Origin of the sequence: Streptomyces sp. NPDC017943, from assembly GCF_044328425.1 — a bacterium.
Classification (GTDB): Bacteria; Actinomycetota; Actinomycetes; order Streptomycetales; family Streptomycetaceae; genus Streptomyces; species Streptomyces djakartensis_A.
This window is the reverse complement of sequence record NZ_JBIRHH010000013.1, coordinates 1-112667: the sequence shown is the minus strand read 5'-3', so window position 1 is coordinate 112667 and position 112667 is coordinate 1. Positions and strand designations below refer to the sequence as shown.

The window sequence follows — 112667 nt, the reverse complement described above, 5'->3', positions numbered from 1 at the left end:
TCGCCTTGCCGCCACCGCCATTGGCCTCGGACACCGCCGCCACCGCCTCCTCGGCGGCCTTCTTCGCGTCCTTCAGCAGGTCCTTGCCGCTCGGGGTCTTGTCACCGGCGAGACCCGCCCCGTTGTAGTCCACGGTGACGACGACGTTCTCCACGCGCGCCACGACCGTCTGCTGCTTGAAGGTGCCTTCCCTCTTCTTCAGGTCGTAGTGCACCGCCGTCGCCTGGTCACCCGTCCCGGTCACCGGCTCGGACGCGGTGGCCTTCGCGCCCTCGACCGCCTGCGCGTCCTGCACCTGCTTCGCGTAGTACTCCTGCGCCAGCTTGTCGGCCGAGCCGCGGGCGGCGTCCGACTCGAAGCGCAGCATCGACACGTTCAGCCAGCGGAACTGCGAGCCCTTCACGCCGTTGTTGTCCAGGCTGTCCCAGGAGCAGGAGGCACGCGTCGAGATGTCGTCCGAGTTGCCCTCCTTGCCCGACTTCGCCTTCGGGGCGAGGTCCTCCAGCGTCTTCTTGGAGAGCACCTTGCACGCCTCCGGAAGCTTGCTGTACGCCGCCGCCTGCACGGTCGGCGACGGGCTCGCCGACGCCGACGCCGAAGCCCCCGCCCCGGCGGCCTTGTCCGCGCTGTCGCCGGAGCCGGAGTCCGAGGAGCAGCCGGCGGCGACCAGCATCACGGGGACGGCGGCCGCGCCGGCAAGGACGCGGTTCAGACGCTTCGCTCGCTGGTCTCGCTGTACTCGTCGCTGCATGGTTCCTTCACTCATGACGCTCGTGGTTCCCTGCGGTCGGAACGGGTCCGAGTGGTCACGGTACGCGGTGAGGCGAGCGTGTGTTCTTCCTTCGGACACGCGCGGACCCCGCGGGACGGCACCGCGCAACGGCCTCAGTCGCCCAGGGAATCGGCCAGCTTCAGGGCCAGTTTCTGCGCCCTGTCCTGCATTTCCTCGCTGTCCGGCACGACGCCGGCCGTCGCGGGCTGCTCCGCGTACTCGATGGTCACGATGACGTTGGACGTGCGGAACGCCACAGTCACCGTGCGCTGCTCGGCCGTCGAACCGGAGCCGCCCAGTTCGTCGTCGAGGAACGCCTCGTCGCCCAGATCCTCCAGCACGCGCGGGCGCAGCTCGGCCGGCGGCGCCGAACCGGCCGCCGACGGCGAGGAGGAACCGGACGGCGACGGCGAACCGCTCGGGGTGCCGGACGCGCTCCCGGCCGGGGAGCCGGACGCGGACGCGGACTCGGTGGCGACCGGCTCGGGCAGGTGCGCCGACGCCACCTTCTCCCCGAACAGCCGCTCCGCCTGGCTGTCGTCGCTGACGCCGGTGTCGTAGGACACGACCCGCTCGAAGTCGATCAGCAGGTGGTTCGTGGCGTCCGGGGCGTCCACCTTCCACCGGCAGCCCACCCGGCGGTCCGTGTCGAACGTGCTCGTCGCGGAGCCCTCGTACGCGCGCTCGCGCTGCTCCTCGTCGCCGATCTGCCGGATGCCGGGCAGGAGTTCGTCCAGCGAGGCCCGGCCGGGCGCGTCACAGGGCTCGGGCAGGGTGCGGTAGCGGCCGGGCTCCGCCGCGGCCGACGCGGTGCCGGTGTCCCCCGGGTTGGAGTCGTCGGTGGTGCCGCCGTCGCCGGAGCCACCGGTGCAGCCCGCCAGCAGCGCCGCGAGGAGCGCGGCGACACCGGACGCGCAGGCCTTCCGTTGCACGTGGTGGCTCCTCTCGAGACGGATATTGCCTTGCCGCCGTGGGGCGGGCGATGGACACAATGTGTATCGCACGCACTGCCGTGAACGCCGGTCCGATTTCCCTTTCGTCGACCTTGGCTCCGGTATTTGCGCTTGAGGACTTCTGTTGGTCTACGGGGGATTGAGGACGTTATGTCGTATGTAGAGATGCCGGGCGCGAAGGTGCCGATCCGGATGTGGACCGACCCGGCGGCGGTCGAGGAGTCGGCGCTCCAGCAGCTGCGCAACGTCGCGACGCTGCCGTGGATCAAGGGCCTGGCCGTCATGCCGGACGTGCACTACGGCAAGGGGGCGACGGTCGGCTCGGTCATCGCCATGCAGGGCGCGGTGTGCCCGGCGGCGGTCGGTGTGGACATCGGCTGCGGCATGTCGGCGGTGCGGACGTCCCTGACGGTGAACGACCTCCCGGGCGACCTGTCCCGGCTGCGCTCGAAGATCGAGCAGGCCATCCCGGTGGGCCGGGGGATGCACGACGACCCGGTCGAGCCGGGCCGCTTCCACGGCATGGCGACCGCCGGCTGGGACGACTTCTGGGGGCGGTTCGACGGGGTGGCGGAAGCGGTCAAGTTCCGTCAGGAGCGGGCCGGGAAGCAGATGGGGACGCTCGGCAGCGGAAATCACTTTGTCGAGGTGTGCACGGATACGACCGGTTCCGTCTGGTTGATGCTGCACTCCGGGTCCCGGAACATCGGCAAGGAACTGGCCGAGCATCACATCGGAGTGGCCCGGGGCCTCCCGCACAACCAGGGGCTGGTCGACCGCGACCTGGCCGTGTTCGTGGCGGACACCCCGCAGATGGCGGCGTACCGCAACGACCTGTTCTGGGCGCAGGAGTACGCGAAGCACAACCGCTCGATCATGATGGCGCTCCTGAAGGACGTGGTCCGCAAGGAGTTCAAGAAGGCGAAGCCCGTCTTCGAGCCGGAGATCAGCGCGCACCACAACTACGTGGCCGAGGAGCGCTACGACGGGATGGACCTGCTCGTGACCCGCAAGGGCGCGATCCGGGCCGGCTCCGGCGAGTACGGGATCATCCCGGGCTCCATGGGCACGGGGTCGTACATCGTGAAGGGCCTCGGCAACGCGAAGTCCTTCAACTCGGCCTCGCACGGCGCGGGCCGGCGGATGAGCCGCACCGCGGCCAAGCGCCGGTTCACGACGAAGGACCTGGAGCAGCAGACCCAGGGCGTGGAGTGCCGCAAGGACTCCGGCGTCGTCGACGAGATCCCCGGCGCCTACAAGCCGATCGAGCAGGTCATCGACCAGCAGCGGGACCTGGTCGAGGTGGTGGCCAAGCTCAAGCAGGTCGTCTGCGTGAAGGGCTGAGCCGCCCGGGGTCACGCCTGGCGGTGCACCTTGGTGTTGGAGGCCTGGGCGCGGGGGCGCAGGACCAGGAGGTCGACGTTGACATGGGCGGGGCGGGTGACCGCCCAGGTGATCGTCTCGGCCACGTCGTCGGCGGTGAGGGGCTCGGCGACGCCCTGGTAGACCTTCTCCGCCTTCTCCCGGTCGCCGCCGAAGCGGGTCAGGGCGAACTCCTCCGTCCTGACCATGCCGGGGGCGACCTCGATGACGCGGACCGGCTGCCCGACGATCTCCAGGCGCAGGGTCTCGGCCAGGACGTGCGCGCCGTGCTTGGCGGCGACGTAGCCACCGCCGCCCTCGTAGGTGCCGTGGCCGGCCGTCGAGGAGACGACCACGACCGTGCCGTCGCCGCTCTCGATCAGCTTGGGCAGCAGGGCCTGGGTGAGGTTGAGGGTGCCGATGACGTTGGTCTCGTACATCCGGCGCCAGTCGGCCGGGTCGCCGGTGGCGACCGGGTCGGCGCCGAGCGCTCCGCCCGCGTTGTTGACCAGTACGCCGATGGTCGTGAAGGCGGTGGCGAACTCGTCGACGGCGGCGCGGTCGGTGACGTCGAGCGGGTAGGCCGTGGCCTGGTGGCCGGCCTGGGCGATCTCCTCGGCCAGGGCCTCGATGCGGTCCTTGCGGCGGGCGGTCAGGACGACGCGGTAGCCCGCGGCGGCGAGCTGCCGGGCCGTGGCGGCGCCGATGCCGCTGCTCGCACCCGTGACGACGGCGATGCGGGAGGCGGCGGACGGGGCGGCGGTGGCCATGGGTGCTCCTCGGGCGGGGTGCGGGCGGGTCTCGCGTGTGGGCGGGCCGGCGGACGGACCTGGGGGCCAGGATAGGCGGGGCCCCGCGGGGGGCTGCACGGGTGCCCGGGGGAGGGGCGGGCCGGCCTGCCCTCGCGCGGTCGCGTGCGCGGCCGGGGTCAGTCGCCCCGGGGGGCGTACATGATGACGGCCATGCCGGCCAGGCAGATCAGCGCGCCCGCGAGGTCCCAGCGGTCCGGGCGGTAGCCGTCGGCGACGACGCCCCACAGGATCGAGCCGGCGACGAAGATGCCGCCGTACGCGGCGAGGACGCGGCCGAAGTGGGCGTCGGGCTGGAACGTCGCGACGAAGCCGTAGGCGCCGAGGGCGAGTACGCCGCCGGCCGCCCAGAGCCAGCCCCTGTGCGCGCGCACGCCCTGCCAGACGAGCCAGGCGCCGCCGATCTCCAGGAGGGCGGCCAGCACGAACAGGGCGACGGAGCGCAGCACGGACATGGCGGCCAGCTTCGCACGCGGGCGCGGCGAGGCCCGGGCGACCCTGCTCGGCCACGGTGCCCGGGCGGACTGCGGTGCGTCGGGAACAGGCTCCTGCCGGTGGCTGTTCCCCCAGGTATAGTTGAACCGTAAACAACCTGGAGGGTGAGCGACCATGCAGTTCGGGATCTTCAGCGTCGGCGACGTCACGCCCGACCCGACCACCGGCCGGACGCCGACCGAGCGCGAGCGCATCAAGGCCATGGTCGCCATCGCGCTGAAGGCCGAGGAGGCCGGGCTCGACGTCTTCGCGACCGGCGAGCACCACAACCCGCCGTTCGTGCCGTCCTCGCCCACCACGATGCTCGGCTACATCGCCGCCCGCACCGAGCGGCTGATCCTCTCCACGGCCACCACCCTGATCACCACCAACGACCCGGTGAAGATCGCCGAGGACTTCGCGATGCTCCAGCACCTGGCCGACGGCCGGGTCGACCTGATGCTGGGCCGCGGCAACACCGCCCCGGTCTACCCCTGGTTCGGCCAGGACATCCGCCAGGGCATCCCGCTCGCCCTGGAGAACTACGCCCTGCTGCGCCGGCTGTGGCGCGAGGAGCACGTCGACTGGGAGGGCAGGTTCCGCACCCCCCTGCACGGCTTCACCGCGACCCCGCGTCCGCTGGACGGCGTGCCGCCGTTCGTCTGGCACGGCTCGATCCGCTCGCCCGAGATCGCCGAGCAGGCCGCGTACTACGGCGACGGCTTCTTCCACAACAACATCTTCTGGCCGGCCGACCACACCCGGCGCATGGTCGAGCTCTACCGGGAGCGCTACGCGCACCACGGGCACGGCACCCCCGAGCAGGCGGTCGTCGGCCTCGGCGGGCACGTGTTCATGCGGAGGAACTCCCAGGACGCGGTGCGCGAGTTCCGCCCCTACTTCGACGTCGCGCCGGTGTACGGGCACGGGCCGTCGCTGGAGGACTTCCAGGACCAGACCCCGCTGACGGTGGGCTCCCCGCAGCAGGTGATCGAGAAGACCCTGGCCTTCCGCGAGTACGCCGGCGACTACCAGCGCCAGCTGTTCCTGATCGACCACGCCGGACTGCCGCTGAAGACCGTCCTGGAGCAGATCGACCTGCTCGGCGAGGAGGTCGTGCCGGTGCTGCGCAAGGAGTTCGCCGTCGACCGCCCGTCGGACGTGCCGGACGCACCGACGCACGCCTCGCGGCTGGCCGGACCGGTGAGAGGGCAGTAAGAAGGACGCCCCGGCGCAGTCCGCGCCGTCCCCGGGGCCGCGCGGCTTGGCACACTGGACGCGTGCCCCACACCGTGCTGCTCGCCGAAGACGACCGCGCCATCCGCAACGCCCTGGAGCGCGCCCTGACCCTGGAGGGATACCAGGTCGTGGCGGTCGCCGACGGTGTCGAGGCACTGGCGCAGGCCCACCGCAACCGCCCCGACGTCCTCGTCCTGGACGTGATGATGCCCGGCATCGACGGGCTCCAGGTGTGCCGGGTGCTGCGCGCCGAGGGCGACCGGACGCCGGTGCTGATGCTGACCGCCCTGGTGGAGACGGCGGACCGCATCGCCGGTCTCGACGCGGGCGCGGACGACTACGTGGTCAAGCCCTTCGACGTCGAGGAGGTCTTCGCCCGGCTGCGCGCCCTGCTGCGCCGCACCGGCGCGGTGGAGTCCGGGGGCGCGGCCGCCCCCGCCGAGGCGCCCCGGCCCGAGCCCGACCGGTTCGTCGAGGCGGCCGGCATCCGCATGGACCCGCAGGCGCGCCGCGCCTGGCGCGGCAGCCGCGAGCTGGAGCTGACCCGGACCGAGTTCGAGCTGCTGGAACTGCTCGTGCGCAACGCGGACATCGTCCTCGACCACTCCACGATCTACGACCGCATCTGGGGCTACGACTTCGGCCCGGGCTCCAAGAACCTCGCCGTCTACGTCGGCTACCTGCGCCGCAAGCTCGACCAGCCGGACGCGCCGCAGCTGATCCACACGGTGCGCGGCGTGGGTTACGTGCTGCGGGAGGACTGAGTGGGCCGCCTCGGCCGGCTGATCGCCGGACGCCGGCCGAAGCTGGTCTCGCTGCGCACCACCCTCGCCGTGTCGTTCGCGGTGGTGACGGCGGCCGTGACCATCCTGATCGGCATCCTGTCCTACAGCGCGGCCGCCCGGCTGGTGCGGGTGGACCAGCAGACGGTCTTCGACGAGGTCGTGCAGGACCTGCGCGACGAGGTGCGCCAGAACCGCATGGCGCCCGGCGACTTCTCCTCCGCCGCGCCGGGGCACGACCTGGTGCGCCCGGCCCGCACGGACGTGCAGGTGCTCGGGCCGGACGGGCATGTCGTGGACCGGGGCAGCCCGGGCCTGCCGGTCACCGGCACCGACGTGGCCGTCGCGGGGGCGAGGGCGTCCGGGCAGGTCGCCCAGCACCGGGACGTCGACGTCGGCGACGACGTCTACCGTGTCGCGACGGTCTCCCTGGGCGGCGGGCGGGGCGCGGTGCAGATCGCGCAGGAGTTCAGCGACGTCGAGGATCTGCTGCGGGTGCTCCAGCAGCGGACGCTGCTGCTGGTGGCCGCCGTCGTGGTCGGCGCCGGACTGTTCGGCTGGTGGCTGGCCCGGCGCATCACCCGCCGTCTGGTCGTGCTCACCGACGCCGCCGAGGACGTGGCCCGCACCCGCCGCCTGGGCGTCCAGGTGCCCGTGGCCGGGAACGACGAGGTGGGCCGGCTGGGCCGGGCCTTCGACCGCATGCTGGGCCGGCTGGCCCAGTCCGAGGAGGACCAGCGCCGGCTGGTGCAGGACGCGGGCCACGAACTGCGCACGCCGCTCACCTCGCTGCGCACGAACATCTCCCTGCTGCGCCGGATCGACGAACTGCCGCCGCAGGCCCGTGAGGAACTCGTCGCCGATCTGGGCCAGGAGGCCCGCGAGCTGACCGACCTGGTCAACGAACTGGTCGACCTGGCCGCCGGGCAGTCCGACACGGAACCGCCGCAGCGCGTGGACGTCGCCGGTGTCGCCGAGGAGGTGGCCGGGCTCGCCCGGCGCCGCAGCGGCCGGGAGATCGCGCTGCGCGCGAGCGGCGACACCACGACCGACGGGCGCCCCGCGATGCTGACCCGGGCGCTGTCCAACCTGGTCGAGAACGCCCTGAAGTTCGACCAGGGCGGCCGGCACCCGGTGGAGATCGTGGTCTCCGGGCCGGCGCGGCCCGGCACGATCCGCGTCGAGGTCCTCGACCGCGGGCCCGGCATCGCCGACCAGGACCTCGACCGCGTCTTCGACCGCTTCTACCGTGCCGCCGACGCCCGCTCCCTGTCGGGCTCGGGCCTCGGCCTGTCCATCGTGCGCGAGGTGGCCGTCGCCCACGGCGGCGCGCCGTTCGCGTACCGGCGCAAGGGCGGCGGGACGGCGATCGGCTTCACGGTGGGCGGCGGCACCTGACGACCCGCCGTGTCGCGGCCCGGCCCGTCCCGGACGGAGCCGGTCGCGGCGGTGGGTACGCTGCCCCGGTGCCCCTCGTAGAGATCACCTGCGCCCCGCACGTCCCCGAGGAGACGCTGCGCGAACTCGCCGCCGTGCTCCCGCACCTGGTGTCCCTGGCGGTGGAGTGCCCCGAGGAGCCCTACGACGGGGACCTGCAACCCGGTGACGTGGAGCTGCGCTTCCGGCGGCTCGGCCCGCTGGACCGCAGCGGCCTGGACGTGGTCGTCGAGGTGCGGTCGAAGTGGTTCGAGAGCAGGGCGGCCGACCGCCAGGACCGGGTGGACGGCCTGCACGACGCCATCACGGCCGCGACGGGCCTGCGCGACGTCGGCGTCTACCTGTCCCTGCCGGTGGCCGCGTGGTCCCAGGGGGACTGACCCCGGTCCGCCCGTCCCGGTGAACTGTCGTGGGCGGCTTGTACCCTGCACTCTCCGGCGACCGGACGATCACGTGCACGGGCAGGCGCGCACGGGGCGGGCGTCCAGGGGCGGCAGCGCGGGGGTTCCGATGAGTGACGCACATCCGATACGCAACCGCAGGCCGGGTCTGTCGGCCGGTGCGCTGATCCTCGCCGGGGTCCTCCTCGCCGCGATCGGGGCCGTCGGCGCCTGGCTCCAGCGCGACGCCCCCGGCCGCAGTGCCGAGCCACGCACGGAGTTCACCGCGGACAACCCGCCCGCCGGTCTGCCCGCCGCGCTCACCACCGGCCAGCGCCTGCACTGGTCCCGCTGCACCTCGCCGCCCGCCGCGCGCACCGGCTACGACTGCGCCGTCATGAAGACCCCTCTGGACTACCGGAAACCGGACGGCAGGACGATCGACGTCGCCCTGATCCGCCGCAAGGCCACCGGCCCGAACGCCCGGCGCATCGGCTCGCTCGTCCTCAACTTCGGTGGCCCCGGCGTGTCCGGCGTGCGCGGACTGCCCGAGCGGATCAACCAGTACGAGCCGCTCCTCGACCGCTACGACCTGGTCTCCTTCGATCCGCGAGGTGTCGGCGCGACCATCCCCCTGCGCTGTGGGAAGGCCGCGGAGGGCCACGAAGGGGCGGGCGCCTGCGCCGAGCACTCCCGGGCGCTGCTCCCGTACATCGGCACCGCGCACACCGCGCGCGACCTCGACCTGATGCGCTACCTCCTCGGCGACGAGCGGCTGCACTACTTCGGGGTCTCGTACGGAACGGCGCTCGGCGCGGTCTACGCCCACCTGCACCCGTCGCACGTCGGGCGGCTCGTCCTCGAAGCGCCCGTCGACCCGACCGAGGACCTCAGCGAGGAGCAGGTGTCGCAGGTCAAGGCGGTCCAGGCGGCGTTCGACCGGTTCGCCGCGCACTGCGCGGCCCGTGTCCGCCGCTGCCCGACCGGTGACGGGCCCGAGGAGGCCGCGCGGCGCATGGCGCGGCTGGCCGACCGCCTGGAGAAGAAGCCCGCCCCGGCCGGCGGCGGGAGGGAACTGGATGCCGACGACCTCGCGCACCGTGTCGGTGACCACCTCACCCGCGGCACCGACGGCTGGCCGACGCTCGCCAAGGCCCTCACCGCGCTGATCGACCACAACGACGGCGCCCCGCTGGACGAAGGCGCGGCCGCCACGGGCAGCGCCGACCGCGGGGCGGCCCCGCCGGACGGCAGCCGCGTCGCGCTGACCGCGATCACCTGCGCGGACTCCAGCCTGCGCCGGGACTTCGACGGGCTGGAACGGGACGCGCACCGTGTCGAGGCCGCCTCGCCCGTCTTCGGCGCGGCCTGGTCCGCCGGCGTCTACCTCTGCTACGACTGGCCGTTCGACGGTGAGCGCGTCACGCCCCGGGTGGACGCCGACGGCGCGGCCCCCGTCCTCGTGGTCGGCGGCACCGGCGACCCGACCACCCCGTACCCCGGCGCCCGCCGCATGGCCCGCGCCCTGGGCGACGGTGTCGGCGTGCTCCTGACGGCCGAGGAGGAGGGCCACGGCACCTACCCGCAGAACCGCTGCGTCATGGAGGCCGTCAACACCTACCTCCGCACGGGCCGCACCCCGGCCACCGGAACGGTGTGCCGGGGCACCATGTCCTGAGCCCGTACACCGCCCGGCGAGGGTCGGGGCACCTCAGTGGCTCAGGGCCACACCAGGCAGTACGGCTGGTGCCCCGCCTCGTGCAGGCGGTGGCTGAAGTCCTGCCACTCGTGCAGCAGCTGGTACACGTTGAACGCGTCGCGGGGGCCGCCGCGGTCCGGGACGGTGGACCAGATGAAGGCCGCCGCGCCCACCGCCTCCTCGCCGATCCCGCGCAGCGGGTCGACGACCGTCATGGGCAGCTTGACCACCGCGTAGTCGGGGTGCAGGACGACCAGCTCCAGGGGCGGGACCTTGTGCAGGGGGACGCCCTCGATGCCGGTGAGCACCATCGCGGCCATGGTCTCCGGCTTGATCTTCGTGAACATGCCGTTCATGCCGAGTTCGTCGCCGCCGAGTTCCTCGGGGCGCATCGAGATCGGGACGCGGGCCGCGGTCGCGCCGTCGGGCGCGCCGAAGTACTTGTACGTCACCCCCACCCGACCACCATTCCTGCTCCCCGCCCGAAGATCGTCCGCCTGGCCCTCAGTACGTCCGTCGAGGCGCTCCGGTTCATCGGGCCGGCCCTGCGTCCGACGTGGTTCCTGCGTGTCCTCCGCCTCGCGCCGGTGCCTGCCCCGACGGGCACGTCGAGGACCCAGGTCATCAGTCCCCTCGCCCAGTCCGCCACCGCGATGCATATCTCCACCCGACTGCTTTTCTAGGACGCGTCGCCCCCGCCGCGCAACCCGATCATCGTGTCAGTGACCTCCCCCACGGCCGCACGCCGAAACGTGCGCTGAAACATCCGTCCGCGGGACCGTCGCAGCCTCTGACCACGCCGGGCCGTTCGAGCTGTGTGTATCAGGGACCAGTCTCGCAGACGCCGGGGCCCCCGGGACCGGGTTGTCCCACGCCCCGGCCCGCGGCCCCCCTGGCCTACCCTGAACAGGTCACTGGCACCCGGAGCCCGACAACGTCGGAGAAGGTCGGAGAAGTCGCAGGTCATGAGCGAACTCGCATATCCGTATGAAGCACCGGCCTCGCAGGCTCTGTTCGACCGCGCGGCGGCCGTCACGCCCGGCGGCGTGAACTCCCCGGTGCGGGCCTTCCGAGCCGTCGGCGGCACGCCGCGGTTCATGGTCTCCGGCACGGGCCCCTACCTGACCGACGCGGACGGGCGGGAGTACGTCGACCTCGTCTGCTCCTGGGGGCCCATGATCCTCGGGCACTCCCACCCCGAGGTGATCGCCGCCGTGCAGGACGCGGTCTCCCGCGGCACGTCCTTCGGCACGCCCGGCGAGGGCGAGGTCGCCCTGGCCGAGGAGATGGTCGCGCGCATCGCGCCGCTGGAGCAGGTGCGGCTGGTGTCCAGCGGCACCGAGGCGACCATGTCGGCGATCCGGCTCGCGCGCGGGTTCACCCGGCGCACCAAGGTGATCAAGTTCGCCGGGTGCTACCACGGGCACGTGGACTCGCTGCTCGCCGCGGCCGGCAGCGGCGTCGCCACCTTCGCGCTGCCCGACACGCCGGGCGTCACGGGCGCGCAGGCGGGCGACACGATCGTGCTGCCGTACAACGACCTCGACGCCGTGCGGGAGGCCTTCCGGGCCCACCCCGGCGAGATCGCCTGCGTGATCACCGAGGCGTCCCCGGGCAACATGGGCGTCGTCCCGCCCGCCGACGGCTTCAACCAGGGCCTGAAGGACGTCTGCGCCGAGAACGGCGCCCTGTACATCTCCGACGAGGTCATGACCGGTTTCCGGACCAGCCGCGCCGGGTGGTTCGGGGTCGACGGCGTCGTCCCGGACCTGATGACCTTCGGCAAGGTCATGGGCGGCGGCTTCCCCGCCGCGGCCTTCGGCGGCCGCGCGGACGTGATGGCCCACCTCGCCCCGGCCGGGCCCGTCTACCAGGCGGGCACGCTCTCCGGGAACCCGGTCGCGACCGCGGCCGGTCTCGCCCAGCTCCGCCTGCTGGACGACGCGGCGTACGCGAAGATCGACGCCGTCTCCCGGGAGATCCAGGGCCTGGTCACCGAGGCGCTCACCAAGGAGGGAGTCGCCCACCGGCTGCAGAGCGCCTCCAACATGTTCTCGGTGTTCTTCACCGACCGGCCGGTGCGCGACTACGACGACGCCAGGACCCAGGAGTCCTTCCGCTACACCGCCTTCTTCCACTCGCTGCTGGCAGCGGGCGTCTACCTGCCGCCGTCCTCCTTCGAGTCCTGGTTCGTGTCCACCGCGCACGACGAACGGGCCGTGCAGCGCATCGCCGACGTCCTTCCCGCGGCGGCCCGCGCGGCGGCGGAGGCGACGGCATGAGCGAGCGGACCGACAACGGAATGACCACCGAGACCGACGACGACCTCACCGTCGTGCACCTCATGCGGCACGGCGAGGTCGCCAACCCGGACGGCATCCTCTACGGGCGGCTGCCCGGCTACCACCTCTCCGACCTCGGCCGGCGCATGGCCGACCGGGTCGCCGAGCACCTGTCGGGCCGCGACGTGACCTACGTCGTCGCCTCGCCGCTGGAGCGGGCGCAGGAGACGGCCGAGCCGATCGCCAAGGCGCACGGGCTAAACCTGGCGACCGACGAGCGGCTGATCGAGGCCGAGAACATCTTCCAGGGCAAGACGTTCGGCGTCGGCGACGGTGCGCTGCGCAAGCCGAACAACTGGAAGCACCTGGTCAACCCGTTCCGGCCGTCCTGGGGCGAGCCGTACGTCGACCAGGTGGTGCGCATGATGAGCGCGCTGGGCGCCGCCAAGGACCGGGCCCGCGGGCACGAGGCGGTCGTGGTGAGCCACCAGCTGCCCATCTGGATCGTCCGGTCCTACGTCGAACGGCGGCGGCTGTGGCACGACCCGCGCCGGCGCCAGTGCACCCTCGCCTCCCTGACGACGTTCACGTACCGCGGCGACCGCATCGTCTCGGTCGGCTACTCGGAACCGGCCCGCGATCTGGTCCCGCCGCACCTGCGTGCCGGTGCCCGGCCGGTGAAGGGCCAGAGCAAGGGCGTCGGAGCGTAGGCACCGGACCACCGTCCGACCTTTTCGGATCGATTCCTGATCGTTTACGACTGTTTCGTTACGGAATCTGCGCATCTTGGCGGAACCTCCCTGTTCGTCACGGCCTCTGAGTGGGTGACCACCAGAGAACGTGACGATCGGGGATGCCATGCGCCCACTCACCCGCAGGGGAATGCTCGGACTCGGCGCGGGTGCCGCGGCCGCCGTCTCGATGGCCGGCTGCGGCGGCCTCACGGGGTCGGACGACGACGGCCGCACCGGCGGTTCCGGGGGCGGTGACCGCGCCCAGGGCCGCGCGAAGCCCAAGCCCGCCGCCCGGCCGATCGGCGACGGCTCCACCGCCTTCACCGGCCCCCAGCCCCACCAGCCGGGCAAGCCGCGGCCGCTGGAGCCGGGTCAGACCCCGCCGCAGTTCGTGGTGTTCTCCTGGGACGGCGCCGGCGAGGTCGGCAACGGTCTCTTCCCGCGCTTCCTGGACCTCGCCAAGGAGCACGGGGCGAGCATGACCTTCTTCCTGTCCGGGCTGTACCTGCTGCCCGAGTCGAAGAAGCGCCTGTACAACCCGCCGAACAACCCGCGCGGCGCCTCCGACATCGGCTACCTCACCGACGCCCACATCAAGGACACCCTGAAGAACGTCCGGCGCGCCTGGCTGGAGGGCCACGAGATCGGCACGCACTTCAACGGGCACTTCTGCGGCGAGTCCCACGGCTCGGTGAAGAACTGGACGCCGGCGCAGTGGCGCAGCGAGATCGACCAGGCGAAGTCCTTCGTCAAGGAGTGGCGCACCAACTCCGGCTGGACGGACCTGCCGTCGCTGCCGTTCGACTACGACAGGGAACTCGTCGGCGGCCGCACCCCCTGCCTGCTCGGCCAGGACAACCTGCTGCCCACCGCCCGCGAGCTGGGCTGGCGCTACGACGCCTCCTCGCCCGGCGGCCTCCAGGTCTGGCCGCGCAAGCGCCAGGGCATCTGGGACCTGCCCCTGCAGCAGATACCGTTCCCCGGCCGCGGCTTCGAGGTCCTGTCGATGGACTACAACATGCTGGCCAACCAGTCCCTCAACTCCACCAAGGCCCCCGCGCACAACTACCCGGGCTGGCGGAAGCAGTCGGCCCAGGCGTACATCCAGGGATTCAAGCGGGCATTCGAGACAAACCGGGCACCGCTGTTCATCGGCAACCACTTCGAGGAGTGGAACGGCGGCATCTACATGGACGCCGTCGAGGAGGCGCTCAAGCACATCGCACGGGAGAAGGAGAAGGGTGCGGATGTGCGTCTCGTCTCCTTCCGGCAGCTCGCCGACTGGCTCGACGTGCAAAAGCCCGAGGTGCTCGACCGGCTCCGCACGCTCGGCGTCGGGCAGCAGCCGGCCGGTGGCTGGCGGGAGTTCACCTCGCCGGCGTCCACGCCGAGCGGCAAGGCCTCGCAGAACGCCGCCTGAAATGCGGTTTTCCGCCCGCAAGGGGGGTGGGCGAGAGCCTCTGAACGGGCATGCGAAACTTTTCACATGAGTGCCGCCAGCCGTGCCCCCCTGGGCTCGAACCGCGCCCGCCGTGTCCGCCGTAACGCCGCGCTGACCGCCGGTCTCGCCGCGACCGCGCTGCTCGTGACCGCGTGCGGCTCCGGCGGCACCTCCGGCGGGGGCGGCAACACCAACTTCGTCACCGGCACCGACGGCATCGCCACGGTCGCCCGGGGCGAGCGCGCCCAGGCGCCCGACCTGTCCGGCAAGACCATCGCCGGCAAGACGCTCGACGTCGCCGACTACCAGGGCAAGGTCGTCGTCCTCAACGTGTGGGGCTCCTGGTGCAACCCCTGCCGGGCCGAGGCCAAGAACTTCGCGAAGGTCTCCAAGGCCTACTCCGGCAAGGGCGTGCAGTTCGTCGGCATCAACACGCGGGACACCTCCACCGGTGCCGCCCTCGCCTTCGAGAAGGACTGGGGCATCACCTACCCCAGCCTCTACGACCCCACCGGCAGGCTGCTGCTGCGCTTCAAGAAGGGCACGCTCAACCCGCAGGCCATCCCCTCCACGCTCGTCCTGGACCGGGACGGCAGGATCGCGGCCCGCTCGCTGTCCGCGCTCAGCGAGGAACGCCTGCGGAAGATGCTCGAGCCGGTCGTCGCGGAGAAGTGACGTGAGCGCCGTCACCACGCTCGCCGCGGTCGCCGACCCCAACGGCACGGTGCTCAACGGCGCCCTGCTCGTGGCCCTGCCCATCGCCTTGCTCGGCGGCCTGGTCTCCTTCTTCTCGCCGTGCGTGCTGCCCCTGGTGCCCGGCTACCTGTCCTACGTCACCGGGGTCAGCGGTACCGACCTGGCCGAGGCCCGGCGGGGGCGCATGGTCGCCGGGGCCTCGCTGTTCGTCCTGGGCTTCACCGCCGTCTTCGTCTCCAGCGGGGCATTCTTCGGCTACTTCGGCCAGACGCTCCAGGAACAGCGGGGCGTGCTGTCCAAGGTGCTGGGCGTCTTCATGATCCTCATGGGCGTCTTCTTCATGGGTCTCATGCCTTGGCTCACCCAGCGCGAGTTCCGCTTCCACCGCAAGCCGGCCGCCGGACTGGCCGGTGCGCCCGTGCTCGGTGCCCTGTTCGGCATCGGCTGGACCCCCTGCATCGGCCCGACCCTGGCCGCCGTCCAGACCCTGGCGTTGAGCCAGGGCAGCGCCGGTCGCGGGGCGGTGCTGACCGTCGCGTACTGTCTGGGCCTGGGCGTGCCCTTCGTGCTCGCCGCGGTCGCCTTCCGCAAGGCCCTGGGGGCCTTCGGCTGGATCAAGCGCCACTACGTCTGGGTGATGCGGATCGGCGGCACCATGATGATCGTGACCGGTCTGTTGCTGCTGACCGGCGCGTGGGACCGCATCGTGCAGGAGATGCAGGTCTGGTCCGACGGCTTCACTGTGGGGATCTGATCCATGAGCAAGACCACCGCCTCCGACCCGGCCCCCTCCGCCGCCGAGGACCAGGACCTGGGGGCCGCCGGCTCCCAGCTGTCCACCGCCCCCAAGGAGGAGGCGCCGCACCTCCCCGCCCTGGGCGTCATCGGCTGGGCCCGCTGGTTCTGGCGGCAGCTCACCTCGATGCGGGTCGCGCTGCTGCTGCTCCTGCTGCTCTCCCTCGGCGCGATCCCCGGCTCGCTGATCCCGCAGACCGGCCAGGACGAGACGAAGGTCGCCGACTTCCGCGAAGCGCACCCCACCCTGTCGGACGTGTACGACAAGCTCGGCATGTTCCACGTGTACAGCTCGGTGTGGTTCTCCGCGATCTACATCCTGCTGTTCGTCTCCCTCATCGGCTGCATCGTGCCCCGCACCTGGCAGTTCGTGGGCCAGCTGCGCGGCCGCCCGCCGGGCGCCCCCAGGCGGCTGACCCGGCTGCCCGCGCACACCACCTGGCGCACCACGGCCGAACCCGAGCAGGTCCGCGAGGCGGCCCTCGCCCTGCTGAAGAAGCGCCGCTTCCGCGCCCACCTCGCCGGTGACGCCGTCGCCGCCGAGAAGGGCTACCTGCGCGAGGTGGGCAACCTCGCCTTCCACATCGCCCTGATCGTCATGCTGGTCGCCTTCGCCTGGGGCCAGCTGTACAAGTCGGAGGGCAACAAGCTGATCGTCGAGGGCCAGGGCTTCTCCAACACCCTCACCCAGTACGACGACTTCAAGTCGGGCAGCCTCTTCAGCTCCGACGACCTGGTGCCCTTCAGCTTCCACCTGAAGAAGTTCACCGGCACCTACGAGCGCACCGGCCCCAACAAGGGCACCCCGCGCGTCTACCAGGCCGACCTGACCTACAGCTCGGGCGCCTACGGCGAGGAGCGGAAGACCACCGTCGAGGTGAACCACCCGCTGGAGATCGGCGACTCCAAGGTCTACCTCGTCAGCCACGGCTACGCCCCCGTCATCACGGTCCGCGACGGCAAGGGCAAGGTGGTCTTCGACGACGCCGTGCCGCTGCTGCCGCTGGACGCGAACGTCACCTCCTCCGGTGTCGTCAAGGTCCTCGACGGCTACCGCAACCCGCAGGGCGAGAAGGAGCAGCTCGGCTTCAACGCGTTCTTCGTGCCGACGTTCGGCGGGGCCGCCAGCGGCACGATGCTGTCGCAGTTCCCCGCGCTGGACTACCCGGTGCTCGCGCTGTCCGCCTACCACGGCGACCTGGGAACCGACTCGGGCATCCCGCAGAGCGTGTACCAGATGGACAAGAAGAACATGAAGGAGTTCAAGGACTCCAAGGGCAAGCTGTTCAAGAAGCTGCTGCGGCCCGGCGAGACCATGAAGCTCCCGAACGGCGCCGGTTCGGTCACCGTCGGCAAGGACGTCAAGGAGTGGGCCGGCTTCCAGGTCGTGCAGCAGCCCGGCAGCGGCTGGGCCCTCGCCGGTGCCCTCGCCGCGATCGGCGGCCTGGCGGCCTCCCTGTTCATCCAGCGCCGCCGCGTCTGGGTGCGCGCGGTCCGCGGCGCCGACGGCGTCACGGTCGTCGAGATGGCCGGCCTCGGCCGCAGCGAGTCCGCCAAGGTCCCCGAGGAACTGGGCGACCTCGCCGGCGAGCTCTACGAGCAGGCCCCGGGCGCGCCCGGCCCCGCAGATTCCCCCGGCCCCGCTCAGGAGCCGGGCACCGAAAACCCCGTACCCGCCGAAGGGGCTGAGCAGCAGTGACTCTCGCCGCCGCCACCAACGAAAACCTCGCGGAGATCAGCAACGTGCTGATCTACTCCTCGATGGCCGTCTACACCCTGGCCTTCTTCGCGTACATCGCGGAGTGGCTCTTCGGCAGCCGCAGCAAGGTCGCCCGCACGGCCGCCGCGCTGACGGCGGACCCGGCGGCGGGGAAGGCGCCGGCCGTCACGGTCAAGAAGGCCGGCGGCACCACCGTGCTGGAGCGGCCGAAGGTCACCGTGCGGGCCGCCGCGGGGCAGCGGGACGTGCCGGACGGGCCCGGGGCGCACGGCGGCGACGAGCAGGGCGACCTGTACGGCCGCATCGCCATCTCCCTGACGGCGCTGGCGTTCCTGATCGAGCTGGGCGGCGTCGTCACCCGCGCGGCCTCGGTGGAGCGGGCGCCGTGGGGCAACATGTACGAGTTCAACATCACGTTCTCCACGGTCGCGGTCGGCGTCTACCTCGGACTGCTGGCGCTGAAGCAGAACGTGCGCTGGCTCGGCCTGTTCCTGATCACGGCGGTCCTGCTGGACCTGGGCCTGGCCGTCACGGTCCTCTACACCGCCAGCGACCAGCTCGTCCCGGCGCTGCACTCCTACTGGCTGTACATCCACGTCTCCACGGCGATCTTCTGCGGCGCGGTCTTCTACGTGGGCGCGATGGCCACGATCCTGTACCTGTTCAAGGACTCCTACGAGACCAAGCTGGCGGGCGGCGGCAGGCCGGGCATCTTCGCGACCTCGGTCCTGGAGCGGCTGCCCTCCGCCGCCTCCCTCGACAAGTTCTCCTACCGGGTGAACGCGGCCGTCTTCCCGCTGTGGACGTTCACGATCATCGCGGGGGCCATCTGGGCCGGCGACGCCTGGGGCCGCTACTGGGGCTGGGACCCCAAGGAGACCTGGTCGTTCATCACCTGGGTCGCCTACGCCGGCTACCTGCACGCCCGCGCCACGGCCGGCTGGAAGGGCCGCAAGGCCGCCTACCTGGCCCTGATCGCCTTCGGCTGCTGGCTCTTCAACTACTACGGCGTCAACATCTTCGTCTCCGGCAAGCACTCCTACGCGGGCGTCTGAGCCCCGCACCGGCGAAGGCCGGTTCCCGTGCCACCGGCAGCGGGAACCGGCCTTCGCCGTACGCGCGGCGCCGGGCGGACCCTCACCGCCCGGGGCGCGGGGCGTGGTCCGCGACGGAGACGACGATGTCGCGCAGCCGGTCGGTGTACAGCCGCAGGTTCTTGTGGGCCACGTCCGTGTCGGGGTAGCGGGCCGCGAACCACAGGCCCTCGTGGAGGCGGGTGAGCCAGGCGCAGACCTGGTCGCCGTAGGAGACCCGGATCAGGCCGTAGGCGTTGCGCTCGGCCCAGAGCGTGGAGTCGGGGGTGTCGCGGGCGTCGGCGAAGGACACGATGGAGTACATGTCCGGGGAGGTGGGCCGGAAGTCCGCGCCGAGCAGCCGCAGCACCCGGGCGAGCGGCATGCGGGCCAGCGGCCGGGTGGCGTGCAGGGCGGCCCGGACGGTCTTCAGCACGTCGGGGAAGTCGGGCGTCCCGGCGACGGGCACCTCGATGGGCGCGCCGCCGACGTACCAGCCCACGGAGTCCGAGTAGGCGGACTTCGCCCGGGTGTGGAAGGGCACCACCGTGCGGTAGACGGGCTCGCCGCCGATCTCGTGGACGATCAGGGCCGTCGCCGCGAGGATGCCGACGAGGGAGCCGCCGTAGGGACGGCAGTACGCCTCGAACGCGGCGGCCGTCTCCGCGTCCACGAGCATCTCGCGCATCAGCTTCTGGGCCGGCAGCCCGCCCCCGGGCTCCAGCCCGAGGTCGACCGGGAAGCTCGGCAGCCGCCCGTCGCAACGCCGGATGAACTCCCGCCAGCGGGCGACGATCTCGTGGTCCGCATCGATGCTGTCGGCGTTCGCCCGCTCGGCCTCGCAGAAGTCGACGTAGCTGCTCACGGGCGGCTGCGGCGGGGCGTGGCCGGCCAGGTGGGCGGCGTACAGTTCGTGGACCTCGGCGGGGATGCGGTAGATGGAGAAGGCGTCGACGTTGCTGTGGTCGAAGGCCATGTAGACGCTGGTGGAGTCGTCCCGGACGACGGCCGTGTAGATGAGGTTGGGCCAGCGCAGCGCGTCCGCCGTGGTGTCGAAGCGGTCTTGGAGGTGCTGTGCCAGGTCCGCCGGGTCGGTGAACTCCCCGGCGTCCTCGCGGTGCAGGGCCACGGCGTCGGCGTCGAGGGTGAAGCGGCGCAGCGAGTCCCCGGGGCCGCCCGCCCAGCGGAAGCCGCTGCGCAGCGTCTCGTGCCGCAGCGTCCAGTCGCGCAGCGCCTCGCCGAGCGCGTCCAGGTCGGCCCGGCCGGGCAGGTCGAAGGCCGCGCCGATCCAGGTCGGCACGAACAGGCCGTCCTCGCGCACGGTCCGTGCCGTGCGCAGGTGGGACTCCTGGATGTAGGCGGGCGGCCGGGAGTCCTCCGGCAGGGCCTTGGCCGTCGCGACGGTCGCCGGACTGAGCGTCCATTCGACGAGCCGTCCGGGCCGGACGTCGCAACGCTGGATGTCACTCATTCGCACGGGGCGTCTCCGTTCGCAGTTGGGACAGACCCGACCAAGGGAATGCCGACGAAGCCACCGCTCACACCGGGTGTCGCCCCTTTTCAATGGAACGGATGGCACCTCGAACGGCGATACGGGCTCCGAGCGGGGTGCGACGTTGACGGATCGGCCCATTCCTCCGATCAGCGGCCCGGTGCGCGCCGCCCGCTTGGCGATCGCAACGGCGCGCCCGGAGGCCGAACGTTCCCGGTCCCTGCCGCGTCCTCGTTGCGTCGGCCGCAACGGAGGAGCGCAGGCTTCAGGAGGAGACGCACCCATGAAGACACCACTGCTGTCGTGGGCCCTGGCCGCGGTCGCCGCCCTGTCCGCGGCCTGCGCGCCGTCCCCGGAGAGCGGCGCGCAGGCCGAGGCGTCCTGCGCGTACGTCGTCGACTACGACGGTCGCCGGTACGTCGACCGCGTGGCGACCGACGTGCCGGTGGGGCAGCGGCTCGGCACCGCGACCCGCCCGGTGTGCGACGACACCCCGGGTGACGGCGACGACGGGGAGGGCCCGGCCCCGGTGACGGCCTTCGCCGTGCGGGGCGTGGACCCCGCCGTCGCCGTCGCGGTGGCCGAGGAGCCCGGCGCGTACCGCCTCGTCGTCGCCGACTCCGGCGAGCAACTCCCGCCTCGGCTGAGCAGGTTGCTCGAAAGACCCTGACGGGCCGCGGCCCCCGGGTGTCAGCGCTGCCGCTCCAGCACCGCGTAGTCGGCGAAGCAGCGGCGGTACCGCAGGTGGCGGGTCTCCTGGGTGTGCCTGCGCTGCCACTCCTCGACCTCGGCCGGTGCCGAGCGGACCCCGGAGCCCGCCCCGCAGTCCGCCTCCTCGCCCGAGACGCAGCGCGCCTCGTACTCGGGCAGGGCGGACGGGTCCTGCACGATCGTGTACGGCACGTACCGGAACACCCGCCGGCCTGCCGACGCCTCCCCGCCGTGCTCCTCGCGCTGGTGCTGGCGCAGCAGCACGTTGGCGTCCGTCACCGCGCTGCCGTCGAAGGCGGCCCGCGCCCGGTCCCGCCGCAGGGCGAGTTCCTCGCACACCGCGCACCCCCGCACCGGCAGCGGAGGCCGTGCCGGGTCGACCGACAGCCCGTCCCTGGAACGGTCGTTGACGGCCCGCACTCCCGCACTCAGTCGCTCGTCCGGCGTCGCCGGCCTGATGCTCCCCGGATCCGCCTGCCACTCACGGCCGCCGCCGACCGGGCGCAGCATCACATACGGGCCGGTCCTGTCCTGGTACTCGCCGACCCTGTTCGTCCGCGGGTCGTAGACGAGCGTTCCCGGTTCCATTCCGTGCACCTCCGTCACTCTGGGTGTATCGAGCGTCGCGCAGGGGAACGGTCCGCTTCAATGCTTGGCGTGTGACACCGGAGCACTGTCACGAAGGGGGAGCGGTGAGCCGACAGAACGGCGGGGCGAGCACGGCGGCGGTGTTCGGGGAGGTGCTGCGGCATTTCCGCGAGGCGGCGCTGCTCACCCAGGAGGGGTTGGCACGGCAGATCCCTTGCGACCGTTCCCATGTGGCGCGGGTCGAGGGCGGTACGAGGGTTCCGCAGGACACGTTCGCCAAGGCGTGTGACGAACTGCTGGGCACGGGTGGGGTGTTGGCGCGGCTGTGGACGAAGATCGACTGGTATCCGCAGGTGGAGCACCCCGACTGGTTCCGCCGCCGCGCCGAGATGGATGAGGAGGCGGTGACCCTTCGGGAGTACCAAGAACGAGTGATCCCGGGGTTGTTGCAGACCGCGTCCTACACCCGGGCGCTGTCCTCGCGCTATGTCAGCGGCTTGGAGCTGGAGGAACGCGTGCGGGCCCGACTGAGCCGACAGCAGCGCTTTCTCGCCGATGGCGGTCCGCTGTACGTCGTCGTTCTCGACGAGAGCTGTCTGCGCAACGTGGTCGGCGGTCCGGCTGTCATGCGAGAGCAGTGCGCCCACCTGCTCCACGTCGCGCGGCGTCCCAACATCCGCATCCAGGTCGCCCCCGCCGGGCCCGCAGAGATCGTCCGCCCCAGCGGCTCCATGTCCCTGATCACGCTGCCCGAAGGACGCCACTGGCTGTATTCGGAGTCGCTCAACCGTGGCCACTTCACGAACGATCCAGCCCTCTACGAGCGCTATAACCAGTTCTATGATGTGCTCAGGGCGGACGCCCTGTCAGCTCCCGAGTCCGCCGCTCTGATCCACCAGACGATGGAAAGGTACGAGCATCATGGACCGGAACGAGCTCACCTGGGTCAAGAGCAGCTACAGCGACGGCAACGGCGGCAACTGCATCGAAATAGCCCCCGGTTTCCCCGAAACCGTCCCCGTGCGCGACAGCAAGAACCCTGACGGACCGGTCCTGGTCGTAGGCCGGTCCGCCTGGTCCGCGTTCCTCGGTTCCGTGCGCTGACCTACTGCCCGCCCAGCATCTGCAGGATTCGGTTGGCTGCCTCCGCGACCGGTTGGCCCACCGCCCCGACGGCCGCGGCGATCGCGGCGACGGCCAGCAGCGCGCGGTGCCGCTCCTGCGGGGGTGCGGCGTCGGCGGCGAGGACCGGCAGCGACTCGTCGATGAGCTGCACGCTCGGCTGCGGCAGCTGGTCGCGCAACTCCCTGACCTCACGGATCAGTTCGGCGAGGGCCAGCCGCAGCGCGGGGTCCGTGTCGCCCGCGCCGCCGTTCTTCACGATGCCCGTGTTGCCGCTGCCGCCGTGCATGTTGACGTTGTCGCCGTAGTAGTAGCTGTTGCCGCTCATGCCGCGATCCCCGTGTTTCCGCTGCCGCCGTACATGTTCACGCTGTCGCCGAAGTGGTAGTTCGTGGGTGAGTTGATCGTCAGGCGCTCCACCGTCACCTGGAACTCCGTGTCGGGGTTCTCCAGTGCTCCCGAGACATAGCCCACGAGCCGGTCCAGGTGCTGTGGGTCGGAGCTGGTCACCATCGCGGTGGAGGGGCCGGCCGTCTCGATGGCGAGGACGTAGTGCGAGGGGGCGGTGGCGACGGAGAGCATCTCCACGAAGAAGTAGATCAGCGCCGCGCCCGAGCAGATCCATACGAAGATGATCAGCCCGCCGCCGCCGGACCCCTCACTCTCGTACGGGCCGCCGGAGCTGTTCGCGAGGGAGATCAGGCCGCCGATGACCGACAGGCCGATGGCCACGGCCAGGATGATCCCGGCGCGTTTCAGGAAGCGGAAGACCGCCTCCTTGCGCTTCGGGCGCAGGGTGAAGGTGTACACCCGGGCGATGTTGCGCAGGGGGTACGCGGCCGTGCCGACCCATAACAGACGTTTGTGGACGCGTAGTTCGAGGTCCGTCATGGCGCGCGGCGGCTTGGCAGGTAGAGGCGGTACGTCGAACTGCCCCGGTGGCTGCTGTGTCTCCATGGACACCATTGGCGACCATGTGCTTACCCAGGGCAAGTGGTTTCACGCGACCGGTGAGGCCGGTCGCTCAGGACTCGTCCGGGCGCCTGGGGTCGTCGTCCTTCTTCTTGTCCTCGTCGAGGGACTTCAGGAAGTCGGGGTTGTCGTCGGGGGCGACCCACTGGCGCGAGCGGCCCGCGCGGGCGCCGGACCAGCCGTCGGCGGCGGGGCTGCGCCTCTTGCCGGCGATCAGCCAGGAGATCGAGCCGACGAGCGGGAACAGGAGCACCAGGATCGCCCACAGCGGCTTGGGCATGTGGCGGATGTCGTCGTCCTTGGTGCTGATGCAGTCGATGAACGCGTACACACTCAGCGCCAGCGGCACGAGGAACATCAGTACCCGGAGCATGCGCGGCCTCTCAGCAAAGCGGTGGGTGGTTCCAGGCCAGCGTAGCCGCTCGGGGATACTGGACCCCATGGCTTACGACGATCTTCGCTCCCTGCTCAGGGCGCTGGAGCGCGAGGGCGACCTCAAGCGCATCAAGGCCGAGGTGGACCCGTACCTGGAGGTCGGGGAGATCGTCGACCGGGTGCAGAAGTCCGGCGGCCCGGCGCTGCTCTTCGAGAACGTGCGCGGGTCGAGCATGCCGCTCGCGATGAACGTGTTCGGCACGGACCGCCGGCTGCTGAAGGCCCTGGGCCTGAAGTCGTACGCGGAGATCTCCGAGCGGATCGGCGGGCTGCTCAAGCCCGAGCTGCCGCACGGGTTCGTCGGCGTGCGCGAGGCCTTCGGCAAGCTCGGCGCGATGACACACGTGCCGCCGAAGAAGGTGAAGGACGGGCCCGTGCAGGAGGTCGTCCTGACCGGGGACGACGTGGACCTGGACCTCCTCCCGGCGCTGTTCACGTGGCCCAAGGACGGCGGCTCCTTCTTCAACCTGGGGCTCACCCACACCAAGGACCCGGAGAGCGGCGTCCGCAATCTCGGGCTGTACCGGCTCCAGCGGCACGACAAGCGCACCATCGGCATGCACTGGCAGATCCACAAGGACAGCCGCAACCACTACCAGGTGGCGGCGCGCCGGGGCGAGCGGCTGCCGGTCGCCATCGCCTTCGGCTGCCCGCCCGCCGTGACGTACGCCTCCACCGCGCCGCTGCCCGGGGACATCGACGAGTACCTGTTCGCCGGGTTCCTCGCAGGCAAGCGGATCGAGATGGTCGACTGCAAGACCGTCCCGCTCCAGGTGCCGGCCCAGGCGGAGGTCGTGATCGAGGGCTGGCTGGAGCCGGGCGAGATGCTGCCCGAGGGGCCCTTCGGCGACCACACCGGCTTCTACACGCCGCAGGAGCCGTTCCCGGCGCTGACGATCGACTGCGTCACGATGCGCAAGCGGCCCCTGCTCCAGTCGATCGTCGTGGGCCGGCCGCCGACGGAGGACGGGCCGCTGGGCCGGGCGACGGAACGCTTCTTCCTGCCGCTGCTGAAGATCATCGTGCCGGACATCGTGGACTACCACCTGCCCGAGGCGGGCGGCTTCCACAACTGCGCGATCGTCTCGATCGACAAGAAGTACCCCAAGCACGCCCAGAAGGTGATGCACGCCGTCTGGGGCGCGCACATGATGTCTCTGACCAAGCTGATCGTGGTCGTGGACTCCGACTGCGACGTGCACGACCTGCACGAGGTGGCCTGGCGGGCGCTCGGCAACACGGACTACGCCCGTGACCTGAGCATCGTCGAGGGCCCGGTCGACCATCTGGACCACGCCTCCTACCAGCAGTTCTGGGGCGGCAAGGCAGGCATCGACGCGACGAGGAAGTGGCCCGAGGAGGGCTACACGCGCGACGGCGGCTGGCCGGACATGGTCGAGTCGGACCCGGAGACGGCGGCGAAGGTGGACCGCCGCTGGAAGGAGTACGGACTGTGACCTCCGCTTCCGCCGCGATCCCGCAGCCGGGACGCACCAAGGCCTTCCTGCGGCTGGTGATGATCGAGCACTCGGTCTTCGCGCTGCCCTTCGCCTACATCGCCGCGCTCACGGCGATGTACGAGTGGGACGGGAACATCCACTGGGTCAGGCTGCTGCTCGTCACGGTCTGCATGGTCGGTCTGCGGACCTTCGCGATGGCCGTCAACCGGATCATCGACCGGGAGATCGACGCGCGGAACCCGCGCACCGCCCAGCGCGAGCTGGTGACCGGCGCCATGTCCGTCCGGCACGCCTGGACGGGCGCGCTGATCGCCCTGGCCGTGTTCCTGGGCGCGGCGGCCCTGCTGAACCCGCTCTGCCTGGCCCTGGCCCCCATCGCCGTGGTCCCGATGGTGGTCTATCCCTACGGCAAGCGGTTCACGAACTTCCCGCAGGCCATCCTCGGTCTGGCCCAGGCGATGGGCCCGATCGGCGGCTGGCTGGCCATCTCGGGCTCCTGGTCCTGGGACGCGGTGATCCTCGGTCTCGCCGTCGGCATCTGGATCGGCGGCTTCGACCTGATCTACGCCTGCCAGGACGTGGAGACCGACCGGGAGATCGGCGTCAGGTCCGTCCCGGCGCGCTTCGGCATCCCCGCGGCCATTCGGGGCGCGCGGGTCTGCCACGCCGTGACGACGGGCCTGTTCGTCTGGTACGGCCTGGCCACCGGCGCGGGCGCCTTCTTCTGGCTGGGCCTGCTGATCGTCGCCGGCGCGTTCGTCTACGAGCACTCCATCGTCCGGCCGCACGACCTGTCCCGGCTGAACCGGGCGTTCTTCAGCGTCAACGGCTTCATCGGGATCGCCCTGTTCGTGTGCGCGCTGCTCGACCTGCTGGTGCGCGGCCTCACCGTGTGAGCACGGGCGGCGCGGGGCGGCGGCGCAGCACGAACGCCGCCGCCACGCCCGCCAGCAGGCCCAGCAGATGGCCCTGCCAGCTGACGCCCGTCTGCGTCGGGGCCAGGCCCGCCAGGATCGAGCCGCCCCACACGGCGGCGATCAGGACACCGGCGAGGATGCCCAGCGGGCGGCGCTCCACGAAGCCGCTGACCAGCAGGAAGCCGAACAGGCCGAAGATCAGGCCGGAGGCGCCCGCCGTGTTGGTGCGGTCCGGGGAGATCAGCCACACGCCCAGGCCGTCGGCGACGACGACCAGCGCGCAGACCAGCAGGAAGCGGCGGATCCCAAAGAGCGCGGCCAGGAAGCCCAGCACCAGCAGCGGCAGGGTGTTCGCCGCGAGATGCGCGAAGCCGAAATGGACGAACGCCGACGGGACGACGTCGACCAGCTCCGATGGCTCGCGGGGCGTGACGCCGAAGCGGTCCAGGGCGTGGCCCGTGACCGCGTCCACCGCTTCCAGCAGCCACAACAGCGCGATCCAGGCCAGCATCAGCTTGCCCGCGGCCAGCGCGCGGTCGCCGCTGGACCACCCAGCTCCGGCATCCGGCATGGCGACCCCCAGTGCTCGCTCGTCCCCTCCGTGCAACGGCCCACCCCCCTGGGCCGGTTCCCACCTGCCGACGCCGGATAGGCTCGGTGTCGTGAACCCAGTCAAGCCAGGCGAGATGCCGCGTACGCCTTGGATCGTAGGGGTGTCCGGTGCCTCGGGCACTCCGTATGCCGCCGCTGTGCTGCGGGCCCTCATCGCCGCGGGCGAGAGCGTCGACCTCGTGGTGTCCCGGGCCTCCCGGCTCACCCTGCTGGACGAGACCGGGATCTCCTTCCGGGACGCCCACTGGCAGTCCGACCTGCGCACATGGCTCTCCCGGGGCGCCGACGGCAAGCCGGGCACCTTCTCCGTCGACATCGACTCCGTACGGCACTGGAGCGCCGGCGACCTGGCCGCCGGTCCCTCCTCGGGGTCGTACCCGACCAAGGGCATGCTCATCGTGCCCGCCTCGACGGCGAGCGTGGCCGGGGTCGCGCTCGGGCTGTCGAAGGACCTGCTCCAGCGGGCGGCGAGCGTCACCCTGAAGGAGGGCCGCAAGCTGATCGTGGCCGTGCGGGAGACCCCGCTGAACGGCCAGACCCTGCGGCACCTCGTCACGCTGGACGACGCCGGCGCGATCGTCGTGCCGGCCTCACCCGCCTTCTACGCGGGGGCGACGCACATCCAGGACCTGGTGGACTTCGTCGCCGGGCGCGTACTGGACGCGGCGGGCGTGCCGCACAGGCTCTACCGCCGTTGGCAGGGTGAGCTCGGCGGCGGGGCGCAGCGCGCCGACTGAGCACGACCGAACCCCGAACCCCTCGGACTCAACGACAACTTCAGCGGAAGGCTTCGATCGCAATGGACGCGGTGGACAGGCAGCTCATCCAGGCCCTGAGGGAGAACGGCCGGGCCTCCTACGCGGAGCTGGGACGCCTCGTCGGGCTGTCGGGACCCAGCGTCACCGACCGCATCAACCGGCTGGAGGCGGCCGGGGTCATCACCGGCTACCGGGCCACCGTCGACGCCGCCTCGCTCGGCCTCGGCGTCACCGCCCTCATCGGCATCTCGCTCTCCGACGCCACCGACCACGAGGACGTGGCGCAGCGGCTGAAGGACCTGTCGGAGATCGAGGACTGCTGGTTCATCGCGGGCGACGACTCGTACATGCTCAAGGTGCGCGCGGCGGACGTGGACGGCCTGGAGCGGATGATCCGGCGGCTCAGCGGCATCGAGGGCGTCTCCCGGACGCGCACGACGATCGTGCTGTCCACGAAGTGGGAGAACCGGGTCGGGGAACTGCCGGAAGAGATGTAGCCGTACGGTTGGGTCGTCGTCGTAGAAAGGTGTGGGCAATGGATCTCGGGCTCAAGCGCGAGCTGGAGGAGAAGGTCAGGGCCGGTGAGCGCCTGACCCGTGAGGACGGCATCGCGCTGTACGAGTCGGACGACCTGGCCTGGCTCGGCGGCCTCGCGCACGAGGTGCGCACCCGCAAGAACGGCGACGTCGTGCACTTCAACGTCAACCGTCACCTCAACATGACGAACGTGTGCACGGCCTCCTGCGCGTACTGCTCCTTCCAGCGCAAGCCGGGGGAGAAGGACGCGTACACGATGCGCATCGAGGAGGCCGTCAAGCTCGCGAAGGCGATGGAGTCGGAGAACCTCACCGAGCTGCACATCGTCAACGGGCTGCACCCGAACCTGCCGTGGCGGTACTACCCGCGCTCGCTGCGCGAGCTGAAGGCGGCGCTGCCGCACGTCTCCCTGAAGGCCTTCACGGCGACGGAGATCCACCACTTCGAGACCATCTCGGGGATGAGCGCCTCGGAGATCCTCGACGAGCTGATCGACGCCGGCCTGGAGTCGCTGACCGGCGGTGGCGCGGAGATCTTCGACTGGGAGGTCCGGCAGCACATCGTGGACCACCGCACCCACTGGGAGGACTGGTCCCGCATCCACCGGCTCGCGCACGAGAAGGGTCTCAAGACCCCCTGCACGATGCTGTACGGGCACATCGAGGAGCCCCGGCACCGCGTGGACCACGTGCTGCGGCTGCGTGAGCTCCAGGACGAGACCGGCGGTTTCCAGGTCTTCATCCCGCTGCGGTACCAGCACGACTTCGTCGACATGCAGGACGGCAAGGTGCGCAACCGCCTCCAGGCGCGGACGCAGATGGCGACCGGCGCGGAGGCGCTGAAGACCTTCGCGGTGTCGCGGCTGCTGTTCGACAACGTGCCGCACGTCAAGGTCTTCTGGGTCATGCACGGCGTGCAGACGGCGCAGCTCGCGCTCCAGCACGGCGCGGACGACATGGACGGGTCGGTCGTCGAGTACAAGATCACGCACGACGCGGACAACTACGGCACGCCGAACAAGCTGACGCGTGAGGACCTGCTCGATCTGATCCGGGACGCCGGGTTCCGGCCGGTGGAGCGCAACACGCGGTACGAGATCATCCGGGAGTATGACGGGCCCGACCCTTCGCTTCGCGAGGCGCCGCAGGCCATGCGGGTGTGACTGTTTCAGCTGCAGGTGCGTGGGGGCTGGGCGCGCAGTTCCCCGCGCCCCTGGGTGGGGTACCCGGAGGGCATGGCCGGGACCTCGGCGCCTGAGGACGCCTACACCGCTGAGCCCTTCGTTCCCCGGCGCGGCGGGCTTCCCGCCCTGCGGGAGGCCGCTGCCGGGTGCCGGGGGTGTCCGCTGCACCGGGATGCCACGCAGACCGTGTTCGGGGCGGGGAGCGCGGACGCCCGGGTGATGCTCGTGGGGGAGCAGCCCGGGGATCAGGAGGACCGGCAGGGCAAGCCGTTCGTCGGGCCGGCCGGGAAGCTGCTCGACCGGGCGCTGGCCGAGGCCGGCATCGACCCGGGCGAGGCGTACGTCACCAATGCCGTCAAGCACTTCAAGTTCACCCAGGCCGAGCCGCGCAAGCGGCGGATCCACAAGGCGCCGACCCTGCGGGAGGCGACCGCGTGCGGGCCGTGGCTGGCCGCCGAGCTGGCCGTCGTCGAGCCGGAGCTGATCGTCGTGCTGGGGGCCACCGCCGGGAAGGCGCTGCTCGGGTCCTCCTTCCGGGTCCCGCAGGTGCGCGGGACCGTGCTGGAGGAGGAGATCCACGGGCGCCCCGAGCGGTTGGTGCCCACCGTCCACCCCTCGGCGGTGCTGCGGTCCGACGACCGGGAGGCGGCCTACGCGGGGCTGGTGTCCGACCTGGACGTGGCGGCCCGGGCCCTGTCGTAATAGCTAGAATCGGCGCATGCCCCTTACCTTCACGCTCGATCCCGCCGTCACCCCCGAGCTGCGGGACGGCATCCTCGCCCTGTGGACCGACGTCTCGAACGCCGGCGGAGCGGTCGGGTTCGTGCCGCCGGTGACGCCGGAGGAGATCCGGCCCGTGCTGGTCAGGCACTTCGCGTCGATGGCGGAAGGGCAGGTCAGGCTGCTCGTCGGGCACGACGGGGAGGGGCGGGTCGCGGCGACCGCGTTCCTGACGCTCAACACCCACCACCTGATGACCCACTGGCTGTGGCTGTACACGGTGATGGTGCACCCGCGCCACCAGGGCAAGGGGTACGGCCGCGACCTGCTCGCGGCCGCCGCGGACGCCGCCCGGGGGATCGACGGGATCGAGGCGATCCGGCTGACCTGCCGCGGCGGGCTCGGACTGGAGCGCTTCTACGCCTCCTGCGGCTACAAGGAGGTCGGCCGCATCCCGGGGGCGATCCGGGTGGCGCCCGGGGACGACCGGGACGACGTCGTGATGCTGCTCCCCCTGGGCTGACCCCCGTGCCGGAACCGGCCGTCCGGCGTGCTTCACTGGACGGTGCCCGTTTGGGTGCGTTCTGGCCGTTCGAAACCGGAAGAGTGGATTGAGATGCTCCGCTACACGCTGATGCGCCTCGGTGTCTTCGTGGGCTGCCTGGTCGTCGTCTGGGGCGCCGTCTACTCGGGTATCGCCCCGCGCGGCCTGGGCGACAGCAACGGCCTGTGGGTCGTCCTGCTCGCCCTGCTGATCTCCGCGCCGATCAGCTTCGTCGTGCTGCGCAAGGAGCGCGACCGGGCGTCCGTCCAGGTCGCGCAGCGGGTCGACCGCATGAAGGCGAACCTGGACGCCAACCGCAGCCAGGAGGACGTCGCCGACGACACCGCCCGGGCCCAGGGGCAGACCTCGTAGGAACCCTCCCTTTCCGGCGTACAGCGCCCCGTCTCCGTACCTGTGCGGACACGGGGCGCTTTGCCTTGTATGGGTGTGTGTGTCCCGTCACCTCTCAAAGCTAGGCTTTGGGGTCCTCAAAGCTCCGGTGTTAAGGTCGTTGTATGACGTCAGCAGTCGCGCCCTCGTTGCCCCCGAGCGTTCCGCTCGTGGCGCGGCTGCACGTGGATCTCTGTCGGTGCGCGTCCGCTTTCTGTCGTCCCTGACGTAACGCAACACCCCGTCGTCCCCACGTCAGCTCCCCCCTACGCGTCCCCCCAACGGAGTCGGTCCGTGTCCTCACACACGAAGTCCTTCAAGGTGCCCTTCTGGGCCCAGATACTCGCCGGTCTCGTCCTGGGTGTGCTGCTCGGCTGGCTCGCCCGCAGTCAGGACCTGTCCTGGCTGGTCACCACCCTGGAGAAGGTCGGTGACACCTTCATCGGCCTGCTGAAGCTGGCCGTCGCCCCCCTCGTCTTCTTCGCGATCCTGGTGTCGATCACCAACCTGCGGAAGGTCAACAACGCGGCCCGCCTGGCCTCGCGCACCCTCCTGTGGTTCATGATCACCTCGCTGATCGCGGTCAGCATCGGCCTGGTCATCGGCCTGGTCACCAACCCGGGCTCGGGCACCGGGCTCACGCCGAAGGACGGCGCGAAGCCCGAGCACACCGGCTCGTGGATCGACTTCCTGACCGGCATCATCCCGACCGACGTGATCACGCCGTTCACCGAGCTGAACGTGCTCCAGATCGTGTTCATGGCCGCCGTCGCCGGTATCGCCGCCCTCCAGCTCGGCGAGAAGGCCCAGCCGATCCTCACCCTGAGCGAGTCCGTCCTCAGCCTGCTCCAGAAGGCGCTGTGGTGGGTCATCCGGCTCGCCCCGCTCGGCACGATCGGCCTCATCGGCTTCGCCATCGCCACCTACGGCTGGGACCTGATCGGCAAGTACGCGACCTTCACCGCCGACATCTACATCGGCTGCCTCCTGGTGATGTTCGGCGTCTACCCGCTGCTGCTGGCCACGGTCGCCAAGACCAACCCGGTGCAGTTCTTCAAGGGCGCCTGGCCCGCCATCCAGCTGGCCTTCGTCTCCCGCTCCTCGGTCGGCACCATGCCGCTGACGCAGAAGGTCACCGAGCGCCTCGGCGTGCCGAAGGAGTACGCCTCCTTCGCCGTGCCGTTCGGCGCCACGACCAAGATGGACGGCTGCGCCGCGATCTACCCGGCGATCGCCGCGATCTTCGTCGCCCAGATCTTCGACATCCAGCTGGGCGTCGGCGACTACCTGCTGATCGCGTTCGTCTCGGTGGTCGGCTCGGCCGCCACGGCCGGTCTCACCGGTGCGACGGTCATGCTGACCCTGACCCTGTCCACCCTCGGCCTGCCGATGGAGGGCGTGGGCCTGCTGCTCGCGATCGACCCGATCCTCGACATGATGCGCACGGCCACCAACGTCGCCGGCCAGGCGCTGATCCCGGTACTGGTCTCCGCCCGGGAGAACCTGCTCGACCGGGACGCCTACGCCACCGCCGACGGCTCCTCCCTGGACGAGCCGGCCGACGAGCCGGCCGACGAGCCGCGCGACAGCACGGAGCGTGTCCCCGCCGCCGTGTGACAGCACGGGTGACGTGACGCGTGGAGGGCCCCCCGGGCCGCCCCGGCCGGTTTCCGGCCGGTGGCGGACCGGGGGGCCCGTACGCTTGGGCGCTATGGGTGCCGTGAAGACCAAGCGGATGCCGCGTGTGGTCCGTGAGCAGCAGATGCTGGACGCCGCCGTGCAGATCTTCGGCCAGCGCGGCTACATGACCGCCTCGATGGACGAGATAGCCGAACTCGCGGGCGTCTCCAAGCCCTTGGTCTACCTGTACCTCAACTCCAAGGAAGACCTCTTCACCGCCTGCATCCGCCGGGAGGCCGCCGCCCTCGTCGAGGCGGTGCGGGCCGGGGTCCGCCCGGACCTGCCCGCCGACCGGCAACTGTGGGAGGGCCTCGGCGCGTTCTTCGCGCACACCGCGGAACACCCGGACGCCTGGTCGGTGCTGCACCTCCAGGCCCGGACGCACGGCGAGCCCTTCGCCGCCGAGATCACCGCCATGCGCGCCGAGATCGTCGCGTTCGTGACCGAGCTGATCCTCGCCGCGGCCCGGGAGGCGCACCGCAATCCCGAGCTCCCCGAGCGCGAGGTCGCCGGACTCGCCGAGGCTCTGGTGGGGGCGGCCGAGTCGCTCGCCGCCTGGGCCAACGCCACGCCGGGCGTCACGGCCCGCCAGGCCGCGGCCACCCTGATGAACTTCTCCTGGGCCGGGCTGGGCGACCTGATGGCGGGCCGGCCCTGGTCACCGCCGCAGGACCGGCCGGAACCTCACGCCGGGTAGACGTCCCCCGAGAGGTGCAGCCGCTCCCGCGCACCGCGCAACGCGAACCGGCCGCCCTTCGCCGCGTACGTCACCGTGCCCGGCAGCAGCACCGGCGCCCGGAACCGCGCCCGTACCGAGCAGCGGTCGGGCGTGCCGTGGGCGGCCAGGCAGCGGGCCACCGTCCACATGCCGTGCGCGATCGCCCGGGGGAAGCCGAACAGCCGCGCGGTGAGCGGGTGCAGGTGGATGGGGTTGCGGTCGCCGGAGGCGGCCCCGTAGCGGCGCCCCACGTCCCCGGCGAGGCGCCACTCGGCCACGGCGGGCAGCGGTTCGGGCTCCTCCTCGCGCGCGGGTCCGGACACCCGCCGCACGGGGTGGCGGGCCAGGTAGGTGCTCCTGGACTCCCACACCGGCTCCCCGCCGTCGTCGCGCACCTCGGTGACCACGGTGGCCTCGGTGCCGCGCCGGTGCGGGGACAACGCCTCGACGTGCACCAGGAGTCCGTAGCGCCCGGTCGCCGGCATCGGCCCGTGCCGCGCGACCTCGATCGAGGTGTGCACCAGGCCCAGCAGCGGCAGCGGGAAGGCCCGTGCGCTCATCAGCCGCATGGCCAGCGGGAACCCCAGCACGTGCGGGTAGGTGACCGGCAGGGCGTCGTCCCCGGTCGGGAACCCGCAGACCCGCTCGTACGCCGCCAGCCGCGCGAGGTCCACCCGCAGCCCGGGCAGCACGAGCCGGGTGCGCGGGAACGCGGCGTCCGGCGAGGGCCGCTTGGCGGGTGACAGCAGCGCGCCGCGCGCCAGGAGCGGGGCGAGGGACGGGGAGGTCCGCAGGACGAGGTCGGTGGGGCCGCTCATCACGCCCCCAGCAGGCTCTGGCCGCAGACGCGGACGACCTGGCCGTTGACCGCGCCCGACGCCGGATGCGCCAGCCAGGCCGTGGTCTCGGCGACGTCGGCCGGAAGCCCGCCCTGGGCCAGGGAGTTCATCCGCCGGCCCGCCTCCCGGATGAACAGCGGGATCGCGGCCGTCATCGCCGTCTCGACGAAACCGGGCGCGACCGCGTTGACGGTCACACCGTGCTCGGCGAGGGCCCGCGGCGCGAGCGAGCGGACCAGGCCGACCACACCCGCCTTGCTCGCCGCGTAGTTGGTCTGGCCCGCGTTGCCCGCCAGGCCCGCGATCGACGCCGTCGCCACGACCGACCCGCCGCGCCGCAGCGCCCCTGCCTTCAGCAGGGCGTCCGTGGTGCGCAGCACGCTCGCCAGATTCACCTCCAGCACGGAACCGAAGCGCTCGGCGGGCATGTTCACCAGCCGCCGGTCCCGGGTGATGCCCGCGTTGTGGATCAGCAGGTCCAGGCCGTCCGGGAGGGCGTCGGCGATCCGGGCGCCCGCGTCGGCGGCTGTGATGTCGAGGGGCAGCGCCGTGCCGCCGAGCCGGCCGGCCAGGCGCCGGGCGTCCTGCGCGGCCTGCGGCACGTCGAGCACGACGACCCGGGCCCCGTCCCGCGCGAGCGTCCCGGCGACGGCCGCACCGATGCCGCGGGCCGCACCGGTGACCAGGGCGGTACGCCCCGCCAGCGGGCGTTCCCAGTCCAGGGCGGCCGGCGGCTCCTGCCGCGCCCCGACCTCGATCACCTGACCGCTGACATAGGCCGACTTCGGCGACAGCAGGAACCGCAGCGTGGACTCGGCGGCCGTGGCGTCGGTCAGCCGGACCAGGTTGACCGTCCTGCCCCGGCCGATCTCCTTGCCGAGCGAGCGGGTGAAGCCCTCCAGGGCCTGCTGGGCCGCGGCCTGGTGATGGTCGGCGGGGTCGGGCGGAGCGCCGAGCACCACCACGCGGCCGCTCGGGACGACCGAGCGCAGCACCGGGTGCAGCGCCGCGTGCACCTCGGCCAGTCCGTCGACGTCCCGCACCCCGGTCGCGTCCAGCACGACGGCGGCCGCCCGGTCCGGGCCGGCCGGGCCCAGGCCCGTACGGGCCAGGACGGGAGCCGCGTCCAGGGCGGACCGCCCGGCGGTGAGCAGGCGCAGGCCGCCCTCCAGGACCGGGTGTTCGGGGGACCAGCGGGCCAGCGGGGCCGGCTGCGGCAGCCCGAGCCGGCGCGTGAGGAAGCGGCCGGGCGCGGTACCGGTGAAACGCAGATAGCGGTCGGCCATGGGCAACTCCCGGGTCCCGGTGACGGCGCTGGACGCTCACACATGCTTACTTCGGAGTAAGGTTACCGGAGGTAAGGCTACGTCACGGACGAGGAGCAGGTCGAGATGAGCCCCCAGCAACTGGCACCGTCGGTACGGCGCGTGGCGATCCTCGGCGGCGCCCGCATCCCCTTCGCCCGCTCCGACGGTCCCCACGCCACCGCCTCCGACCAGCAGATGCTCACCGCCGCCCTGGACGGCCTCGTCGAGCGGTACGGCCTGCAAGGGCCGGGCGCGGTGGGCGAGTTCGTCGCCGGAGCGGTCCTCAAGCACAGCCGCGACTTCAACCTCGCCCGCGAGAGCGTCCTCGGCTCGGCGCTGGACCCCCGCACCCCCGCCTACGACATCCAGCAGGCCTGCGGCACCGGGCTCCAGGCCGTCATCGCCGCCGCCAACAAGATCGCCCTCGGGCAGACAGACTCGGCGATCGCGGGCGGCGCCGACACCGCGAGCGACGCCCCCCTCGGCGTCAACGACTCCCTGCGCCGCATCCTGCTGGCGGCCCGCCGGGCGAAGACCCCGGGCGGACGGCTGAAGGCGCTGGCGAAGGTGCGCCCCCGCCACCTCGTCCCCGAGATCCCGCGCAACGCCGAGCCGCGCACCGGGCTGTCCATGGGCGAGCACGCCGCCGTCACCGCCCGCGCCTGGGGCATCGGCCGCCGGGCCCAGGACGAACTCGCCGCGGCCAGCCACCAGCGGCTGGCGGCGGCGTACGAACGCGGCTTCTTCGAGGACCTGGTGGTCCCCTTCCGCGGCCTCGACCGCGACCAGAACCTGCGGCCCGGCTCGACGGTGGAGCAACTGGCGGCGCTCAAGCCGGTGTTCGGTCTCGACCAGCCGGAACCGACCATGACCGCCGGGAACTCCACCCCGCTGACCGACGGCGCGGCCACCGTGCTGCTGGCGAGCGAGGAATGGGCGCGCGAGCGCGGGCTGGCGCCGCTGGCGTATCTGACGGCGTACGAGACGGCGGCCGTCGACTTCGCCGCAGGGGACGTGGCCGGCGGTGAGGACGGGCTGCTCATGGCGCCCGCGTACGCGGTCCCGCGCATGCTGGAGCGGGCCGGGCTCGCCCTGGACGACTTCGACCTCGTCGAGATCCACGAGGCCTTCGCCTCCCAGGTGCTGGCCACCCTCGCGGCCTGGGAGAAGCGCGGCCTCGGCACACTCGACCGCGCCCGGCTCAACGTGGCCGGCTCCTCCCTCGCCACCGGGCACCCTTTCGCCGCCACCGGCGCCCGGATCGTGGCCACCCTCGCCAAGCTCCTCGCCGAACGGGACGCCCCCGCCCGGGGCCTGATCTCGGTGTGCGCGGCGGGCGGGCAGGGCGTGACGGCGGTGCTGGAGCGCGCCTGAGCGGGACGGCCCGGCACCGGAGGTGAACGACCCTCAGGTAACCCCCGAGCATGCACAGGCCCGGCGCCGGACCATCCCCGAACACGCACAGACCCACCACGTGAACGCCGTACGATCCCGTTCCTACCGTCAGTAACCCCCCGCCCGGGTCACGCCGGTTGAGCGCCTCGGCGTGCGAGGCACGTACGTCATGCAGCAAGCAGTTCCCCGCTGCACGCCCCAGGAGCCGCCCGTGTCCACTGCCCCTTCCTCCTCTGCCCACGGCGACGTGTACGGCGGGCCGGTGCCGGTCGAGCCCGAGGTGCGGCGGCTGGACGGGGCGGTGCGGGAGGCGTCCGTGCCGCCCCTCGCCCCGCCGTGGACGCACGGCTCGCTCGCCGACCTGCCGTTCGACAACGCGAGTGCCGACCCGGGGGCCGTCGCCCTCAGCCGCAAGGACGCCGAGGGGCGGTGGAGCGACGTCACGGCCGGCGAGTTCGCCGCCCAGGTCCTGGCCGTGGCGAAGGGGCTGATCGCCGAGGGGCTCGCACCGGGCGACCGGATCGCCGTGCTGGCCCGCACGATCTACGAGTGGACCGTCCTGGACTTCGCCGCCTGGGCGGCCGGACTGGTCACCGTCCCCGTCTACCCCACGTCCTCGGCGTTCCAGACCCGCTGGATCCTCCAGGACTCGGGGGCGGTCGCCCTGGTCACCGAGACCGCCGCCCAGGCCGCCGCCCTCGGCCCCGAGCGCGAGCGCCTGCCCGACCTGAAGCACCTGTGGATCGTCGAGAAGGGCCATGTGGACCGGCTCGCCGAGGCCGGGGCACGGCTGGCCGACCCGGAGGTCGAGGTGCGGCGCGGCATGCTCGGCCCCGACACCCTGGCCACGCTCGTCTACACCTCCGGCACCACCGGCCGCCCGAAGGGCTGCGCGCTCACCCACGGCAACTTCTTCGCCGAGGTCGACAACGCCATCGAGCTGCTCTACCCGGTCTTCCGGGCCAGGACCAGCGAAGAGGCCTCCGTCCTGCTGTTCCTGCCCATGTCCCACGTCTTCGGCCGCATGGTGGCCATCGCCTGCATCCGGGCCCGCGTCCGGCTGGGCCACGCGCCCAGCATCAAGGCGCAGGACCTGCTCCCGGACCTGCAGAGCTTCCGGCCGACCTGCCTGCTGGCGATCCCCTACATGCTGGAGAAGGTCTTCAACTCCGCCCGCGCCAAGGCCGAGTCGGCCGGCCGGGCCGCGACCTTCGACCGCGCGGCGGCGGTGGCGCAGCGTTACGGGGAGGCCGTCGAGGCCCGCCAGACGGGCACCGGGCCCGGCCCCACCCGCGCTCTCAAGGCCGCCCGGGCCCTGTACGACCCGCTGGTCTACCGCCGGCTCCGCGGCGCCATGGGCGGCCGGGTCCGCTACGCGATCTGCGGCGGTTCCCCCCTCGGCCGCCGCCTCGCCGCCTTCTACGCCGGTGCCGGCATCGAGATCTTCGAGGGCTACGGCCTGACGGAGACCACGGGCGCCTCCACGGTCACCCCGCCCCTCAAACCCCGCCTGGGCACGGTGGGCTGGCCCCTGCCGGGCACCCGGGTGCGCATCGCCGCCGACGGCGAGATCCTCGTCGCCGGCGACCACGTCCTGCGCGGTTACTGGGACCCCCGGGCCGGCGGTGTCGTCCCCGCAGCTCCCGACGGCTGGCTCCCCACCGGCGACCTCGGCGCCCTGGACGACGAGGGCTACCTCACGATCACCGGCCGCAAGAAGGAGCTCCTGATCACCGCGGGCGGCAAGTCCGTGGCCCCGGCACCCCTGGAGAATTGGCTGCGCTCGCATCCGCTGATCTCCCAGTGCCTCGTCCTGGGCGACGGCCGCCCCTACGTCACCGCCCTCATCACCCTCGACCCCGACGGCATCACCCACTGGCGCCAGATGAACGGCAAGCACCCCGTGCCGCCCGCCCTCCTCGCCGACGACCAGGAGCTGCGCGCGGTCCTTCAGCGGGCCGTCGACGAGGCCAACAAGATGGTCTCCCGCCCCGAGTCGATCCGCCGGTTCGCCGTCCTGCCCGTGGACTTCACCGAGCAGGCCGGCCATCTGACCCCCTCGATGAAGCTCCGCCGCGAGGCCGTCCTGCGCGACTTCGCCGCAGAAGTAGAGGGCCTCTACACCTAGATGCACCTTCGCGGAGTCTTCACACGGGGTTGTTGACGACGCACCGTGCCGCCCCGTTGGCTTTCTGCCACGTCGACGCGATGCTCCCCCCACGGAAGGCACCACCCAGTGATACCCCGCAACACCCGCCGGGCCGCCGCGCGCCCCCTCGCCCTGGCCCTGGCGGCCGCCCTGTCGGCCGTGTCCCTCACCGCGTGCAGCGGCGACGCGAGCGACGACGAGACCGCGGCGAAGGCCGACGACATCACGGTCGGCCTGCTGCTGCCGGACAAGGACACGGCCCGCTTCGAGAAGTTCGACCACCCCCTGATCAAGCAGGAGGTCGAGTCCCTCACCGACGGCCGCGGCACGGTCCGCTACGCCAACGCCGAGGCCAGCGTCTCCAGACAGAGCGAGCAGTTCCGGCAGATGGTCGCCGACGAGGTCGACGTCATCCTGGTCGACGCGCTCGACTCCAAGGCCATCGCCGCGGACGTGCGCAAGGCCAAGGCGGCCGGCATCCCCGTCATCGCCTACGACCGCCTGGCCGAGGGCCCGATCGACGCCTACGTCTCCCACGACAACGAACTCGTCGGCCAGGTGCAGGGCCGCGCGATCGTCGGCGAACTGGGCGACCGGGCCGAGAAGAGCAAGGTCGTCATGATGAACGGCGACCCCGCCGACCCCAACACCGCCCGCTTCAAGACCGGTGCCCTCGGTGAACTCCAGGGCCAGGTGCAGATCGTGAGGCGCTACGACACCGCGGAGTGGAAGCCGGCCGTCGCCAAGGCGAACATGCGCAAGGCGATCAAGGCGGTCGGGCTGAACGACATCGCGGCGGTCTACTCCGCCAACGACGGCATGGCGGGCGCCGTCATCGAGGCGCTGAAGGAGGCCGGGGCCACGAAGATCCCGCCCGTGACCGGCCAGGACGCCAACCTCGACGCCGTCCAGCGGGTGGTCTCCGGCGACCAGTACATGACCGTGTACAAGTCCTTCGCGCTGGAGGCGACGAACGCGGCGAAGATCGCCGTCGCCAAGGTGCAGGACCGTTCGATCGAGTTCGCGGCGCTGACCCGCGAGACGGTCGACAGCCCGACGCAGCGCAACATCCCGGCGATGCTCGTCCCGGTCGTCGCCCTGACCAGGGACACCATCGAGGAGACCGTGATCACGGACGGCGTGTACACGGTGAAGGACATCTGCACGGCCCCGTACAGGGCGGACTGCCGGGCCATCGGGCTGGAGTAGGGACCGCGCCCCCGGAGGACGGGCCGCCGGCCGGTGGGCGGCTCACCGCTCCCGCGGTCTGCGGGCGATGAGGGACGCCTGGGGGACCGGGTCGCCCCGGTCCTCGTCCGGTGCCCGCACCGTCGTGGAGCGGACGGCGAGACCGGCCTCGGCCAGCAGGGCGGCGACGCCCTCCGGCCTGCGCCGCAGGAAGGTCAGGGAGACCTCGTGGCCGAAGGCCCGCTCGTAGTGGCGGGGCTCGTCACCGCACTGGAAGCCCAGCAGCAGGTGCCCGCCGGGGCGCAGGACGCGGTGGAAGCCGGCGAACAGGGCGGGCAGCTGCTCGTCGGGCGTGTGGATGGTCGAGTACCAGGCCACGACCCCGTCGAGCGAGGCGTCGGGCAGGTCCAGCTCCAGCATCGAGCCCCGCTCGAAGCGCAGACCCGGGTGCTCGCGCCGGGCGATCGCCAGCATGGACTCCGACAGGTCCAGGCCGGAGACCGACAGCCCCCGGGACGCCAGGTAGGCCGTGACCCGTCCGGGCCCGCACCCCAGGTCGGCGACCCGCCCGCCCTCGCCGACCAGCTCCGCGAAGGCGTCCAGCTGCACCCGGTCCAGCACCACGTCCGTGTGCGGCTTCCGGAACTGCGCGGCGTAGTCCTCGGCGACGGTGTCGTAGAAGGTGCGGGTCGCGCTCACGAAATCCGTGTCAGCCATGCCCCGGGACCCTACCGGGGCCGCTCCTCCGGAGGCGGGCGGTCCCCCTCTTCTCCGGACGCCTCGGACGCCTCGGGTGCCCCGGACGGCCCGGGCGACGGCCGGTCGGTGTGCTCCGCGGACGGCGGCTCGCCACTGCGCCGGGGCCGCTTCCGGTCCGCCCCGATTCCGGCTCCCGCACCGATCGCCGTGCCGAAGCCGAGGCCGACCGCGAGTCCCAGGCCGACGTTGTCGAAGACGGTCAGGCCGAGGACGAGTCCCACGGCCGTGCCGAGGGAAATACCGGCCGCCAGACCGAGCGGCGCCCCCGTCGGACCCGGCCCCTCGGCGGGAGTCCCGCCGCCTTCCCGCTTGTTCTCCGGAACGTGTTCCATCCGTCGATCGTCCCACGGCGGGAATTCGCCGGGAATTCACCGGACGTCCGGGGGTGAAAAGGGCAGGAGCCCCGTCGCCTGACGGCGCGGGGCTCCTTGGGTACTGCTGATCAGACCGGGGTGACGTTCTCAGCCTGCGGGCCCTTCGGACCCTGCGTGACGTCGAAAGACACCTGCTGGTTCTCCTCCAGGGACCGGAATCCCTGCGCGTTGATCGCGGAGTAGTGGACGAAGACGTCGGGGCCGCCGCCCTCCTGGGCGATGAAACCAAAGCCCTTTTCGGCGTTGAACCACTTCACGGTTCCGGTAGCCATAAGCCCTCCTTGGGCTCAAAAGGGTTGCCCTGCTCCAGAACCAGCAAGTGTGAAGATGAATTCTGCACAAGTGCATATGTCTGAGAATGACGAGAGCCCGCGGTCACATGCTCCGCAGGCTCTGTACTGCAAGGGAAACCAAACTGCAACTTGCGACGAGCCTAGCACGCGGGACCCGGAATGCAATAGGGGTCAAGATCACGTCACCCGAATGTTTGAACATCCCGGGCCGACTGGCCGAGAACACATGATCGCCCGCCCCACCCCGACGGCGGAGCCGACCGGAGCCCGGCCGGCGCCTTCACCCGGGCCCGCGCGCCGGGTCGTGCGCCCCGAGGGCTAGCCTCACGATGTGGACAATCCTCGCACCCGGCCGCGCGTCGGCCACATCCAGTTCCTGAACTGCCTGCCCCTCTACTGGGGGCTCGCGAGAACGGGCACGCTCCTCGACTTCGAGCTCACCAAGGACACCCCGGAGAAGCTCAGCGAGAAGCTGGTGCAGGGCGATCTCGACATCGGTCCCGTCACCCTCGTCGAGTTCCTCAAGCACGCCGACGACCTGGTCGCCTTCCCCGACATCGCCGTCGGCTGCGACGGCCCGGTGATGTCGTGCGTGATCGTCTCGCAGGTCCCGCTCGACCGGCTGGACGGCGCCCGCGTCGCCCTCGGGTCGACCTCCCGCACCTCCGTCCGCCTCGCCCAGCTGCTCCTCGCCGAGCGCTACGGCGTCCAGCCGGACTACTACACCTGCCCGCCCGACCTGAGCCTGATGATGCAGGAGGCCGAGGCCGCCGTCCTCATCGGCGACGCGGCCCTGCGCGCCAACATGCTCGACGGCCCGCGCTACGGCCTGGACGTGCACGACCTGGGCGCCCTGTGGAAGGAGTGGACGGGCCTGCCGTTCGTCTTCGCGGTCTGGGCCGCGCGCCGCGACTACGCGGAGCGCGAGCCGCTCATCACGCGCAAGGTGCACGAGGCCTTCCTCGCCTCCCGCAACCTCTCCCTGGAGGAGGTCGGCAAGGTCGCCGAGCAGGCCGCCCGCTGGGAGGCCTTCGACGAGGAGACCCTGGCCCGCTACTTCACCACGCTCGACTTCCGCTTCGGCGGCCCGCAGCTGGAGGCGGTCGCGGAGTTCGCCCGCCGGGTCGGCCCGACCACCGGCTTCCCCGCGGACGTGAAGGTGGACCTCCTCCAGCCGTGAGCCGCGCGCCCCGCGGCACTACGCTGCCAGGAGCGCGGCGGCCGGGGCCCACGGGTGCGCCCCGGCCGCCCACGGGGGAGGGGTGACGGCATGCGGCCGCTCGACGTCGACGAACCCACGGTGGTCGGGCCCTACCGGCTGCTCGGCCGGCTGGGCTCCGGCGGCATGGGCCGGGTCTACCTCGGCCGCAGCGCCGGGGGCCGCACGGTCGCCGTGAAGATCGTCCACCCGCACTTCGCGCTGGACGAGGAGTTCCGCGCACGCTTCCGGCGCGAGGTGGACGCCGCGCGCCGGGTGGGTGGTGCCTGGACCGCGCCCGTCCTGGACGCGGACCCGGACGCGCGGGTGCCGTGGGTGGCGACGGCGTACGCGGCGGGCCCCGCGCTGTCCGCCGCGGTCGCCGACGGCGGTCCCCTGCCGGCCCACACGGTCCGCGCCCTGGGCGCCGGGCTGGCCGAGGCGCTGTCCGCCGTGCACGACCTGGGTCTGGTGCACCGCGACGTCAAGCCGTCGAACGTCCTGCTGACCCTCGACGGCCCGCTGCTGATCGACTTCGGCATCGCCCGCGCCACGGACGGCACGGCCTCCCTGACCTCCACGGGCGTCTCCATCGGCTCGCCCGGCTACATGTCGCCCGAGCAGATCCTGGGCAGGGGCGTCACCGCGGCGGCGGACGTCTTCTCGCTCGGCGCGGTCCTCGCGTTCGCGGCCACCGGCGAACCGCCCTTCCCCGGTGACTCCTCGGCCGCCCTGCTCTACAAGGTGGTCCACGAGGAGCCGGAACTCGGTCTGCTCGACGGTGAGTTGCGGACCCTGACGGCCGCCTGCCTGGCGAAGGACCCGGGTGAGCGCCCCTCCCCGGCGGATCTGGCCCGCCGGCTGGCCCCCGGGGGCGCGGCCCGGCTGGTGGCGGGCGGGTGGCTGCCCGGCCCCCTGGTGGAGCAGGTCAGCCGCAGCGCCGTGCGGCTGCTGAACCTGGAGGCCGCCGCGACGGAGACCCCGTCGGGACCGCTCGGATTCAGCAACCCTTCCGTGAGTCCGCCGGGCACGGGCGTGTTCGGCCCCCCGCCGGTCATGCCGGCGCCGCCCACCCCGGGGACCGCCCCGCCCGCTCCCGCGGATGTGCCCGGCCCGCGGGACGGGGACGGCGGGCGGGACCAGGAAGGCTCCGGGACCTCCGGCGGCCGACGGCCCGGCAAGGGCAGGGGCAAGGTGTCCGTGTCCGTCGCCGCCGCGTCCGGGCAGGAGGGCGGCGGGCGCGTGCGGAAGCTGAGCTGCACGGTCGCACTGGCGGTCGCGGGCGCGATGGCGGCCGTGACGATCGGCTCGGTGCTCGTCCTCGACCTGCTGCCGGGCCGCGGCTCCGACGACGACTCGGGCGACTCCGGCGCGGGCCCCGGCTCCCCGCCCGCGGCGACCGCGGCCCCCGCCCCGTCCGGCGCGGTGCCCGCCGCCTACCTCGGCACCTGGGAGGGTCGGGGCACGGCCCTGAACGGCGGCCTGCCCGTCGGGACGTTCCGCGTCACCGTCGAGCAGGCGGCGGTGGGAGGGCAGTTGGGGAAGGTGCGGCAGACGGACGCGCTCGGCGGTGTCTGTGTCGACGTACTGACCCTGAAGAAGGTGACGGGCAAGGAGCTGGTGGCCGCGTCGGCCGGAGAGAAGACCAATCACGCCGGCTGCGATCCGGCCCCCACGACGGTCCGGCTGACGCCCGTGGGCGACGACCTGCGCTACCGCTCGGAGAGCGAGGCCGCGGGCCGCCCGGAGGCGCGGCTGTCGAAGGTGCGGTAGGACGCGGACCGGCGTACCGCGGTGGTGCACCCGGAACATCCGGGGGATCTGCACACCGTTCACCGGGAGGCCGCAGGAACACCCGGCGGGGGCGGGGGCGGGGTCGGTGGGGCCGCGCTTCCGGTGTGTTCCGCGAGCGCCGGGTCACCGAGGTGTGAAGGGTGTGGGGCGGCCGGTGACCGAACGGCCACAGACGTGGACGCCGTCACCGGCGCCCGCCCCACCTGCGCAGCGGACGGCTGGCCGCCTTCCACCCCGCGTGTTTTGATCGGTCGCGCTCCAGCACCCGTACCTCATGCAACCGAAGGGACCCGCCCCTCATGGCCTTCACCCCGCAGATCGAGACCGCCCCGATGTCCGACGCCGAGCTGGACGCCGTCGCCGGTGGACAGGCGGGCGCCGCGGCCGGTCTCCACCTGGAGACCACGGCCGCCGGTCTCACCGCCGGTGTGGGCGGCGGCCTCGGCCTCGCCGTCTCGCCGCAGGGCATCGCGGCGGACCTGCACCTCCACGTCGCCGTCGCCTCCTGACGAGACGGACGCGAGGGCCCCGGATCACGGATCCGGGGCCTTCCCGCATCCGGGGCGGCCCCACCGGGGCGCGTGCCGAGTGGGGTGCTGGAAACCGGAGTTCGGCATGGGCAAGGAGAGGCCGAGCGCATAGGGTTTGGCCGAGTCGACGCCGAGGGCACCGCAGGCGTCACCGCAGGGCCGACACGACGCCGGGGGGACGTGCCATGCCGCGACCGCGCACCTTCGCTTCCGTCCGCTCCGTCCGCTCCGTCCGCTCCGTCCTCTCCGACCCGTCCGCCGTCGGGGCGGCGGCCGGATGAGCACCCCTCTCCTCGTCCTGGCCGCCCTGCTGTGGGGCGCGGCGTCGGGCATGCTGCTGCCGCGTGCGGCCCACCGGTTCTCCGTGCCGTCCGGCGAACCGTGGCGGGAGCGGTGCGCGCAGGGGCACGTCCTGCGGGGCTGGTGGGGTCCGGCCGCCTGCCGGGACTGCGCCGGTGCCGGGGACGGCCCGCCCGCGGCACCCCTGGCGATCTCCACCGCTCTCGTCTGCGCCCTGCTCGCCGCCGCCACCGGTACCCGGCCCGAGCTGGGCGTCTGGCTGCTGCTCGCGCCCGTCGGCGTCCTGCTCACGGTCGTCGACCTCCGCGTGCGGCGGCTGCCCGACCCCCTCACCCTGCCGCTCGCCGCCGCGGCCCTGGTCCTGCTGGGCGTCACCGCCCTGGTGCCCGAGCACGCGGGGGAGTGGACCACCGCGCTGCTCGGCGCGCTCGCCCTGGGCGGCGGCTACTTCGTCCTCTTCCTGATCAACCCCGCGGGCATGGGCTTCGGCGACGTCAAACTCGCCCTGGGCGCCGGTGCCGTCCTCGGCTGGTACGGCTGGCCGACTCTGATGCTCGGCACCCTCGCCGGGTTCGCCCTGGGCGCCCTGTACGGCGGCGCCCTCGTGCTCCTGCGCCGTGCCGACCGCAAGACGGCCATCCCCTTCGGCCCGTTCCTGATCACCGGCGCCCTCCTCGGCCTCCTCGTGGGCGCGTACACGGCGTGAGCCCCGGGCGCCGGACAGCCGCAACACCCGTGCGGGCAGCGGCAGATCACCCCTGGGCATGAATCCGGCCTCCTGCTCCGGGCGGACGTCCCGGAGCCGCCCCGTCGCCAGAATGGCGATCATGACGACCCCGACACCCGGTCTGCCCTACCACCGCCTGGACCACGCCACCGGCCGCCACCGCTGGTGGCGGCCCCCGACCGGTGCGCTGCTCTTCCTCGTCGGGTACGTCCTCGCCGTGCTCGTGGTGTTCGTCGGCTCCTACGCGCTCGGCCTGGCGGCCGGGCTGCCCGAGGCGGCCGACGGCGGCCCGGACCTCGGGCCCCTCGGGGACACCGCGGTGGAGCTCGTGTCCCTCGCCGTCGCCCTGCCCCTCGTGCTGCTGGTCGTGCTGTGGCCCGGCCGGCGGCCCGCCGGGACCGTGTCGTCGGTCACCGGGCGGCTGCGCGTCGGCTGGCTGGGCCGGTGCCTGCCCGTCGCCCTGCTCCCCGTGGGGCTGCTGACGGCGGCCGCCTTCCTGCTGCCCGGGGCCGAGAGGTCCGACGCCTGGGTGGGGTGGCGCTCCTTCCTGCTCTCCTCGACCGTCCTGGTCCTCCTCGTGCCGCTCCAGGCCGCCGCCGAGGAGTACGTCTTCCGGGGCTGGCTCACCCAGGCGGTCGGGGCCTTCGCCCGGTCACCGTGGATCGCGGTGCTTCCGCAGGCCGTGCTGTTCGCCGCCGCCCACGGCTGGGGCACCCCGTGGGGCTTCACCGGTCTGCTGGTCAACGGTCTGGTGGCCGGGTGGCTGACCCTCCGCACAGGCGGACTGGAGGCCGCGATCGCGCTGCACGTGCTGAACAACCTGCTCGCCTTCGGCGCCTCCGCCGCGGTCGTCGGCGGGCTGTCGTCGGAGGAGACCGCGGCGGACATGCCGTGGCAGCTGACCCTCGTGTCGGTGGCGGCCGACCTGCTCTACGCCGCCCTCGTCCTGCGGCTCGCCCGGCGCCACCGGCCGCAGCGCCTCGCCCCGCCGCCCGCCTCGCCGCCCGCCCCGCCCGTCCCGCCGCCGTACCCCGCCCCCACGGCCTGGCGTCCGGCGCCCTGATCCCCTGGCGTACGCTGGGCTGGTCCGTCCACAACCCTTACGAAAGGGACGCCCGGTGACCGAGAAGGCCGACCTTCAGCCCATCCTCGACCGTGCAGCCGCCGGTGGGCGGATCACCCCGGACGAGGCACTCGTGCTGTACCGGGACGCCCCGCTGCACGCCCTGGGCGCCGCCGCCGACGCCGTACGCCGCCGCCGGTACGCCGGGACCGAGCACATCGCGACGTACATCATCGAGCGCAACATCAACTACACGAACGTCTGCGTGACGGCCTGCCGCTTCTGCGCCTTCTACGCCGCGCCCAAGGACACCGCCAAGGGCTGGACGCGCGACCTCGACGACATCCTGCGCCGCTGCGCCGAGACGGTCGAGCTGGGCGGCACCCAGATCATGTTCCAGGGCGGCCACCACCCGGACTACGGCGTCGAGTACTACGAGAAGCACTTCAAGGCCATCAAGGACGCCTTCCCGCAGCTGGTGATCCACTCGCTGGGCGCGTCCGAGGTCGAGCACATGGCCCGGATCTCCAAGGTGAGCGTGGAGGAGGCCATCCAGCGCATCCACGCCGCGGGCCTCGACTCCTTCGCCGGCGCCGGTGCCGAGCTGCTGCCCGAGCGGCCCCGCAAGGCCATCGCCCCGCTGAAGGAGTCCGGCGAGCGCTGGCTGGAGATCATGGAGATCGCCCACAACCTGGGCGTCGAGTCCACCTCCACGATGCTCATGGGCACCGGCGAGACCAACGCGGAGCGCATCGAGCACCTGCGGATGATCCGGGACGTCCAGGACCGCACGGGCGGCTTCCGCGCGTTCATCCCGTACACCTACCAGCCCGAGAACAACCACCTGAAGGGCCGCACGCAGGCGACGCTCTTCGAGTACCTGCGGATGATCGCCATCGCCCGGCTGTTCATGGACAACATCGCCCACATCCAGGGCTCCTGGCTCACCACGGGCAAGGAGGTCGGACAGCTCTCCCTGCACTACGGCGCCGACGACCTGGGCTCGATCATGCTGGAGGAGAACGTCGTCTCCTCCGCCGGTGCCAAGCACCGCTCCAACCGGATGGAGATCATCGATCTCATCCGGAAGGCCGGCCGCGTCCCCGCGCAGCGGTCGACGACGTACGAGCACCTGGTCGTCCACGACGACCCGGCGAACGACCCCGTCGACGACCGCGTCGTCTCGCACATCTCCTCCACGGCCATCGAGGGCGGCACGGCTCACCCCGAGCTGAAGCTGCTGGCTCCCCACTGACGCCACCGTGCTGACCCTCCACGTCTGCGAGGCCTCGCCCGGCACGGCCGTCCTGGTCGAGGGCGCCCAGCTCGCCGCCGTCGGCCCGTACGAGGAGCTGGTCGCCGGCCATCCGCGGGCGCGCGTGCGCCGGTGGCCCGGCATCCTGACGCCCGGCCTGCTCAACCCGTACGGTCCGGAACTGCTGGAGCAGGCCTACCACCCGGACCCGCGCGAAGCGGACCGGCTGGGCACCGAACCGCTCTTCGGGGAGCGCGCCCGGGCCCTCCTCGACGCCGGCCCGTCCGCGCGGGGCGCCAGTGCGCGCCGCGGGGTGCAGCGCATGCTGGCGCACGGCACGGTCGCCGTCGCCGGTGAACTGCGAAGCCGCGCGGCCCTGGACGCGGTGCGCGGCGCGGGGCTCGCCCTGGCGGGACGCCCGGCCACCCTGCCCGGGCCCGCGTCCCTCTCGCCGAAGCCGCTGGTGCTGCTCCCGGGGCTCGCCGCCGGCCGGCCCGCCCGGTTCGCGGTGTTCGACGTACCCGACCGGGCCGCGCTCGTGCGCGACGGCGCGGCCACCTGCGTGGCCACCGTCGTGGGCGGCCGTCTGGTGTACCGGGGGCGCTGAGCGCGCGGTCCCGCGGGAAGCGCCCGGCGCGCCTACGCGCCGAACGCCGCCCCGAACGCCCCGTCCTCCTGCTCCACTCCGCTGCACGTGGCCGGCGCGCCGGCGGCCGACGGCTCCTCGCCGCACCGCCGGTCGCGGAAGGCGGCCCACACCGACACCCAGGCGAGCCCCTTCTCCTCGGCGAAGGCCCGGACCTCGGCCGCGTCGGCGAGCGTGAAGGTCTCGCCGGGGACGTCGTTGACGCCGATCATCGAGGTGAGGGCCATGCCGTGCCAGGCGGCCGCCTCCGAGGTGCCGAAGACCTTCCGCAGCTGCGCGTGCGCGGCCCTCGCGGCCGTGCGGGCGTACCCGCCCATGTCGCCGTGGTACTCACGGGCGTAGTTCATCGTCATCAGGTTGACGGTGCGGACCCGCACCCCGTGGTCGTTGGCGGAGCCGAGCAGGGCCAGCGCGTGCTCGTCCAGGCCCGAGGGCATCACCGGGAGCGTGAACGTCACCTCCAGGCCGGGCCGTTCGTCCTGCAACCGGGCGATCGCCCGCGAACGCAGCTCCACGGACGCGGAGTCGGTCAGCGCGTCGCCCTCGATGTCGAAGTCGGCCAGCGAGGTACCGGCCGCGTCCAGGGCCCTCCCGTACGCCGCCGCCAGCTCCCGGGCGCTGCCGCACGCGGCGCCGAGTTCCGTCCCGGAGGCGCCGCCGAAGGAGACCCGGACCTGCCGGCCGTCCCTGCCGAGCGCGGCGATCCGGGCCCCGACGGCCGCGTCGCCGACGGCGTGCGAGCCGTCCCAGCGCGGGGTGCAGTCGCCGCCGTCGGCCGTGACGAAGGCCAGGTTGTACGCCGCGGGGGAGCCGGCCGTGTCGGTGGGGGCGGGGTCGGCGGCGCTGACGTACGGGGCGTACGACGTGCCGGGGGCGGCGCTCGCGGGCGCCGCCGCGGACGCCCCGCCCGGTCCTGAGCACCCCGCGGCGGCCAGGGCGAGCAGACAGCCCAGCCCCGCCGCCACCGGATCGCGGAAACCCCTCATGCCGCACGCTCCCTCTCCCGCCCGGACCACCCTGTCCCGCGGTCGGCGGCCCGATACGGATCCCGGCCGCGTCCTCCCCACGGTGGTGAGGACGCCCGGGGGCACGCCGCGGCTCCCGCCCGGTGGGGCTGCTGCAAGAATGGGCCCGTGACCCGCGCATCCCTGGACAAGCAGCCGCACGAAGTCGCCTCGATGTTCGACGACGTGGCGGAACGGTACGACCTGACCAACGACGTGCTGTCCCTCGGCCAGGACCGGCGGTGGCGCAAGGAGGTCGCCAAGGCGGTCGACGCCCGCCCCGCGCAGAAGGTCCTCGACCTGGCGGCCGGCACGGGCACCTCCTCGCTGCCCTTCGCCCGCACCGGCGCCTACGTCGTGCCGTGCGACTTCTCGCAGGGCATGCTCCAGGTGGGCAAGCAGCGTCAGCCCTGGCTGCCCTACACCGCCGGGGACGCCACCCGGCTGCCCTTCAAGGACGACACCTTCGACGCCGTCACGATCTCCTTCGGGCTGCGCAACGTGCAGGACACGGACGCCGCGCTGCGGGAGATGCACCGGGTGACCCGGCCCGGCGGGCGCATCGTGATCTGCGAGTTCTCGCACCCGACGTGGGCGCCGTTCCGCACGGTCTACACCGAGTACCTGATGCGCGCCCTGCCGCCCGTCGCCCGGGCGGTGTCCTCCAACCCCGACGCCTACGTCTACCTCGCCGAGTCCATCCGCGCCTGGCCCGACCAGCCCGCCCTCGCCGAGCGGCTGGGCAGGGCCGGCTGGTCCCGGGTGGCCTGGCGCAACCTGAGCGGCGGGATCGTGGCGCTGCACCGGGGCTTCAAGAAGGACTGACCCCGGCGCACGGGGCTGTCCTCAGCGGGGGCTGTCCTCAGCGGGGGCTGAGGACGGCGAACGGGTCGCCCGGCTCGTCCAGTTCGCGCTGGAGTCCGCCCCGCGGCGGAGGCGGGACGCGCGGCTCGTGCACGCCGCCGCCGCCCTCGCCCGGGCCGAAGTCGAACCACACGTAGACCATCGAGTCCCGCGGCACCTCCGCGCCGGGCTGCGGATACTGGCGGACGACGTAGTCGACGACGACGCCACCGGGATCGGGCCGGTCCGGCGCGTTGAGCGACAGACCCCGGGACCGGGCCGCCTCACGCGCGTCCACCCCCATCAGGCCGACCAGACGCGGCACGCGGACTTCGGGTGTATTGCGGGACATGTGCACAGATGTCACCCCCAGCGGTACAGGAAGGGTAACTCCGCCGCCGTACCGGCCGGAAGCGTCCGGTGTCTTTCTGTGACAGTCGATCACGCAGAGTGAGGAGTGGGTCGCCCTCTCAGAGGGCGAGCCGGTAGCAGTGACCGGACCGCTCGGACACCGGCGTGGTGAACGTCTCGGCCAGGCGCATGCCGAGCCGCCGCGTCACCGCGATGGAGCGGCTGTTGGCGGCGTCGACCATCGCCACCACGTCCGGCACACCGGCCGCCCGCACCCGTCGCAGCGTCTGCCGCGCGGCTGCGGTGACATAGCCCTGGCCCCAGTGCTCCCGGCCCAGCCGCCAGCCGATCTCGATCTCCCCGGTGGGACCCCAGTCCCGCTCCCAGGGCTGGGCTCCGGTGAAGCCGAGCACCCGGCCCTCCTCGTCGAGCACCGACCACAGGCAGAAGCCCCGTTCGGCGTCGTGCCGCCGCTGCCGGGCGGTGAGCTCCTCGTAGAGGGACAGCTCGGCGGGCCTGCCGCCGTGGAACTCCATGACCTCGGGGTCGGCGAAGATCCGGTGCCAGGCGACGGCGTCCTCGTCGGTGGGCACGCGCAGCCGTACTGCGGGGAGAGCTCGGTTCACAGGGCAGCCCTTCAGCCGGGTGATCGATCCTGCTGAATAGACTGCCCGTGTCCAGTGCCGGTCGGCACGCAGATTTCGAACCTTGGGGAGATCCCGCCGTGACCGAGCCCCTCTCCGAAAACACCGCCGATGTCATCGTCGTCGGCGCGGGGCCAGCCGGCTCCACCACCGCGTACCACCTCGCCAAGGCCGGACTCGACGTACTGCTCCTGGAGAAGACGGAGTTCCCGCGCGAGAAGGTCTGCGGCGACGGGCTCACGCCGCGTGCCGTCAAGCAGCTGGTGGCCATGGGCATCGACATCTCCGAGGAAGCCGGCTGGCTGCGCAACAAGGGCCTGCGCATCATCGGCGGCGGGGTGCGGCTCCAGCTCGACTGGCCGGATCTCGCCTCCTTCCCCGACTACGGCCTGGTGCGCAAGCGCGACGACTTCGACGAGCAGCTCGCCCGGCAGGCGCAGAAGGCCGGCGCCCGGCTGTTCGAGCGGTGCAACGTGGGCGCCCCGATCGTCGACGAGCGCACGGGCCGCATCACGGGTGTGCACGCCAAGCTCGGCGAGGACAAGCGCGAGGTCACCTTCCGTGCGCCGCTGGTCGTCGCCGCCGACGGCAACTCCACCCGGCTGTCCCTCGCCATGGGCCTGCACCGCCGCGAGGACCGCCCGATGGGCGTGGCGGTGCGCACGTACTTCACCAGCCCGCGCCACGAGGACGACTACCTGGAGTCCTGGCTGGAGCTGTGGGACCGCCGCGGCCCCGAGGACCGCCTGCTTCCCGGCTACGGCTGGATCTTCGGCATGGGCGACGGCACCTCGAACGTGGGCCTCGGCGTGCTCAACACCTCCGACTCCTTCAAGGAGCTGGACTGGCGCGAGGTCCTCAAGGCCTGGTGCGCGTCCATGCCGGAGGACTGGGGCTACACCCCCGACAACATGACCGGGCCCATCCGCGGTGCCGCCCTGCCCATGGCCTTCAACCGCCAGCCGCACTACACCAAGGGCCTGCTGCTCGTCGGCGACGCCGGCGGACTGGTCAACCCCTTCAACGGCGAGGGCATCGCCTACGCGATGGAGTCCGGGCAGCTCGCAGCCGACGTCATCGTGCAGGCCCACGCCCGCCCGACGCCGGCCGGCCGCGAGATGGCCCTCCAGCGCTACCCGCGTGTCCTCAAGGACACCTACGGCGGCTACTACACGCTCGGCCGCGCCTTCGTGAAGCTGATCGGCAACCCGAAGGTCATGCAGATCGCGACGCAGCGCGGGCTCACGCACCCGCTGCTGATGAAGTTCACGCTGAAGCTCCTGGCGAACCTCACCGACCCGACGGGCGGCGACGCGATGGACCGCATCATCAACGGGCTGAGCAAGGTGGCCCCGAAGGCCTGACCCCGCAGGACTCCCCGGCCCGTCCGGCGCCGCCGTCCCACGGCGGCTCCGGGCGGGCCGTCTGCATGGGCCGTCCGCGTGGGCCGTCTGCGTGGGCCGTCTGCGAGGGTCGTCCGCGAGGCCGTCCGCAGGGGCCGCCGACGTGCCGTCACAGACGTGCCGTAGGGGGAGAATTCGGGCCAAGCGCCCCGCCGGGGCGGGCGGTGCTCCCGCCGTCGGGCGGTGCGCGGGGCGGCGGAGGGCCTCAGGGGGCCGTGGGTGCGCCGTGAGACCCGAGGGGCGCCCGCGGGCACCCCGGGGCCGCCCCGGGCCGCGAGAGGGCCGTCAGGGCGGCGGGGGGAGGCATGCGCACAGCCGGAGGGCCGCCGCCGGCTGTGCGGCGGCGGCCCTCCGGCCGGTGATGCGTGCGGGGGCGCGGGGTCAGAGGACGCGCACGGCGCCCGACGCCGGGTAGCCCGACAGGTCCTGGATGACGACGCCCTTGGACGGGTTGGCCGCGTCCAGGTACTGGCCGTTCCCGATGTAGACACCCACGTGGTACGCGGAGCCCTTGCCGCCCCAGTACAGGATGTCGCCCACCTGGACGCTGGACAGCGGGACGTCCGTGCCGGCCATCGACTGGTCCTGGGAGACGCGCGGCAGGTCCACACCAACCTGCTTGTACGCGGCCTGCACCAGGGAGGAGCAGTCCCAGGCGTTGGGGCCCGTGGCGCCCATGACGTAGGCGTCGCCCACCTGGGCCTTGAGGAAGGCGATGACGGTGGCGACGCTGCCGCTGGCGGGCGCCGAGACCGAGGTGGAGGCGGACGCGGAGGTGGAGGCGGACGCCGAGAGGGTGGCGCGCTCGGTGCTGCGGTCGGCACGCTCGGCCGCGGCCTTGCGGGCGGCCTCGGCGGCCTTCTTCTTGGCCTCGGCCTTCTTCGCCGCGGCGAGGTCCTTCTTCGCCTCGGCCGCGGCCTTGGCGGCGGCGGCGTCACGCTCGGCGCGCAGTTCGTAGTTCGCGGCCGCCTGCTGGGTGGCGGCGGCGGACTGGGCGACCTGAGCGGACATGTCGGCCGTCAGGGTGGGCAGTTCGATGGTCTGCGTCACCGGCTCGGCGGCGCTCGCCGAGGCCGACGCACCCGCGGCTGCCAGGCTGAGGACGCCACCGGCAACTCCGGCACGCACGGCGATCGAAGAGGTCGCGCTGCGGCGGGGCTTCCGGTGGCTGCGTATGTGAGCGGTGTGGGACATGGGAACAACCGGTACCAGGGGCTCCTTCATATCTTCAAGAAACGTGTGCTGCGCCACAGTTGTTCAATCAGGCCCCCAAAAACCCCGAACGGGACCCTGCATTGACGCCCTAACGGACATTGCGGGCACCCCGTGACCCGGCTGTGATCACGGTGTTTGATCAATACGCCCGAATTGCCCCGCGCCTACCACCGGTTGACTCGATTGGCCAAGCCCCGCATTCATGGATCTCTCATCCATGTGACGGGGATCACGGAACGGCCGCCCCGGCGGGCGCGTCCGGGTGCGGAGATCACGGCCGGATCACGACCCGGCGGAGATCGTGAACGAAAGCACGCGTCCACACCCCGTTCCGCGGGCCCCTCTCACGTGTGAATGCGCCTCTATCAAGAGATCGAGTCCATCGCCAATTTGCATGCACGCGAACCCTCTTGATATGGAGACGCACCCTCCGGCCTGCGCTGACGAGCCAAAATGTCACCTCTGGTGATCACTCGGACGCTTCGCGTGTGAAGATCACCGCTCATCCGACTTCATGATCGATCGTCAGGTGGTGGAGATCACAAAGCTTGTGCAATACCCCGTGTCGCAGATCACAGAGCGTCGGGCATAAGATGCACGCGGTTGGGCTTGTGACCTGCTTCACATGTTCCCGATCTTCGCCGGGGCGGGCGGGGTTCAGGGGACGGGTGGGGCGCAAGCGAGCCCGACGCCAACCGCCAGCAGTCAGTGCCGACTGAGAGGAGCGAGGAGCGGTGAACGCTTATGCGCCCATCCTCGTACTGGGAGCCCTCGGGGCAGGCTTTGCGATCTTTTCCGTGGTCATGGCCTCGTTGATCGGGCCCAAGCGGTACAACCGGGCCAAGCTCGAGGCCTACGAGTGCGGCATCGAGCCGACCCCCACGCCGGCCGGCGGCGGGCGCTTCCCGATCAAGTACTACCTGACGGCGATGCTCTTCATCATTTTCGATATCGAGATCGTCTTCCTCTACCCCTGGGCCGTCAGCTTCGACGCCCTGGGGATCTTCGGGCTCGTGGAGATGCTGCTCTTCGTGCTCACCGTCTTCGTCGCGTACGCGTACGTATGGCGGCGCGGCGGCCTGGAATGGGACTGAGGGGCCACACGTCATGGGACTCGAAGAAAAGCTGCCGAGCGGCTTCCTGCTGACCACCGTCGAACAGGCCGCGGGCTGGGTGCGCAAGGCGTCCGTCTTCCCGGCCACGTTCGGACTCGCGTGCTGCGCCATCGAGATGATGACCACCGGCGCCGGGCGGTACGACCTGGCGCGCTTCGGCATGGAGGTCTTCCGCGGTTCGCCCCGCCAGGCGGACCTGATGATCGTCGCCGGCCGGGTCAGCCAGAAGATGGCGCCGGTGCTCCGGCAGGTCTACGACCAGATGCCGAACCCCAAGTGGGTGATCTCCATGGGGGTCTGCGCCTCCTCGGGCGGCATGTTCAACAACTACGCCATCGTCCAGGGCGTCGACCACATCGTGCCGGTCGACATCTACCTCCCCGGCTGCCCGCCCCGGCCGGAGATGCTGATGGACGCCATCCTCAAGCTCCACCAGAAGATCCAGTCCTCCAAGCTCGGCGTGAACGCCGAGGAGGCGGCCCGTGAGGCGGAGGAAGCGGCGCTCAAGGCCCTGCCCACCATCGAGATGAAGGGGCTGCTGCGGTGAGCGACGCGCACAAGGACGCAGACGGCGTGAACCCCGACAAGGCGCTCTCCGCCGAGAACCTGCCGGGCCAGCGCGGCCAGGGCGGTGAGGAGATCCGCGTCCAGCGGGGGATGTTCGGCGCCGACAGGGGCGGTGACACCACCGGCTACGGCGGCCTGGTCCGCTCGGTCCGGCTCCCGGGACCGGCGAGCCGCCCCTACGGCGGATGGTTCGACGAGGTCGCCGACGAACTGGAGGGCGCGCTGGAGGAGCAGGGGCTGCTCCCGGACAACGCCATCGAGAAGACGGTGGTGGACCGCGACGAGCTGACCTTCCACATCGAGCGCGAGCACCTGGTGACCGTTGCCCGCACCCTGCGGGACGACCCGGCGCTGCGCTTCGAGCTGTGCACCGGCGTCAGCGGCGTGCACTACCCGAACGACAAGGGCCGCGAGCTGCACGCCGTCTACCACCTGCGCTCGATCACCCACAACCGGGTGATCCGCCTGGAGGTCAGCTGCCCCGACGGCGACCGGCACATCCCGTCGCTGTTCGCCGTGTACCCCACGAACGACTGGCACGAGCGCGAGACGTACGACTTCTTCGGCATCGTCTTCGACGGCCACCCCGCGCTGACCCGGATCATGATGCCGGACGACTGGCAGGGCCATCCGCAGCGCAAGGACTACCCCCTCGGCGGCATCCCCGTCGAGTACAAGGGCGCCCAGATCCCGGCTCCGGACCAGCGGAGGTCGTACTCATGAGCACTTCCCACGCCTCCCCCCGGGAGACCACCGAAGGCACCGTCTACACGGTCACCGGCGGCGACTGGGACGAGGTCGTCCAGTCCGCGGCCCGCGCCGACGACGAGCGCATCGTCGTCAACATGGGCCCGCAGCACCCCTCCACGCACGGAGTGCTCCGCCTGATCCTGGAGATCGAGGGCGAGACCGTCACCGAGGCCCGCTGCGGCATCGGCTACCTCCACACCGGCATCGAGAAGAACCTCGAGTACCGGACGTGGACGCAGGGCACCACGTTCGTGACGCGCATGGACTACCTGACGCCGTTCTTCAACGAGACGGCGTACTGCCTCGGCGTCGAGAAGCTCCTCGGCATCGAGGACCAGATCCCGGACCGCGCCTCGATCATCCGCGTGCTGCTGATGGAGCTGAACCGGCTCTCCTCGCACCTGGTGTGCATCGCCACCGGCGGCATGGAGCTCGGCGCCACGACGATCATGATCTACGGCTTCCGCGATCGTGAGCTCATCCTCGACATCTACGAGCTGATCACCGGCCTGCGGATGAACCACGCGTACATCCGCCCCGGCGGACTCGCCCAGGACCTGCCGCCCGGCGCGGTGGACCAGATCCGCGAGTTCGTGAAGAAGATGGACAAGAACCTCCCGGAGTACGACAAGCTCGCCACCGGCAACCCCATCTTCAAGGCCCGCATGCAGGACGTCGGCTACCTCGACCTGGCCGGCTGCATGGCCCTCGGCGCGACGGGCCCGATCCTGCGCTCCACCGGCCTGCCGCACGACCTGCGCAAGGCGCAGCCCTACTGCGGCTACGAGACGTACGACTTCGACGTCCCGACCTCCGACACCTGCGACTCCTACGGCCGCTTCCTGATCCGGCTGGAGGAGATGCGCCAGTCGCTGCGGATCATCGAGCAGTGCCTGGACCGGCTGGAGCCCGGACCGGTCATGGTCGCCGACAAGAAGATCGCCTGGCCCGCCCAGCTCGCGCTGGGCCCCGACGGCCTCGGCAACTCCCTCGACCACATCAAGAAGATCATGGGCACCTCCATGGAGGCCCTGATCCACCACTTCAAGCTGGTCACCGAGGGCTTCCGGGTCCCGCCCGGCCAGGCCTACGTGGCGGTCGAGTCCCCCAAGGGCGAACTCGGCGTGCACGTCGTGTCCGACGGCGGCACCCGCCCCTACCGGGTCCACTTCCGCGACCCGTCCTTCACCAACCTTCAGGCCATGGCGGCGATGTGCGAGGGCGGCCAGGTCGCCGACGTCATCGTCGCCGTCGCGTCCATCGACCCCGTGATGGGAGGCGTCGACCGGTGACCACATCGTCTTCCGAGCGGGGCGTCAGCCTGGGCATGCCCGAACTGCCCGCACCCGCCTACCCGGACGACGTCCGGGCCCGGCTGGAGACGGACGCGCGCGAGGTCATCGCCCGCTACCCGGACTCCCGCTCCGCCCTCCTGCCGCTGCTGCACCTCGTGCAGGCCGAGGAAGGCCACGTCACCCGCACCGGCATGCAGTTCTGCGCCGACGTGCTGGGCCTGACCACCGCCGAGGTCACCGCCGTCGCCACCTTCTACACGATGTACCGGCGCAGGCCGAGCGGCGACTACCAGGTGGGCGTCTGCACCAACACCCTGTGCGCGGTCATGGGCGGCGACGCGATCTTCGAGGAGCTCCAGGAGCACCTCGGGGTCGGCAACGGCGAGACCACGGGCGACGGCAAGGTCACCCTGGAGCACATCGAGTGCAACGCGGCCTGCGACTTCGCGCCGGTGGTGATGGTCAACTGGGAGTTCTTCGACAACCAGACCCCCGCCAGCGCCAAGAGCCTCGTCGACGACCTGCGCGCGGGCCGGCCGGTCACCCCCACGCGCGGGGCCCCGCTGTGCTCCTTCAAGGAGACCGCCCGGATCCTGGCCGGCTTCCCCGACGAGCGGGACGGGGCCGTCGAGGCCGGCGGCAGCGCCGGACCCGCCTCCCTGGTCGGCCTGAAGCTCGCCAAGGGCGAGGCGTCCCCCGCGCGCGTGGTGCACCCGCGCGGTGAGTCCGCCCGGACCGGGGCGCCCCACGACCCGTCACCGACGGAGCACCTGAGCTCGCACGACGCGCCGCAGGACACATCGGCCTCCGACCCGTCCCACCCGTCGCCCCCCACCACCCCTGCTGGAGGGGCTTCGCCCCGCCCCGCCGATTCGGCCGGGCCCACTGCCGAGGAGGGGGAGTGATGACCTTGGCACCCGAGTTGAAGGACATGAGCCCCGAGAAGCTGCTGGCACCGGTGCTGTCGGCCTTCTGGGACGAGGACGCGTCCTGGACGCTGGACGTCTACCGGCGCCACGACGGCTACGAAGGGCTGCGCAAGGCGCTCGCCATGACGCCGGACGACGTGATCGCCTACGTCAAGGACTCCGGACTGCGCGGTCGCGGCGGCGCCGGCTTCCCCACCGGCATGAAGTGGCAGTTCATCCCGCAGGGCGACGGCAAGCCCCACTACCTCGTGGTCAACGCCGACGAGTCGGAGCCGGGGACCTGCAAGGACATCCCGCTCCTCTTCGCCAACCCGCACAGCCTCATCGAGGGCATGATCATCGCGTGCTACGCGATCCGGTCGTCGCACGCCTTCATCTATCTGCGCGGGGAAGTCGTCCCGGTCCTGCGGCGGTTGCACTCCGCCGTCCGCGAGGCCTACGAGGCGGGCTTCCTCGGCGAGAACATCCTGGGCAGCGGACTCGACCTCGACATCACCGTGCACGCGGGCGCGGGCGCCTACATCTGCGGTGAGGAGACCGCGCTGCTCGACTCCCTCGAGGGCCGCCGCGGCCAGCCCCGGCTGCGTCCTCCCTTCCCCGCCGTCGCGGGCCTGTACGCCTGCCCCACCGTGGTGAACAACGTCGAGTCCATCGCGTCGGTTCCCGCCATCATGCAGCGCGGCAAGGACTGGTTCCGGTCGATGGGCAGCGAGAAGTCGCCCGGCTTCACGCTCTACTCCCTCTCCGGCCACGTCGCGAGCCCCGGCCAGTACGAGGCGCCGCTCGGCATCACCCTGCGCCAGCTGCTGGAGATGAGCGGCGGCATGCGCCCCGGGCACCGCCTCAAGTTCTGGACGCCGGGCGGCTCCTCGACCCCGATGTTCACCGACGAGCACCTCGACGTCCCCCTCGACTACGAGGGAGTGGGGGCCGCCGGTTCCATGCTCGGCACCAAGGCACTCCAGTGCTTCGACGAGACGACCTGCGTGGTCCGCGCCGTCACCCGCTGGACCGAGTTCTACGCCCACGAGTCCTGCGGCAAGTGCACGCCCTGCCGCGAAGGGACCTACTGGCTCGTGCAGTTGCTGCGCGACATCGAGGCCGGCAAGGGACAGATGTCCGACCTCGACAAGCTGAACGACATCGCCGACAACATCAACGGCAAGTCCTTCTGCGCCCTCGGCGACGGCGCCGCCTCGCCGATCTTCTCCTCGCTCAAGTACTTCCGCGAGGAGTACGAGCAGCACATCACGGGCCGGGGATGCCCCTTCGACCCGGCCAGGTCGACGGCCTGGGCCGACCGCACGGAGGTGAACGCATGACCGTGACCACCAGCTCTCCCTCCGGCGGGGGAGAAGCGGCGGTCCCGCCGGAGGACCTCGTGTCGCTGACGATCGACGGCGCCGAGATCAGCGTGCCCAAGGGCACCCTGGTCATCCGGGCCGCCGAACAGCTCGGCATCGAGATCCCCCGGTTCTGCGACCACCCCCTCCTCGACCCGGCGGGCGCCTGCCGCCAGTGCATCGTCGAGGTGGAGGGCCAGCGCAAGCCGATGGCCTCCTGCACCATCACCTGCACCGACGGCATGGTCGTCAAGACCCACCTGACCTCGCCCGTCGCGGAGAAGGCCCAGAAGGGTGTGATGGAGCTCCTGCTCATCAACCACCCGCTGGACTGCCCCGTCTGCGACAAGGGCGGCGAGTGCCCGCTGCAGAACCAGGCCATGTCGCACGGCGACGCCGAGTCCCGCTTCGACGGCCGCAAGCGGACCTACGAGAAGCCCGTCCCCATCTCCACGCAGGTGCTGCTCGACCGTGAGCGGTGCGTGCTGTGCGCCCGCTGCACCCGGTTCTCCAACCAGGTCGCGGGCGACCCGATGATCGAGCTGATCGAGCGGGGCGCGCTCCAGCAGGTCGGCACCGGTGAGGGCGACCCGTTCGAGTCGTACTTCTCCGGCAACACCATCCAGATCTGCCCCGTCGGCGCGCTCACCTCGGCGGCGTACCGATTCCGCTCACGGCCCTTCGACCTGGTCTCCTCGCCGTCGGTGTGCGAGCACTGCTCCGGTGGCTGCGCCACCCGCACCGACCACCGGCGCGGCAAGGTCATGCGTCGCCTCGCGGCCGAGGACCCCGAGGTCAACGAGGAGTGGATCTGTGACAAGGGGCGCTTCGGGTTCCGGTACGCGCAGCAGCGCGACCGGCTGGACACGCCCCTGGTGCGCAACGCCGAGGGCGACCTGGAGCCGGCCTCCTGGCCCGAGGCGCTGCAGATCGCCGCGCAGGGGCTGCTGGCCTCCCGGGGCCGCACGGGCGTCCTGACCGGCGGCCGCCTGACCGTCGAGGACGCCTACGCCTACAGCAAGTTCGCGCGGGTGGCGCTCGACACCAACGACATCGACTTCCGCGCGCGCGTGCACAGCAGCGAGGAGGCCGACTTCCTCGCCGCGCAGATCGCCGGCCGCGGCCGGGACCTCGACGGCACGGGTGTCACGTACACCGCGCTGGAGAAGGCCCCGGCGGTCCTGCTGGTCGGGTTCGAGGCGGAGGAGGAGGCGCCCGGCGTCTTCCTGCGGCTGCGCAAGGCCTGGCGCAAGCACGGGCAGCGGACCTTCTCGCTCGCCACCCACGCCACCCGCGGTCTGGAGAAGGCCGGCGGCACGCTGCTCCCGGCGGCTCCCGGCACCGAGACCGAGTGGCTGGACGCGCTCGCGAGCGGTGCCGGCCTGGAGGGCGACGGCGCCACCGCCGCCGAGGCGCTGCGCGCCGAGGGCGCGGTCATCGCGGTCGGCGAGCGGCTGGCCGCCGTGGCCGGCGGACTGACCGCCGCCGTGCGCACCGCCGCCGCGACCGGCGCCCGCCTGGTGTGGATCCCGCGCCGGGCCGGCGAGCGCGGCGCGATCGAGGCGGGGGCGCTGCCGTCGCTGCTGCCGGGCGGACGCCCGGCGACGGACCCGCGCGCCCGGGACGAGGTCGCCGCCGTCTGGGGCGTCGCCGGGCTCCCGCACCGCTTCGGCCGCGACACCGGCCAGATCGTGGAGGCCGCCGCCACCGGCGCACTCCAGGCGCTGCTGGTGGCGGGCGTCGAGATCGCCGACCTGCCCGACCCGGCACGCGCGCGTGCCGCGCTCGACGAGGTCGGCTTCCTCGTCTCGCTGGAGCTGCGGCCCAGCGAGATCTCCCGCAAGGCCGACGTGGTCCTGCCGGTCGCCGCGGTCGCCGAGAAGGCCGGCACCTTCCTCAACTGGGAAGGCCGGATCCGCTTCTTCGAGGCCGCGCTCAAGCCCGACCAGATGACCCGCACCCTCGCGCCCACCGACGCGCGCGTGCTCCAGATGCTCGCCGACGCCATGGACGTCCACCTGGGGCTGCCCGATCTGCGCACCGTGCGCGCGGAGATCGACCGGCTCGGCGCCTGGGCCGGCCCGCGGGCCGGTGAACCGGTGGAGACCGCGGCGGCCCTGCCCCGCCCGGCCGCCGGGGAGGCCGTGCTCGCCGGGCACCGGCTGCTGCTCGACCAGGGCGTGCTGCAGCAGGGGGACGAGGCCCTCGCCGGCACCCGGCACGCCGCACGCGCGCGGGTGTCGGCCCCGACGGCCGCCGAGGCGGGCGTCAAGGACGGCGACCTCCTCGCGGTGAGCGGACCGCGGGGTGTCGTCGAACTCCCGCTGCAGATCACCGACATGCCCGACCGGGTGGTGTGGCTGCCGCTGAACTCCGCCGGTGGCGGCGTCGCCTCCGACACGGGGGCGCGGCCCGGCTCCCTCGTCCGCATCGGCCCGGCGACCCTCGCCGGCGAGGCCCCCAAGGAGGTGGAGGCATGAGCCCGTCCCTCGCCGCTGAAGACCTCTCGATGTTCGGCACCGACCCCTGGTGGCTGGTCGTCGTCAAGGCGGTGTTCTGCTTCGCCTTCCTGATGGTGACCGTGCTGATCTCCATCGTGATGGAGCGCAAGGTCGTGGCCTGGATGCAGCTGCGCATCGGCCCCAACCGGCACGGCCCCTGGGGCATGCTCCAGTCGCTCGCCGACGGCATCAAGCTGATGCTGAAGGAGGACGTGATCGTCAAGCGCGCGGACAAGGCGGTGTACGTCCTCGCGCCGGTCATCGCGGCCATCCCGGCCTTCATGGCGATCGCGGTGATCCCCTTCGGCCCGGCCGGCAACGAGATCTCGATCTTCGGCCAGCGCACCACCATGCAGCTCACCGACCTGCCGATCGCGATGCTGTACATCCTCGCGGTCGCCTCCGTCGGGATCTACGGCATCGTCCTGGCCGGCTGGAGCTCCGGCTCGACGTACCCGCTGCTGGGCGGCCTGCGTTCCTGCGCGCAGATGATCTCCTACGAGATCGCGATGGGCGCCGCCTTCGCCTCGGTGTTCCTCTACTCCGGGTCGATGTCGACGTCGACGATCGTCGAGGGGCAGACCGACCGCTGGTACATCCTGCTGCTGCCGGTCTCGTTCATCCTCTACATCGTCACCATGGTCGGCGAGACCAACCGCGCCCCCTTCGACATGCCGGAGTCCGAGGGCGACCTGGTCGGCGGCTTCAACACCGAGTACTCGTCGATCAAGTTCGCGATGTTCATGCTCGCCGAGTACGTCAACATGGTGACCGTCTCGGCCGTCGCCACCACCCTGTTCCTCGGCGGCTGGCGGGCCCCCTGGCCCATCAGCACCTTCTGGGAGGGCGCCAACCACGGCTGGTGGCCGCTGCTGTGGTTCACCGTCAAGGTCCAGCTGCTGCTGTTCATGTTCATCTGGATCCGCGGCACCCTCCCGCGCGTGCGCTACGACCAGCTGATGAAGCTCGGCTGGAAGGTCCTCATCCCGGTCTCGCTGGTGTGGCTGATGCTCGTCGCGACCGTCCGGGCCCTGCGCAACGAGGGCTACGAGTTCGCCGACATCGCCCTCTACGTCGGCGGTGGCGTGCTCGCCCTGCTGCTGCTCTCCTTCGTCGCCGACATGTTCCGCGAGAAGGGCAAGAAGGCCGAGGAGCCCGCCGAGGCCCCGGCCGCCTTCGACCCGATGGCGGGCGGCTACCCCGTGCCGCCCCTGCCGGGACAGGAACTCCCGCCCGTTCCGCGCCGGCGCCCGCGCCGGGAGCGGGAGCTGATTGTCAGTGGCGGGCCCGATACTCAGAGTGACGAATCTCTGGGCGGATCCACGGATGGAAAGGAGGCGTCCGATGGCTGAGGAACTCGAGCGTTCGCAGGCCGAGGAACCGAAGGACACCAAGCCCGGCTTCATGAACCCCGTGGCCGGTTTCGGCGTGACCTTCAAGGCCATGTTCAAGAAGCGGCTGACCGAGCAGTACCCGGAGCAGCAGAAGACCACGGCTCCGCGCTTCCACGGACGGCACCAGCTCAACCGCCATCCGGACGGCCTGGAGAAGTGCGTGGGCTGCGAGCTGTGCGCCTGGGCCTGCCCCGCCGACGCCATCTACGTGGAGGGCGCCGACAACACCGACGAGGAGCGCTACTCGCCGGGCGAGCGCTACGGCCGCGTCTACCAGATCAACTACGCCCGCTGCATCCTGTGCGGCCTGTGCATCGAGGCGTGCCCCACCCGCGCGCTGACGATGACCAACGAGTTCGAGCTGGCCGACTCCAGCCGGGCCAACCTCATCTACACCAAGGAGCAGCTGCTCGCCGGTCTGGAGGAGGGCATGGTCGACTCGCCCCACGCCCTCTACCCCGGCACGGACGAGCAGGACTACTACCGGGGCCTGGTGACGGAGGCCGCGCCCGGCACCGAGCGGCAGGTCGCCCACTCCAAGGGCGAGGTCGTCCAGGAGGCCGACTCGACCTTCGGCGGGACGGAACCCGCCTCGGAGGGAGTGATCGGCCGATGAGCGCCCAGCTCGCCGCCTACTCCACCTCCACCGGGGAAGCCGTCCAGTTCTGGATCCTCGGCACGGTCGCGGTGATCGGCGCCCTGTGCACCATCCTCATGAAGAGGGCCGTGCACAGCGCGCTCTGCCTCGCCGGGACCATGATCATCCTGGCGGTGTTCTACCTCGCCAACGGCGCCTACTTCCTGGGCGTCGTGCAGATCGTCGTCTACACCGGCGCGATCATGATGCTGTTCCTGTTCGTCGTGATGCTGGTCGGCGTCACCGCGGCGGACTCCCTGAAGGAGACCATCAAGGGCCAGCGCTGGCTCGCCCTGCTGTGCGGACTCGGCTTCGGCGTCCTGCTGATCGCCGGGATCGGCAACGCCTCCCTCGAGGAGTTCAACGGCATCGGCCAGGCCAACGCCGGGGGCAACGTCGAGGGCCTCGCCGCCCTCCTCTTCACCCGGTACGTCTTCGCGTTCGAGATCACCGGTGCCCTGCTGATCACGGCCGCCGTCGGCGCCATGGTGCTCACCCACCGCGAGCGCACCGAGCGCGCCAAGACGCAGCGGGAGATGGCCGAGGAGCGCGTGCGCAAGGGCACGTACCTGCCGCCGCTGCCGGCCCCGGGTGTCTACGCCCGGCACAACGCGGTCGACATCGCGGGCCTGCTGCCCGACGGCACCCCGTCCGACCTCACCGTCAGCAAGACCCTGCGCGAGCGCGGCCAGATCCGCGACGTGTCGCAGGAGGCGCTCAACGACCTCAAGGCCCTGGAGCAGCGGGCCGAGGAGCGCCTGGAGCGCAGGGCGGTCGGGCCGGCGAAGTTCCAGCGGTCCGAGGAGGCGTCGAAGTGAACCCCGTCAACTACCTCTACCTCGCCGCCCTGTTGTTCACCATCGGCGCCACCGGCGTGCTGATCAGGCGCAACGCGATCGTGGTGTTCATGTGCATCGAGCTGATGCTCAACGCCTGCAACCTCGCGTTCGTCGCCTTCTCCCGCATGCACGGCAACCTCGACGGCCAGATCATCGCGTTCTTCACGATGGTCGTCGCCGCCGCGGAGGTCGTGGTCGGGCTGGCGATCATCGTGTCCCTGTTCCGTGCCCGCCACTCGGCCTCGGTCGACGACGCCAGCCTGATGAAGCTGTAAGGGGTCGGGAGAAAAGTGGAGAACCTCATCGCGCTGCTGGTGGCGGCGCCCCTGCTCGGAGCGGCGGTCCTGCTGTGCGGCGGACGCCGGCTCGACGCCGTCGGCCACTGGCTCGGCACCCTGCTCGCGGCCGTCTCCTTCGTGCTCGGCCTGGTGCTGTTCAGCGACATGCTCGCCCAGGACGCCGACCAGCGCGTCATGAGCCAGCACCTGTTCAGCTGGATCCCCGTCGAGGGCTTCCAGGCGGACGTCGCCTTCCAGCTCGACCAGCTGTCCATGACGTTCGTGCTGCTGATCACGGGCGTCGGATCGCTGATCCACCTGTACTCCGTCGGGTACATGGAGCACGACGAGCGGCGCCGCCGCTTCTTCGGCTATCTGAACCTCTTCCTCGCGGCGATGCTGATCCTCGTCCTCGCCGACAACTACCTGCTGCTGTACGTCGGCTGGGAGGGCGTCGGTCTCGCCTCCTACCTGCTCATCGGCTTCTGGCAGCACAAGCCCAGCGCCGCGACGGCCGCCAAGAAGGCCTTCCTGGTCAACCGCGTCGGCGACATGGGCCTGTCCATCGCGATCATGCTGATGTTCCTGTGGTTCGGCACCTTCGCCTTCGGGCCGGTGCTCGGCGGCCACGAGGAGGCCGGGCTGGCCGGCGCGGCCGGTGAGGACAAGCTCACCGCCATCGCCCTGATGCTGCTGCTCGCCGCCTGCGGCAAGTCCGCCCAGGTGCCGCTGCAGTCCTGGCTCGGGGACGCGATGGAGGGCCCGACCCCGGTCTCGGCCCTCATCCACGCCGCGACCATGGTCACCGCGGGCGTCTACCTGATCGTCCGCTCCGCGGCCGTCTTCAACGGCGCCCCGGACGCGCAACTGGTCGTCACCATCGTCGGCGCGGTCACGCTGCTGTTCGGTGCGATCGTCGGTTGCGCGAAGGACGACATCAAGAAGGCCCTGGCCGGCTCGACCATGTCGCAGATCGGGTACATGATCCTCGCCGCCGGCCTCGGCCCCATCGGCTACGTCTTCGCGATCATGCACCTGGTGACGCACGGCTTCTTCAAGGCCGGGCTGTTCCTCGGCGCCGGTTCGGTCATGCACGGCATGAACGACGAGGTCGACATGCGCCGGTACGGCGGCCTGCGGAAGTACATGCCGGTCACCTTCGTCACCTTCGGCCTCGGCTACCTGGCGATCATCGGTTTCCCCGGCCTGTCCGGGTTCTTCTCTAAGGACAAGATCATCGAGGCGGCGTTCGCCAAGGGCGGCACCGAGGGCTGGATCCTCGGCGCCTGCGCCCTGCTCGGCGCGGCCATCACCGCGTTCTACATGACGCGCGTGATGCTGATGACGTTCTTCGGCGAGGAGCGCTGGCGCGACGCCCCGACCCCGTCGCCGGCCAAGCCCGACGTGGAGCCCGCCGCCGAGACGCGCGGCGAGTACACCCCGCCGCACCCGCACGAGTCGCCCAAGATCATGACCGTCCCGATGATCGTGCTGGCGATCGGATCGGTGGCCGGCGGCGCGTTCTTCAGCATCGGCGACCGCTTCCTGCACTGGCTGGAGCCCGTCACCGGGCACAGCCACGGTCATCCGCCGATCAGCGCGGGCGTGGTCACCGGCGCGACGGTGGCGTGCATGGTCATCGGTGTGGCCCTCGCCTGGGCGCAGTACGGCCGCCGCCCGGTCCCGGCCGTCGCCCCGCGCGGCTCGCTGCTCACCCGGGCCGCCCGGCGCGACCTGTACCAGGACGACTTCAACCACGTCGTCCTGGTCCGCGGCGGCGAGCACCTCACGCGGTCCCTGGTCTACGTCGACCACACCCTGGTCGACGGCGTGGTCAACGGCTCGGCGGCCTCGGTCGGCGGCCTCTCCGGGCGGATGCGCAGGCTGCAGAACGGCTTCGCCCGCTCCTACGCGGTCTCGATGTTCGGCGGCGCCGCGGTCATCGTCGCCGCGACCCTGCTGATGAGGGCGGTCTGATACCGATGTCCTTTCCTCTGCTGACAGCGACAGCGGCGCTCCCGGCCGTCGGGGCGATCGCCACGGCCGCCGTACCGGCCGCGAAGCGCACCGCCGCCAAGTGGCTGGCGCTGCTCTTCTCGCTCGCCACCCTCGCCCTGGCGATCACCGTCCTGGTCCGCTTCGACCCGGACGGCGACCGCTACCAGCTCACCGAATCCCACGCCTGGATCGCCGACTTCGGCGTCCGCTACGAACTGGGCGTCGACGGCATCGGCGTGGCGCTCGTCGCGCTCACCGCACTGCTGATGCCCTTCATCATCCTGGCGGGCTGGCACGACGCCGACCCCCTGGAGACCGGCAGCAGCCGGTGGCGGCCGACCCAGGGCTTCTTCGCCCTGATCCTGGCCGTCGAGGCCATGGTGATCCTCTCCTTCGAGGCCACCGACGTCTTCCTCTTCTACATCTTCTTCGAAGCCATGCTGATCCCGATGTACTTCCTCATCGGCGGCTTCGGCGACCGTGCCCACGAGCACGGCGAGAAGACGGCGGCCACGCAACGCTCGTACGCGGCGGTGAAGTTCCTCCTCTACAACCTGGCCGGCGGTCTGATCATGCTGGCCGCGGTGATCGGCCTGTACGTGGTCGCCGGGAACTTCTCGCTCCAGGAGATCGCCGAGGCCCGCGCCAACGGTTCGCTGGACATGGCGACCGGCACCGAACGCTGGCTGTTCCTCGGCTTCTTCTTCGCCTTCGCGGTGAAGGCGCCGCTGTGGCCGCTGCACACCTGGCTGCCCAACGCGATGCAGGAGTCGACCGCCCCGGTCGCGGTCCTCATCACGGCGGTCGTCGACAAGGTCGGCACCTTCGCGATGCTCCGCTTCTGCCTCCAGCTCTTCCCGGAGGCCAGCAAGTGGGCCACGCCCGCGATCCTCGTCCTGGCACTGATCAGCATCGTCTACGGGGCGCTGCTCGCGGTCGGCCAGCGCGACATCAAGCGGCTGATCGCCTATGCGTCGATCTCCCACTTCGGCTTCATCATCATGGGCATCTTCGCGATGACGAGCCAGGGCCAGTCCGGGGCGACGCTCTACATGATCAACCACGGCATCTCGACGGCCGCGCTGATGCTGGTCGCGGGCTTCCTGATCTCCCGGCGCGGCTCGCGGCTCATCGCCGACTACGGCGGGGTGCAGAAGGTCGCCCCGGTGCTCGCCGGCACGTTCCTGATCGGCAGCCTCGCCACGCTGTCCCTGCCGGGACTGGCGCCGTTCGTGAGCGAGTTCCTGGTCCTGGTCGGGACCTTCACGCGCTACCCGGTGATCGGCATCATCGCCACCTCCGGCATCGTCCTCGCCGCGCTCTACACCCTCGTCCTCTACCAGCGGACGATGACGGGGCCGGTGAAGCCGGAGGTGTCCACGATGCCGGACCTCAGGGTCCGTGAACTCGTGGTCGTCGCCCCGCTGGTCGTACTGCTGATCTTCCTGGGCGTCTACCCGAAGCCCGTCACGGACATCGTCAACCCGGCGGTCGAGCAGACCATGTCCGACGTACAGAAGAAGGACCCCCAGCCCGAGGTGGAGGCGGCCAAGTGAGCGCATCAGTCGTCCACAGCCTGTGGACAACCGCGGCCGACCCGATCACCAAGATCGACGCGCCGACGTTCGAGTACGGACAACTGGCACCCACCCTGATCGTCGTGGGAGCGGCGATCGTCGGGATCCTGGTCGAGGCGTTCGTACCGCGCACATCCCGCTACTACGTGCAGATGTTCGTGTCGGCCGTGGCCCTCGCGGCCGCGTTCGCCGCGGTGGTCGCCCTCGCGGCCGACGGGTACGGCACGACCAAGGCGCGCATCGCCGCGATGGGCGCGATCGCCGTCGACGGACCGGCCCTGTTCCTTCAGGGCACGATCCTGCTGACGGCCCTGGTCGGCCTGTTCACCTTCGCCGAGCGGCGCCTGGATCCCGCGGCGCACGGCAAGCGCGTGGACTCCTTCGCCGCGCAGGCCGCCTCCGTGCCGGGCAGCGAGAGCGAGAAGGCCGCGGTCAAGGCCGGGTTCACCACCACCGAGGTGTTCCCGCTGCTGATGTTCGCGGTGGCCGGCATGCTGATCTTCCCGGCGGCCAACGACCTGCTGACGCTGTTCGTCGCCCTGGAGGTCTTCTCCCTCCCGCTGTACCTGCTGTGCGCCCTGGCCCGCCGCAAGCGGCTCATGTCCCAGGAGGCGGCGGTCAAGTACTTCCTGCTCGGCGCGTTCGCCTCCGCGTTCACCCTGTTCGGCATCGCGCTGCTGTACGGCTACGCGGGCTCGATGTCGTACGCGACGATCGCGCAGGTCGTCGACGGCACCGTGCAGGACGTCGACCCGGCGCTCGCCGGCACCATGGGCAACGACGCACTGCTCCTGATCGGCGCCGCGCTGCTGGTGATGGGCCTGCTGTTCAAGGTGGGCGCGGTGCCGTTCCACATGTGGACCCCGGACGTGTACCAGGGCGCCCCGACCCCGGTGACCGGCTTCATGGCGGCGGCGACCAAGGTGGCCGCCTTCGGCGCGCTGCTGCGCGTGCTGTACGTCGTCCTGCCGGGGCTGCGCTGGGACTGGCGGCCGGTGATGTGGGCCGTGGCCATCGTCACCATGCTGGGCGGTGCGATCGTCGCGATCACGCAGACCGACATCAAGCGGCTGCTGGCGTACTCGTCGATCGCGCACGCCGGGTTCATCCTCGCCGGTGTCATCGCGACCACACCCGACGGCGTCTCGTCCGTCCTCTTCTACCTGGCCGCGTACTCGTTCGTGACGATCGGCGCCTTCGCGGTGGTCACGCTGGTGCGCGACGCGGGCGGCGAGGCGACGCACCTGTCCAAGTGGGCGGGGCTGGGCCGGCGTTCGCCGCTGGTGGCGGCCGTGTTCGCGGTGTTCCTGCTGGCCTTCGCGGGCATCCCGCTGACCTCCGGCTTCGCGGGGAAGTTCGCCGTGTTCAAGGCGGCCGCCGAGGGCGGGGCCGCTCCGCTGGTCGTCATCGGTGTGATCTCGTCGGCGATCGCGGCGTTCTTCTACATCCGTGTGATCGTGCTGATGTTCTTCAGCGAGCCGCGGCCCGAGGGCCCGACGGTGGCGGTGCCGTCACCGCTGACCATGGCGGCGATCGGCGTGGGTGTGGCGGTCACGCTGGTGCTCGGCGTGGCACCGCAGTACTTCCTGGACCTGGCGGGACAGGCGGGCGTCTTCGTCCGCTGACGCCCGGCCCACAGCGGGACGGCGGCCCGGCTCCTCTCGGGGGGAGTCGGGCCGCCGTTCTGTGCGATGCAGCTGCCGTTCTGCGCGAGGTGGCCGCTGTTTCTGCGCGATGTGGCCGGCGGTCGGCCGGGGGAAGAGAGAAAGCCGGTGCGGCTCGGGCGAGGTCGGACAGAAGCGGTGGCGAAGCGGCCGGTCGCCGATCGGTCACGGAGGGACACGGGCGCCGCCTGTGGACAACTCGGGTGCTGTCGGTGGGTGCGCCTATCGTGGACGCAGTGGTCGAGGGACGACGTACGGGGGACACGACGATGGGCGGGACGGGCGGTATCGCCGAGATGGCAGTGACCGAGAACGAGGCCCTGGCCACGCTGCACCGGGTCTTCGGGTACGAGGCCTTCCGGGGTGAGCAGGAGGCGGTCGTCGAGCACGTGGTGTCCGGCGGGGACGCCGTGGTGCTCATGCCGACCGGCGCCGGGAAGTCCCTGTGCTACCAGATCCCCGCCCTGGTCAGACCGGGCACCGGGGTGGTCGTCTCCCCGCTGATCGCGCTCATGCAGGACCAGGTGGACGCGCTGCGTGCCGCGGGTGTGCGCGCCGGGTTCATGAACTCCACGCAGGACTTCGACGAGCGGCGGATGGTCGAGGCCGAGTTCCTGGCCGGGGAGCTGGACCTGCTGTACCTGGCGCCGGAGCGGCTGCGGCTGGAGAGCACGCTCGACCTGCTCTCCCGGGGCAAGATCTCGGTCTTCGCGATCGACGAGGCGCACTGCGTCGCCCAGTGGGGGCACGACTTCCGGCCCGACTACCTGGCGCTGTCCCTGCTCGGCGAGCGCTGGCCGGACGTGCCGCGGATCGCCCTGACGGCGACGGCCACGCGGGCCACGCACCAGGAGATCACCGAGCGGCTGGACATGCCGTCGGCGCGGCACTTCGTGGCGAGCTTCGACCGGCCCAACATCCAGTACCGCATCGTGCCCAAGGCCGACCCGAAGAAGCAGCTGCTGAGCTTCCTGCGCGAGGAGCACCCGGGCGACGCGGGCATCGTCTACTGCCTGTCGCGCAACTCCGTCGACAAGACCGCGGAGTTCCTCAGTCGCAACGGCATCGAGGCGGTGCCCTACCACGCGGGCCTGGACGCGGGGACCCGCGCCGCCCACCAGTCCCGCTTCCTGCGCGAGGACGGCCTGGTCGTGGTGGCGACCATCGCCTTCGGCATGGGCATCGACAAGCCGGACGTCCGCTTCGTCGCCCACCTCGACCTGCCCAAGTCGGTCGAGGGGTACTACCAGGAGACGGGCCGGGCCGGCCGGGACGGCCTGCCCTCGACGGCCTGGATGGCCTACGGGCTGAACGACGTCATCCAGCAGCGCAAGCTCATCCAGTCCGGTGAGGGCGACGAGGCGTTTCGGCGGCGGGCGCAGGCCCACCTGGACTCGATGCTGGCGCTGTGCGAGACGGCCCGGTGCCGCAGGGGCCAGCTCCTCGCCTACTTCGGCCAGGACCCGGATCCGTCCGGCTGCGGCAACTGCGACACGTGCCTGACCCCGCCGGAGACCTGGGACGGCACGGTCGCGGCCCAGAAGGTGCTCTCGACGGTGGTGCGGTTGCAGCGGGAGCGCGGACAGAAGTTCGGCGCGGTGCAGATCGTCGACATCCTGCTCGGCAAGCGCACCGCCAAGGTCATCCAGTTCGATCACGACCAGTTGTCCGTGTTCGGCATCGGCGAGGACCTGAGCGAGCCGGAGTGGCGGGGCGTCATCCGCCAGCTGCTGGCCCAGGGCCTGCTCGCGGTGGAGGGCGACTACGGCACGCTGGTGCTCACCGAGGCCAGCGGGGCGGTGCTGCGGCGGGAGCGGGAGGTGCCGCTGCGCAAGGAACCGGAGCGGCCGGTGACCGGCCGCTCCGGCTCCTCCGCGGGTTCCGGACGGGGGGAGCGCAAGGGCAAGGCCGCCGCGGTCGAGCTGCCCGCGGAGCTCCAGCCGGCCTTCGAGGCGTTGCGGGCCTGGCGCGCCGAGCAGGCACGCGAGCAGGGCGTCCCGGCGTACGTCATCTTCCACGACGCGACGCTCCGGGAGATCGTCCTGGCGTGGCCCGGGTCGGTGGCGGAGCTGGGCGGGATCAGCGGAGTGGGCGAGAAGAAGCGGGTGACGTACGGGGAAGGTGTGCTGGAGGTGCTCGCCTCGCTGGACGCACCGGCCGGTGGCCCGGCCCCCGATGGCGAGACGCCCTCGGCCCCGTCGTCCGCCCGGTCCGCTCCGCGGGCTGACGCGCCAGGTCCGGCACCGGCCCGCGCGTCCGACGCCGCCGGTGGTTCGGCAGCCGCTTCCGGCCGGGGGGCGGATGAGGCGGACCTCTGGCCGGAGATGGACGAGGAGCCGGAGCCCGAGGACTGGGAGTGACCGGAACAGCCGGCTGAGGGGCGGGGCCGGGGCCGGTGCCCGGCTGGGCGGCCGAGGCTCGGCGGCCGGGGGCGGGCCGCTCCAGGCTCTGTCGTCCGCCCGGCCGCGCTGGAGCTGGCGCGACTGGTCCGGCACCGGCGCACGCGTCCGGCGCGCCGGCAGCCGGGCACCTGCGTCCGGCCGGGGCAGGTGCCCGGCCCGGCGGCCGAGGCCCGGCCGCCGGGGGCGGGGCGCCGCGGTGGTCACAGCGCCCGTGCCGCGTACGCCCGGCCGCCGGGGGCGGGGCGCCGTGGTGTGGTCACAGCGCCCGTGCCGCGTAGGCCCTGACGTCCGCGTCGGAGTCCGCCGTCGCCGTGGCCAGTGCCGCCCGGGCCTCCTCGGTCGTGCCGTGCCGGGTCAGCGCGAGGACGGCGGCCTTGCGGACGTCGGCGTTGGAGTCCGCCAGGGCCTTGGCGAGGGCCGGGACGGCCACATCGGCCTCGGCGACCGACAGGGCGGTCGCCGCTCCGGCCCGCACCTGCCAGGCCGGTTCGGACAGCGCGGCCACCGCCCGGGTGGACAGCGGGCCGGGGCAGCCGGTGGTGCCGAGGGCGGCGTAGGCGGCGGCGCGCACCAGGGCGTCGGGGTCGCCGAGCAGCACGGTGAGGGCCGCGGTCACGGGCCCGGTCTCCGCCCCGGCACCGACCGGGGCTGCATACCTAGTTTCGGGTCCGGCCCCGGCCCACGGGCCACCATCGGCCTCCGCTCCGACGCCGGCCCCCGCTCCGACGCCGGCCCCCGCTCCGACGCCCGCCCGCGAGGAGGCGCCGGTCCGCGAGGGGGCGCTGGGCCGCCAGGGGGCGCCGGGACGCGAGGGGGTGTCGGCCCGGGTGCCTCCCGTGTGGTCGGCGGGGGCGGTGTTCGCCAGGCGTTCGGCGCCCACCGCGGCCAGGCCCTTGGCGACGGCGACCCGCACCTCGCGGGACGGGTCGGCACCGGCCGCGGCGGCCAGTTCCTCGACCGCGTCCACCGAGACGAGCGCGCGTACGGCCTCGGTCCGCACGGCGAGGTCGGCGTCGGTCAGCGAGGCGGCGAACAGGGCCGCGTCCCCGAGACGCAGGGCCCGCAGGACGTCCAGGGCGGCGGCCCGCACCACCGGGTCCGGCTCGGTCAGGGCGGCGACGAGACCGTCCCGCAGGCCCGGCCCCGGCGGGAGCGTCTCGACGAGTTCCCGCAGGGAGGCGGCCGCGGCGGCCCGGACCTCGGCGGCCGGGTCGCGCAGGGCCGAGGCGAGAGCGGGGCCGGTCCCCGGGGGCAGCGTCTCGGTGAGGACGGCGACGGCCTCCCGGCGCACGGCGGGTGCCGGGTCGGCGAGATAGGGCCGCAGGGCGTCGAGTTCCGGCTGCTCGTCGGCGAGGGCGACGAGTTCGAGGAGCCGGGCGGCGGACCGTTCACCGGCCGGGCCGGGGGAGGGCGGTGCCTGCGGCCCCGCGGCGGGCAGGCCCGGTGCGGCAGCCTCCGCGCCGGCGGCCACGGGCGCCACCTCGCGTGAACCGGCCGTCGCCACGTCCTCGGCGTGGACCTCGCCGATGTGCCGGGGAGCGCCGCCGACCGGGTCGAAACCGTCGACCGGGACGAGGTAGGGGGCCACGGGACGGGCCGTGAACTCCATGACGCCGGCAGGGGACTTGCGCAGATCGAGGTGGTGGAACCAGGACGCGTCGTCGCGGCCGGGGTGGTCGAGACGGTCGTGGTAGAGACCCCAGCGGGACTCCGTGCGGGCCAGGGAAGAGCGGGCGGCCATCTCCGCGCAGTCGCGGATGAAGGTGACCTCGGCGCAGCGCATCAGCTCGTGCGGGGTGCGGGCGCCCATCTCCGCGATGTCGGCGCGCATCCGCTCGAACGCCTCCAGGGCCAGCGACAGCCGGGCGCCGGACTTGGGCGGGGCCACGTAGTCGTTCACGAAGCGGCGCAGCTTGTACTCGACCTGGGGCTGCGGCGGGCCGTCGGGGTTGCGCAGCGGCCGGTAGACCAGCTCGTGCGCCTCGCGCAACTGGTCGGCCGGCAACGGCCCTTCGTACGCCGAGTACCGGGACGCGTCCGCGCCGGCCAGGTCGCCGAAGACGAACGCGCCGATCATGTAGTTGTGCGGGACGCAGGCCAGGTCGCCGGCCGCGTAGAGGCGGGGCACGGTCGTGCGGGCGTGGTCGTCGACGCGGACGCCGGAGGCGGAGTGGCCGCCGCACAGGCCGATCTCGGAGATGTGCATCTCGACGTCGTGGGTGCGGTAGTCGTGACCGCGGCCGGAGTGGAAGGTGCCGCGGGTGGGGCGCTCGGTGGAGTGGAGGATGGTCTCCAGGGCGGAGACCGACTCCTCGGGCAGGTGGCTCAGCTTCAGGTAGACGGGCCCGCGGTCGGAGGCCACCTCGGCGGCGAACTCGGCCATCATCTGGCCCGACCAGTAGTCGGAGTCGACGAAGCGCTCACCGTGCCGGTTGACCTGGTAGCCGCCGAAGGGGTTGGCGACGTAGGCGCAGGCCGGGCCGTTGTAGTCCTTGATCAGCGGATTGATCTGGAAGCACTCGATGCCGGTGAGCTCGGCGCCCGCGTGGTAGGCCATGGCGTAGCCGTCGCCCGCGTTGGTGGGGTTCTCGTAGGTGCCGTAGAGGTAGCCGGAGGCGGGCAGGCCGAGGCGGCCGCAGGCGCCGGTCGCGAGGATCACCGCGCCCGCGCGGACCTGGACGAACCGCCCCGTACGGGTGTTGAAGCCGGCCGCCCCGACGGCCCGCCCCTCCGCCGTGAGGACCCGCACCGGCATCACCCGGTTCTCGATGCGGATCCGCTCGCGCATCTCGCGCCGCCGCAGCTGCCGGTAGAGCACCTTCTTGACGTCCTTGCCCTCCGGCATCGGCAGCACGTAGGAGCCGGAGCGGTGCACCTGCCGGACGGCGTAGTCGCCGTGCTCGTCCTTCTCGAACTTCACGCCGTAGGACTCCAGCCGCTGCACCATGGCGAAGCCGCGGGTGGCGGTCTGGCGGACGGTGGACTGGTCGACGATGCCGTCGTTGGCGCGGGTGATCTCGGCGACGTAGTCGTCGGGTTCGGCGCGGCCGGGGATGACGGCGTTGTTCACGCCGTCCATGCCCATGGCGAGCGCGCCGGAGTGGCGGACGTGGGCCTTCTCCAGCAGCAGCACGTCCGCGCCGTGCTCGGCGGCGGTCAGTGCCGCCATGGTGCCGGCGGTGCCGCCGCCGATGACGAGGACGTCGCAGCTCAGCTCCTCGGCGTCGGCGAGGGACGGGACGGCCAGGGGGGTGTCCGCAGGGGGGTTCACGGAGGTGGTCACCGGGGTGCCTTTCACGTACCGAGTCACGTACCGAGCGAGGTGAGGACGTCGCGCCGCAAGGCCTTGCGGGCCGGGTCGTCGTGCGCGGAGCGGTCGCGCGGGCGGGGGATGTCCCGCACGGAGAGCAGGCCGCCCGCGCCGAGCAGGGCCACCCGGTCGCCGAGGAACAGCGCCTCGTCCACGTCGTGGGTGACGAAGACGACGGTGGCGCCGGTGCCCCGTAGCACCTCCACCAGCAGGTCCTGCATGCCGGCCCGGGTCTGTGCGTCCAGCGCGCCGAACGGCTCGTCCATCAGCACGGCGCGGGGCCGCCCGGCCAGGGCGCGCGCCAGTTGCACGCGCTGGCGCTGCCCGCCGGAGACGCGGTGCGGCAACTGCCGTTCCTGGGCCCCGAGTCCGACCCGTTCCAGCCAGGACCGGGCCTGCTCCCGCCGGTCGGCGCGGGGCACTCCGCGGATGGCGAGCGGCAGTTCGACGTTGGCGCGCAGGGTGCGCCAGGGGAGCAGCGCGTCCTCCTGGAAGACCAGGGCGCGTTCGGCCGAGGGACCGGTCAGCGGCCGCCCGTCCTCGGTGAGGGTGCCCGTGAGGGGCGGCAGCAGCCCGGCCAGGGTGCGCAGCAGGGTCGACTTGCCGCAGCCGGACGGGCCGACGACGGTGAGGATCTGGCCGGGTGGGACGTCCAGGTCGACGCCGTCCAGGGCGGGCGCGCCGGGACGGCCCAGACCGGCTCCGGACAGCGTGAGGCGGGTGCCGCGCACCGGGGTGCCGGGCGGGCCGCCGTCCGGGGCGCCGGCCTGCTTCTCCGGGGATGCGGTGGCGGGGACGGTCTCAGACGAGGTGCTCATCGCGGGCCTCCTCGGTTCGGGCGCCGCCGGGCGCCTCGGACGGGGTGTCGCCCGCGGGAGCGGGTGCGGGCTTCCGCGGCCGGTCCGGCCGGTGGGCCCGGGCCGCCGTGCCGTGCGCGGTGCGCGGGAGCCAGCGTGTGAGGCGGCGGCCCAGGAGTTCCACCGCGGTGGAGGTGAGCCAGCCCAGGACGCCGATGGTGACCATGCCGACGAACACGCCGGGGTAGTCGACGACCGTGTAGTCCTGCCAGGTGCGGTAGCCGACGCCGTACTGGCCGGAGATCATCTCGGCGGAGATCACGCAGATCCACGACACGCCGATGCCGACGGACAGGCCGCCGAACACCCCGGGCAGCGCACCCGGCAGGACGACGGAGCCGAGGACCCGCCACCGGCCGCCGCCCATGGTGCGTACGGCCTCCTCCCACACCGGGGTCAGGGCCCGCACGGCGTGCCGGGTGGAGACCAGGACCGGGAAGAAGGCGGCGGTGCAGGTGATGAAGACGATGCCCTGCTCGTTGGAGGGAAACAGCAGGATCGCGACCGGGACCAGGGCGATGGCGGGGACCGGCCGGACCACCTCCAGGAGGGGGCCGAGCAGGTCCTCGGCCAGCCGCGAGCGCGCGACGAGCACGCCTGTGGCCACACCGAGGACGGCGGCCAGCAGGAAACCGGTGAGGATGCGGGTGAGGCTGTCGGTGAGGTCCGTCCAGTAGTCCGGCCCGGACATCCGGGCGCCGAAGGCCCGGGCCACGTCGGCGACCGTGGGGAACTGCGAGAAGCGCAGCCACAGGTCGACGTCCTTGCTGGTCAGCACCTGCCACAGAGCGAGGGCGGCGACCGGCGACAGCACCCGGAGCGCGTACCGCCTCACGACGCCCGCTCCAGGGCGTCGGCGTAGGGGACGACCCGTGCCCCGCGGTGCGCGGCGACGTAGGCCCGTGCCGTGTCGGGCGCCACGAACGGCAGCAGTTCCCGGCCGTCGGCCACCCACACGGCCTTGTCGGCGAACCACTGGGTGCCGGTGGTGGTGTCGGGGACGTAGGCGGCCCGGACGCCGTCGCGGTGCTCGGCGAGGTGGCGCAGCAGGTCGGAGGGCGAGTCGAACGTGACCGTCTTCGAGGCGCCCTCGGGCCAGGCCTCGCTCGCGGCCGGGGCGGGCTTCGTGGCGAGGTGCCGGGAGTACGCCGTCGTCCCGAGGGCCTTCTTCACGTACCGGTCGTCGACGAAGGAGTCCACGTCCACGTCGCCGGTGAGCTTCGCCGACTTGAGGATCGCGACGTCCTTCTTCAGCGCGGCCACGAGCTCGGGCCGGACGGCCGGGTCGAACGTGGCGATGCCGTGGGCGCCGTTGTAGAGGTAGACGACCTCCGCGGGCAGGCCGGTGGCCTTCGCCACCTTCTCCGCGGCGGCCACCGGGTGCCGGTGGAGGTAGTCCGTCGCCTCCGCCTGGGCCTTGAGGAAGGCCTCCAGGACGGCCGGGCGCCGCGTGGCGAACTCCTCGCGCGCGGTGACGCCGTGGAAGGTGGGCAGGTTCAGCCGGGCCCCGTCGTAGAGCGCCCGGGCCTTGCCCTGGAAGGCGAGCAGACCCGGCCAGGCGACGAACTGCGACAGTGCGTCGGCGCTGCCCGCGGTCAGCGCCGAGGCGCCCACGGAGGGCTGCTGGTTGAGCTTCTCGATCCCGTCCTCCGGGTCGATGCCGGCGCGCTGGAGGGCCCGTACGAGGGTGCCGTCGGCGGCCGACCCCACGCTCGTGGAGATCTTCGCGCCCTTCAGGTCCGTCAGCGAGTCCAGGCGCGAACCGGGCGCGGTGACGATGGTGTTGAGGCCGCCGCGCAGGTTGTAGCCGGTGACCGAGACCAGGCGGGTCGGGCTGTTCAGCTGCTTGCCGCGGGCCGCGTTGATGAGGAGCGGGAAGTCGCCCATCGAGCCGATGTCGATCTTCCCGGCGGTCATCTGCGCGGTGATGGGCGCGCCGGTGGCGTAGTCCTGCCAGTCCACCTCGTAGCGCACGCCGTCGTGCAGGGCGTTCAGCTGCTTCTCGAAGGCGCCCAGGGAGCGGAGCAGGGTGCCCGCCGTGACGGTGTTGATCGTCCGGGACTGGTAGCCGACGGTGACGGTGACCGTGGAGTCGCCGCCGGCCTCGGCGTCACCGCCGCAGGCGCTGAGCGGGAGCAGGAGGACGAGCGCGGACAGGGCGACTGCTGTGCGTTTCATGGGAGTTCGGGCCTCTCACCGGAGCAGGTAGGGCATGTTGACCGTGACGGCTCCGGTGGGGCAGCGCGCCGCGCACGGGCCGCAGTACCAGCACTCGTCGACATGCATGTAGGCCTTGCCGTTGCGCTCGTCGATGGCGAGGGAGTCCAGCGGGCACATGTCCACGCAGAGCGTGCAGCCGTCGATGCACTTCGACTGGTCGATGGTCACGGGCACGTCGGCCCGCTGGGGCGCCAAGGGCATGGCTGTCTCCAGGAAGGTGGGCGGGCGGGTGGCGGGTTACCGGTTCCGGTGCAGGGAGCCGCTCATGGCGATGCGGTCCCCGCGGAAGCGGATGAACTCCAGGTCGACCGGGCGGCCGTCCTCGAGGTGGGTGAGGCGCTCCAGCATCAGGACGGCGGCGCCGTGCGGGGCCTCCAGCACGGCGGCCGAGTGGGTGTCCGCGCTGACCGCTTCGAGGGTGATCTCGGCGTGGCCGAGGCGCCGGCCGGTGACGGCTTCCAGCAGCCGGAAGACGTCGGTGTTCTCGAGGTCGGCGCCGAGCAGCCCGGCGCCGATGTCGAGGGGGACGTAGGTGAGGTCGAGGGACAGGGGCAGGCCGTTCAGCCTGCGCAGGCGTTCGATGTACAGGACGTCGGTGCCGGGTGCCAGTTCGAGCCGGGCGGCGACCGGCGCGGGTGCCGGGGCGGGGCCCATCGTGCGGACCTCGTTGGTGACCCGGCCGTGCTCGCGCAGGGTCTCCGCGAGGCCCATCAGGCGGTCCAGGCCGTGGGGGTACTTGTGGGCCGTGACCACGGTGCCGACACCGGGCCGGCGTTCCACCAGGCCCTCGGCCCGCAGCAGGTCGAGGGCCTCGCGGACCGTGTTGCGGCCGGCGCCGTAGTCGGCGGCGAGGGTCGACTCGTGGGGGAGGGCGCCGTCGGGGAAGGCGCCGGTGAGCAGTTGCCTGCGCAGCAGGTCGGCCAGTTGCCGGGCCCGGTCGGCGCGCAGCCGTCGCCGCGCGCGGTGGGCGGCGACGGTGGTCGCGGCTCCCTGTCCGGCGTGGTCTCGGATGCGGTCACTGGGCATGGATCGGACCCTACCCATCCGGTAGGGAAAGTGGTGTTGCGGCAATGTTGCGCCACCGCGCAGGCCACCGGCTCGACTGCTGAGCTGGCCTTTCGGCTCCCCGGTGGCCGGAACCGCCACCGGCCGGGGACCGGGGGCCGCCGCCTTCCCGAGCGGGGCTAGGACAGGGCCGTCAGCCCCGGGGCGAACGCGATCAGCAGCGGCAGCAGCGGCACGAGCGCGGCCGTGGTGGTGGTCAGGGCGCGGTGCCGGCGGTCCAGCCGCGGCGGCGGCTCCAGCAGCCGGTCGACCCGCTCGCCCAGCAGCCGGTGGCTGGAGGCGCAGGACAGCACGCCCCGGTGCTGGTTGAGCTCGATCAGGGCCAGCGCGGTGGTCAGATGGCCGCAGCGGCGCGAGGCCGTGTCGTCGGCGGCGAGTTCGACCAGGCGGTGCGTCTGGTCGCAGAAGTGCGCGAACAGCGGGATCCGCGGGAAGCCGGTGGCGAGGGCGGTGGACAGGTGCAGCAGCCAGTCGTGGTGCGCCCGGGCGTGGTTGCGTTCGTGGGTGAGCACGGCGTCGAGCTGGTGGCCGGTGAGCCGGTGCAGGGCCCCCGTGGTGACGATCAGCTGGGGCGGGCTGCCGGGCATCCACCAGGCGTCCGGGTACTCGTCCTCCAGAACGAGCAGCGGTCCGCGGGTGGCGGGCAGACCCGCCGGCAGGTCGGGGGCGCGCTCGCGCAGATGGGCGCGGGCCACGGACCGGCGGCGGCGCGCCTCGACGAGTTCGCGCGCGAGCATCGCGGTGGTCCAGGCGGCCCCGCAGGCCAGCAGGAGGGTGAGGGCGGCGGCCCACGGCGGGGCGGCCGACAGGTCGTACGCCGCCGTCACCGCGGGCGGCGCCGGCGCGAAGAGCTGGGCCCGGACCGTGCCGAACACGGCGGCCGCCCCCAGGGAGAGCGCCGTCAGGCAGCACAGCAGGACGGTGGCGACCAGGCACTGCCACACCCACAGCGCGACGACCGGTTCCCGCTCCGGCCACGAGGCCCGGGTCAGCGCACGGGGAACGGGCACGGCGGCCGTCACGGCGACAACGCTCAGCAGGAGCAGGCAGACGGTCATGGCCACGGGCTCCGGTTCCTGGTGGAAAAGGGGCGGCTACGGGTCGTGCGGGGGAGGCGGTCGCCGTGCGCGCGGGTGGTGCGGCCGCCTCGCCCGCCGGTGACGCGACCGCGCACACCGGTGGGCGCCACGGGCGCACCGGACGCGCCGTGCACGCGCGCGGGCGCGCACACCGCCCGACGCCCAGTATGACGGGGCGGGGCGGCGTGCGTCAGGGGCTGAAGCGGATGCGAGCACGCGCCGTCCGCGCCCGCGAGCTCCAGTCCGTCCGCGCCCGCTTGGGCCGCTCCGTCCGCGCCCGCGAGAACCCTCCGCACCGTCCGGGGACGAGAGGGCGTGCCCCGCTCCGGGACGACGAGGGCCGCCCCGTCCCCGGGGCGGCTTCGGCTCCCTCGGGGCGGCTTCAGCCCGTCACGATCCGGCCCGTCACCTCGCCCAGCCCCACCCGTACGCCGTCCGGGCCGGGGGCCCAGGCGGTCAGGGTGACCACGTCGCCGTCCTCCAGGAACGTCCGCTTGCCGTCGGGCAGTTCCAGCGGGTCGCGGCCGTTCCAGGTCAGCTCCAGCAGGGAGCCGCGCTCCCGCTCGGCCCGGCCGCTGACCGTGCCGGAGCCGTAGAGGTCGCCGGTGCGCAGGGACGCGCCGTTGACCGTCATGTGGGCCAGCTGCTGGGCGGCCGTCCAGTACATGGTGGAGAAGGGCGGCTCGGAGACGACGTGCCCGTTGATCGCGATGCTGATGCGCAGGTCGTAGCCGCCGGGCTCCTCGCCGGCGTCGTCCAGGTACGGCAGCAGCTCGTGCGTCCGGGCCGGGGGTGCGACCCGGGCCTCGTCCAGGGCGTCCAGGGGGGTGATCCACGCGGACACGGACGTGGCGAAGGACTTGCCGAGGAACGGGCCGAGGGGCACGTACTCCCAGGCCTGGATGTCGCGGGCGGACCAGTCGTTGAGGAGGCACAGCCCGAAGACGTGCTCGCGGAAGTCGGTCAGGGCCACCGGTGCGCCCATGCGGGACGGCACGCCCACGACGAAGCCGACCTCCGCCTCGATGTCCAGGCGGATCGACGGGCCGAACACCGGCGCGGGGTCGGTGGGCGCCTTGCGCTGGCCCGAGGGGCGCTGGACCTCCGTGCCGGAGACCACGACCGTGCCGGAGCGGCCGTGGTAGCCGATCGGCAGGTGCTTCCAGTTGGGGGTGAGGGAGTCCTCCGCGTCGGGCCGGAAGATCTGGCCCACGTTGCGGGCGTGGTTCTCCGAGGCGTAGAAGTCGACGTAGTCCGCGACCTCGAAGGGCAGGTGCAGCGTCACCGAGGACAGCGGGTGGAACAGCTCCTCGACGGCCTCGCGGTGGGACGGCACGGTCACCCAGGCGGTGAGCGCCCGGCGCACGTCCGACCAGGCGGTGCGCCCGGCGGCCAGCAGCGCGTTGAGCGTCGGCTGCGCGAGCAGGGAGGCGTACGGGGAGCCGAGCGCATGGGCCGCGGCGCCCGCGTCCAGCACATGGTCGCCCAGCCGGACGCCCACCCTCCGGTCGTCGGAACCGGGGAGGGAGAACACGCCGTACGGCAGGTTGTGCGGGCCGAAGGGGTCACCCTCGGGGACATCGAAGGGGGGCATCGGGTGCTGCCTCGCTTTCGGGTGTGCCATGTCGTCGCCACGTGTCCGTGGTCCTGCCACACGTTACGTGCGACGCACCCGATCCGGGCAGGGTCCCGCGCGACGAACGGGACGAAGGGGGCAGGTGACGTGCGCCCGGCCCCGCCGGACGGGACACCACATGCGTACGTGCCGGAAGTTATCCACAGGACGCGACGCAATCTTGACGGAGCGGTGCGAACAGGGCGACTCTGGGCGGGTGCCGGAAGGCCTCGGGGAGGGGGCGTTCCGACGGCACACCAGGGGGGCGGATGGCCATTGGGGAGGCCGGTCCGGGTTCGCTGCGGCATGGTGCACGGCTCGAGCGGCTGGAAGACACCATGCGCACGCGGCTCGGCCGGGAATGTGTGTACGTACCGTCGTGCCGTTTCGGGTTGTACGTGGCGCTGCGCCACTGGTGCCCGCCCGGCGGACGGGTGCTGATGTCGCCGGTCAACGACGACGTGATCTTCTTCGTCGTGCTCGCGGCCGGACTGCGTCCCGTGCAGGCGCCGTTGAACCCGTTCGACGCGTCCATCGACGTCGACGCGGTGCCGGACGAGGTGTGGGGCTCGGTGTCGGCCGTGCTGACGACGAACCTGTACGGCAACCCGGACGCGGCGCCGCGGCTGCGGCGCACGTGCGACGCCCTCGGCATCCCGCTGTTCGAGGACGGTGCGCACGCGATCGGCAGCAGGGTGGGGGACCGGCCCGTCGGCGCGTGGGGCGAGGCCTCGGTGTTCAGCCTGTCCAAGCACGTGGGCGCCCAGGCCGGGGGCATGCTCTCGCTCGCCGACCCGGGCCTCGGCGAGGCGGTGCGCAAGACCTGCGCGGGACTGCTCGCGCCGGGCCGGCCGCTGGCCGAACTGGCCTACCTGGTCCGGCCGTACGCCGAGGCGGCCGTGCGGGGGCTGCGGCTGCGCCGGGCCGCGTGGGCCGCGGTGCGGCTGCTCGGACTGGCCGACCGCGACGAGATCCGCATGCCGCTGCGCCCGGGCCTGCTCGCCCGCGCCGCCCCCCACGCGCCCGGGCTCGACGCCCACCACCCCTGGGTGCGCGTGGACATGCACGACTACCGCCTGGAGTCCGGCCCGTTGAGGCTGGCCCGTATCGAACGCAGGCTGGCCCGGCTGGACGGCGTGCTGGACGCCTGCCGCGCGGGCACCGAGCTGCTGCTGGCCACGCCGTGGGCCAGACCCCGTGACGCGTACGGGACACAGCCGTTGTTCCGGGTGCCGCTGTTCGTGGCGGACCGGGACGCGGCGATCGCGGCCCTGGCGCAACGGGGCATCGTCGTCGGCTACTTGTACGACCCGCCGCTGGACGACTACGCCGGTGCGGAGTTCACCGACCCCTCACCGGCACCCGAGGCGGCCCGCTGGTTCGCGCGGCACGCGCTGCCCGTGGACCCGCTGCGGGCACGGACGGTCGTCGAGGTGCTGGAGCGGTCCGGGGCCCGGCCGGCCGCCCTGCCGGACGCCCTGTCCGGGAGCGGTCGGACAGCGGGAGGGCTGGGGTAGTTCCGTGGCTGAGACCCAGGTGCACGAGTCCGCCGCCGCGCGCGCCGGCGACGGACCGCCGCCTGCCGACAGCGGGCACACCCACGACTCGCTGTTCAAGAACGCCTACTTCCTCATGCTCAGCACCGGCGTCTCGGCCGTCCTGGGGCTGGGCTTCTGGCTGGTGGCGACCCGCTACTACTCCGAGGAGGCGGTCGGCCAGGGCTCGGCCGCCATCGCCGCGATGCGGCTGCTCGCCAGCATCACCGCGACCACGATGATCGGCGCCGTCGTCCGCTTCGTCCCGCGCGCCGGCCGGGACACCGGGCGGCTGGTGTGGGGCACCTACGTGGCCAGCTCGCTGGTCGTCGCGCTCGCCGCCGCCGTCTTCCTGCTCACCCTGGACGCGTGGGGCGCCTCCTACGCCCCGCTGGGCACGCCCCTGGCGGGCGCGGTGTTCGTCGCGGCGTGCGTGGCCTGGGCGCTGCTGACCCTTCAGGACGGCGTCCTCACCGGCCTGCGCAAGGCGGAGTGGGTGCCGGCGGGCAACGCGGTGTTCTCCGTCGGCAAGCTGGCCCTGCTGGCCGTCCTCGCCGGCACCCTGCCCGTGCTCGGCATCTTCGTCTCCTGGGCGGTGGCCATCGCCTTCTCCACGCTGCCCCTGGGCTGGCTGATCTTCCGCCGGCTCATCCCGCGGCAGGCCCGGGCCGACCGCGACAAGGACCCGCCGAAGCTGCGGGACATGGGCCGGTTCCTGGCCGGGGACTCCCTCGGCGCGCTGTTCAGCCTCGCCATGATCAACCTGCTGCCGGTGATGGTCGCGGTCCGCTTCAGCGCCGCCGAGAACGGCTACTTCTACGTGGCGTACACCGTCGGCGGCACGATGGAGTTCATGGCCATCAACATGGCCTCCTCGCTCACCGCCCACGCCTCGCACGATCCGCGCCGGCTCGCCGACGGCGTGCGGGGCGCCCTGCGCCGCATGACGCTGCTGCTGGTCCCGGTCGTGGCGGTCCTGGTCCTGTTCGCCCCGTACATCCTCACGCCGTTCAGCCCGGACTACGCCGAGCACGGCTCGACCGTGCTGCGACTGCTCGCCCTCGGCGCACTGCCCCGGGTCGTGGTGGAGCTGTACATCGGCGTGCTGCGCGTCCAGGGGCGCACGGGCGTGCTCGCCGCACTCCAAGGGGCCATGTGCGCCCTGGTGCTGGGCAGTGCGGCCGTGCTCTTCACCCCGGCCGGGATCGCCGGCGCCGGCTGGGCGGTGCTGCTGAGCATGACGCTGATCGCCGTCGTGTCCGCCGCCGGGCTGCGTGCGGCCCTGCGCCCCGCCACCGGCCCGCCCGCACCCCGCCCGCCCGCCGTCCCGGACCCGGACGAGCCCTCCTACGGCACCCGCTGGGCCAGACTGAACGCCACCGCCGGGTACGGCACGACCTGGGCCCGCAGGGCCGCGTACCGGCCGGACGGCGACCAGGACACCGTCGCCCTCTTCATCGGGCGCCCCGGGTACGAGCGCGAGGCCCTCCAGGCGGACACGATGGCTCTCGTCGTGCGGCCGGAGGGCACCGCCGGACGCGCCCAGGCGCCCGCGGAGCCCGCGGGAACGGGGCGTTCACCCGGCCCGGCGGACCGGCCCGCGGAAGCGGACCCGGGGGAGCGGCGGCTGCGCGGCGCCCTGTGGAGTCTCCTCGGCGTCGCCGTGATCTTCTTCTGTGCGCCGCTGCGCGACCTGCCCTGGCTCACGCACCCCAGCGAAACGGCGCCGACCGGACGGCAGTTGCTGCACGGCCTGCCGCTGCCGTCGCTCACCGCGGGCGCCGTGCTGCTCGTGGTGTTCGCCGCCGCCGTCACCCTGCTCACCCGGCCCGGCCCGTGGCTGCCCGGCACCGCCCTGGCCGCCGTCCTGCTCGCCCTGCACACCGCACCGGTCGCCCTGGGGCGGCACCCGCGGCCGGTGGACGGGGCGGGGTACGAGAGGGCGGCCGGCTCCCTGGCGGACGTGCTCGGACTCGCCGGGCCCGGGCCGCTGCTGCGCTGGGCGCCGCCGGTCTGCCTGCTGCTGTGCCTCGTGCCGCTGTGGCCGCTGCTCGCCCGGGCGGCCGGACGCCTGCCGTGGCAGGGGCGCTGGGGGGTGCTGTACCTCGTGGCGGTCGGCGGCTGGGTGTGGCGTGAGGCGCTCGCGCCCCTCGCGCCGCTCCTGCTCGCCGCCCTGTGCGTCCTCGCCGCCCTCGCCCCGCTCCCGCCGCTCCTGCGCCGGGCCGCGCGCGCGTGGGGCCCCGTCCGCTTCATCCGCTCCGCGTCCCGCCGCACCGCGCACAGACCGCCGGCCGGCCGCCACGACTGATCACGCCAGAGCCGAACAGAGCCGAACCGCCAGGGGGGAACCACCGTGCGTCCGCCAGCCACTCCGAAGGAGAGATCCACGCCGGAACCCGCACCCGCACGGGCCGGCACGGGCATCCCGGACAGCCGTCCGGAAACCGCCGGGCAGGCGGCCGGCCCCGTCTCCCCGGAGTCGCCGGGCCCCGTCCACGAGCCCGTGACGGACCTGTCCGACCTGCCTCCCGCCCTGCCGGGGCGCGGGGCCCTCGGCCGGTCCGGCGTCCCGCTGTTCGTGGCGCTGGCGCTCTGGGCGTACGCCGTGCGGCACACCGACGTCTCCCGGCTCGACGACTACGGGCTGGTCAGCGCACTGCACCCGGCGTTCTGGGCCGGACTGGCGGTCCTCACGGCCGGGTTCTTCCTCACGGTCCGCGATCCGCGCCGCCCGGGAGCCTGGGCGGCGGCGTACGTGCTGGGGCTGCTGGTGATGGAGCGGGCCACCCAGGCCGTGCTCTACCCGACGCCGCTGTACGCCTGGGCGTGGAAACACGACGCGGTCATCGACCACCTGCTGACGGCGGGCGGCCTGCAGACGGCCGACCAGGTCGGCGACATGGCCGTCTACGACCAGTGGCCGGGCTTCTTCGCCGCCCAGGCCGCCCTGGTGCGGCTGCTGGGCGTGGAGTCGTCGACGCTGTTCATGGCCTGGTGGCCGCTGGTCTCCAGCCTGATGCTGCTGCTCCCGCTGCTGCTGATCTACCGCACCTTCACCCGGGACCGGCGGCTGATCTGGACCGCGGTCTGGCTGTTCTACGTCGCCAACTGGGTCGGGCAGGACTACTTCTCGCCCCAGTCGGTGGCCTACGCGCTGCACCTGGGGGTGCTGGCGGTGGTGCTGCGCCGCTTCGGCCGGACCCCGGCGGGCGGCGGACCGCGGCCCGCGGTGTGGACGGTGCTGGTCACCCTGCTGGTCACGGCCATCGTCATCTCCCACCAGCTCACCCCGGGCATGCTGGTCGTCTGCCTGCTCGCCCTGTGCCTCAGCCGCGGCCACCGCGACTGGGTCCCGCTCGCCACCACCGTCGTCATCTTCCTGGCCTGGTGCCTGACGGCCGCGCTGCCGTTCCTGTCCGCCGCGATGCCCGACATGATCCGCTCGGTCGGGGACGTCGGCGCCAACGTCGAGACCGGCTACGGCGCCACCCCGACGGGCACCGGGGCCGTCGCCACCTCCTGGGCGGCCCGGCTGCTCTCCGGCTCGGTGCTGCTGCTCGCCGCCTGCGGCGTGCTGCGCCGACGGGCGCTGCGCCACCGGGCCCGGCCGCTGCTGCTGATCGCCGCGGCCCCGCTGCCGATGTTCGCGGCGAGCAGCTACGGCAGCGAGATGATCTTCCGCGTCCTGCTGTTCATGCTGCCCGGCGCCGCCTTCTTCGCCGCCGCGGCGATCCTGCCCGGGGCGCACCCCCCGTCCGCGGACGTCGGGTCCCGGGAGACCGGCGACGCCCGGCCCGCCTCCCCGGGGGCCCGGCGCCGGGCGGCCGCCACCTGGGTGCCCCTGGGGGCGCTCCTGGCCGGGTCCCTGGCGTTCGTCCCCGCCTACTCGGGCAAGGACCGGATCAACTACTTCCCGCCGCAGGAGGTGTCCCTCGTGCAGGAGTTGTTCGACCGGGCGCCCGAGGGCTCCCTCGTCGTCGCCGCCAACCGCAACTACCCGCTGGCCTACGACTCCTACGGAAGCGTCGACCACTACTGGTTCCTCGACGACGCGCGCAGCCACGTCGACCGGATCGTCGCCCGGCCCGCCGCGACCCTCGCCACCGACATGGCCGGGGTGGAGCGGCCGGCCCGCGCCTACCTCCTGCTCACCCAGGGGCAGTACGCCAACTCCGAGATGAACGGGCAGCTCACGAAGGCGCAGCTGGACCGCATCCGGGACTCCGTCGCGGCCTCGCCGCGGTTCGAGCTCGTGGCGGAGAACGGCGCCGGGTGGCTCTACGCACTGAAGCAGTCAGGGGGAGCACAGCGATGACACCGCGGGAACTCCTGGCCCGGACGGTGCCCCCGTTCGGGGGCTGGCTGGCCCTCGCCGCGCTCGCCCTGCCCGGCGGATCACCGCTGCGCGGCGCGGCCGTCGTGCTCTTCCTGGCGGCGGGACCGGGCGCCGCCCTGGTCCGGGTGTGCGCTCCCGCCCTGGCGGCCCACCCCGCCGAAGGCCCGGCCGCCGGCCGTGAGGCGACGTTCGCGCGCCGCTCCGACCTGCTGGAGCGGCTGATGCTGGCCCTGTTCGTGTCCGTCGCGGCCGTGATGCTCGTCGCGACCGTCCTGATCGCCACGCACACCTTCAGCGCGCAGCGCGTGCTGCTGACGCTGACCCTGCTCACCACCATCGCCGCGTTCTGTCCGCCGCTGCGCGCCTCCCCGCGGGCGCGGACGACGCCGACGCCACCGGAGGGTTCCGCCCAGTGAGGTTCGACCGTCTCCGCCCCTTCCTCCGCCGCGGCCCGGACCGGGCCGGGCAGCACCGCCCGGAGCGCTCCGCCGGGCGGCGCCCCGGCGGGCCGTTCGCCTCGAAGCGGCGCCGGCTGCTGCTCACGTCCGCGACGGTGGTGAGCGCCGTCCTGGTCGCCGTCCTGGCGCTGCGCAACGCGTCGGGTCCGGAGCCGGGAGCCACCGGTTCCCGGGCCGACTGCCGTCCGACGGCCCTGCTGGAGCCGCCCTGCGGGGCCTGGTTCGGCGCGTTCGTGCCGCACGAGCGGGACGATCTGCCGGAGAAAGTCGCCGCCTACGAGCGCCGCGTGGGCCGCAAGCTCGACATCGTGTACACGTACCACGACATGTCGCTGCCCGAGGGGGCCCGCCGCGAGGGCCGGTTGCTCACCCCGGAGGAGCGGCAGGTCGGCCGGGACCGCATGCTGCTGCTGTCCTGGGAGAGCAAGTGGTGGGGCGGCACGAGGAAGCAGCAGCCGACGTGGAGGCAGATCGCCGCCGGGGAACTGGACGAGCGGGTCATCGACGTCCAGGCCCGGCGCGTCAAGGACTACGGCAGGAAGGTGTTCCTCTCCTTCGACCTGGAGATGGACACCCGCACCCCCGCCAACGGCACACCGGCGGAGTTCGTGCGCGCCTGGCGGCACATCCACGACCGGTTCCGGGACCTGGGCGTCCGCAACGTGGTGTGGACGTGGATCACCACCGGCTACCTCGACCACGCCGACACGATGAAGGCGATGTACCCGGGCGACGACTACGTCGACTGGGTCGGCTACAACCAGTACAACTACTACCGCTGCCACGACACCGGCTGGCGCAGCTTCGCCCGGACCCAGGACGCCACGCACGCGTGGATCCGCGAGCACATCTCCGGCGACAAGCCGCTGATGCTCTCCGAGTTCGGCACCGCCGCCGACACGGACCGCCCGGACCGGCAGGCCGAGTGGTACGCGCAGGTGCCCTCCGTGCTGAAGCGACTGGACGGCGTCAAGGCGGCCCTGCAGTGGAACTACCGCGACCCGGGGCCCCACTGCGACCTCGCCCTGGCCAACGACGCGGCCTGGGACAGCCTGCGCACCGCGGTCGCGGACCCGTACCTCAACCAGCCGCTCGGGTAGCCGGTGCCCCGGCGGCGATCGGCTACCGCACCACGACGCTGTCCCCGGACGACGTGGACGGCCCGGTGGTGCTGTTGCCGTAGTACACCCAGCGCCAGGTACCCGTCGTGGAGGCCTTCACGGTCGTCCTGAGCTCACCCGAGCCGTTGGCGTACACCTTCTTGACCGTGCTGTAGGAGGCGGTGCCGGCCGGCTTGAACTGCAGGCTCACCAGGCGGCCCCCGTAGGAGGCGTACTTCCTGGTCTGCCAGTCGGCCCGCGTGACCTTCCCGGTGACCGTGATGGTCCGGCCCTTGTCCACCGGCTCGGGCGAGGCGTTGACGGTCAGGCGGGAGTTGCGCTTGACCTGGACCGTCAGGTCCTCGTGGTCGGTGTCACCGCCGTCCCCGTCGAAGTGCACCCGGGCCGCGACCTTCCACACCCCGGCCTCGCTGTTGCGCATGTCCCACACGCTCGGGTCGAAGTACATCGTCTCGTCGAAGTCGCAGACGCCCGCGCTCACCCTGTGGCAGTCGCTGGTCTCGATGGCGTGCCACAGCTCGTCCCCGTTGTCGCGGTAGAGGTACACCGCCGGGTACTCCCACGCCCGGGTGGTCGCCATCCGGAAGGAGGCGGGCACCGCGACCTCCTTCGACGTCCCGATCACGATCGGCTTGCCGTCGTTCACCTGGACACGGGTGAACGCGACGCCACCCTCGGCCGCCCCGGCCGGCACCGCGGCCACGGCCGTGAACACCGCCGCGGCACCGCCGGCCACGGCGACTCTCCAGACCTGCTTCCCCACCTGATCCCCGATCTCCGTACGGAAAGGCGCCGGAGGCTCGTCCTCCGGCGCCTTACAGACGGCCGGCACGCCCGCGGGGTTGTACACCCGCACATCACGATGAGGCCTCGGTCAGCCCGCGAACTCCGGGCCGCGCACCGCCGCCCGGGCCCGCCGGTACCAGCGCCAGGCGATCGTCCTCGGCCCGTCCCGGTACGGGGCGATCCGCGCACCCGACCCCGCCAGCCAGCCCTCCACGTCGGCGAGGGTGTGGGTGCGCCGGACGATGAGCCGTGCGATGCGGTGGGTCTCGTCGCGCTCCGAGCTGAGCGCGTGCCGGACGGCGGTCGCCGTCTCGTAGCCCGCCCGGGCCGACATGGCCCGCACGCGCGGGCTGTTGTAGCCGTGCGGATAGGCGAGGTGGCGCACCTCGTGCCCGAGGGCGTCCTCCAGCACCGCCTTGGACGTGCGCAGTTCGTAGGCCAGGTCCTTCGCGGACAGGGTGTCGAGCTGGGCGTGCGTGACGGTGTGACTGCCGATCTCCATGCCGGAACGTTCCAGCTCCACCGCCCGGTCCAGGGTCATCATCGCGGCGGGCGGCAGCAGACTGCGGCCGCCCGGGGTGAGGGCGCCGGTGGTCAGGTAGGCGGTGGCGGGCAGGTCCCGCCGGGCCAGCGCCTCGGCGGTGGGGCCGGGCAGGTCGGCGAACCCGTCGTCGAAGGTGAGCAGCACGGGCCGCGGCGGCAGCGGTGCCCGCCCGGCCAGGTGGTCGGCGAGCGCGCTGATCGTGACGGGCGTGCGCCCGCTGCGCACGACCGCGTCCAGATGCGCGGCGAACTGCTTCGGTGTCACCGTGAACTCGGCGATCCAGTCCGGCGGATCGTCGCGGACGCAGTGGTAGAGGAAGACCGGGACGACCGCGCGGCCCCCCGTCCCGTCCGCCGTGCCGTCCCCCGTCCCGTCCCGCGTGCCGTCCGCCGTGCCGTCCCCCGTGCCCGGTCCCGTCCGGTCGCCGCCGCCCGTCCTCATCTCGCCCCCCGCGCCGCCGCCCGCAGCGCCCGCCGCGCCCTGAGGTAGCCGACCGGGCCGTAGAGCATGCCCCGGCGCTGCAACCGGGACAGCCGTCGCGGCCAGGGGTGGGTCCGCACGTCGTGGTCGCCCGGTGTGCCCCCGCCCGGCGTCTCGCGGACGGCCGTCAGCGCGCGGGCGTGGGCGAGGCCGCGCGGCAGCCGCGCGAGGAACGCCGGCAGCAGCCCGGGCCGGTTCACCAGGACCGCCGTGAGGTAGGCGGTGAGCCCGGCCCCGTAGCCGTAGGCCTGGGTCTCCAGATCCCGCCAGGTCTCCCGGTGGTGGTGCCAGACCAGGGCGTACGGCGTGTAGCGCAGCCGGTGGCCCTGGGCCAGGACGCGGACGAAGCCGTACAGGTCGTCCCCGCCCCGGGCGGCCGTCCCCGCCCCGGTGGCCGGGTCGAAGCCGCCCACCTCGCGCAGCACCCGGGCCCGGAACGCCATGTTGGCGCCGGAGCCGAACCGCCCCGCCGTGAACGGGAACAGCGGCTCGTCGCCCGGGGGCCTCGCCGGGTCGTACGTCCTCGGGGTGAATCCCTTGGCGAAGCCGCCGTGGCTCTCCAGCAGCACCTGGGCCGGGGTCGTGAGCCGCGCGGGCAGGATCAGGCCGGTGGCGCAGCCGAGCCGGGCGTCCGCGGAGAACGGCGCGGTCAGCTCGGTCAGCCAGCGCGGGTCGGCGACCACGTCGTCGTCGGTGAAGGCCACCACCTCGCCCGTCACAGCGGCCAGCCCCGCGTTGTGCGCGGCTGCGAGCCCCGGAACGGGCTCGCAGACGTACCGCACGCGTTCGGCGTACTTCCGCTCGATCAGCTCCCGCGTCCCGTCCGTCACGGGCGCGTTGTCGACGACGACGATCTCGAAGCGCGGGTGGTCCTGCGCCAGCAGGGAGTCCAGCGCCCTGGCCAGGTGCCCGGTGCGTTCCCGCGTGGCCACGACGACGGTCGTGGACGGCGGCGCCCCGAGCCGCTCCGGCTCCTCGCCGGGTGCCGCCGCGCACACCACCGCAGCCCGGGCCGCCAGCACGGCCTTCGGGTCCGCCCCCTCGGGGACCCGTGCGAGCAGCGTGCCCACGGGCCTGCCGCCCTTGCGCACCAGCACGAACACCTCGCCGGACGTCACCGGCGCACTGCCCGGACCCGGGACGAGCACCGCCTCCTCGGCACCCAGGTCCAGCTCGGCGACCTGCACCGCCCCGACGGCCAGGAACCGCCGTATCTCCTCCCGCGCACGTGCCGTACGGGCCATGCGCCCTCCCCCCACTCGTGTCAGGTACGGCGCAGCCGGGCCGCGCCCTTCAGGGTCCGTGCCGCCAGTGCCGCCAGCCGCGGCCGGGCGCGGACGAAGCCGTGCGCGCGGCGTACCGGCTCACGGCGCAGCCAGTGCAGTGCCGCGCCCGCCCCCGGCCGCAGCACCGCGCCCTCGTACACGGGCAGTTCGCCCGTCTTCAGTGCGTCCTTGTACTCGGCGGCGCCCCGCCCCAGGTCGAGGGTGGTGACGCCCTCGGCCGCCGCCGCCTCGGCCATGCGCAGATGCAGCACCAGACCCGGCGAGAACTTGGCGAACTCCGGATCGTAGGCCGGGAACCAGCAGGCCAGGACCGAGGCCGAACGCAGTCCGAAGTGCGCGGCGACGGGCCGCTCACCGGCGTACAGCACGGACAGCGTGCCGCTGCACTGCGCGGCCCGGGTCCGGGCCAGCTGCCCGACGAGCCGGGTGATCCACTCCTGTGCGAACCGGTCCCGGCGGCCGGTCCTGCGGTACTGCGCCGACTTCCACTCCATGAGCGTGCGCAGCGCGGCCGGGTCGCGTTCGTCGAACACGAACCGCAGGGCGCCCGCCTGCCGGCCCAGCCGGCGCTCCTTGGCCAGGGTCGTCTTGAGGAACTTCGGCGACTGGCCGCGCAGCACCGACTCGTAGGTCTCGTAGCCCTTCTCCACGTCGATGACGAACGTGGCGTGCTCCTCGGCCGCGTGCCCGACGAACAGCCGCTGCTCCGCCTCCAGGTTGTCGAAGGCGAAACTCGACAGCGAGCAGGCCCGCAGCAGTTCGCCCGTCTCCAGTGCCAGACCCGGCCGCAGGACGGCGCCCTGGGCGTCGGAGACACCGAGCCCGATGGCCCGGCCCTGCCCCAACGGGCCCCGCTCGTACGGCAGGAAGCCGACCGGCTCGGCCCCTTCCCGCACCACGGCGACGCGGGCCTGTGGCCTCACCCGGCCGACGGCCTCGGTGAACTCCGGTTCCATGAAGGGGTTGCGCGGCGCCCCCGATGCGGCGCGCAGCGCACGCCAGCGCTCCCGTTCCTCTTCGCCGAGCTCCCCGGGCCCGGCCACACGAATGCGTCCACTGCTCAACCCGACCCCCCGATCAAGTCCCCCCTGGACACAGGGAAGGTACCGCCCGGGACGGTCCCTCGGGTAGGTAGCGGAGCAAGTTGTTGCCAACCGGTGCAGAGGCCCTCAACCGGGCAATCGGCGTCCGCCGCGCGATGAAACGAAGGGGCCCGCTGTCCGTATTCTCTGATCATGGCCGCACCCCTCGCGTATTCACTCATCGCCACCGATCTGGACGGGACGTTGCTGCGCGGCGACGACACCCTGTCCGACCGGTCTCTCGCCGTGCTCGCGCGGGTGGCGGACGCCGGCGCCCAGCACCTCGTGGTGACGGGCCGCCCGGCGCCGAGAGTGCGGCCGCTCCTGGACGACCTGCGCTGCACGGGGCTCGCGGTGTGCGGGCAGGGCGCGCAGGTGTACGACGCCGGCGCGGACCGGCTGCTGTGGTCCATCACGCTGGACCGGGAACTCGCGGAGACGGCCCTCGGCAAGATCGAGGCCGAGGTGGGTCAGGTGTACGCGGCGGTCGACCAGGACGGCGTGGACGGCCTGACGCTGATCGAGCCGGGCTACCTCATGCCGCACCCGACCCTGCCCGCCGTGCGGGTCGACCGGCGCGACGACCTGTGGGGCGAGCCGATCAGCAAGGTGCTGCTGCGCCACCCCTACCTGTCGGACGACGAACTGGCGGCGACGGCCCGGTCGGTGGTCGGCTCACTGGCGACGGTGACGATGTCCGGGCCGGGCACGGTGGAGTTGCAGCCGTGCGGGGTGACCAAGGCGACGGGGCTGGCGCTGGCCGCCGAGCACCTGGGGCTGCGGCCCGCGGACACCCTGGCCTTCGGTGACATGCCCAACGACATCCCGATGTTCGACTGGGCCGCCCGCGGGGTGGCGATGGCCAACGCCCATCCCGAGCTGAAGGCGGTGGCCGACGAGGTCACCGCGTCGAACGAGGACGACGGCATCGCCGTCGTCCTCGAGCGACTGCTGGACGAGGCGGCTCAGTACGGGCCGTTGACGTTGTCGATCGAGCCGTAGCGGTCGGCCGCGTAGTTGCAGGCCGCCGTGATGTTGGCGACCGGGTCGTACGGGTCGAAGGGGGTGCCGTCCACGTGGTACGCGGCGAAGGTCGGGTCGATGACCTGGAGCAGGCCCTTGGACGGGGTGCCCGCGACCGCGTTCGAGTCCCAGTTGTTGATCGCCAGGGGGTTGCCGGACGACTCGCGCATGATGTTGCGGTGGATGCCGTCGTAGGAGCCCGGGATCCCCTTCTGCGCCATGATGTCCAGCGCCTCGCGGATCCAGCCGTCCAGGTTGTCCGCGTAGGTCTTCGTGGAGGCCTGGGTGGCCTGGGCGACGCCGCCGGCGGGCTTGGCGGCCGGCTGGGCGGCGGGCTTGGCGGCCGACTCGGCCGGGGCCGGCGACGTGGTCGCCTTCTTCTCCGGGGCGGCGGCCTCGGCGCCCTTCACCTTCAGCTTCAGACCCGGGTGGATCAGCTTGGGGTTGTCGCCGACGACGGAGCGGTTGTCCTTGTACAGCTGCTTCCAGCCGCCCGAGACGTCGTACGTGTCCGCGATGCGGTAGAGCGTGTCGCCCTTGGTCACGGTGTACGTGAGCGACTTCGCGGGCTGGGCGGCCTGCGGCAGGACGTGCGCGGCGGGCGCGCTCTGCGGCTCGGCGGCGACGGCGTTCACCGCGCCGAGGAGCGGGAGGGCCAGGGCCGCCCCGCCGGTGCCGGCTGCGACGACACCACGGGTGATCGGGTTCTTACGGGGGCGACGGTGCGTGCCTCGTCCGGGCATGGCGATGTTCCTCTCCGGCGCCTGCGAGGTGAGCTGTCGGGTTCGGGCCGGGAGGTGCCCGGCCGCGTACGGCACCGTGTGCCGTGCGCGGCTTCACCCCGAGCCGTTCCGCTGTGCGGACCGGCGACTTACCTGGGTCCCCCGCTCCTGCCCTGCGTGAGTGATCGGTTGATGGGTGCCCGGGCGGTGGCAGGATTCGGCGTCCGCCGGACAGGGCCGGAACGTATGCGAGAGCACATGTCGGGAACAAGCACGGGAGTCACATATGACGCTTGTTGACCTTGGTCGACCGGTATGGGGCACCTTGATCCTTTGCGTTCGCCAAGGCTCAACTCGCTTTCCCGGTGCGGCCGTACGTGCCGCTTCCCGAGGTCGGGCGTGAAAGGGTGGGGGTGACCCAACTCACTGATCAGGTCGCGTGGAGCAAATTCCGCAAACAAGGATTTGCATACTCAGAAGGGCAAATCCGGCATGAGCTGCTTGCTCCGGGTAAGTCGATAAATGTCTGTTCTTATGACCTGATCGAAAACATCGCGGTCCTGATCGGATACCACCCGGCCTGTAACCATGGGCGCTGGCGGTGATCGAAACGTGACCGGATACGCTGACTCGAGTGAGGGCAGCGACCTATCGACAATCCGCGTAAGCACCGCCAGACACCAGCAGACAGGAGACCCCTCGTGACCGACGTCGGGCCGTTCGGGCTGAGCGTGCGGGACCAGGCTCTGGAAGCCGATGTCCAGGCCGGACTGACGGCTGTCGAGGAAGGCTTGCTCGAGGCCACCAAGAGCGAGGTGCCCTTCATCACGGAGGCCGCCCAGCACCTGGTGCGCGCCGGCGGCAAGCGGTTCAGGCCGCTGCTGGTGATGCTCGCCGCCCAGTTCGGCGACCGGCACGCGCCGGGCATCGTGCCCTCGGCCGTCGTCGTCGAGCTCACCCACCTCGCCACCCTGTACCACGACGACGTGATGGACGAGGCCGCCGTGCGCCGCGGCGTCGAGAGCGCGAACACCCGCTGGGGCAACTCCGTCGCGGTCCTCACCGGCGACTTCCTCTTCGCCCGCGCCTCGCACATCCTGGCCGATCTCGGCCCGGAGGCCGTGCGGGTGCAGGCCGAGGCGTTCGAACGGCTGGTGACCGGGCAGATCCTGGAGACCGCCGGACCGCAGGACGGCCGCGACCCCGTCGAGCACTACCTCGACGTGCTGGGCGGCAAGACCGGCTCCCTGATCGCCGTGTCCTGCCGCTTCGGCGCGATGATGTCCGGCGCCGACGAGACGGTCGTGCACGTGCTGACGCAGTACGGCGAGCGGCTCGGCGTCGCCTTCCAGCTCGCGGACGACGTCCTGGACATCGCCTCCGACTCCCACGAGTCCGGCAAGACCCCCGGCACCGACCTGCGCGAGGGCATCCCCACCCTGCCGGTGCTCCGGCTGCGCGAGCGGGCCGCCCGGCTCGGCCTCGCCGAGGACGTCGCCCTGTGCGAGCTGCTCGACTCCGACCTCACCGACGACGCCCGGCACGCCGAGGCCCTGCGGCTGCTGCGCGCCCACCCGGCGCTGGAGCAGGCCCGCCAGGACACCGTCCGCTATGCCCAGGACGCCCGCTCGGCGCTGGCGCCGCTGCCCGAGTGCGCCGCGAAGACGGCGCTGCTGGAGCTGTGCGACGCCGTGGTGCACCGCGCCGGCTAGTCCCGTCTCCCCCCGACCCCTACGGGTCGGGGGAGAAGCCGCCCCCGCGTGTCATACCCCAGCAGTACGCGGAGTTGAGCCCGCGGTCTGACGTATCCGCCCGGCCGATTTGGTCAGATGGGAACCACGGAAGACACCACTCCTCACCTGTTCGGGTGAGAACGGCGGCTCACGGACGAGTGCGTGGACGACACGGACGGCCGCCGCCGACCACGGAGGTAGGGCACACATGGCACCGTACGCATCCGACGACAGCACGACCGGCGGGGAGGCCGACGAGCGGCAGTCCCGGCGGCGCAAGGCCGCCCGCTACGTCGTCCCGGTCACCGTGATCGGGGTGGCGGCCGCGACGATCGGCCTGGTCCCGGCGCTCGCCGACTCCGGCGACCCCGACCTTCCGGAGATCACCGCCCAGCAGCTCGTCGAGAAGATCGCGAAGTCGGACGTCGAGCAGCTGTCCGGCACGGTGAAGATCACCACGGACCTCGGTCTGCCGAACCTCGGCGGCCTGGAGTCCGGTCTGCTCTCCGGCGCCGCGGGCGGCGGCGACGGCTCCTCCGCCGACCCGACCGTCAGGCTCACCGAACTGGCCTCCGGCACGCACACTCTGCGCGTCGCCGCCGACGGCCCGGACCGGCAGAAGCTGTCCCTGGTGGAGAACGCCGCCGAGTACAGCGTCATCCACAACGGCAAGGACGTCTGGGCCTACGACGGCACGTCCGGCGAGGTCTACCACGGCACCGGTCCGCAGAGCCCGAAGGCGGAGAAGGAGCAGCCGCCCACCACGCCCAAGGACTTCGCCGAGGAGGTGCTGAAGGCCGTCGACGACACCACCTCCGTCACGGTGGACGGCACCGCGCGGGTCGCCGGTCGCGACGCCTACAAGCTGCTCGTCGAGCCGAAGCAGTCCGGTTCGACCGTCGGAGCCGTCACCGTGGCGGTGGACGCGAAGACCGGCATGCCGCTGAAGTTCACCCTGGTTCCCGCGAGCGGCGGTTCGGCCGTCGTGGACGCCGGCTTCACCAAGGTCGACTTCTCCAGGCCGGCCCCCTCCACCTTCGACTTCACCCCGCCCAAGGGTGCGAAGGTCACCGAGGAGAAGGACGCCGGCAAGGAGTTCGGCAAGGCCGCCGAGGAGCACGCCCGCAAGGGCGGGCACACCCCGGAGTCCGGGAAGGACCTGGGCGAGGGCCCCGACGGCATGAAGACCATCGGCGAGGGCTGGAACGCCATCGCCACCTTCGATACCGGCGGCGAGGGCGTGCCCTCCGGCGCGGGGGCGGGCGGCGGCGCCCTCGGCGACTTCGTCGACTCGCTCGGCGACAAGGTGACCGGCAGGTTCGGCTCGGGCACGGTCTTCTCGACCCGCCTGGTCAACGCCCTCGTCACCGACGACGGCCGGCTCTACGTCGGCGCGGTCACCAAGGACGCGCTCGTGAAGGCGGCCGACGCGGGGAAGTGACCCGCCGGCGCGCCGGGGGAGCGGGAGCACCAGGCCGCGCCCCCGGCGCTCACTTCTCGTACAGGAACCGCGCGGGCGGAGCCTCCTGGGCGAAGAACGTCTTGGCCCGGGCCAGCGCCTCGGTGTCGGCGAGCACGTCACCGGGCTTGCTGCCGTTGCCGAGCAGCACCCCGCCGAACCGCATCCCCATGTACGCGGCCGAGTTGTGCAGCGTCCCGATCAGCGGGTCGGCCACCACCTGCTCCTCGTGCGCGAGGGCGGTGACGCCCCACAGCGTCCGTCCGGCCAGGGTCTCCTTGAAGTCCAGGCCGGGCGTGCGCAGCCAGCCGGACCAGTAGTCCAGGTAGCGCTTGGTCTGCGCGGAGACCGAGTACCAGTACAGGGGCGAGACGATCACGATGTCGGTCGCCCCGAGCGTGGCGTCGAGCAGCAGCGCCACATTGCCCTCGGTCGGACGGACGTGGTCGCTGTCGTGCCGCAGGTCCTCGAAGTCCGGCACCGGATGGGCGGTCAGGTCGAGCCACTGCTGTTCGGCATCGGCCGGCAGCTGCTCGGCGGCCCGGCGGGCCAGCAGCTCGGAGTTCCCGTCGGAGCGGGCGCTGCCCAGGACGAAAAGGAAGCGGCGGGTCATGGCTGTTCCCCCTGAATGATGGGCGTCGGTCAATTACAGGCGCTTGCATCATATGCGCACGCAAGTAAATCCGCCAGGGTCCCGTCCGCCGGGGCCGGCCCGGCGACGGGCCCGGGCCTCCGCCTCCCGCGCCACGGCCAGCAGCAGCGCCTCCCGTCCGTGCGGTGCCACCAGCTGCAGCCCGGCCGGGCAGCCGTCGCCGCCGAACCCGGCCGGCAGGCTCAGCGCCGGATGCCCGCTGAGGTTGAACGCCCAGGTGAGGGAGGTGGAGTAGCGGTCACCGGGGCCTTCGTGGCCGTGCGGTGCCGTGGGGGCGGTGGGGGTGAGCAGCAGCTGCGCGCCGTCGAACAGCTCCGCCAGCCGCCGGTCGTTCCGTGCCCGCACGCGGTGGGCCCCGTCCGCCCCGGGCCCCGGACCACCCGCCGCCCGCCCGGCCCCCGCCGCCCGCAACGCGAGCCACGCCGGCCCCGGGTCGGCGAGCCCCACCGGCACGCGCGGCCGTACGAGCCGGACCACCCCGGCCGCCACGAGCCGCTCCACCGCGGCCCGGGCCAGCGCCACCGGCTCCGGGTCGGGCACGGCGAAACCCAGGCCGGAAGACCAGACGGCGGTGACGGGCAGCGCCACCGCGGGCGACGGCGGCTCCCCCGACACCACCCGCCACCACAGCTCCGCGTCCCGCGCCGACCGGGCGAGCACGCCGGGGGCGGCGAGCCCCGTACGGTCGGCGGAGGGCAGCCGTCCGTTCGTCGCCTTCAGCCCGAGCACCCCGCACCACGCCGCCGGGATCCGCACCGACCCGGCCCCGTCCGCGCCGGTCGCCAGCGGCACGAGACCGGCCGCCACCGCCGCGGCGGCCCCGGCCGAGGAACCTCCCGGCGTCCGGTCGGCCCGCCACGGATTCACCGTCCGCCCCCGGGCCCCGAGCCCCCAGGTCTGCCACGCCGTCCCCGGCCCGGGCACGGAGGTCGCGCCCACGACCACGCACCCGGCCTCGACCAAAACCCCCGCGGAACGCAGCCCGTGACGGCCCTTCACGGCGACGGGGACGCCCGCGAGGGGCAGGGGCCGTCCGCCCGGGGCGCCGCCCTCGTCCAGCAGCGCGTCCACCTCCGCCGCCCGGCGCAGTGCCTCCTCGGGCCACACCTCCAGGAACGCGCACAGGTCCGGATCGGCCCGTGCGATCCGGCGCAGTGCCGCCGCGGCCACGTCGGTGGCGCGCAGGCGCCGGGCGCGTACGGCCGCCGCGATCCGGGTGGCGGACAGCCCGGTGGCCGTCAGCGCGCCGCCCCGGTGAGGCGGGCCAGGGCCTCGGTCTCGCGGGGCGGTCCGCCGGGCTCGCCGAGCCGCCAGGCCGTCACCCACGGCACGCGGTACACGTCGATCACCGCCTCCAGGGATCTGACGCGCTGGACGAGCGGGCGCGGCAGCCGGCCCGGGGCGTCGGCCACGAGCACGACGGCGTCGAGGTCGAGACCCGGCGGGGCCTGGCCGCGCCGGAAGGCCTCCACCGCCGCGGCGGCCGAGCCCAGACCGGCCGCGTGCGTCCGGGCGACCAGCAGCACCGAGCGCGGGGCACCCGCCCCGGGCCAGGAGCGGCCGCTGTCGTACCCGCCGTAGACCGCGGCGAGGGTGGAGACGCCCGCGCCGCCGTGCGTGCCGACCCAGGAGAAGCTCCGCGGCGCGGCGCGGTCGTGCACCGGCTGCGGCGCTCCCGGCCCGGTCGCGGTCACCGGGCCGCGCAACCAGATCTCCGGCCCCTGTCGCCCTGTGGGCATGCCCCTCTCCTCCCTCGTGTGTTCGGTGCCCGCGCCCCGCGGAACGATCCCCTCCGGCAGGCGTTGTCCTTGGGACGAGCCTGTGACACCGCGGTGACGTGAGAAGCGTGGGCGAGCGGACACACTCGACAGTAGGTGTACGACGCCGAGTGAGGGGACGATGTCTCGACTCAGCCGCGAGAAGAAGCGGGAACACAAGCAGGCCGTGCGCGCGGCGGCCCCGGCGACGCCGATCGAGGTCCACGTCCCCCGGGCGGGGACGGGCTCCCCGGCGGGTCCGGGCGGGGCCTCCGACGGCGCGTCGGTCGGCGGGGTCCCGGTCTTCGCGGCCCCCGGCGAGGAGATCCAGCGGGCCGTGCTCGACCGGCTCCACCACATCGCCCTGGCCACCGGTCATCCCGTGCTGGCCACGGTCGACGACGAGCGCATCGGCTACGTCGTCCCGCTGCGCGTGGACCCGGACGGCTCCAGCCACTTCACGGCCGAACCCGTCCCCAGGGCACCGGAGCGGCAGGCGTCTGGTTCCGGTGTGCCGGGGCGGCCGGGTTCTGTTCCCGGGGTGCCGGAGCGGCAGGGGTCTGGTTCCGGGGTGCCGGGGCGGCCGGGTCCCGTCCCCGGGGTGCCGGAGCGGCCGGCGTCTGTTTCCGGGGTACCAGAGCGGCAGGCGTCTGGTTCCGGGGTGCCGGAGCGGCAGGGGTCTGGTTCCGGGGTGCCTGGGCGGCCGGGTCCCGTCCCCGGGGTGCCGGAGCGGCAGAGCCTCCTTTCCGGGGGCGCCGAGCCGCAAGGTGCCGCCGATGCGACCGCCGAGCGGCAGCCCGGGCGGGAGGACAGCGCGACCCACGTCCTGCGCCCCGCGCCGGAGCGGGGCGCCGCCCCGACGTTCCCGCTGCGGGCCGTGCCCGAGGCGCAGCCCGCCGGCGACTCCGTCCCGACCTTCGCCCTGCGCGCCGTACCGCAGGACGCGCCCCCGGCCCCGCCGTCGGCCCCCGGCACCGTCGCGCCCCCGACCGGTTCCTTCGGCCCGCCCCCGCCCATGGAGGCCAGGCCGCTGCCGGTCCCCGAGGACGCCCCGGCGCCGCGGCCCCAGCCGATGCCCGAAGCCGCCCTGCTGGCGGCCGACCCCGACCCCAAGCCCACCCCGCCGCGCGGGTTCGACGCCGTCGCGGAGGCCGTGCTCGGCGACGAGCCCCTCACCGCCCCGGGCGATCCGAACGCCCCCGCGGTGCTCGCGGAGCCGGTCGCGCGGATCAACGAGGCGGTGAAGGAGGGCCGGATCGACGCGGCCGCGGAACTGGCGGAGCAGACCGTCGCCCGGGCGTCCGGCACGCTCGGGCCGGAGCACCCCGAGGTGCTCCGGCTGCGCGAACTCGGTGCCTACATCTCGTACTTGGCGGGCGATCCGCTCCGGGCCTTCCGGATGTCGCTGGACCTGGCCGGTGCCCGCCGCCGCGCCGGTGACGCGGAGGGCGCCTACGGCAACGTGCGCAGCGCCGCGACCGCCTGGCGGGCGGTGCGCGACGCGGCGACCGGGCTGGAGCTGGGGCACGAACTGATCACCCTGTGGACCGAACTCGCCGCCGAGGGCGGTGCGGCCGCCGAGGAGATCGAGGAACTGGAGTCGGCCCGTGCCCGCATGGGCCGACTCACCGCACGCGCCGGCGGCGCCTAGGCGCACCGGCCCGCGGCTGCTACTCGGACAGCTCCCACACCGCGTACGCGAGGGCGTCGCTGTTGCGGTTCAGGGCGGTGTCGTTGATGTTGGCGGTGGTGTCGCAGGAGGAGTGGTAGCACCGGTCGAAGGCCCGGCCCGCCGTACCGCCCCACTTCGCCGCCTGCGCCGACGTCATCGTCCGGCTCGCCCCGGTGAACAGCCCGCCCACCGGCACGCCCGCGCTCTTGAAGGGCGCGTGGTCGGAGCGGCCGTCGCCCTCGGTCTCGATCTCGGTGGGGACGCCGATGCCGGTGAAGTAGTCCTTGAAGGTCTTCTCGATCGCCGGGTCGTCGTCGTAGACGAAGTAGCCCGGGTTCGGGGAGCCGATCATGTCGAAGTTCAGGTAGGCGCTGATCCGTGAACGGTCGCCGGTGGTGAGCCGGTTGACGTAGTAGCGGGAGCCGACGAGGCCGAGCTCCTCGGCGCCCCACCAGGCGAACCGCAGGTGCTTGGTGGGCTTGTACTGGGCCCGGGCCACGGCGAGCGCGGTCTCCAGCACGGCGGCCGAGCCCGAACCGTTGTCGTTGATGCCGGGGCCGGAGGAGACGCTGTCGAGGTGCGAGCCGGCCATCACGACCTGACTCGTGTCACCGCCGGGCCAGTCGGCTATCAGGTTGTAGCCGGTGCGGCTGGAAGCGGTGAACTGCTGGATGGTGGTGGTGTACCCGGCCGCGTCCAGCTTGGCCTTCACGTAGTCCAGCGAGGCCTTGTAACCGGTCCGGCCGTGCGCCCGGTTGCCGCCGTTGGCGGTGGCTATGGACTGCAGCTGGGACAGGTGCGTCTTGACGTTCGCCACCGGTATGTCCGGCGCGGCCGCCGCTCTGGAGGGAGCGGAGGACGCGGCGTCGGCCACGGCACCGCCGGTCAGGAGCATGGCTGTTGCCATGCCGCCCGCGGCGACGGTGCGCGCGGAAACGGAGAGCTTCATGTGGGGACTCCGGATTCCGTCGGGAAGCCGTGGGGTGTCCACGGGCAGCCCGGAGTGAATGGGGTGCCCAGATGGTGAAGCTGGGACTGACTTTCCGTCAAGACCGGTAATCGGCCACACGGTTGTGGCATCCGGTGCGCGTCACTGGACGCAGAACTCGTTCCCCTCCGGGTCCGCCATGAGCACCCACTCGCCGCCCTGCTCCGCCACCCTCCGCAGCACGCGCGCGCCCAGCCCCTCCAGCCGCGCGACCTCCTCCTCGCGCCGCCCGTGGCCCGGGTGCAGGTCGAGGTGGAGCCGGTTCTTGACCGTCTTGGCCTCCGGCACCCGCTGGAACAGCAGCCGCCGCCCCAGCCCGGTCCCGCTCTCCTCCTCGACCGGATCCCCGGGGTGGCGCACGGCGACCAGGTCCCGGAAGGCGCGGCGGCCGTGGAAGGACACCGTGGCGTCCTCGGGCAGGGCGCCGAAGCCGAGCAGCTTCTCGATGAGGGCGCTGTTGTCCTCGACCTCGTAGTGCAGGGCGGCGGCCCAGAAGTCGGCCTGCGCCTGGGGGTCCCCGGCGTCGATGACGACCTTGAAGTGGACGGGGGCAGGGGACTGCGGTGTCTGCGTCATGTAACCACTTATACTGGTTGGGTGAGCGAACGCGCTGCCGGATCGCCGGATCCGTCCCCCGGCCTGACCCTGGTCACGGCCCGGGGCAAGCCCTACCGCTTCGACCCCGGCGCCCTGTGCCTGGAACTGCTGACCACCGGTGGTCCCGGTGCCTTCGCCCGCTGGGAGGCGCTGCACGAGCCCGCCGACCTGGTCGCCTGGGCGGAGCGCAGCAGGCTGCCCGACGGACTCGATCTCACCGTCTCCCCCGCGGAGCTCCGGCGCGCCCGCGAACTGCGCGACGCGCTGTTCCTGCTCACCGCGGACCGCGCCCATGGCCGTCCGCCGCGCGGCACCCACGTGGACACCGTCAACGCGGCGGCGGCCGAACCCCCACTCGTCGCCCGCATGACGCCGGACGGCCGGCACACCTGGGCCCCGGGTGCCACCGGCACCGGCCTGCTGTCGACCGTCTCACGGGACGCGATCGCCCTGTTCACCGGAGAGCACGCCGACCGCGTGCGCGAGTGCGGTGCCCACGACTGCCACCTGCTCTTCGTCGACACCTCCCGCCCGGGCCGCCGCCGCTGGTGCGCGATGGAGCACTGCGGCAACCGCGAGAAGGTCCGCGCGCACCGCGCCCGCCGGGGACCCGCGACGCCGTAGTCCCGATGCCCGGTGCCCGGTGCCCGGTGCGCGGTGCCCGGTGCGCGATGCGCGATGCCCGGTGCCGTGCGCGCGGCCGGCGAATCTCGGTTGCGCCGGCGGTCCGCGGCGGGGGAGTGTGGATGCATGGGCACGCGTGCCTGGGCGCTGCTGCTCGTCCTGTGCGGAACGATCTTCCTCGAAGGCATCGACGTCGCGATGATGGCGGTGGCGGTCCCGGCCGTCCGCTCCGACCTCGGCCTGACCACCGGCACCGCGGCCTGGGTGATGACCGCCTACGTCCTCGGCTACGCCGGCTTCACCCTGCTCGGCGGCCGCGCCGCCGACCTGCTCGGCCGACGGCGGATGTTCCTGCTCTGGCTGACCGTCTTCCTCGCCTTCTCGGGACTGGGCGGTTTCGCCACCGAGGGCTGGATGCTCATCGTCGCCCGGTTCGTCACGGGCGTCGCCGCCGCCTTCATGACCCCGGCCGCGCTCTCCCTGATCACCACCTCCTACGAGGAGGGACCCGCACGCAACAAGGCCCTGCTGATCTTCGCCGGGACCGGCGCGGCCGGGTTCTCCCTCGGCCTGGTGATCGGTGGGCTGCTCACCGAGCTGGGCTGGCGCTGGGTGTTCTTCGCGCCCGTGCTGCTGGCCGCTGCCCTGCTCGTGGCCGCCGTGCGCCTGATCCCCCGGCGCGACGCCCCGCCCTCGCGCCGGCGCACCTTCGACCTGCCCGGCGCGGCCACCGCGGCGGGCGCCATGCTGCTCGCCGCCTACACCGTCGTCCGCCTGGAGCACGGACTGCACCAGTGGCCGCTCACCCTGGCCACGGGCCTCACGGCGCTGCTCCTGGCCGCCGCCTTCGTCGCCGTCGAACGCCGCTGCCCCGACCCGCTGGTCCGCCTGGGCATCCTGCGCCAGGGCCCGGTCGTGCGGGCCGACCTGGGGGCCCTGCTGTTCCTCGGCGCCTTCTTCGGCTTCCAGTTCGTCGTCACGCTCTACCTTCAGGAACTGCGCGGCTGGTCGTCCACGCAGACCGCGCTCGCCCTGCTGGTCATGGGCATCGACGCCGTCCTCGCCCCGACGCTCACCCCGCGGCTGGTCGCCCGCTTCGGCAACGCCCGCGTGATCGTCAGCGGCTTCGTGCTGGCGGTGGCCGCCTACGCGCTGTTCCTGCCGGTCGGCATGGACTGGTCCTATGCGACGATGTTCCCGACCCTCTTCCTGTCGGGCCTCGCCTTCGCCCTGGCCTACGGCCCGCTGACCATCGCCGCGACGGACGGGGTGAGCGGGTCGGAGCAGGGCCTGGCCGGCGGACTGCTCACCACGGCGACGCAGTTCGGCTCCGCCATCGGCATCTCCGCGGTGACGGCCGTCTACGGCCTGGCGTCCACCGGGCCCGGCCCCGAGGAGACGCTCTCGGCCTTCCGCGCGGCGCTGTCGGTGCCGGTCGCCCTGGTGACGCTGGGCGCCTTGATCTCCCTGGTGAGCGCCCGCGAGGCGCGGCGGGCGGTGCGCAACGCGTCCCAGGTGAGCAGCGCGAGCGCCAGCCAGACCAGCGTGAACCCGGCCCAGCGCTCCGGCGGCATCTCCTCGTGGAAGTAGAGGACGCCGAGCAGGAACTGGAACACCGGCGTCATGTACTGGAGCAGGCCGATGGTGGACAGGGGGATGCGGATGGCTGCCGCGCCGAAGCAGACCAGCGGGAGCGCGGTGACGATGCCGGCCGAGGCCAGCAGCGCCGCGTGCCCGGCGCCCTCGGCCGCGAAGGTGGACTCGCCCCGCGCGCTCAGCCAGACGAGGAAGGCGAGCGCGGGCAGGAACTGGATCGCGGTCTCGGCGGCGAGCGACTCCACGCCCCCGAGGTTCACCTTCTTCTTCACCAGGCCGTACGTGGCGAAGGAGAAGGCCAGGGCCAGGGAGATCCACGGGGGCCGCCCGTAGCCGACGGTCAGGACGACCACCGCGGCGCAGCCGGTCCCGACGGCCGCCCACTGCACCGGCCGCAGCCGCTCCTTCAGCAGCAGCACGCCGATCGCGATGGTGACCAGCGGGTTGATGAAGTACCCGAGGGAGGCCTCGACGACGTGCCCGGAGTTCACGGACCAGATGTACAGGCCCCAGTTGATCGTGATGACCGCCGCCGCGACCGTGACCAGCCCGAGCTTGCGCGGCTGCCGCAGCAGCTCGCCTGCCCAGGCCCAGCGGCGCAGCACGAGCAGCGCGGCGCCGACGAAGACCAGGGACCACACCATCCGGTGGGCCAGGATCTCCACCGCGCCGGCGGGCTTCAGCAGGGGCCAGAACAGGGGCACCAGGCCCCACATCCCGTAGGCCGCGAAGCCGTTCAGCAGTCCTATGTGCCGCTCACCCCTCGGCTTGCCGGTCACGGGCCCCTCCTTCGCGCCTTGCGTGTCTCCGCGGACGACGGTAACGCCGGGAACCCCCGGCTGTCATGCCCGTATCGGCATACGGTCATGACAGTCCGGGGGTGCGGCGGCGCAGGGTCCGTCAGGGGGCGACGAGCCCGCTCGTCAGCCTGCGAGGGCCGTGGCGACGGCCTCGGAGAGCGGGGTGGTCGGGCGGCCGATCAGCCGGGACAGGTCGCCGCCGGGGACGACCAGTTCGCCCCGCTCGATGGAGGCGTCGACGCCCGCGAGGATCTGCGCGAAGGGCTCGGGCACGCCCGCGCCGGTCAGAAGGGCGACCAGCGCCTCGGGGGAGACGGCGTTGTACGCGATGTCCTTCCCGGTCTGCCGGCTCAGCTCGGCCGCGTACTCGGCGAAGCTCCAGGCGGTGTCACCACCCAGCTCGTACGCGGTGTTCTCGTGCCCTTCGCCGGTCAGCACGGCGACGGCCGCGGCGGCGTAGTCGGCACGGGAGGCGGAGGAGACCCTGCCGTCACCCGCGGCGGCGACCACCGCGTCGTGCGCCAGCACCGGGGCGAGGTTCTCGGTGTAGTTCTCGTGGTACCAGCCGTTGCGCAGCAGCGTGTAGGGCACGCCCGAGTCCGCCAGGACCTTCTCGGTGCCCCGGTGGTCGTCGGCGAGCGCGGCGGTCAGGCTGCCGGGGGCGCTGGTGTAGGCGAGCAGGGACACACCGGCCGCCCTGGCCGCCTCGATGACGACGGTGTGCTGCCGCACCCGGCCCTGGTCGAACTCGTTGCCCGAGACCAGCAGCACCTTGTCGCCGGCCGCGAACAGGCCGTCGAAGGACGCCGGGTCGTTGTAGTCGGCCACGGCGATCCGCACACCGCGCTCCGCGAGGCCGGCGGCCCTCTCCGGGGTGCGTACGACGGCCGTGATCCGCTCGGCGGGGACCTTCTCCAGCAGCTGTTCCACGACGAGGCGGCCGAGGTGCCCGGTGGCTCCGGTGACGACGATGCTCATGGGGTGACTCTCCTTGTGGGGTGGGATGCCACTAACCCTACGACTGGCGCTTACCTTTCGAAAGTACCCACTTTGAAGTAAGGTACAGGCATGTCGGTAAGTGATCGCCGGAACGAGGCCCTGTGCCCGCACCGGCTCGTCCTGGAACACGTCACCAGCCGCTGGGGCGTGCTCGTCCTGATCGCACTCCTGGAGCGGTCGTACCGGTTCAGCGAGCTGCGCCGGGCCGTCGGCACCGCCGGGGGCCGCGCGGTCAGCGAGAAGATGCTCGCGCAGACGCTCCAGACCCTGGAGCGGGACGGGCTGGTCCACCGCGACGCCCACCCCGTCATCCCCCCGCGCGTCGACTACTCCCTCACCGCCCTCGGACGCGAGGCCGCCGAGCAGGTCAGGTCCCTGGCGAGCTGGACCCACCACCGCATGGACGAGGTGGCACGGGCGCGCCGGGCGTACGACGAGGCCCGGGCCGCCTCCTAGCGGTCCCGGGCCTCTCCGCAGTGCTCCCCGGCAGGGTCAGCCGACGACGGTCCAGGTGTCGCCGCCCGCCAGCAGCGCCGCCAGATCGCCCTTGCCGTGCTGCTCGACGGCCTGGTCCAGCTGGTCGGCCATCTGCGTGTCGTAGACGGGCCGGTCGACCGAGCGGAACACACCGATCGGGGTGTGGTGCAGGGTGTCGGGGTCGGCCAGCCGGGACAGCGCGAACGCCGTGGTCGGCGAGGCCGCGTGCGCGTCGTGGACGAGGATCCGCCCCTCGTTCTCCGGCGTCACCGTGACGACGGTCAGGTCCCCGGTCAGCTGGTCGCGCACGACGCCCTTGGCCTGGCCGGCGCCGAAGCGGATCGGCTGTCCGTGCTCCAGGCGGATCACGGCCTCCTCGGCCTGCTGCTTGTCCTTGAGGGCGTCGAAGGCGCCGTCGTTGAAGATGTTGCAGTTCTGGTAGATCTCGATCAGGGCGGTGCCCTCGTGGGCGGCGGCCTGGCGCAGCACCTCGGTGAGGTGCTTGCGGTCGGAGTCGACGGTGCGGGCCACGAACGAGGCCTCCGCGCCGATCGCCAGCGACACCGGGTTGAACGGGGCGTCCAGCGAGCCCATCGGCGTCGACTTGGTGATCTTGCCGACCTCGGAGGTCGGGGAGTACTGGCCCTTGGTCAGGCCGTAGATGCGGTTGTTGAACAGCAGGATCTTGAGGTTGACGTTGCGCCGCAGGGCGTGGATCAGGTGGTTGCCGCCGATGGACAGCGCGTCCCCGTCGCCGGTGACCACCCACACCGACAGGTCCCGCCGGGAGCTGGCCAGGCCCGTGGCGATGGCCGGGGCGCGGCCGTGGATGGAGTGCATCCCGTAGGTGTTCATGTAGTACGGGAAGCGCGAGGAGCAGCCGATGCCGGAGACGAAGACGATGTTCTCCCGCGCCAGCCCCAGCTCGGGCATGAAGCCCTGCACCGCGGCGAGGATGGCGTAGTCGCCGCAGCCCGGGCACCAGCGCACTTCCTGATCGGACTTGAAGTCCTTCATCGACTGCCTGCCCTCGGCCTTGGGGACCAGGGACAGCGCCTCGACGGCGCGGGTGCCTGTCGTGGACGTCTCAGCCATCGATGGCCTCCTTCAGCGCCGCGGCGAGCTGCTCCGCCTTGAACGGCATGCCGTTGACCTGGTTGTACGAGCGGGCGTCGACCAGGTACTTCGCCCGGATCAGCGTGGCGAGCTGCCCGAGGTTCATCTCGGGGACCACCACCTTGTCGTAACGCTCCAGCACCGCGCCCAGATTCCGCGGGAAGGGGTTCAGGTGGCGCAGATGCGCCTGGGCGACCGACTCCCCGGCCCGGCGCAGCCGCCGCACGGCCGCGGTGATCGGCCCGTAGGTGGAGCCCCAGCCCAGCACCAGGGTCCGTGCGCCGTCGGGGTCGTCGACCTCGAGGTCGGCCACGTCGATGCCGTCGATCTTGGCCTGGCGGGTGCGGACCATGAAGTCGTGGTTGGCCGGGTCGTAGGAGATGTTGCCCGTGCCGTCCTGCTTCTCGATGCCGCCGATGCGGTGCTCCAGCCCCGGCGTGCCCGGGACCGCCCAGGGCCGGGCCAGGGTCTGTGGGTCCCGCTTGTACGGCCAGAACACCTCCGCACCGTCCTCCAGCGTGTGGTTGGGGCCCTGCGCGAACTGCACCCGCAGATCCGGCAGTTCCTCCAGATCCGGGACCCGCCACGGCTCGGAGCCGTTGGCCAGATACCCGTCGGACAGCAA

General features: G+C 72.6%; 106 protein-coding genes, 2 pseudogenes and 1 riboswitch (1 of these 109 running past the window's edge). Of the genes and pseudogenes, 66 read left to right on the top strand and 42 right to left on the bottom strand.

Annotation, left to right across the window (positions count from 1 at the left end; genetic code table 11):
- Both ACH4C6_RS32015 and ACH4C6_RS32010 read right to left on the bottom strand, forming a co-directional pair.
- On the bottom strand, positions 1–766 hold the 5' portion of the coding sequence (locus ACH4C6_RS32015) for a DUF3558 family protein (RefSeq protein WP_398112157.1). 98 nt of this gene lie to the left of the window's left edge; 766 of the gene's 864 nt are visible here — the first part of the coding sequence; the start codon lies at positions 764–766; the stop codon falls past the left edge of the window.
- Between the two features lie 119 nt (positions 767–885).
- Positions 886–1704, bottom strand: a complete 819-nt coding sequence (locus ACH4C6_RS32010) for a DUF3558 domain-containing protein (protein WP_398112155.1) — start codon at positions 1702–1704, stop codon at positions 886–888.
- 171 nt (positions 1705–1875) lie between these two features.
- On the opposite strand from ACH4C6_RS32010, the gene ACH4C6_RS32005 reads away from it, so the two are divergent.
- Positions 1876–3069, top strand: coding sequence for an RtcB family protein (locus tag ACH4C6_RS32005; protein WP_398112154.1), 1194 nt, complete (start codon positions 1876–1878; stop codon positions 3067–3069).
- An 11-nt stretch (positions 3070–3080) separates the two neighbouring features.
- Here the strand turns inward: ACH4C6_RS32005 and ACH4C6_RS32000 are convergent, their stop codons facing one another.
- Together ACH4C6_RS32000 and ACH4C6_RS31995 are read right to left on the bottom strand one after the other, a co-directional pair.
- Positions 3081–3857 carry an SDR family NAD(P)-dependent oxidoreductase gene (locus tag ACH4C6_RS32000; protein ID WP_398112153.1) on the bottom strand — a complete coding sequence of 259 codons (777 nt, stop codon included), beginning with the start codon at positions 3855–3857 and terminating at the stop codon, positions 3081–3083.
- 158 nt (positions 3858–4015) lie between these two features.
- Positions 4016–4351: a YnfA family protein gene (locus ACH4C6_RS31995; RefSeq protein ID WP_398112151.1), complete on the bottom strand. Its 336-nt coding sequence runs from the start codon at positions 4349–4351 to the stop codon at positions 4016–4018.
- A gap of 154 nt (positions 4352–4505) precedes the next feature.
- Between ACH4C6_RS31995 and ACH4C6_RS31990 the strand changes: the two genes are divergently transcribed.
- The 5 genes from ACH4C6_RS31990 (at position 4506) to ACH4C6_RS31970 (ending at position 9886) form a co-directional block, all read left to right on the top strand.
- Entirely contained in the window at positions 4506–5588 is a 1083-nt protein-coding gene (locus tag ACH4C6_RS31990) for an LLM class flavin-dependent oxidoreductase (RefSeq protein WP_398112150.1), read from the top strand.
- A 62-nt stretch (positions 5589–5650) separates the two neighbouring features.
- On the top strand, positions 5651–6373 hold the full coding sequence (locus tag ACH4C6_RS31985; protein ID WP_398112149.1) for a response regulator transcription factor: 723 nt from the start codon (positions 5651–5653) through the stop codon (positions 6371–6373).
- Positions 6374–7789, top strand: coding sequence for an ATP-binding protein (locus ACH4C6_RS31980; RefSeq protein WP_398112148.1), 1416 nt, complete (start codon positions 6374–6376; stop codon positions 7787–7789).
- 68 nt (positions 7790–7857) lie between these two features.
- The gene (locus ACH4C6_RS31975; protein WP_333936089.1) at positions 7858–8208 is read left to right on the top strand and encodes a hypothetical protein; all 351 of its coding nucleotides are present in this window, start codon (positions 7858–7860) and stop codon (positions 8206–8208) included.
- A 130-nt stretch (positions 8209–8338) separates the two neighbouring features.
- Positions 8339–9886 (top strand): alpha/beta hydrolase, encoded by a 1548-nt coding sequence (locus ACH4C6_RS31970; protein WP_398112147.1) that lies wholly within the window; start codon positions 8339–8341, stop codon positions 9884–9886.
- Between the two features lie 41 nt (positions 9887–9927).
- Here the strand turns inward: ACH4C6_RS31970 and ACH4C6_RS31965 are convergent, their stop codons facing one another.
- Positions 9928–10365, bottom strand: a complete 438-nt coding sequence (locus tag ACH4C6_RS31965; protein ID WP_003974483.1) for a hypothetical protein — start codon at positions 10363–10365, stop codon at positions 9928–9930.
- Between the two features lie 507 nt (positions 10366–10872).
- On the opposite strand from ACH4C6_RS31965, the gene hemL reads away from it, so the two are divergent.
- From hemL to ccsB, 7 genes are all read left to right on the top strand, one after another.
- Entirely contained in the window at positions 10873–12189 is a 1317-nt protein-coding gene (gene hemL, locus ACH4C6_RS31960) for a glutamate-1-semialdehyde 2,1-aminomutase (RefSeq protein ID WP_398112146.1), read from the top strand.
- Positions 12186–12899 carry a histidine phosphatase family protein gene (locus ACH4C6_RS31955; RefSeq protein ID WP_398112145.1) on the top strand — a complete coding sequence of 238 codons (714 nt, stop codon included), beginning with the start codon at positions 12186–12188 and terminating at the stop codon, positions 12897–12899. Before hemL ends, ACH4C6_RS31955 begins: the two co-directional genes overlap by 4 nt.
- 148 nt (positions 12900–13047) lie before the next feature.
- Positions 13048–14343 carry a polysaccharide deacetylase family protein gene (locus tag ACH4C6_RS31950; RefSeq protein ID WP_398112144.1) on the top strand — a complete coding sequence of 432 codons (1296 nt, stop codon included), beginning with the start codon at positions 13048–13050 and terminating at the stop codon, positions 14341–14343.
- A gap of 66 nt (positions 14344–14409) precedes the next feature.
- Positions 14410–15039, top strand: coding sequence for a TlpA family protein disulfide reductase (locus ACH4C6_RS31945; protein ID WP_398112143.1), 630 nt, complete (start codon positions 14410–14412; stop codon positions 15037–15039).
- Position 15040: 1 nt separating this feature from the next.
- Complete coding sequence (locus ACH4C6_RS31940) at positions 15041–15814, top strand: cytochrome c biogenesis CcdA family protein (RefSeq protein ID WP_398112142.1); 774 nt, start codon at positions 15041–15043, stop codon at positions 15812–15814.
- A 3-nt stretch (positions 15815–15817) separates the two neighbouring features.
- Positions 15818–17554 carry a cytochrome c biogenesis protein ResB gene (locus ACH4C6_RS31935; RefSeq protein WP_398112141.1) on the top strand — a complete coding sequence of 579 codons (1737 nt, stop codon included), beginning with the start codon at positions 15818–15820 and terminating at the stop codon, positions 17552–17554.
- The gene (gene ccsB, locus ACH4C6_RS31930) at positions 17551–18630 is read left to right on the top strand and encodes a c-type cytochrome biogenesis protein CcsB (RefSeq protein ID WP_398112140.1); all 1080 of its coding nucleotides are present in this window, start codon (positions 17551–17553) and stop codon (positions 18628–18630) included. Before ACH4C6_RS31935 ends, ccsB begins: the two co-directional genes overlap by 4 nt.
- Before the next feature lie 82 nt (positions 18631–18712).
- Here the strand turns inward: ccsB and ACH4C6_RS31925 are convergent, their stop codons facing one another.
- Complete coding sequence (locus ACH4C6_RS31925) at positions 18713–20125, bottom strand: condensation domain-containing protein (RefSeq protein ID WP_398112139.1); 1413 nt, start codon at positions 20123–20125, stop codon at positions 18713–18715.
- A 298-nt stretch (positions 20126–20423) separates the two neighbouring features.
- Here ACH4C6_RS31925 and ACH4C6_RS31920 point away from each other — a divergent pair, with 298 nt between their 5' ends.
- Positions 20424–20810 (top strand): DUF6281 family protein, encoded by a 387-nt coding sequence (locus ACH4C6_RS31920; protein WP_398112138.1) that lies wholly within the window; start codon positions 20424–20426, stop codon positions 20808–20810.
- A gap of 20 nt (positions 20811–20830) precedes the next feature.
- On the opposite strand, the gene ACH4C6_RS31915 is transcribed toward ACH4C6_RS31920, so the two are convergent.
- A complete protein-coding gene (locus ACH4C6_RS31915) occupies positions 20831–21439 on the bottom strand; it encodes a hypothetical protein (protein WP_398112137.1) in 609 nt (202 codons plus the stop codon).
- Positions 21440–21543: 104 nt separating this feature from the next.
- Here ACH4C6_RS31915 and ACH4C6_RS31910 point away from each other — a divergent pair, with 104 nt between their 5' ends.
- Together ACH4C6_RS31910 and ACH4C6_RS31905 are read left to right on the top strand one after the other, a co-directional pair.
- Positions 21544–22482 carry a Scr1 family TA system antitoxin-like transcriptional regulator gene (locus ACH4C6_RS31910; protein WP_398112136.1) on the top strand — a complete coding sequence of 313 codons (939 nt, stop codon included), beginning with the start codon at positions 21544–21546 and terminating at the stop codon, positions 22480–22482.
- The gene (locus ACH4C6_RS31905) at positions 22430–22543 is read left to right on the top strand and encodes a DUF397 domain-containing protein (RefSeq protein WP_398112184.1); all 114 of its coding nucleotides are present in this window, start codon (positions 22430–22432) and stop codon (positions 22541–22543) included. Before ACH4C6_RS31910 ends, ACH4C6_RS31905 begins: the two co-directional genes overlap by 53 nt.
- A 1-nt stretch (position 22544) precedes the next feature.
- Here the strand turns inward: ACH4C6_RS31905 and ACH4C6_RS31900 are convergent, their stop codons facing one another.
- From ACH4C6_RS31900 to ACH4C6_RS31890, 3 genes are all read right to left on the bottom strand, one after another.
- A complete protein-coding gene (locus ACH4C6_RS31900; RefSeq protein WP_398112135.1) occupies positions 22545–22889 on the bottom strand; it encodes a hypothetical protein in 345 nt (114 codons plus the stop codon).
- Positions 22886–23518, bottom strand: coding sequence for a DUF6232 family protein (locus ACH4C6_RS31895; RefSeq protein WP_398112134.1), 633 nt, complete (start codon positions 23516–23518; stop codon positions 22886–22888). Before ACH4C6_RS31895 ends, ACH4C6_RS31900 begins: the two co-directional genes overlap by 4 nt.
- A gap of 67 nt (positions 23519–23585) precedes the next feature.
- A complete protein-coding gene (locus ACH4C6_RS31890) occupies positions 23586–23906 on the bottom strand; it encodes a PLD nuclease N-terminal domain-containing protein (RefSeq protein WP_398112133.1) in 321 nt (106 codons plus the stop codon).
- A 67-nt stretch (positions 23907–23973) separates the two neighbouring features.
- Between ACH4C6_RS31890 and ACH4C6_RS31885 the strand changes: the two genes are divergently transcribed.
- Entirely contained in the window at positions 23974–25425 is a 1452-nt protein-coding gene (locus ACH4C6_RS31885) for a menaquinone biosynthesis decarboxylase (RefSeq protein ID WP_398112132.1), read from the top strand.
- A complete protein-coding gene (gene mqnP, locus ACH4C6_RS31880; protein WP_398112131.1) occupies positions 25422–26324 on the top strand; it encodes a menaquinone biosynthesis prenyltransferase MqnP in 903 nt (300 codons plus the stop codon). Before ACH4C6_RS31885 ends, mqnP begins: the two co-directional genes overlap by 4 nt.
- On the opposite strand, the gene ACH4C6_RS31875 is transcribed toward mqnP, so the two are convergent.
- Positions 26314–26916 carry a rhomboid family intramembrane serine protease gene (locus ACH4C6_RS31875; protein WP_398112130.1) on the bottom strand — a complete coding sequence of 201 codons (603 nt, stop codon included), beginning with the start codon at positions 26914–26916 and terminating at the stop codon, positions 26314–26316. The two genes, mqnP and ACH4C6_RS31875, sit on opposite strands and share 11 nt — an antisense overlap.
- 115 nt (positions 26917–27031) lie before the next feature.
- Here ACH4C6_RS31875 and ACH4C6_RS31870 point away from each other — a divergent pair, with 115 nt between their 5' ends.
- The 9 genes from ACH4C6_RS31870 (at position 27032) to ACH4C6_RS31830 (ending at position 33466) form a co-directional block, all read left to right on the top strand.
- Entirely contained in the window at positions 27032–27694 is a 663-nt protein-coding gene (locus tag ACH4C6_RS31870; RefSeq protein ID WP_398112183.1) for a UbiX family flavin prenyltransferase, read from the top strand.
- 62 nt (positions 27695–27756) lie between these two features.
- Positions 27757–28212: an Lrp/AsnC family transcriptional regulator gene (locus ACH4C6_RS31865; protein WP_398112129.1), complete on the top strand. Its 456-nt coding sequence runs from the start codon at positions 27757–27759 to the stop codon at positions 28210–28212.
- Between the two features lie 38 nt (positions 28213–28250).
- On the top strand, positions 28251–29414 hold the full coding sequence (gene mqnE / locus ACH4C6_RS31860; RefSeq protein WP_398112128.1) for an aminofutalosine synthase MqnE: 1164 nt from the start codon (positions 28251–28253) through the stop codon (positions 29412–29414).
- Between the two features lie 72 nt (positions 29415–29486).
- Positions 29487–30137 (top strand): UdgX family uracil-DNA binding protein, encoded by a 651-nt coding sequence (locus ACH4C6_RS31855; RefSeq protein WP_398112127.1) that lies wholly within the window; start codon positions 29487–29489, stop codon positions 30135–30137.
- A gap of 16 nt (positions 30138–30153) precedes the next feature.
- Positions 30154–30678 (top strand): GNAT family N-acetyltransferase, encoded by a 525-nt coding sequence (locus ACH4C6_RS31850; protein WP_398112126.1) that lies wholly within the window; start codon positions 30154–30156, stop codon positions 30676–30678.
- A 93-nt stretch (positions 30679–30771) separates the two neighbouring features.
- Positions 30772–31071, top strand: a complete 300-nt coding sequence (locus tag ACH4C6_RS31845; protein ID WP_398112125.1) for a DUF4229 domain-containing protein — start codon at positions 30772–30774, stop codon at positions 31069–31071.
- Between the two features lie 143 nt (positions 31072–31214).
- A complete protein-coding gene (locus tag ACH4C6_RS31840) occupies positions 31215–31316 on the top strand; it encodes a putative leader peptide (protein ID WP_398112124.1) in 102 nt (33 codons plus the stop codon).
- Positions 31317–31383: 67 nt separating this feature from the next.
- Positions 31384–32706: a dicarboxylate/amino acid:cation symporter gene (locus tag ACH4C6_RS31835; protein ID WP_398112123.1), complete on the top strand. Its 1323-nt coding sequence runs from the start codon at positions 31384–31386 to the stop codon at positions 32704–32706.
- 94 nt (positions 32707–32800) lie between these two features.
- Positions 32801–33466, top strand: a complete 666-nt coding sequence (locus ACH4C6_RS31830) for a TetR/AcrR family transcriptional regulator (protein WP_398112121.1) — start codon at positions 32801–32803, stop codon at positions 33464–33466.
- Here ACH4C6_RS31830 and ACH4C6_RS31825 read toward each other — a convergent pair.
- Both ACH4C6_RS31825 and ACH4C6_RS31820 read right to left on the bottom strand, forming a co-directional pair.
- A complete protein-coding gene (locus ACH4C6_RS31825; protein ID WP_398112120.1) occupies positions 33454–34305 on the bottom strand; it encodes a MaoC family dehydratase in 852 nt (283 codons plus the stop codon). The two genes, ACH4C6_RS31830 and ACH4C6_RS31825, sit on opposite strands and share 13 nt — an antisense overlap.
- Positions 34305–35612 (bottom strand): 3-oxoacyl-ACP reductase, encoded by a 1308-nt coding sequence (locus tag ACH4C6_RS31820; protein ID WP_398112119.1) that lies wholly within the window; start codon positions 35610–35612, stop codon positions 34305–34307. Before ACH4C6_RS31820 ends, ACH4C6_RS31825 begins: the two co-directional genes overlap by 1 nt.
- 105 nt (positions 35613–35717) lie before the next feature.
- Here ACH4C6_RS31820 and ACH4C6_RS31815 point away from each other — a divergent pair, with 105 nt between their 5' ends.
- From ACH4C6_RS31815 to ACH4C6_RS31805, 3 genes are all read left to right on the top strand, one after another.
- The gene (locus ACH4C6_RS31815) at positions 35718–37007 is read left to right on the top strand and encodes an acetyl-CoA C-acetyltransferase (protein WP_398112118.1); all 1290 of its coding nucleotides are present in this window, start codon (positions 35718–35720) and stop codon (positions 37005–37007) included.
- 232 nt (positions 37008–37239) lie between these two features.
- The gene (locus tag ACH4C6_RS31810) at positions 37240–39156 is read left to right on the top strand and encodes an AMP-dependent synthetase/ligase (RefSeq protein ID WP_398112117.1); all 1917 of its coding nucleotides are present in this window, start codon (positions 37240–37242) and stop codon (positions 39154–39156) included.
- A gap of 108 nt (positions 39157–39264) precedes the next feature.
- Positions 39265–40386 (top strand): sugar ABC transporter substrate-binding protein, encoded by a 1122-nt coding sequence (locus tag ACH4C6_RS31805; RefSeq protein WP_398112116.1) that lies wholly within the window; start codon positions 39265–39267, stop codon positions 40384–40386.
- Positions 40387–40428: 42 nt separating this feature from the next.
- On the opposite strand, the gene ACH4C6_RS31800 is transcribed toward ACH4C6_RS31805, so the two are convergent.
- From ACH4C6_RS31800 to ACH4C6_RS31790, 3 genes are all read right to left on the bottom strand, one after another.
- The gene (locus ACH4C6_RS31800; RefSeq protein WP_398112115.1) at positions 40429–41082 is read right to left on the bottom strand and encodes a methyltransferase domain-containing protein; all 654 of its coding nucleotides are present in this window, start codon (positions 41080–41082) and stop codon (positions 40429–40431) included.
- An 11-nt stretch (positions 41083–41093) separates the two neighbouring features.
- Positions 41094–41456, bottom strand: a complete 363-nt coding sequence (locus ACH4C6_RS31795) for a hypothetical protein (RefSeq protein WP_398112114.1) — start codon at positions 41454–41456, stop codon at positions 41094–41096.
- Between the two features lie 110 nt (positions 41457–41566).
- Positions 41567–41770: a cold-shock protein gene (locus tag ACH4C6_RS31790; protein WP_003974443.1), complete on the bottom strand. Its 204-nt coding sequence runs from the start codon at positions 41768–41770 to the stop codon at positions 41567–41569.
- A gap of 352 nt (positions 41771–42122) precedes the next feature.
- Between ACH4C6_RS31790 and ACH4C6_RS31785 the strand changes: the two genes are divergently transcribed.
- From ACH4C6_RS31785 to ACH4C6_RS31755, 7 genes are all read left to right on the top strand, one after another.
- Positions 42123–42971: a menaquinone biosynthetic enzyme MqnA/MqnD family protein gene (locus ACH4C6_RS31785; protein ID WP_398112113.1), complete on the top strand. Its 849-nt coding sequence runs from the start codon at positions 42123–42125 to the stop codon at positions 42969–42971.
- Between the two features lie 90 nt (positions 42972–43061).
- Positions 43062–44762, top strand: coding sequence for a serine/threonine-protein kinase (locus ACH4C6_RS31780; protein WP_398112112.1), 1701 nt, complete (start codon positions 43062–43064; stop codon positions 44760–44762).
- Between the two features lie 320 nt (positions 44763–45082).
- The gene (locus ACH4C6_RS31775; protein WP_398112111.1) at positions 45083–45292 is read left to right on the top strand and encodes a hypothetical protein; all 210 of its coding nucleotides are present in this window, start codon (positions 45083–45085) and stop codon (positions 45290–45292) included.
- Between the two features lie 298 nt (positions 45293–45590).
- Positions 45591–46319 carry a prepilin peptidase gene (locus ACH4C6_RS31770; protein WP_398112110.1) on the top strand — a complete coding sequence of 243 codons (729 nt, stop codon included), beginning with the start codon at positions 45591–45593 and terminating at the stop codon, positions 46317–46319.
- A gap of 121 nt (positions 46320–46440) precedes the next feature.
- On the top strand, positions 46441–47403 hold the full coding sequence (locus ACH4C6_RS31765; RefSeq protein ID WP_398112109.1) for a lysostaphin resistance A-like protein: 963 nt from the start codon (positions 46441–46443) through the stop codon (positions 47401–47403).
- Positions 47404–47458: 55 nt separating this feature from the next.
- Positions 47459–48658: a cyclic dehypoxanthinyl futalosine synthase gene (gene mqnC, locus ACH4C6_RS31760; RefSeq protein ID WP_398112108.1), complete on the top strand. Its 1200-nt coding sequence runs from the start codon at positions 47459–47461 to the stop codon at positions 48656–48658.
- Between the two features lie 7 nt (positions 48659–48665).
- Positions 48666–49265, top strand: coding sequence for a hypothetical protein (locus tag ACH4C6_RS31755; RefSeq protein WP_398112107.1), 600 nt, complete (start codon positions 48666–48668; stop codon positions 49263–49265).
- A gap of 32 nt (positions 49266–49297) precedes the next feature.
- Here the strand turns inward: ACH4C6_RS31755 and ACH4C6_RS31750 are convergent, their stop codons facing one another.
- Positions 49298–50290 carry a chitinase gene (locus ACH4C6_RS31750; protein WP_398112106.1) on the bottom strand — a complete coding sequence of 331 codons (993 nt, stop codon included), beginning with the start codon at positions 50288–50290 and terminating at the stop codon, positions 49298–49300.
- Positions 50291–50437: 147 nt separating this feature from the next.
- Here ACH4C6_RS31750 and ACH4C6_RS31745 point away from each other — a divergent pair, with 147 nt between their 5' ends.
- A complete protein-coding gene (locus ACH4C6_RS31745) occupies positions 50438–51133 on the top strand; it encodes a demethylmenaquinone methyltransferase (protein ID WP_398112105.1) in 696 nt (231 codons plus the stop codon).
- Between the two features lie 37 nt (positions 51134–51170).
- On the opposite strand, the gene ACH4C6_RS31740 is transcribed toward ACH4C6_RS31745, so the two are convergent.
- Positions 51171–51503 carry a PASTA domain-containing protein gene (locus ACH4C6_RS31740; protein WP_398112104.1) on the bottom strand — a complete coding sequence of 111 codons (333 nt, stop codon included), beginning with the start codon at positions 51501–51503 and terminating at the stop codon, positions 51171–51173.
- Between the two features lie 118 nt (positions 51504–51621).
- Positions 51622–52128 carry a GNAT family N-acetyltransferase gene (locus ACH4C6_RS31735; protein ID WP_398112103.1) on the bottom strand — a complete coding sequence of 169 codons (507 nt, stop codon included), beginning with the start codon at positions 52126–52128 and terminating at the stop codon, positions 51622–51624.
- A gap of 98 nt (positions 52129–52226) precedes the next feature.
- Here ACH4C6_RS31735 and ACH4C6_RS31730 point away from each other — a divergent pair, with 98 nt between their 5' ends.
- A complete protein-coding gene (locus tag ACH4C6_RS31730) occupies positions 52227–53510 on the top strand; it encodes a geranylgeranyl reductase family protein (RefSeq protein WP_398112102.1) in 1284 nt (427 codons plus the stop codon).
- Positions 53511–53930: 420 nt separating this feature from the next.
- Here the strand turns inward: ACH4C6_RS31730 and ACH4C6_RS31725 are convergent, their stop codons facing one another.
- Positions 53931–54773, bottom strand: coding sequence for a C40 family peptidase (locus tag ACH4C6_RS31725; protein WP_398112101.1), 843 nt, complete (start codon positions 54771–54773; stop codon positions 53931–53933).
- A gap of 725 nt (positions 54774–55498) precedes the next feature.
- On the opposite strand from ACH4C6_RS31725, the gene ACH4C6_RS31720 reads away from it, so the two are divergent.
- From ACH4C6_RS31720 to recQ, 15 genes are all read left to right on the top strand, one after another.
- Positions 55499–55858 carry an NADH-quinone oxidoreductase subunit A gene (locus tag ACH4C6_RS31720; RefSeq protein ID WP_398112100.1) on the top strand — a complete coding sequence of 120 codons (360 nt, stop codon included), beginning with the start codon at positions 55499–55501 and terminating at the stop codon, positions 55856–55858.
- 13 nt (positions 55859–55871) lie between these two features.
- Positions 55872–56426, top strand: coding sequence for an NADH-quinone oxidoreductase subunit B family protein (locus ACH4C6_RS31715; RefSeq protein ID WP_007383964.1), 555 nt, complete (start codon positions 55872–55874; stop codon positions 56424–56426).
- Positions 56423–57169 (top strand): NADH-quinone oxidoreductase subunit C, encoded by a 747-nt coding sequence (locus ACH4C6_RS31710; protein WP_398112099.1) that lies wholly within the window; start codon positions 56423–56425, stop codon positions 57167–57169. The genes ACH4C6_RS31715 and ACH4C6_RS31710 overlap by 4 nt, the downstream gene beginning before the upstream one ends.
- Positions 57166–58488: an NADH-quinone oxidoreductase subunit D gene (locus ACH4C6_RS31705; protein WP_398112098.1), complete on the top strand. Its 1323-nt coding sequence runs from the start codon at positions 57166–57168 to the stop codon at positions 58486–58488. Before ACH4C6_RS31710 ends, ACH4C6_RS31705 begins: the two co-directional genes overlap by 4 nt.
- Positions 58485–59396, top strand: a complete 912-nt coding sequence (gene nuoE, locus ACH4C6_RS31700; RefSeq protein WP_398112097.1) for an NADH-quinone oxidoreductase subunit NuoE — start codon at positions 58485–58487, stop codon at positions 59394–59396. The genes ACH4C6_RS31705 and nuoE overlap by 4 nt, the downstream gene beginning before the upstream one ends.
- The gene (nuoF, locus tag ACH4C6_RS31695; protein ID WP_398112096.1) at positions 59396–60742 is read left to right on the top strand and encodes an NADH-quinone oxidoreductase subunit NuoF; all 1347 of its coding nucleotides are present in this window, start codon (positions 59396–59398) and stop codon (positions 60740–60742) included. The genes nuoE and nuoF overlap by 1 nt, the downstream gene beginning before the upstream one ends.
- Positions 60739–63243, top strand: a complete 2505-nt coding sequence (locus ACH4C6_RS31690) for an NADH-quinone oxidoreductase subunit G (RefSeq protein ID WP_398112095.1) — start codon at positions 60739–60741, stop codon at positions 63241–63243. Before nuoF ends, ACH4C6_RS31690 begins: the two co-directional genes overlap by 4 nt.
- On the top strand, positions 63240–64616 hold the full coding sequence (nuoH, locus tag ACH4C6_RS31685; RefSeq protein WP_398112094.1) for an NADH-quinone oxidoreductase subunit NuoH: 1377 nt from the start codon (positions 63240–63242) through the stop codon (positions 64614–64616). Before ACH4C6_RS31690 ends, nuoH begins: the two co-directional genes overlap by 4 nt.
- Positions 64609–65274, top strand: a complete 666-nt coding sequence (gene nuoI / locus ACH4C6_RS31680) for an NADH-quinone oxidoreductase subunit NuoI (protein WP_398112093.1) — start codon at positions 64609–64611, stop codon at positions 65272–65274. The genes nuoH and nuoI overlap by 8 nt, the downstream gene beginning before the upstream one ends.
- Positions 65271–66113: an NADH-quinone oxidoreductase subunit J gene (locus ACH4C6_RS31675; RefSeq protein ID WP_398112092.1), complete on the top strand. Its 843-nt coding sequence runs from the start codon at positions 65271–65273 to the stop codon at positions 66111–66113. Before nuoI ends, ACH4C6_RS31675 begins: the two co-directional genes overlap by 4 nt.
- On the top strand, positions 66110–66409 hold the full coding sequence (gene nuoK / locus ACH4C6_RS31670) for an NADH-quinone oxidoreductase subunit NuoK (RefSeq protein WP_003992252.1): 300 nt from the start codon (positions 66110–66112) through the stop codon (positions 66407–66409). Before ACH4C6_RS31675 ends, nuoK begins: the two co-directional genes overlap by 4 nt.
- 15 nt (positions 66410–66424) lie before the next feature.
- Positions 66425–68389: an NADH-quinone oxidoreductase subunit L gene (gene nuoL / locus ACH4C6_RS31665; RefSeq protein ID WP_398112091.1), complete on the top strand. Its 1965-nt coding sequence runs from the start codon at positions 66425–66427 to the stop codon at positions 68387–68389.
- Positions 68390–68394: 5 nt separating this feature from the next.
- Complete coding sequence (locus ACH4C6_RS31660) at positions 68395–69966, top strand: NADH-quinone oxidoreductase subunit M (protein WP_398112090.1); 1572 nt, start codon at positions 68395–68397, stop codon at positions 69964–69966.
- Positions 69963–71612 carry an NADH-quinone oxidoreductase subunit NuoN gene (gene nuoN / locus ACH4C6_RS31655; protein ID WP_398112089.1) on the top strand — a complete coding sequence of 550 codons (1650 nt, stop codon included), beginning with the start codon at positions 69963–69965 and terminating at the stop codon, positions 71610–71612. Before ACH4C6_RS31660 ends, nuoN begins: the two co-directional genes overlap by 4 nt.
- A 308-nt stretch (positions 71613–71920) precedes the next feature.
- A complete protein-coding gene (gene recQ / locus ACH4C6_RS31650; protein WP_398112182.1) occupies positions 71921–74011 on the top strand; it encodes a DNA helicase RecQ in 2091 nt (696 codons plus the stop codon).
- Positions 74012–74309: 298 nt separating this feature from the next.
- On the opposite strand, the gene ACH4C6_RS31645 is transcribed toward recQ, so the two are convergent.
- From ACH4C6_RS31645 to fahA, 8 genes are all read right to left on the bottom strand, one after another.
- Positions 74310–77336: a fumarate reductase/succinate dehydrogenase flavoprotein subunit gene (locus ACH4C6_RS31645; RefSeq protein ID WP_398112088.1), complete on the bottom strand. Its 3027-nt coding sequence runs from the start codon at positions 77334–77336 to the stop codon at positions 74310–74312.
- Positions 77337–77359: 23 nt separating this feature from the next.
- Entirely contained in the window at positions 77360–78181 is an 822-nt protein-coding gene (locus ACH4C6_RS31640; protein WP_398112087.1) for an ABC transporter ATP-binding protein, read from the bottom strand.
- A complete protein-coding gene (locus tag ACH4C6_RS31635) occupies positions 78165–79055 on the bottom strand; it encodes an ABC transporter permease (protein ID WP_398112086.1) in 891 nt (296 codons plus the stop codon). Before ACH4C6_RS31635 ends, ACH4C6_RS31640 begins: the two co-directional genes overlap by 17 nt.
- Positions 79052–80398, bottom strand: a complete 1347-nt coding sequence (locus ACH4C6_RS31630; RefSeq protein WP_398112085.1) for an ABC transporter substrate-binding protein — start codon at positions 80396–80398, stop codon at positions 79052–79054. The genes ACH4C6_RS31635 and ACH4C6_RS31630 overlap by 4 nt, the downstream gene beginning before the upstream one ends.
- A gap of 15 nt (positions 80399–80413) precedes the next feature.
- The gene (locus ACH4C6_RS31625) at positions 80414–80641 is read right to left on the bottom strand and encodes a ferredoxin family protein (RefSeq protein WP_398112084.1); all 228 of its coding nucleotides are present in this window, start codon (positions 80639–80641) and stop codon (positions 80414–80416) included.
- Between the two features lie 36 nt (positions 80642–80677).
- Positions 80678–81466 (bottom strand): GntR family transcriptional regulator, encoded by a 789-nt coding sequence (locus ACH4C6_RS31620; protein WP_398112083.1) that lies wholly within the window; start codon positions 81464–81466, stop codon positions 80678–80680.
- 158 nt (positions 81467–81624) lie between these two features.
- Positions 81625–82563: a M56 family metallopeptidase gene (locus ACH4C6_RS31615; protein ID WP_398112181.1), complete on the bottom strand. Its 939-nt coding sequence runs from the start codon at positions 82561–82563 to the stop codon at positions 81625–81627.
- 403 nt (positions 82564–82966) lie between these two features.
- Positions 82967–84178, bottom strand: a complete 1212-nt coding sequence (fahA, locus tag ACH4C6_RS31610) for a fumarylacetoacetase (protein ID WP_398112082.1) — start codon at positions 84176–84178, stop codon at positions 82967–82969.
- A 290-nt stretch (positions 84179–84468) separates the two neighbouring features.
- Between fahA and ACH4C6_RS31605 the strand changes: the two genes are divergently transcribed.
- From ACH4C6_RS31605 to ACH4C6_RS31585, 5 genes are all read left to right on the top strand, one after another.
- Positions 84469–85716, top strand: a complete 1248-nt coding sequence (locus ACH4C6_RS31605) for a DegT/DnrJ/EryC1/StrS family aminotransferase (protein ID WP_398112081.1) — start codon at positions 84469–84471, stop codon at positions 85714–85716.
- Positions 85717–85720: 4 nt separating this feature from the next.
- The gene (locus tag ACH4C6_RS31600) at positions 85721–88042 is read left to right on the top strand and encodes a lipopolysaccharide biosynthesis protein (protein WP_398112080.1); all 2322 of its coding nucleotides are present in this window, start codon (positions 85721–85723) and stop codon (positions 88040–88042) included.
- Between the two features lie 195 nt (positions 88043–88237).
- Positions 88238–90049 carry a glycosyltransferase gene (locus tag ACH4C6_RS31595; protein WP_398112079.1) on the top strand — a complete coding sequence of 604 codons (1812 nt, stop codon included), beginning with the start codon at positions 88238–88240 and terminating at the stop codon, positions 90047–90049.
- Positions 90046–90486, top strand: a complete 441-nt coding sequence (locus tag ACH4C6_RS31590) for a hypothetical protein (RefSeq protein ID WP_398112078.1) — start codon at positions 90046–90048, stop codon at positions 90484–90486. The genes ACH4C6_RS31595 and ACH4C6_RS31590 overlap by 4 nt, the downstream gene beginning before the upstream one ends.
- Positions 90483–91628 (top strand): glycoside hydrolase family 26 protein, encoded by a 1146-nt coding sequence (locus tag ACH4C6_RS31585; RefSeq protein WP_398112077.1) that lies wholly within the window; start codon positions 90483–90485, stop codon positions 91626–91628. The genes ACH4C6_RS31590 and ACH4C6_RS31585 overlap by 4 nt, the downstream gene beginning before the upstream one ends.
- Before the next feature lie 22 nt (positions 91629–91650).
- Here ACH4C6_RS31585 and ACH4C6_RS31580 read toward each other — a convergent pair whose 3' ends face one another.
- The 4 genes from ACH4C6_RS31580 to ACH4C6_RS31565 form a co-directional block, all read right to left on the bottom strand.
- A complete protein-coding gene (locus ACH4C6_RS31580) occupies positions 91651–92412 on the bottom strand; it encodes a hypothetical protein (protein WP_398112076.1) in 762 nt (253 codons plus the stop codon).
- Between the two features lie 111 nt (positions 92413–92523).
- Positions 92524–93420, bottom strand: a complete 897-nt coding sequence (locus ACH4C6_RS31575) for a polysaccharide deacetylase family protein (protein ID WP_398112075.1) — start codon at positions 93418–93420, stop codon at positions 92524–92526.
- Positions 93417–94703, bottom strand: coding sequence for a glycosyltransferase (locus ACH4C6_RS31570; RefSeq protein WP_398112074.1), 1287 nt, complete (start codon positions 94701–94703; stop codon positions 93417–93419). Before ACH4C6_RS31570 ends, ACH4C6_RS31575 begins: the two co-directional genes overlap by 4 nt.
- A gap of 20 nt (positions 94704–94723) precedes the next feature.
- Positions 94724–95794, bottom strand: a complete 1071-nt coding sequence (locus tag ACH4C6_RS31565; RefSeq protein WP_398112180.1) for a GNAT family N-acetyltransferase — start codon at positions 95792–95794, stop codon at positions 94724–94726.
- A gap of 186 nt (positions 95795–95980) precedes the next feature.
- On the opposite strand from ACH4C6_RS31565, the gene ACH4C6_RS31560 reads away from it, so the two are divergent.
- Positions 95981–96829, top strand: coding sequence for an HAD family hydrolase (locus ACH4C6_RS31560; RefSeq protein ID WP_398112073.1), 849 nt, complete (start codon positions 95981–95983; stop codon positions 96827–96829).
- On the opposite strand, the gene ACH4C6_RS31555 is transcribed toward ACH4C6_RS31560, so the two are convergent.
- Positions 96793–97593 carry a transglycosylase SLT domain-containing protein gene (locus tag ACH4C6_RS31555; RefSeq protein ID WP_398112072.1) on the bottom strand — a complete coding sequence of 267 codons (801 nt, stop codon included), beginning with the start codon at positions 97591–97593 and terminating at the stop codon, positions 96793–96795. The two genes, ACH4C6_RS31560 and ACH4C6_RS31555, sit on opposite strands and share 37 nt — an antisense overlap.
- A gap of 3 nt (positions 97594–97596) precedes the next feature.
- Positions 97597–97766, bottom strand: a riboswitch (cyclic di-AMP (ydaO/yuaA leader).
- A gap of 507 nt (positions 97767–98273) precedes the next feature.
- Between ACH4C6_RS31555 and ACH4C6_RS31550 the strand changes: the two genes are divergently transcribed.
- Positions 98274–99284 (top strand): polyprenyl synthetase family protein, encoded by a 1011-nt coding sequence (locus tag ACH4C6_RS31550; protein ID WP_398112071.1) that lies wholly within the window; start codon positions 98274–98276, stop codon positions 99282–99284.
- A 229-nt stretch (positions 99285–99513) separates the two neighbouring features.
- Positions 99514–100746 carry an outer membrane lipoprotein carrier protein LolA gene (locus ACH4C6_RS31545; RefSeq protein ID WP_398112070.1) on the top strand — a complete coding sequence of 411 codons (1233 nt, stop codon included), beginning with the start codon at positions 99514–99516 and terminating at the stop codon, positions 100744–100746.
- A 49-nt stretch (positions 100747–100795) separates the two neighbouring features.
- Here the strand turns inward: ACH4C6_RS31545 and ACH4C6_RS31540 are convergent, their stop codons facing one another.
- The 3 genes from ACH4C6_RS31540 to ACH4C6_RS31530 form a co-directional block, all read right to left on the bottom strand.
- On the bottom strand, positions 100796–101377 hold the full coding sequence (locus ACH4C6_RS31540; RefSeq protein ID WP_398112069.1) for a flavodoxin family protein: 582 nt from the start codon (positions 101375–101377) through the stop codon (positions 100796–100798).
- A 48-nt stretch (positions 101378–101425) separates the two neighbouring features.
- On the bottom strand, positions 101426–102586 hold the full coding sequence (locus tag ACH4C6_RS31535; RefSeq protein WP_398112068.1) for an amidase family protein: 1161 nt from the start codon (positions 102584–102586) through the stop codon (positions 101426–101428).
- Between the two features lie 68 nt (positions 102587–102654).
- Positions 102655–103155, bottom strand: a complete 501-nt coding sequence (locus ACH4C6_RS31530) for a DUF6668 family protein (RefSeq protein WP_398112067.1) — start codon at positions 103153–103155, stop codon at positions 102655–102657.
- 160 nt (positions 103156–103315) lie between these two features.
- Here ACH4C6_RS31530 and ACH4C6_RS31525 point away from each other — a divergent pair, with 160 nt between their 5' ends.
- A complete protein-coding gene (locus tag ACH4C6_RS31525; protein ID WP_398112066.1) occupies positions 103316–104824 on the top strand; it encodes a tetratricopeptide repeat protein in 1509 nt (502 codons plus the stop codon).
- A gap of 19 nt (positions 104825–104843) precedes the next feature.
- Here ACH4C6_RS31525 and ACH4C6_RS31520 read toward each other — a convergent pair whose 3' ends face one another.
- Both ACH4C6_RS31520 and ACH4C6_RS31515 read right to left on the bottom strand, forming a co-directional pair.
- The gene (locus ACH4C6_RS31520; protein ID WP_398112065.1) at positions 104844–105794 is read right to left on the bottom strand and encodes a M28 family metallopeptidase; all 951 of its coding nucleotides are present in this window, start codon (positions 105792–105794) and stop codon (positions 104844–104846) included.
- Positions 105795–105935: 141 nt separating this feature from the next.
- Positions 105936–106409, bottom strand: a complete 474-nt coding sequence (locus ACH4C6_RS31515; RefSeq protein ID WP_398112064.1) for a VOC family protein — start codon at positions 106407–106409, stop codon at positions 105936–105938.
- A 21-nt stretch (positions 106410–106430) separates the two neighbouring features.
- On the opposite strand from ACH4C6_RS31515, the gene ACH4C6_RS31510 reads away from it, so the two are divergent.
- Together ACH4C6_RS31510 and ACH4C6_RS31505 are read left to right on the top strand one after the other, a co-directional pair.
- A complete protein-coding gene (locus ACH4C6_RS31510; protein WP_398112063.1) occupies positions 106431–107054 on the top strand; it encodes a CGNR zinc finger domain-containing protein in 624 nt (207 codons plus the stop codon).
- Positions 107055–107108: 54 nt separating this feature from the next.
- Positions 107109–108335 (top strand): annotated as a pseudogene (locus ACH4C6_RS31505) (MFS transporter); the annotation flags it as partial.
- 80 nt (positions 108336–108415) lie between these two features.
- Here the strand turns inward: ACH4C6_RS31505 and rarD are convergent.
- Positions 108416–109366, bottom strand: a complete 951-nt coding sequence (gene rarD / locus ACH4C6_RS31500) for an EamA family transporter RarD (RefSeq protein WP_398112179.1) — start codon at positions 109364–109366, stop codon at positions 108416–108418.
- A gap of 207 nt (positions 109367–109573) precedes the next feature.
- The gene (locus ACH4C6_RS31495) at positions 109574–110428 is read right to left on the bottom strand and encodes an SDR family oxidoreductase (protein WP_398112062.1); all 855 of its coding nucleotides are present in this window, start codon (positions 110426–110428) and stop codon (positions 109574–109576) included.
- A gap of 90 nt (positions 110429–110518) precedes the next feature.
- Here ACH4C6_RS31495 and ACH4C6_RS31490 point away from each other — a divergent pair, with 90 nt between their 5' ends.
- Positions 110519–110905, top strand: a complete 387-nt coding sequence (locus ACH4C6_RS31490; RefSeq protein ID WP_398112061.1) for a winged helix-turn-helix transcriptional regulator — start codon at positions 110519–110521, stop codon at positions 110903–110905.
- 36 nt (positions 110906–110941) lie between these two features.
- Here the strand turns inward: ACH4C6_RS31490 and ACH4C6_RS31485 are convergent, their stop codons facing one another.
- A complete protein-coding gene (locus ACH4C6_RS31485; protein WP_398112060.1) occupies positions 110942–112021 on the bottom strand; it encodes a 2-oxoacid:ferredoxin oxidoreductase subunit beta in 1080 nt (359 codons plus the stop codon).
- Positions 112014–112667: pseudogene (locus ACH4C6_RS31480) on the bottom strand (2-oxoglutarate ferredoxin oxidoreductase subunit alpha); the annotation flags it as partial. The pseudogene ACH4C6_RS31480 and the gene ACH4C6_RS31485, both read right to left, overlap by 8 nt.

Coding starts and splice junctions, on each gene's coding strand:
- ACH4C6_RS31775 (WP_398112111.1), top strand. CDS start 45,083: ATGGCCTTCACCCCGCAGATCGAGACCGCCCCGATGTCCGACGCCGAG.
- ACH4C6_RS31560 (WP_398112073.1), top strand. CDS start 95,981: ATGGCCGCACCCCTCGCGTATTCACTCATCGCCACCGATCTGGACGGG.
- ACH4C6_RS31770 (WP_398112110.1), top strand. CDS start 45,591: ATGAGCACCCCTCTCCTCGTCCTGGCCGCCCTGCTGTGGGGCGCGGCG.
- ACH4C6_RS31640 (WP_398112087.1), bottom strand. CDS start 78,181: ATGAGCACCTCGTCTGAGACCGTCCCCGCCACCGCATCCCCGGAGAAG.
- ACH4C6_RS31995 (WP_398112151.1), bottom strand. CDS start 4,351: ATGTCCGTGCTGCGCTCCGTCGCCCTGTTCGTGCTGGCCGCCCTCCTG.
- ACH4C6_RS31875 (WP_398112130.1), bottom strand. CDS start 26,916: ATGCCGGATGCCGGAGCTGGGTGGTCCAGCGGCGACCGCGCGCTGGCC.
- ACH4C6_RS31740 (WP_398112104.1), bottom strand. CDS start 51,503: ATGTCCCGCAATACACCCGAAGTCCGCGTGCCGCGTCTGGTCGGCCTG.
- ACH4C6_RS31865 (WP_398112129.1), top strand. CDS start 27,757: ATGGACGCGGTGGACAGGCAGCTCATCCAGGCCCTGAGGGAGAACGGC.
- ACH4C6_RS31520 (WP_398112065.1), bottom strand. CDS start 105,794: ATGAAGCTCTCCGTTTCCGCGCGCACCGTCGCCGCGGGCGGCATGGCA.
- ACH4C6_RS31895 (WP_398112134.1), bottom strand. CDS start 23,518: ATGGAGACACAGCAGCCACCGGGGCAGTTCGACGTACCGCCTCTACCT.
- ACH4C6_RS31615 (WP_398112181.1), bottom strand. CDS start 82,563: ATGACCGTCTGCCTGCTCCTGCTGAGCGTTGTCGCCGTGACGGCCGCC.
- fahA (WP_398112082.1), bottom strand. CDS start 84,178: ATGCCCCCCTTCGATGTCCCCGAGGGTGACCCCTTCGGCCCGCACAAC.
- ACH4C6_RS31830 (WP_398112121.1), top strand. CDS start 32,801: ATGGGTGCCGTGAAGACCAAGCGGATGCCGCGTGTGGTCCGTGAGCAG.
- ACH4C6_RS31620 (WP_398112083.1), bottom strand. CDS start 81,466: ATGCCCAGTGACCGCATCCGAGACCACGCCGGACAGGGAGCCGCGACC.
- ACH4C6_RS31690 (WP_398112095.1), top strand. CDS start 60,739: ATGACCGTGACCACCAGCTCTCCCTCCGGCGGGGGAGAAGCGGCGGTC.
- ACH4C6_RS31715 (WP_007383964.1), top strand. CDS start 55,872: ATGGGACTCGAAGAAAAGCTGCCGAGCGGCTTCCTGCTGACCACCGTC.
- rarD (WP_398112179.1), bottom strand. CDS start 109,366: ATGTGGGGCCTGGTGCCCCTGTTCTGGCCCCTGCTGAAGCCCGCCGGC.
- ACH4C6_RS31545 (WP_398112070.1), top strand. CDS start 99,514: ATGGCACCGTACGCATCCGACGACAGCACGACCGGCGGGGAGGCCGAC.
- hemL (WP_398112146.1), top strand. CDS start 10,873: ATGAGCGAACTCGCATATCCGTATGAAGCACCGGCCTCGCAGGCTCTG.
- ACH4C6_RS31555 (WP_398112072.1), bottom strand. CDS start 97,593: ATGCCCGGACGAGGCACGCACCGTCGCCCCCGTAAGAACCCGATCACC.
- ACH4C6_RS31490 (WP_398112061.1), top strand. CDS start 110,519: ATGTCGGTAAGTGATCGCCGGAACGAGGCCCTGTGCCCGCACCGGCTC.
- ACH4C6_RS31485 (WP_398112060.1), bottom strand. CDS start 112,021: ATGGCTGAGACGTCCACGACAGGCACCCGCGCCGTCGAGGCGCTGTCC.
- ACH4C6_RS31935 (WP_398112141.1), top strand. CDS start 15,818: ATGAGCAAGACCACCGCCTCCGACCCGGCCCCCTCCGCCGCCGAGGAC.
- ACH4C6_RS31890 (WP_398112133.1), bottom strand. CDS start 23,906: ATGCTCCGGGTACTGATGTTCCTCGTGCCGCTGGCGCTGAGTGTGTAC.
- ACH4C6_RS31820 (WP_398112119.1), bottom strand. CDS start 35,612: ATGGCCGACCGCTATCTGCGTTTCACCGGTACCGCGCCCGGCCGCTTC.
- ACH4C6_RS31970 (WP_398112147.1), top strand. CDS start 8,339: ATGAGTGACGCACATCCGATACGCAACCGCAGGCCGGGTCTGTCGGCC.
- ACH4C6_RS32000 (WP_398112153.1), bottom strand. CDS start 3,857: ATGGCCACCGCCGCCCCGTCCGCCGCCTCCCGCATCGCCGTCGTCACG.
- ACH4C6_RS31885 (WP_398112132.1), top strand. CDS start 23,974: ATGGCTTACGACGATCTTCGCTCCCTGCTCAGGGCGCTGGAGCGCGAG.
- ACH4C6_RS31815 (WP_398112118.1), top strand. CDS start 35,718: ATGAGCCCCCAGCAACTGGCACCGTCGGTACGGCGCGTGGCGATCCTC.
- ACH4C6_RS31795 (WP_398112114.1), bottom strand. CDS start 41,456: ATGGAACACGTTCCGGAGAACAAGCGGGAAGGCGGCGGGACTCCCGCC.
- ACH4C6_RS31570 (WP_398112074.1), bottom strand. CDS start 94,703: ATGGCCCGTACGGCACGTGCGCGGGAGGAGATACGGCGGTTCCTGGCC.
- ACH4C6_RS31855 (WP_398112127.1), top strand. CDS start 29,487: ATGGCCGGGACCTCGGCGCCTGAGGACGCCTACACCGCTGAGCCCTTC.
- ACH4C6_RS31790 (WP_003974443.1), bottom strand. CDS start 41,770: ATGGCTACCGGAACCGTGAAGTGGTTCAACGCCGAAAAGGGCTTTGGT.
- nuoF (WP_398112096.1), top strand. CDS start 59,396: ATGACCTTGGCACCCGAGTTGAAGGACATGAGCCCCGAGAAGCTGCTG.
- recQ (WP_398112182.1), top strand. CDS start 71,921: ATGGGCGGGACGGGCGGTATCGCCGAGATGGCAGTGACCGAGAACGAG.
- ACH4C6_RS31750 (WP_398112106.1), bottom strand. CDS start 50,290: ATGAGGGGTTTCCGCGATCCGGTGGCGGCGGGGCTGGGCTGTCTGCTC.
- ACH4C6_RS31800 (WP_398112115.1), bottom strand. CDS start 41,082: ATGGCTGACACGGATTTCGTGAGCGCGACCCGCACCTTCTACGACACC.
- ACH4C6_RS31660 (WP_398112090.1), top strand. CDS start 68,395: ATGTCCTTTCCTCTGCTGACAGCGACAGCGGCGCTCCCGGCCGTCGGG.
- ACH4C6_RS32005 (WP_398112154.1), top strand. CDS start 1,876: ATGTCGTATGTAGAGATGCCGGGCGCGAAGGTGCCGATCCGGATGTGG.
- ACH4C6_RS31725 (WP_398112101.1), bottom strand. CDS start 54,773: ATGAAGGAGCCCCTGGTACCGGTTGTTCCCATGTCCCACACCGCTCAC.
- ACH4C6_RS31780 (WP_398112112.1), top strand. CDS start 43,062: ATGCGGCCGCTCGACGTCGACGAACCCACGGTGGTCGGGCCCTACCGG.
- mqnE (WP_398112128.1), top strand. CDS start 28,251: ATGGATCTCGGGCTCAAGCGCGAGCTGGAGGAGAAGGTCAGGGCCGGT.
- ACH4C6_RS31765 (WP_398112109.1), top strand. CDS start 46,441: ATGACGACCCCGACACCCGGTCTGCCCTACCACCGCCTGGACCACGCC.
- ACH4C6_RS31945 (WP_398112143.1), top strand. CDS start 14,410: ATGAGTGCCGCCAGCCGTGCCCCCCTGGGCTCGAACCGCGCCCGCCGT.
- ACH4C6_RS31525 (WP_398112066.1), top strand. CDS start 103,316: ATGTCTCGACTCAGCCGCGAGAAGAAGCGGGAACACAAGCAGGCCGTG.
- nuoH (WP_398112094.1), top strand. CDS start 63,240: ATGAGCCCGTCCCTCGCCGCTGAAGACCTCTCGATGTTCGGCACCGAC.
- ACH4C6_RS31705 (WP_398112098.1), top strand. CDS start 57,166: ATGAGCACTTCCCACGCCTCCCCCCGGGAGACCACCGAAGGCACCGTC.
- ACH4C6_RS31495 (WP_398112062.1), bottom strand. CDS start 110,428: ATGAGCATCGTCGTCACCGGAGCCACCGGGCACCTCGGCCGCCTCGTC.
- ACH4C6_RS31515 (WP_398112064.1), bottom strand. CDS start 106,409: ATGACGCAGACACCGCAGTCCCCTGCCCCCGTCCACTTCAAGGTCGTC.
- ACH4C6_RS31540 (WP_398112069.1), bottom strand. CDS start 101,377: ATGACCCGCCGCTTCCTTTTCGTCCTGGGCAGCGCCCGCTCCGACGGG.
- ACH4C6_RS31675 (WP_398112092.1), top strand. CDS start 65,271: ATGAGCGCCCAGCTCGCCGCCTACTCCACCTCCACCGGGGAAGCCGTC.
- nuoI (WP_398112093.1), top strand. CDS start 64,609: ATGGCTGAGGAACTCGAGCGTTCGCAGGCCGAGGAACCGAAGGACACC.
- ACH4C6_RS31840 (WP_398112124.1), top strand. CDS start 31,215: ATGACGTCAGCAGTCGCGCCCTCGTTGCCCCCGAGCGTTCCGCTCGTG.
- ACH4C6_RS31825 (WP_398112120.1), bottom strand. CDS start 34,305: ATGAGCGGCCCCACCGACCTCGTCCTGCGGACCTCCCCGTCCCTCGCC.
- ACH4C6_RS31605 (WP_398112081.1), top strand. CDS start 84,469: ATGGCCATTGGGGAGGCCGGTCCGGGTTCGCTGCGGCATGGTGCACGG.
- ACH4C6_RS31915 (WP_398112137.1), bottom strand. CDS start 21,439: ATGGAACCGGGAACGCTCGTCTACGACCCGCGGACGAACAGGGTCGGC.
- ACH4C6_RS31950 (WP_398112144.1), top strand. CDS start 13,048: ATGCGCCCACTCACCCGCAGGGGAATGCTCGGACTCGGCGCGGGTGCC.
- ACH4C6_RS31625 (WP_398112084.1), bottom strand. CDS start 80,641: ATGCCCTTGGCGCCCCAGCGGGCCGACGTGCCCGTGACCATCGACCAG.
- ACH4C6_RS31990 (WP_398112150.1), top strand. CDS start 4,506: ATGCAGTTCGGGATCTTCAGCGTCGGCGACGTCACGCCCGACCCGACC.
- ACH4C6_RS31530 (WP_398112067.1), bottom strand. CDS start 103,155: ATGCCCACAGGGCGACAGGGGCCGGAGATCTGGTTGCGCGGCCCGGTG.
- ACH4C6_RS31955 (WP_398112145.1), top strand. CDS start 12,186: ATGAGCGAGCGGACCGACAACGGAATGACCACCGAGACCGACGACGAC.
- ACH4C6_RS31630 (WP_398112085.1), bottom strand. CDS start 80,398: ATGAAACGCACAGCAGTCGCCCTGTCCGCGCTCGTCCTCCTGCTCCCG.
- ACH4C6_RS31920 (WP_398112138.1), top strand. CDS start 20,424: ATGAAGACACCACTGCTGTCGTGGGCCCTGGCCGCGGTCGCCGCCCTG.
- ACH4C6_RS31590 (WP_398112078.1), top strand. CDS start 90,046: ATGACACCGCGGGAACTCCTGGCCCGGACGGTGCCCCCGTTCGGGGGC.
- ACH4C6_RS31845 (WP_398112125.1), top strand. CDS start 30,772: ATGCTCCGCTACACGCTGATGCGCCTCGGTGTCTTCGTGGGCTGCCTG.
- ACH4C6_RS31870 (WP_398112183.1), top strand. CDS start 27,032: ATGCCGCGTACGCCTTGGATCGTAGGGGTGTCCGGTGCCTCGGGCACT.
- ACH4C6_RS31850 (WP_398112126.1), top strand. CDS start 30,154: ATGCCCCTTACCTTCACGCTCGATCCCGCCGTCACCCCCGAGCTGCGG.
- ACH4C6_RS31575 (WP_398112075.1), bottom strand. CDS start 93,420: ATGAGGACGGGCGGCGGCGACCGGACGGGACCGGGCACGGGGGACGGC.
- ACH4C6_RS31900 (WP_398112135.1), bottom strand. CDS start 22,889: ATGAGCGGCAACAGCTACTACTACGGCGACAACGTCAACATGCACGGC.